This is a genomic window from Marinobacter sp. (assembly GCF_048259445.1).
Lineage (GTDB): Bacteria > Pseudomonadota > Gammaproteobacteria > Pseudomonadales > Oleiphilaceae > Marinobacter.
Map to the genome: position 1 here is coordinate 55,886 of NZ_JBLXHQ010000006.1, position 108,047 is coordinate 163,932.

At 53.9% G+C, this 108,047-nt stretch carries 85 protein-coding genes, 1 other RNA gene, 1 pseudogene and 1 riboswitch (1 of these 88 cut by a window edge); of the genes and pseudogenes, 22 read left to right on the forward strand and 65 right to left on the reverse strand.

The annotated features are described in order from the left end of the window. Positions 1-1,451, reverse strand: partial view of a DUF1631 family protein gene (locus ACN0RL_RS06385; RefSeq protein ID WP_417514865.1) — the 5' portion only. The gene continues 370 nt to the left of window position 1, outside the view; the window shows 1,451 of its 1,821 coding nt (coding positions 1-1,451); the start codon lies at positions 1,449-1,451; its stop codon lies off the left edge, out of view. 126 nt (positions 1,452-1,577) lie between these two features. Between ACN0RL_RS06385 and ACN0RL_RS06390 the strand changes: the two genes are divergently transcribed. Continuing rightward, positions 1,578-2,654 (forward strand): 3-deoxy-7-phosphoheptulonate synthase, encoded by a 1,077-nt coding sequence (locus tag ACN0RL_RS06390; protein ID WP_417514867.1) that lies wholly within the window; start codon positions 1,578-1,580, stop codon positions 2,652-2,654. 6 nt (positions 2,655-2,660) lie between these two features. Here ACN0RL_RS06390 and cobA read toward each other — a convergent pair whose 3' ends face one another. The 20 genes from cobA to leuC all read right to left on the reverse strand — a co-directional run bounded on the left by cobA (position 2,661) and on the right by leuC (position 27,576). After that, positions 2,661-3,518 carry a uroporphyrinogen-III C-methyltransferase gene (gene cobA / locus ACN0RL_RS06395; RefSeq protein ID WP_417514869.1) on the reverse strand — a complete coding sequence of 286 codons (858 nt, stop codon included), beginning with the start codon at positions 3,516-3,518 and terminating at the stop codon, positions 2,661-2,663. Continuing rightward, a complete protein-coding gene (gene serS, locus ACN0RL_RS06400; protein WP_417514871.1) occupies positions 3,515-4,789 on the reverse strand; it encodes a serine--tRNA ligase in 1,275 nt (424 codons plus the stop codon). Before serS ends, cobA begins: the two co-directional genes overlap by 4 nt. A 103-nt stretch (positions 4,790-4,892) precedes the next feature. Next, positions 4,893-6,230 (reverse strand): replication-associated recombination protein A, encoded by a 1,338-nt coding sequence (locus ACN0RL_RS06405; protein WP_417514873.1) that lies wholly within the window; start codon positions 6,228-6,230, stop codon positions 4,893-4,895. 1 nt (position 6,231) lies between these two features. Continuing rightward, a complete protein-coding gene (gene lolA, locus ACN0RL_RS06410; RefSeq protein ID WP_417515020.1) occupies positions 6,232-6,840 on the reverse strand; it encodes an outer membrane lipoprotein chaperone LolA in 609 nt (202 codons plus the stop codon). 63 nt (positions 6,841-6,903) lie between these two features. After that, on the reverse strand, positions 6,904-9,492 hold the full coding sequence (locus tag ACN0RL_RS06415) for a DNA translocase FtsK 4TM domain-containing protein (RefSeq protein ID WP_417514875.1): 2,589 nt from the start codon (positions 9,490-9,492) through the stop codon (positions 6,904-6,906). 13 nt (positions 9,493-9,505) lie between these two features. Next, positions 9,506-10,741 carry an O-succinylhomoserine sulfhydrylase gene (locus ACN0RL_RS06420; protein WP_417514877.1) on the reverse strand — a complete coding sequence of 412 codons (1,236 nt, stop codon included), beginning with the start codon at positions 10,739-10,741 and terminating at the stop codon, positions 9,506-9,508. A gap of 26 nt (positions 10,742-10,767) precedes the next feature. Continuing rightward, positions 10,768-12,294: an amidophosphoribosyltransferase gene (gene purF / locus ACN0RL_RS06425; protein WP_417514879.1), complete on the reverse strand. Its 1,527-nt coding sequence runs from the start codon at positions 12,292-12,294 to the stop codon at positions 10,768-10,770. Positions 12,295-12,328: 34 nt separating this feature from the next. After that, on the reverse strand, positions 12,329-12,865 hold the full coding sequence (locus ACN0RL_RS06430; protein WP_417514881.1) for a CvpA family protein: 537 nt from the start codon (positions 12,863-12,865) through the stop codon (positions 12,329-12,331). Positions 12,866-12,956: 91 nt separating this feature from the next. After that, positions 12,957-13,622, reverse strand: a complete 666-nt coding sequence (locus ACN0RL_RS06435) for an SPOR domain-containing protein (protein WP_417514883.1) — start codon at positions 13,620-13,622, stop codon at positions 12,957-12,959. A 112-nt stretch (positions 13,623-13,734) separates the two neighbouring features. Next, a complete protein-coding gene (gene folC, locus ACN0RL_RS06440) occupies positions 13,735-15,063 on the reverse strand; it encodes a bifunctional tetrahydrofolate synthase/dihydrofolate synthase (RefSeq protein ID WP_417514885.1) in 1,329 nt (442 codons plus the stop codon). After that, a complete protein-coding gene (accD, locus tag ACN0RL_RS06445) occupies positions 15,044-15,970 on the reverse strand; it encodes an acetyl-CoA carboxylase, carboxyltransferase subunit beta (RefSeq protein ID WP_417514887.1) in 927 nt (308 codons plus the stop codon). The genes folC and accD overlap by 20 nt, the downstream gene beginning before the upstream one ends. A 45-nt stretch (positions 15,971-16,015) precedes the next feature. Then, positions 16,016-16,828: a tryptophan synthase subunit alpha gene (trpA, locus tag ACN0RL_RS06450; RefSeq protein ID WP_417514889.1), complete on the reverse strand. Its 813-nt coding sequence runs from the start codon at positions 16,826-16,828 to the stop codon at positions 16,016-16,018. 19 nt (positions 16,829-16,847) lie between these two features. Further along, complete coding sequence (gene trpB / locus ACN0RL_RS06455) at positions 16,848-18,044, reverse strand: tryptophan synthase subunit beta (protein WP_417515022.1); 1,197 nt, start codon at positions 18,042-18,044, stop codon at positions 16,848-16,850. Positions 18,045-18,048: 4 nt separating this feature from the next. After that, positions 18,049-18,678, reverse strand: a complete 630-nt coding sequence (locus ACN0RL_RS06460) for a phosphoribosylanthranilate isomerase (RefSeq protein WP_417514891.1) — start codon at positions 18,676-18,678, stop codon at positions 18,049-18,051. After that, positions 18,675-19,586 (reverse strand): tRNA pseudouridine(38-40) synthase TruA, encoded by a 912-nt coding sequence (gene truA / locus ACN0RL_RS06465; RefSeq protein ID WP_417514893.1) that lies wholly within the window; start codon positions 19,584-19,586, stop codon positions 18,675-18,677. The genes ACN0RL_RS06460 and truA overlap by 4 nt, the downstream gene beginning before the upstream one ends. 106 nt (positions 19,587-19,692) lie before the next feature. Further along, positions 19,693-22,812, reverse strand: coding sequence for a FimV/HubP family polar landmark protein (locus tag ACN0RL_RS06470; protein WP_417514895.1), 3,120 nt, complete (start codon positions 22,810-22,812; stop codon positions 19,693-19,695). Positions 22,813-23,125: 313 nt separating this feature from the next. Beyond that, positions 23,126-24,241, reverse strand: a complete 1,116-nt coding sequence (asd, locus tag ACN0RL_RS06475) for an aspartate-semialdehyde dehydrogenase (protein ID WP_417514897.1) — start codon at positions 24,239-24,241, stop codon at positions 23,126-23,128. 112 nt (positions 24,242-24,353) lie between these two features. Continuing rightward, complete coding sequence (leuB, locus tag ACN0RL_RS06480) at positions 24,354-25,427, reverse strand: 3-isopropylmalate dehydrogenase (protein ID WP_417514899.1); 1,074 nt, start codon at positions 25,425-25,427, stop codon at positions 24,354-24,356. 61 nt (positions 25,428-25,488) lie between these two features. Continuing rightward, positions 25,489-26,136, reverse strand: a complete 648-nt coding sequence (leuD, locus tag ACN0RL_RS06485) for a 3-isopropylmalate dehydratase small subunit (RefSeq protein WP_417514901.1) — start codon at positions 26,134-26,136, stop codon at positions 25,489-25,491. Positions 26,137-26,157: 21 nt separating this feature from the next. Continuing rightward, positions 26,158-27,576, reverse strand: coding sequence for a 3-isopropylmalate dehydratase large subunit (gene leuC, locus ACN0RL_RS06490; RefSeq protein ID WP_417514903.1), 1,419 nt, complete (start codon positions 27,574-27,576; stop codon positions 26,158-26,160). 155 nt (positions 27,577-27,731) lie between these two features. Here leuC and ACN0RL_RS06495 point away from each other — a divergent pair, with 155 nt between their 5' ends. Continuing rightward, a complete protein-coding gene (locus ACN0RL_RS06495) occupies positions 27,732-28,634 on the forward strand; it encodes a LysR family transcriptional regulator (RefSeq protein WP_417514905.1) in 903 nt (300 codons plus the stop codon). Here ACN0RL_RS06495 and ACN0RL_RS06500 read toward each other — a convergent pair. From ACN0RL_RS06500 to ACN0RL_RS06545, 10 genes are all read right to left on the reverse strand, one after another. Continuing rightward, positions 28,607-29,776 (reverse strand): MFS transporter, encoded by a 1,170-nt coding sequence (locus ACN0RL_RS06500; protein ID WP_417514907.1) that lies wholly within the window; start codon positions 29,774-29,776, stop codon positions 28,607-28,609. The two genes, ACN0RL_RS06495 and ACN0RL_RS06500, sit on opposite strands and share 28 nt — an antisense overlap. Before the next feature lie 199 nt (positions 29,777-29,975). Continuing rightward, positions 29,976-31,070 (reverse strand): chorismate synthase, encoded by a 1,095-nt coding sequence (gene aroC, locus ACN0RL_RS06505; RefSeq protein ID WP_417514909.1) that lies wholly within the window; start codon positions 31,068-31,070, stop codon positions 29,976-29,978. Between the two features lie 37 nt (positions 31,071-31,107). Continuing rightward, positions 31,108-32,010 carry a 50S ribosomal protein L3 N(5)-glutamine methyltransferase gene (prmB, locus tag ACN0RL_RS06510; RefSeq protein WP_417514911.1) on the reverse strand — a complete coding sequence of 301 codons (903 nt, stop codon included), beginning with the start codon at positions 32,008-32,010 and terminating at the stop codon, positions 31,108-31,110. Between the two features lie 94 nt (positions 32,011-32,104). After that, positions 32,105-33,205: a patatin-like phospholipase family protein gene (locus ACN0RL_RS06515; RefSeq protein ID WP_417515024.1), complete on the reverse strand. Its 1,101-nt coding sequence runs from the start codon at positions 33,203-33,205 to the stop codon at positions 32,105-32,107. Between the two features lie 46 nt (positions 33,206-33,251). After that, on the reverse strand, positions 33,252-34,154 hold the full coding sequence (locus ACN0RL_RS06520) for a DUF4892 domain-containing protein (RefSeq protein ID WP_417514913.1): 903 nt from the start codon (positions 34,152-34,154) through the stop codon (positions 33,252-33,254). Between the two features lie 4 nt (positions 34,155-34,158). Next, positions 34,159-35,073: an alpha/beta fold hydrolase gene (locus ACN0RL_RS06525; protein ID WP_417514915.1), complete on the reverse strand. Its 915-nt coding sequence runs from the start codon at positions 35,071-35,073 to the stop codon at positions 34,159-34,161. Positions 35,074-35,087: 14 nt separating this feature from the next. After that, positions 35,088-35,438: a PilZ domain-containing protein gene (locus tag ACN0RL_RS06530; RefSeq protein WP_417514917.1), complete on the reverse strand. Its 351-nt coding sequence runs from the start codon at positions 35,436-35,438 to the stop codon at positions 35,088-35,090. Between the two features lie 118 nt (positions 35,439-35,556). Further along, entirely contained in the window at positions 35,557-36,591 is a 1,035-nt protein-coding gene (locus ACN0RL_RS06535) for a DNA polymerase III subunit delta' (protein ID WP_417514919.1), read from the reverse strand. Continuing rightward, positions 36,588-38,687 carry a transglutaminase TgpA family protein gene (locus ACN0RL_RS06540; protein ID WP_417514921.1) on the reverse strand — a complete coding sequence of 700 codons (2,100 nt, stop codon included), beginning with the start codon at positions 38,685-38,687 and terminating at the stop codon, positions 36,588-36,590. The genes ACN0RL_RS06535 and ACN0RL_RS06540 overlap by 4 nt, the downstream gene beginning before the upstream one ends. Beyond that, positions 38,684-39,721, reverse strand: a complete 1,038-nt coding sequence (locus ACN0RL_RS06545) for a DUF58 domain-containing protein (protein ID WP_417514923.1) — start codon at positions 39,719-39,721, stop codon at positions 38,684-38,686. Before ACN0RL_RS06545 ends, ACN0RL_RS06540 begins: the two co-directional genes overlap by 4 nt. A gap of 241 nt (positions 39,722-39,962) precedes the next feature. Between ACN0RL_RS06545 and ACN0RL_RS06550 the strand changes: the two genes are divergently transcribed. Further along, a complete protein-coding gene (locus tag ACN0RL_RS06550; protein ID WP_417514925.1) occupies positions 39,963-40,640 on the forward strand; it encodes a hypothetical protein in 678 nt (225 codons plus the stop codon). Positions 40,641-40,694: 54 nt separating this feature from the next. On the opposite strand, the gene ACN0RL_RS06555 is transcribed toward ACN0RL_RS06550, so the two are convergent. Further along, a complete protein-coding gene (locus ACN0RL_RS06555) occupies positions 40,695-41,600 on the reverse strand; it encodes a DUF6160 family protein (RefSeq protein ID WP_417514926.1) in 906 nt (301 codons plus the stop codon). 172 nt (positions 41,601-41,772) lie between these two features. Beyond that, a complete protein-coding gene (locus ACN0RL_RS06560; protein ID WP_417514928.1) occupies positions 41,773-42,366 on the reverse strand; it encodes a hypothetical protein in 594 nt (197 codons plus the stop codon). Positions 42,367-42,556: 190 nt separating this feature from the next. Between ACN0RL_RS06560 and pabB the strand changes: the two genes are divergently transcribed. Next, the gene (gene pabB, locus ACN0RL_RS06565; protein ID WP_417514930.1) at positions 42,557-43,948 is read left to right on the forward strand and encodes an aminodeoxychorismate synthase component I; all 1,392 of its coding nucleotides are present in this window, start codon (positions 42,557-42,559) and stop codon (positions 43,946-43,948) included. Positions 43,949-43,970: 22 nt separating this feature from the next. Here the strand turns inward: pabB and thrH are convergent, their stop codons facing one another. Beyond that, positions 43,971-44,585 carry a bifunctional phosphoserine phosphatase/homoserine phosphotransferase ThrH gene (gene thrH / locus ACN0RL_RS06570; RefSeq protein ID WP_417514932.1) on the reverse strand — a complete coding sequence of 205 codons (615 nt, stop codon included), beginning with the start codon at positions 44,583-44,585 and terminating at the stop codon, positions 43,971-43,973. A gap of 242 nt (positions 44,586-44,827) precedes the next feature. Between thrH and ACN0RL_RS06575 the strand changes: the two genes are divergently transcribed. Beyond that, a complete protein-coding gene (locus ACN0RL_RS06575; protein ID WP_417514934.1) occupies positions 44,828-45,550 on the forward strand; it encodes a phosphoadenylyl-sulfate reductase in 723 nt (240 codons plus the stop codon). A gap of 25 nt (positions 45,551-45,575) precedes the next feature. Here the strand turns inward: ACN0RL_RS06575 and cysB are convergent, their stop codons facing one another. Beyond that, the gene (gene cysB / locus ACN0RL_RS06580) at positions 45,576-46,553 is read right to left on the reverse strand and encodes an HTH-type transcriptional regulator CysB (protein WP_417514936.1); all 978 of its coding nucleotides are present in this window, start codon (positions 46,551-46,553) and stop codon (positions 45,576-45,578) included. 254 nt (positions 46,554-46,807) lie between these two features. Here cysB and ACN0RL_RS06585 point away from each other — a divergent pair, with 254 nt between their 5' ends. Continuing rightward, positions 46,808-49,510, forward strand: coding sequence for a LuxR C-terminal-related transcriptional regulator (locus tag ACN0RL_RS06585; RefSeq protein ID WP_417514938.1), 2,703 nt, complete (start codon positions 46,808-46,810; stop codon positions 49,508-49,510). 237 nt (positions 49,511-49,747) lie between these two features. On the opposite strand, the gene dinG is transcribed toward ACN0RL_RS06585, so the two are convergent. The 8 genes from dinG to ACN0RL_RS06625 all read right to left on the reverse strand — a co-directional run bounded on the left by dinG (position 49,748) and on the right by ACN0RL_RS06625 (position 63,511). Continuing rightward, complete coding sequence (dinG, locus tag ACN0RL_RS06590) at positions 49,748-51,964, reverse strand: ATP-dependent DNA helicase DinG (protein ID WP_417514940.1); 2,217 nt, start codon at positions 51,962-51,964, stop codon at positions 49,748-49,750. Continuing rightward, positions 51,964-52,635, reverse strand: coding sequence for a general secretion pathway protein GspB (locus ACN0RL_RS06595; protein WP_417514942.1), 672 nt, complete (start codon positions 52,633-52,635; stop codon positions 51,964-51,966). The genes dinG and ACN0RL_RS06595 overlap by 1 nt, the downstream gene beginning before the upstream one ends. Positions 52,636-52,638: 3 nt before the next feature. Beyond that, positions 52,639-54,369, reverse strand: a complete 1,731-nt coding sequence (locus ACN0RL_RS06600) for an ExeA family protein (RefSeq protein ID WP_417514944.1) — start codon at positions 54,367-54,369, stop codon at positions 52,639-52,641. Between the two features lie 100 nt (positions 54,370-54,469). Further along, complete coding sequence (locus ACN0RL_RS06605) at positions 54,470-55,960, reverse strand: DUF3336 domain-containing protein (RefSeq protein ID WP_417514946.1); 1,491 nt, start codon at positions 55,958-55,960, stop codon at positions 54,470-54,472. 29 nt (positions 55,961-55,989) lie between these two features. Beyond that, a complete protein-coding gene (locus tag ACN0RL_RS06610) occupies positions 55,990-56,697 on the reverse strand; it encodes a VacJ family lipoprotein (protein ID WP_417515026.1) in 708 nt (235 codons plus the stop codon). 145 nt (positions 56,698-56,842) lie between these two features. Continuing rightward, positions 56,843-57,964 carry a beta-ketoacyl-ACP synthase III gene (locus ACN0RL_RS06615; RefSeq protein WP_417514948.1) on the reverse strand — a complete coding sequence of 374 codons (1,122 nt, stop codon included), beginning with the start codon at positions 57,962-57,964 and terminating at the stop codon, positions 56,843-56,845. 124 nt (positions 57,965-58,088) lie between these two features. Further along, positions 58,089-61,829 (reverse strand): ATP-dependent RNA helicase HrpA, encoded by a 3,741-nt coding sequence (hrpA, locus tag ACN0RL_RS06620; RefSeq protein WP_417514950.1) that lies wholly within the window; start codon positions 61,827-61,829, stop codon positions 58,089-58,091. A gap of 5 nt (positions 61,830-61,834) precedes the next feature. Further along, on the reverse strand, positions 61,835-63,511 hold the full coding sequence (locus ACN0RL_RS06625) for an AMP-binding protein (RefSeq protein WP_417514952.1): 1,677 nt from the start codon (positions 63,509-63,511) through the stop codon (positions 61,835-61,837). A gap of 185 nt (positions 63,512-63,696) precedes the next feature. Between ACN0RL_RS06625 and ACN0RL_RS06630 the strand changes: the two genes are divergently transcribed. Then, entirely contained in the window at positions 63,697-64,188 is a 492-nt protein-coding gene (locus ACN0RL_RS06630; RefSeq protein WP_417514954.1) for a MaoC/PaaZ C-terminal domain-containing protein, read from the forward strand. A gap of 19 nt (positions 64,189-64,207) precedes the next feature. Here ACN0RL_RS06630 and ACN0RL_RS06635 read toward each other — a convergent pair whose 3' ends face one another. The 18 genes from ACN0RL_RS06635 to ACN0RL_RS06720 form a co-directional block, all read right to left on the reverse strand. Then, positions 64,208-65,269 (reverse strand): AgmX/PglI C-terminal domain-containing protein, encoded by a 1,062-nt coding sequence (locus ACN0RL_RS06635; protein ID WP_417514956.1) that lies wholly within the window; start codon positions 65,267-65,269, stop codon positions 64,208-64,210. After that, positions 65,266-65,613: a hypothetical protein gene (locus tag ACN0RL_RS06640; RefSeq protein ID WP_417515028.1), complete on the reverse strand. Its 348-nt coding sequence runs from the start codon at positions 65,611-65,613 to the stop codon at positions 65,266-65,268. The genes ACN0RL_RS06635 and ACN0RL_RS06640 overlap by 4 nt, the downstream gene beginning before the upstream one ends. After that, positions 65,613-66,011 (reverse strand): hypothetical protein, encoded by a 399-nt coding sequence (locus ACN0RL_RS06645; RefSeq protein ID WP_417514958.1) that lies wholly within the window; start codon positions 66,009-66,011, stop codon positions 65,613-65,615. The genes ACN0RL_RS06640 and ACN0RL_RS06645 overlap by 1 nt, the downstream gene beginning before the upstream one ends. Further along, positions 65,998-68,850: a tetratricopeptide repeat protein gene (locus ACN0RL_RS06650; protein WP_417514960.1), complete on the reverse strand. Its 2,853-nt coding sequence runs from the start codon at positions 68,848-68,850 to the stop codon at positions 65,998-66,000. The genes ACN0RL_RS06645 and ACN0RL_RS06650 overlap by 14 nt, the downstream gene beginning before the upstream one ends. Beyond that, the gene (locus ACN0RL_RS06655) at positions 68,847-70,247 is read right to left on the reverse strand and encodes a hypothetical protein (protein ID WP_417514962.1); all 1,401 of its coding nucleotides are present in this window, start codon (positions 70,245-70,247) and stop codon (positions 68,847-68,849) included. Before ACN0RL_RS06655 ends, ACN0RL_RS06650 begins: the two co-directional genes overlap by 4 nt. A 6-nt stretch (positions 70,248-70,253) precedes the next feature. Continuing rightward, on the reverse strand, positions 70,254-70,814 hold the full coding sequence (locus ACN0RL_RS06660; protein WP_417514964.1) for an AraC family transcriptional regulator: 561 nt from the start codon (positions 70,812-70,814) through the stop codon (positions 70,254-70,256). A 323-nt stretch (positions 70,815-71,137) separates the two neighbouring features. Continuing rightward, complete coding sequence (locus ACN0RL_RS06665) at positions 71,138-72,316, reverse strand: vWA domain-containing protein (RefSeq protein WP_417514966.1); 1,179 nt, start codon at positions 72,314-72,316, stop codon at positions 71,138-71,140. A gap of 22 nt (positions 72,317-72,338) precedes the next feature. Continuing rightward, a complete protein-coding gene (locus ACN0RL_RS06670; protein WP_417514968.1) occupies positions 72,339-73,181 on the reverse strand; it encodes an AAA family ATPase in 843 nt (280 codons plus the stop codon). 39 nt (positions 73,182-73,220) lie between these two features. Next, positions 73,221-75,245, reverse strand: coding sequence for a VWA domain-containing protein (locus tag ACN0RL_RS06675; RefSeq protein WP_417514970.1), 2,025 nt, complete (start codon positions 75,243-75,245; stop codon positions 73,221-73,223). Positions 75,246-75,274: 29 nt separating this feature from the next. Then, positions 75,275-75,619 carry a hypothetical protein gene (locus ACN0RL_RS06680; protein WP_417514972.1) on the reverse strand — a complete coding sequence of 115 codons (345 nt, stop codon included), beginning with the start codon at positions 75,617-75,619 and terminating at the stop codon, positions 75,275-75,277. Continuing rightward, the gene (locus ACN0RL_RS06685; RefSeq protein ID WP_417514974.1) at positions 75,619-76,065 is read right to left on the reverse strand and encodes a YcgN family cysteine cluster protein; all 447 of its coding nucleotides are present in this window, start codon (positions 76,063-76,065) and stop codon (positions 75,619-75,621) included. Before ACN0RL_RS06685 ends, ACN0RL_RS06680 begins: the two co-directional genes overlap by 1 nt. Then, on the reverse strand, positions 76,062-76,355 hold the full coding sequence (locus ACN0RL_RS06690; protein ID WP_417514976.1) for a YcgL domain-containing protein: 294 nt from the start codon (positions 76,353-76,355) through the stop codon (positions 76,062-76,064). Before ACN0RL_RS06690 ends, ACN0RL_RS06685 begins: the two co-directional genes overlap by 4 nt. Continuing rightward, positions 76,352-77,500: a ribonuclease D gene (locus ACN0RL_RS06695; protein ID WP_417514978.1), complete on the reverse strand. Its 1,149-nt coding sequence runs from the start codon at positions 77,498-77,500 to the stop codon at positions 76,352-76,354. Before ACN0RL_RS06695 ends, ACN0RL_RS06690 begins: the two co-directional genes overlap by 4 nt. A gap of 43 nt (positions 77,501-77,543) precedes the next feature. Continuing rightward, positions 77,544-78,146 (reverse strand): recombination mediator RecR, encoded by a 603-nt coding sequence (gene recR / locus ACN0RL_RS06700; protein WP_417514980.1) that lies wholly within the window; start codon positions 78,144-78,146, stop codon positions 77,544-77,546. Between the two features lie 34 nt (positions 78,147-78,180). Beyond that, complete coding sequence (locus tag ACN0RL_RS06705; RefSeq protein ID WP_417514982.1) at positions 78,181-78,504, reverse strand: YbaB/EbfC family nucleoid-associated protein; 324 nt, start codon at positions 78,502-78,504, stop codon at positions 78,181-78,183. 4 nt (positions 78,505-78,508) lie between these two features. Then, a complete protein-coding gene (dnaX, locus tag ACN0RL_RS06710) occupies positions 78,509-80,431 on the reverse strand; it encodes a DNA polymerase III subunit gamma/tau (RefSeq protein ID WP_417514984.1) in 1,923 nt (640 codons plus the stop codon). A 155-nt stretch (positions 80,432-80,586) separates the two neighbouring features. Then, positions 80,587-80,683: signal recognition particle sRNA small type (gene ffs, locus ACN0RL_RS06715), an RNA gene on the reverse strand. A gap of 105 nt (positions 80,684-80,788) precedes the next feature. Continuing rightward, on the reverse strand, positions 80,789-81,436 hold the full coding sequence (locus tag ACN0RL_RS06720) for a 2OG-Fe(II) oxygenase (protein ID WP_417514986.1): 648 nt from the start codon (positions 81,434-81,436) through the stop codon (positions 80,789-80,791). 118 nt (positions 81,437-81,554) lie between these two features. Between ACN0RL_RS06720 and ACN0RL_RS06725 the strand changes: the two genes are divergently transcribed. From ACN0RL_RS06725 to ACN0RL_RS06735, 3 genes are read left to right on the forward strand one after another with little or no spacing between them, the layout of a single operon-like run. Beyond that, positions 81,555-82,475 carry a D-hexose-6-phosphate mutarotase gene (locus ACN0RL_RS06725; protein WP_417514988.1) on the forward strand — a complete coding sequence of 307 codons (921 nt, stop codon included), beginning with the start codon at positions 81,555-81,557 and terminating at the stop codon, positions 82,473-82,475. Between the two features lie 23 nt (positions 82,476-82,498). Next, entirely contained in the window at positions 82,499-83,314 is an 816-nt protein-coding gene (locus ACN0RL_RS06730) for a lysophospholipid acyltransferase family protein (protein WP_417514990.1), read from the forward strand. Next, positions 83,314-84,273 (forward strand): SDR family oxidoreductase, encoded by a 960-nt coding sequence (locus tag ACN0RL_RS06735; RefSeq protein ID WP_417514992.1) that lies wholly within the window; start codon positions 83,314-83,316, stop codon positions 84,271-84,273. The genes ACN0RL_RS06730 and ACN0RL_RS06735 overlap by 1 nt, the downstream gene beginning before the upstream one ends. A 74-nt stretch (positions 84,274-84,347) precedes the next feature. Here ACN0RL_RS06735 and ACN0RL_RS06740 read toward each other — a convergent pair whose 3' ends face one another. Then, positions 84,348-85,040, reverse strand: a complete 693-nt coding sequence (locus tag ACN0RL_RS06740; RefSeq protein WP_417514994.1) for a PEP-CTERM sorting domain-containing protein — start codon at positions 85,038-85,040, stop codon at positions 84,348-84,350. Positions 85,041-85,313: 273 nt separating this feature from the next. Here ACN0RL_RS06740 and prsK point away from each other — a divergent pair, with 273 nt between their 5' ends. The 6 genes and pseudogenes from prsK to ACN0RL_RS06770 all read left to right on the forward strand — a co-directional run bounded on the left by prsK (position 85,314) and on the right by ACN0RL_RS06770 (position 95,118). Continuing rightward, positions 85,314-87,431: an XrtA/PEP-CTERM system histidine kinase PrsK gene (prsK, locus tag ACN0RL_RS06745; RefSeq protein ID WP_417514996.1), complete on the forward strand. Its 2,118-nt coding sequence runs from the start codon at positions 85,314-85,316 to the stop codon at positions 87,429-87,431. A gap of 102 nt (positions 87,432-87,533) precedes the next feature. After that, complete coding sequence (gene prsR / locus ACN0RL_RS06750; RefSeq protein ID WP_417514998.1) at positions 87,534-88,907, forward strand: PEP-CTERM-box response regulator transcription factor; 1,374 nt, start codon at positions 87,534-87,536, stop codon at positions 88,905-88,907. 12 nt (positions 88,908-88,919) lie between these two features. Further along, positions 88,920-91,556: a tetratricopeptide repeat protein gene (locus tag ACN0RL_RS06755; protein WP_417515000.1), complete on the forward strand. Its 2,637-nt coding sequence runs from the start codon at positions 88,920-88,922 to the stop codon at positions 91,554-91,556. A gap of 192 nt (positions 91,557-91,748) precedes the next feature. Continuing rightward, a riboswitch (cyclic di-GMP riboswitch) is annotated at positions 91,749-91,831 on the forward strand. Positions 91,832-91,872: 41 nt separating this feature from the next. Then, entirely contained in the window at positions 91,873-92,646 is a 774-nt protein-coding gene (locus tag ACN0RL_RS06760; protein WP_417515002.1) for a DUF4114 domain-containing protein, read from the forward strand. An 838-nt stretch (positions 92,647-93,484) separates the two neighbouring features. Further along, positions 93,485-93,574 (forward strand): annotated as a pseudogene (locus ACN0RL_RS06765) (PEP-CTERM sorting domain-containing protein); the annotation flags it as partial. Between the two features lie 119 nt (positions 93,575-93,693). Further along, positions 93,694-95,118 carry an exosortase/archaeosortase family protein gene (locus ACN0RL_RS06770; RefSeq protein WP_417515004.1) on the forward strand — a complete coding sequence of 475 codons (1,425 nt, stop codon included), beginning with the start codon at positions 93,694-93,696 and terminating at the stop codon, positions 95,116-95,118. 136 nt (positions 95,119-95,254) lie between these two features. Here the strand turns inward: ACN0RL_RS06770 and ACN0RL_RS06775 are convergent, their stop codons facing one another. After that, positions 95,255-97,210: an acyltransferase family protein gene (locus ACN0RL_RS06775; RefSeq protein WP_417515006.1), complete on the reverse strand. Its 1,956-nt coding sequence runs from the start codon at positions 97,208-97,210 to the stop codon at positions 95,255-95,257. 333 nt (positions 97,211-97,543) lie between these two features. Between ACN0RL_RS06775 and ACN0RL_RS06780 the strand changes: the two genes are divergently transcribed. The 6 genes from ACN0RL_RS06780 (at position 97,544) to ACN0RL_RS06805 (ending at position 105,621) form a co-directional block, all read left to right on the forward strand. After that, the gene (locus tag ACN0RL_RS06780; protein ID WP_417515008.1) at positions 97,544-98,992 is read left to right on the forward strand and encodes a lipopolysaccharide biosynthesis protein; all 1,449 of its coding nucleotides are present in this window, start codon (positions 97,544-97,546) and stop codon (positions 98,990-98,992) included. 68 nt (positions 98,993-99,060) lie between these two features. After that, entirely contained in the window at positions 99,061-101,649 is a 2,589-nt protein-coding gene (locus ACN0RL_RS06785; RefSeq protein WP_417515030.1) for a hypothetical protein, read from the forward strand. Position 101,650: 1 nt separating this feature from the next. Then, positions 101,651-102,274, forward strand: coding sequence for an acyltransferase (locus ACN0RL_RS06790; RefSeq protein ID WP_417515010.1), 624 nt, complete (start codon positions 101,651-101,653; stop codon positions 102,272-102,274). Continuing rightward, complete coding sequence (locus tag ACN0RL_RS06795) at positions 102,271-103,647, forward strand: hypothetical protein (RefSeq protein WP_417515012.1); 1,377 nt, start codon at positions 102,271-102,273, stop codon at positions 103,645-103,647. Before ACN0RL_RS06790 ends, ACN0RL_RS06795 begins: the two co-directional genes overlap by 4 nt. Before the next feature lie 6 nt (positions 103,648-103,653). Continuing rightward, a complete protein-coding gene (locus ACN0RL_RS06800; protein WP_417515014.1) occupies positions 103,654-104,649 on the forward strand; it encodes a CapA family protein in 996 nt (331 codons plus the stop codon). Beyond that, entirely contained in the window at positions 104,650-105,621 is a 972-nt protein-coding gene (locus tag ACN0RL_RS06805; protein ID WP_417515016.1) for a glycosyltransferase, read from the forward strand. It abuts the gene before it with no gap. A gap of 455 nt (positions 105,622-106,076) precedes the next feature. Here the strand turns inward: ACN0RL_RS06805 and ACN0RL_RS06810 are convergent, their stop codons facing one another. Continuing rightward, positions 106,077-107,075 carry a hypothetical protein gene (locus ACN0RL_RS06810; RefSeq protein ID WP_417515018.1) on the reverse strand — a complete coding sequence of 333 codons (999 nt, stop codon included), beginning with the start codon at positions 107,073-107,075 and terminating at the stop codon, positions 106,077-106,079. Between the two features lie 856 nt (positions 107,076-107,931). Continuing rightward, a partial coding sequence (locus ACN0RL_RS06815) for a transposase domain-containing protein (protein ID WP_417515032.1) occupies positions 107,932-108,047 on the reverse strand: 116 nt, incomplete at its 5' end.

The window sequence follows — 108,047 nt, forward strand, 5'->3', positions numbered from 1 at the left end:
GCTTGCCGTTCTGCCTCCTGCTCCTGGCGTTTCAACTCCAGCGCTTCTCTCTCCCGGCGCAGCTCATCAGCGCGGGCTCTCGCGGCCTCTGCAGCTTGCTCACGCTGTTTACGTTGTTTTTCAAACGCCCCGGCCAGAAGCTCGACCGTCCCTTCGAGAACCTCGCCAAAAGGTGTTTGCGCTGGCAGTGGGCGAATGCTGCCCGTCGTTTTGGCCTCGCAGAACGCTTGCCAGGGCTGCAGGCCGAGTTTTACCCCGGTGCCGTTTGTCCAGAGGATTTCTGCCGTGTCTTCAAGAAGTGAACAGAAGTAACGTCGCTGCTCCGCTGCTCCTTCGCCCTCAACGAACCACTTGCTCTCAAAGGGTTTAAAATCAGACTGCAGGGGAACTTCAAAACTGAGCCAGGCGGCGCTCCATGGGAAGCTCGCCTGATCAGGCAAGGCCTCAACCAACTCGGGTGTTTCGCCACGCAACCTCGACATCATGACGGTTCCGATACCGGCAAGCGCATTCGGTGTGAGAGGATGATCGAATACACGGCTCCACACATCCAGAAGCCGGTCGCCTATTTGCTCACCCACGTGATAGAGCCGGTTTCTGTCTTTGTCAGAGAGTGACGGGTCGCCCACCCACACCAGCCATTCAAGTAGTTTGCTGCCATGTTTGCAGGTCTCTCCGTTAACACCCGCGTCCCACACCGCCTGCTTCAGCAACTTTTGCCAGTGATCAAAAATAAAATGAAGCACGGGCTGAGGCAACTTCCGCCCTTGCAACGCCCGCCCGATAAGGGCTCTTGCGGTCTGATCTGCCCGTCGTTGGCGCGCTGCGCCCTGCTCGGTTTCGAGCAATCGCTGGCGTAGTTTGCCGATCTGGGCGTTACGCCTGAGCGAATCATCCTGCCACTGCTGGCAGAACGTATTAACAGTGCCGGCGGTGCCTGATTCAAACGCGGCAGATACAGCGACAACCAATGTATCGAGCTGATCCAGCAGAGCTTTGGATGAGCGACCGCCAGAATCGCTCCAGCCACGCCATTCCTGAAGGCTGTCGAGCCAGCTCAGCAGTGTGTCGCTGAAGGCCAGGTTGCCTTCCAGGTTCATACGCCATGCAAGATAGAATCTTAAACGCGCGATACGTTGGACAATCTGAGGGTGCAGCCCGCTGGTTTTCAGGAACACATCCATGATGCGGTCCGCTACATAAGCCGAATTGATCTGACGCACTGACCAGTCAAGCTGCACGGAGCGCAGCACATGGGTTACGCGCTCGTTTCGTTGTTCTGTCCAGCATGAAGATAGCAGGGGTTGCCAGTCACTGACTGTTTCAGGCGCAAGTTTCCCTGCAGGGTAAGGCAGGTCGGGAACCCGGATACCGGCAAGCACATCGTCAATTTGCTTGGCAACTACCTTCCGCGAGGCCACCTGGTGCGACTTCGGCCTGTTTTGTGACATCCATTCCCCGTGCTCAAGAAGCGTTGAAAAGGCCCAGTAAATAAAGCAGTATAACGAACTCGCCGGGGTTGGCCACAACCGGGTCCGGTGCTTTTGTAACGATAAGAATCGGGGAAACAGCAGAAAATGTCCGGCAATAAACTAGAAGATCTGAATGTGGCGAGCCAGGAAACACTGATTACCCCTGAAACGCTCAAACAGGATATGCCTCTCTCAGGCAACGCAGCTCAAACTGTTACTGATGGCCGCCAGGCGATTTATGACATTATCGATGGCAAAGACCATCGTCTGTTCCTGGTTGTTGGCCCCTGCTCCATTCACGACGTGGATGCCGCGCGTGACTATGCCGCCCGCCTCAAGAAACTTGCCGATGAAGTCAGCGACACTCTGCTGATCGTCATGCGCGTTTATTTTGAGAAGCCGAGAACAACGGTTGGCTGGAAAGGCCTGATCAACGATCCGCACCTGAACGATACCTTTGACATTGAACATGGCCTCAAGCTCGGCCGGCGTCTCCTGCTTGATATCAACGAGCTGGGTCTTCCGGTAGCTACAGAAGCCCTCGACCCGATCTCACCACAGTATCTGCAGGATACAATTGCCTGGTCAGCGATTGGAGCGCGAACCACAGAATCCCAGACTCACCGCGAGATGAGCAGTGGTCTTTCCATGGCGATCGGTTTTAAAAATGGTACTGACGGCAACCTCGACGTTGCCGTAAACGCCATGAAGTCGGTTTCTTACCCGCACAGTTTTCTGGGCATTGACCAGCAGGGTCAGGTGGCCATTATTCGCACCAAGGGTAACCAGTACGGGCACGTGGTTCTGCGCGGTGGCGGCGGCAAGCCCAATTACGATTCCGTCAGCGTGACACTGTGCGAGCAGGCTCTTGATAAAGCCGGGTTACGCAAGTCCATCATGGTGGATTGCAGCCACGCAAACTCCAGTAAAGATCCGGCCATTCAGCCGCTGGTTATGCAGGATGTCAGCCATCAGATCCTTGAAGGCAACACCTCGATCCAGAGCCTGATGATTGAAAGCAACATCAACTGGGGCAATCAGTCTATTCCGGAAAATCTCGCAGATCTGCAATACGGCGTATCCGTAACCGACGCCTGCATCGACTGGCCAACAACAGAAAAAGCCATCCGCGACATGCGCAACAAGCTCAAGGACGTTCTGCCGGGCCGTAAATCCGTCTGAACCCTGTCAGGCAGACTGGGTTGGCAAGCCGCCTACCCAGTCAAGCCGGTCCCTTAACGCGACTACGTTGCCAACAATAACAATTGTTGGAGCCTGAACTTTCTCTTCGTTTACTCGCTGCACAATCGTTTCCAGGTTGCCGGTAACCACCTGCTGATTCCGGGTAGTGCCTCTGGAAACAAGAGCTATCGGCATATCCGGCGCCATTCCGTGCGATATCAGTTGTTCACAGATGATTGGCAACGCGACCAGCCCCATATAGAACACCAGCGTCTGGCTGCCCTGTACGAAGTCCTTCCAGGGCAAATCGCAGGTGTTATTTTTCAGGTGGCCCGTAACAAAGCGCACCGACTGGGCGTGGTCACGATGGGTCAGCGGAATACCGGCGTAAGCAGCACAGCCAGAGGCCGCCGTAATCCCGGGGACGACCTGGAACCGGATGCCTGCACTGGCCAGGGTTTCGATTTCCTCACCACCACGGCCAAAAATGAACGGATCTCCGCCTTTGAGCCGAACCACCCGATAACCTTCTTTCGCCAGATCGACCAGCCGCTGGTTGATCTGATCCTGTGGCAAGGTGTGATTTGATCGTTGCTTGCCCACATGTATCCTTTCAGCCGTATCCGGAATCAGTGCAAGAATTTCCGGTGACACCAGTTGGTCGTAAAGCACAACCTCCGCTGTCGTAATAAGGCGGAAAGCTTTGAGCGTGAGAAGTTCCGGATCCCCGGGACCGGCGCCCACGAGAGCGACCTCGCCGGCAGAGCTGTTCGGGTTCAAGGTAACAGGGTTCGTTCGGTAGCGAACGGGAGCGGGTCTGGCGCCAACCCCCGCCCCTACGTCTTTCAGAGGCTTATCCATCATTGAATACGCTCAACGCCGCCCATGTAAGGCTTGAGTACGTCGGGAACAAGAATGCTGCCGTCTGCCTGCTGGTAGTTCTCCATAACAGCAACCAGAGTGCGTCCTACCGCAAGGCCTGAGCCGTTCAGTGTATGCACTGGCTCGGGCTTGCCGGTTTCCGGGTTGCGCCAACGTGCACCCATGCGACGTGCCTGAAAATCACGGGTATTGGAGCAGGATGAAATCTCACGATACTTGCTCTGCCCCGGCAACCAGACTTCGATGTCGTAGGTTTTTGCCGCAGAAAAACCCATATCGCCGCCGCACAGAGCAACCAGCCGATAAGGCAGCTCAAGCAATTGAAGAACTTTTTCGGCGTGGCCGGTCAGTGCTTCCAGCGCGGCGTCTGAATCTTCAGGGCGAACCACTTGCACCAGTTCAACCTTATCGAATTGATGCTGACGAATCATACCGCGGGTGTCGCGACCGTAGGAGCCGGCTTCGCTGCGGAAACTGGGTGTGTGGCACACCATTTTCAGGGGCAATTCAGCCGCATCAAGAATCGTATCTGAAACCAGGTTGGTAACCGGCACTTCCGCCGTCGGAATCAGGTAAAGCGAAGGCTCGCCCTGCAATTTGAACAGGTCTTCCTCAAACTTGGGCAACTGCCCTGTGCCGTATAGGGCATTGGCGTTAACCAGATACGGCACGTAGGTTTCAGAATAACCATGTTCGCCGGTGTGCAGGTTCAGCATGAACTGCGCAAGCGCACGATGAAGACGGGCTACTTGTCCGCGCATCACCGCAAACCTTGAGTGAGCGAGGCGCGTTGCAGTTTCAAAATCCAGTCCGCCTAATCCTTCACCCAGAGCAACGTGGTCTTTAGGCTCAAAATCAAACGCTTCAGGCGTACCCCAGGTACGAATTTCAACATTGTCTTCTTCACTGTCACCCATCGGAACGCTTTCATCCGGCAGGTTCGGAATGCCAGCCAGAAAATCATTGAGTTCCTGTTGCAATGAGCGCAACTCTTCCTCGGCATCAGACTTGCGGGATTTCAGGTTCTCAACTTCATCCAGCAGCGGCTGAATGTCCTCGCCAGCGGCTTTTGCCTTGCCAATCGACTTCGACTTTTTATTCTGCTCGCCCTGCAAGGTTTCCGTACGCACTTGAAGGCCCCGGCGGCGCTCTTCAAGTTGCTCAAAGGCAGCAACGTCAAACGTATAGTTTTTGATGGCCAGTCGACGGGCAATCTCTTCAGTCTGGTTACGGACAAGCTTGGGATCGAGCATGGGTATCCTGGATTTTCCGGTTTGCAGTGTGTGTGTGGAATAGCTCGCCATTATACCTGTGCCGGCGCTTGTGGCCAGCGCTGCCACTTAACCTTGCCCTGACTCAGGTATGGCGTTTTCTGGGGCTTTGTTCATTAAGAGCATCGAGCCGCTGACGCTTTTCGGATAACTTTATTTCAAGACCACGGTCTACCGGCTCATAATATCTGCGCTTGTGAATCGCATCCGGCAGGTAGGACTCTCCTGCGGCGAAGGCTTGAGCTTCGTCGTGGGCATAGCGATAGGAGTCACCGTGCCCCATACTTTTCAGGAGTTTCGTTGGCGCATTGCGCAAGTGCACGGGAACCTCGTAATCCGGATCCTGACGAATATCAGCCATGCACTGATTGAACGCTTTGTAGACCGCGTTGCTTTTGGGTGCGAGCGCGAGATAAGTCACCGCCTGAGCGAGGGCAAGCTCCCCTTCCGGGCTGCCCAGGCGTTCCTGGGCTTCCCACGCATCCATACTGAGCTGCAGGGCTCTGGGGTCGGCGTTACCAATGTCTTCGCTCGCGATGCGTACCAAACGGCGTGCAACGTATAGCGGGTCGCAGCCACCATCAAGCATCCGGCACAGCCAGTACAGCGAACCGTCGGGGTCTGACCCCCTGACCGACTTGTGCAATGCGGAGATCTGATCATAAAAAACGTCACCGCCTTTATCAAAACGGCGTAAGCTGGTCTGCATCACCTGCTCAAGATGCTCGGCGTTTAAACGGTTGTTTCCGTCACAGTCGGTTTCTGCCAGATCGGCGGAGATCTCCAGAATATTCAGCGCTCGCCTGGCATCACCGCCGGATGCTGAAGCCATCACGCCAAGCACATCATCAGAAATCGCAAGTTCGCCGCCAAAGCCTTCTTCAGACTTCAGGGCCCGGGTCAGCAGCTGGAGAATATCCGCTTCTTCAAGATTCTTGAGCACGTAGACACGGGTGCGGGAAAGCAGAGCACTGTTGAGCTCAAAAGAGGGGTTCTCGGTAGTGGCGCCCACGAAAATAAAGGTGCCATCTTCAATATGCGGAAGAAATGCATCCTGCTGGCTCTTGTTGAACCGGTGCACTTCATCGACAAAAAGGAGCGTGTCCTGGCCTTGGGAAAGCTTGCGGTTACGTGCCCGTTCAACAATGGCCCGGATATCCTTTACGCCGCTGAGAACTGCAGAAACCGTCTCAAAACTGAGATCCCCAACACTCGCCAGAAGCCGTGCAAAGGTTGTTTTACCAACTCCCGGAGGGCCCCAGAGAATCATGGAGTGCAGTTGTCCCTGCTCTACGGCCCTGCGGAGTGGTTTCCCCGGGCCCACAAGGTGCAACTGCCCCACGTAATCATCGAGGCTTTCAGGGCGCATGCGCGCCGCCAGAGGCCGAAAACCGACCTGTTCTGTGAACAGGTTGCTTTGCATGTCAGCCTTCGTCACCGATTACGTCGACACCCTCGGGGTACTCAAGCGTAAATGCGCGATCATCAACCGCTTCGTTAAGCCGGATGTTATCAAAGCTGAGCACACTGAGCTGCGACAGCGAATCCTGCATGCGCATTTCCTGCAGTTCGTTTTTGAAAAACGTCAGGCGCAGAGATACAAACAGGGAATCTTCACTTTTGGGCTCAAGCGTGAACTCCCGGGTATCGTCACTTGTCTGACGACCAGACACCCGATAGGTTTCTTCGAGGTTATCCACCTCGCCACTCAACAGCAGCGCCGGGGTCGTCTGAACACGGTCGTCCAGGTTGTGCACAGTGACCTGCTCGAGGTCGGGGTCATAGACTTCTACGCTTTCCCCGTTACTGACAATAAATTGCGACAGCGGCGCACGGGTTTCCCAGTAGAACAGGCCCGGCCTTTTGGCTTTCAATGACCCACGGGATTCCTGTACCTTGCTGCCGTTTTCGTTGACCACAATCTGGATGAAGTCGGCCTGATACGTTTCGTAGCTTTTCAGCAGAGCAGCTACCTCAGCCGCGGCACTGTCCTTATCTGCCGCCATCAGCGAACTGCTGAACACGAAAAGCATAATCAACGCCGTCAGCAAAGCCGACAGGGGCTTCAGAAAAAACTGTTGCATAATAGACAACTCCTAGTCTCTCGGTGGAGGCGGGGCCAGGACCTCACGGGCACCGTTATGGCCCGCTGAGCTGACCACTCCGGATGCTTCCATGGCCTCAACCAGATTGGCCGCCCTGTTATAACCTATCTTGAATTTTCTCTGCACAGACGAAATCGATACCCGGCGGCCTTCGGTAACAAACGCCACGGCTTCATCGAACAGCGCATCAGTTTCACTGTCGCCACCATCCGATAAGGTGGGAACTCCCGGCAGGCTTTCACCCTCTGCACCATTCAGCACATCGTCTACGTACACAGGTTCGCCTCTTGCCTTCCAGGCACTCACTACCCGGTGAACCTCATCATCGTCCACAAACGCGCCATGGACGCGGACCGGAAGGCCGGAGCCAGGAGGCAGATAAAGCATATCGCCGTGCCCCAGAAGCTGCTCAGCACCGCCCTGATCCAACACTGTACGAGAATCGATCTTGGAGGAAACCTGGAACGACATACGGGTGGGAATGTTGGCCTTGATCAACCCCGTTATGACATCCACAGAGGGCCGCTGGGTTGCAAGAATCAGGTGAATACCTGCCGCCCTGGCCTTCTGGGCGATCCGGGCAATCAACTCTTCTACCTTTTTACCAACAATCATCATCATGTCGGCGAATTCATCGATCACCACCACAATGAATGGCAGATGCTCGAGTTCAGGACGCTCCTGCTCGTCGTTGGCAAGATACTCGTCCGGCTTCCAAAAGGGATCGAGAAGAGGCTCACCGGCCTCAGCCGCATCCTTCACCTTGCGGTTATAGCCAGCGAGGTTCCGGACACCCAATGTCGCCAACAAACGATACCTGCGTTCCATTTCTGCCACACACCAGCGCAGTGCATTTGCAGCCTCTTTCATATCGGTAACGACAGGCGCCAACAAGTGAGGAATACCGTCGTAGATGCTGAGCTCCAGCATCTTGGGGTCAACCATAATGAAACGGACATCTTCAGGGCCGGCCTTCAGTAGCATGCTCAGCAGCATCGCGTTAACCCCGACCGACTTACCCGACCCGGTAGTACCGGCAACCAGCAGGTGAGGCATCTTGGCGAGGTTTGCCACCATGGGGTTGCCACCTATGTCATTACCCAGCGCCATTGTCAGCGCCGAACTGGACTCGGTGAACACCCTTGCACTCAAAACTTCACTGAGACGGACAATCTCCCGCTTTTCATTGGGAATCTCAATACCCACAACAGATTTGCCGGGGATGACTTCCACAACCCTAACGCTCAGAACAGCAAGTGAACGGGCCAGGTCTTTGGCAAGATTGGAAATCTTGCTGACTTTTACGCCCGCTGCTGGTTTGATCTCGAAACGAGTGATAACCGGCCCGGGGTTAACTTCAACCACCTCTACAGAAACACCAAAATCACTCAGCTTTTCCTCAAGCAATCGCGACATGTGCTCCAGAGCTTCTTCGGAATAACCGCTTTCCTTGTGCTCCTCGGGTGGATCAAGCAGGGAGACAGGCGGAATCGGGCTCTCTATATCTTCAAGCAACGAAGGTTGAGCATTTTTGACATCGCCAGCTTTTGGTTTTTGCTCGTCTTTTTTGAACGGCGAAATTTTTAGCGACCGACCGCTCGATGGCGGTGCTTTAGCCTTGTCCTCCGCAGACGGCTGAACTGTTGTTTTCACAGGTGCCTCATCCCGGGAGCTGAAGCTTTCCAGGCGCGCCGGTTCTGCCTCATAATCGGCAGCAAAACCTTCCAGACCGGGTTCCAGACGATCATTCGATAACTTTTCAGGCCTGGCTTTTTTGCGTGGCCCAAATCCGGGAATTGAATGCCACCAACGTTTCCGGGGAGTTTGATGAACGGCTTCGAACGCCTCGCTGCTCTTCGAGGCAACTGGTGGCGTCTTTGCCGAGCCAGGCACCCGGGGCGGTATAGGTGATTTGTCCGCGGGCGAGACAGACTTGTCCGGCGTTGCGAATTTCTTCAGTGCCTGGCCCAGACGAATCGCAAAGCCGCCCAGTTGATCCATCAGCCAGAACCATGAAAGCCCGAGAGTGACGGTCAGTGCAAAGAGAAATATAGCGATGAGCAGCAGTGTTGTTGCCGGCAGGTTGAAGAAACGAACCATGGCGTCCGCAACGGTGGTCCCAAGCACTCCACCTGACGTGGCTCCCAGTCCGAATACCGAATAAAGGGATAAAAGGCTGGTTGCTGACAGAAGAATCAGCAGAAAACCTCCAAACCTCATCATGAACAGTGGCCAATGCAGATCCATTGGCTCATTTCTGCAGCGGATCAGCATGATAGCGTAGCCTGCTACCATCACCGGGAACAGGTAGGCCACATGGCCAAAAAAGTCCCTCAGCAGGCTGGCGAGCCAGGCCCCGGACCGGCCAGCGGAATTAAGCACGCTGGTATCATGGCCGATGCTGGCCCAGCCCGGGTCTGCAGGGTTAAAAGTCACCAGAGCCATGGCCAGATAAATACAAAGCGCTATCAGCCCTATCACCGCACCTTCGCGGGCGCCCTGCGCTGCAAGGCGGCGAAAGCGGAGTTGCTTCTCTGTCAGTTGCTGTGGTGATTTCTTCGCTTTTGCAGATTCAGCCATGAATGCTCAAACGTTAAGTGTTGCTTGCGTTCTGAAGTGCCTGAAAACCTCTGTACAAGTCCGTTTTCAGGTCATCGACTGCTTCGATACCAACCGAGATTCGTAACAGGTTCTCGGTTATACCAGCGCTGGATTTGTCTTCCGGTGACAATCGCCCATGGGTTGTCGTCGCCGGATGGGTAATCGTGGTTTTAACATCACCGAGGTTTGCCGTGATTGAAATCATCCGGGTTGCATCAATGAACTTCCAGGCTTCCTCACGACCACCTTTAAGGCAAAACGCCAGCACACCGCCAAAACCCTTCTGCTGTTTTTTAGCAAGTGCATGCTGGGGGTGGCTTTCAAGCCCGGCGTAGTAAACCCGCTCCACCTCCGGCTGTTGTTCCAGCCATGTCGCCAACTCTAACGCATTGTCGCAGTGGGCTCGCATACGGATTGGTAAGGTTTCCAGGCCTTTATGGAAGACCCAGGCATTGAACGGACTCATAGTGGGGCCAGCCGATCTCAGGAAGCCGTAAACTTCGTCCATTAACTTCGCTGGACCAACCACAACACCGCCTACACAGCGTCCCTGACCATCAAGATACTTGGTTGCGGAATGAATAACGATGTCCGCGCCATGTTCCAGAGGGCGCTGCAGCACTGGCGTACAAAAACAGTTATCCACCACGAACAGGGCGTCATTATCGTGGGCGAGCTTTGCCAGTGCCTCCATATCGGCAACTTCACAAAGCGGGTTGGAGGGGGTCTCGATAAACAGCATGCGAGTGGCTGGTCTTAACGCCGAAGCCCACTCTTTCGTATCAGTAAGGCTTACAAATGTTGTTTCAACACCAAACCTGGCCATGTATTTCTGAAACAACACGTTGGTGGTTCCGAACACACCACGGGAACAGATTACATGGTCCCCGCTTTTCAGAAGCGCCATGCACGTGCTGAGAATGGCCGCCATACCCGATGACGTTGCTACAGCACGCTCTCCGCCTTCCATTGCCGCGATTCGACACTCGAAAGCCTGAACCGTAGGATTGGTAAACCGGGAGTATATATTCCCCGGCTCATCCCCCCCGAAACGCGCTGCGGCCTGAGCTGCACTGGTGTAGACAAAACTCGAGGTCGGGAAAATGGCATCACTATGCTCAAGCTGGCCAGTTCGGAGCTGCCCTGCCCTCACGGCCAGAGTATCCAAAGACATACCATCCAGATCCGATTCGGGAATCAGGACAGTTTCTTCGCGGTGAAAAGTCATGAGCGTCTCCTGGCAAGGCTCGGTATTCAGTCTTCGTCGTTGTAAAGATCAATGATGCCGTTATCAGTTGACCCTGAATCCACATTCCCGGAACGCGTGACGTCATTGCGGGCTTCGTCGAGGCGATTGAGATAGGTTGAATCGATATCACCCGTTACATACTCTCCGGTGAACACCGAGCATTCCCAACCATCAATACTGTCGTTGACATCGCTGACACAGGTCACCAGGTCTTCCAGATCCTGGTACAGCAGCCAATCAGCTCCGATCAGTTCCCGAATTTCCTCGACAGTCCGGTCATGGGCAATCAGCTCACTGGCCGAAGGCATATCGATTCCATAGACATTAGGGTAGCGAACCGGAGGCGCAGCCGAGGCAAAGTATACTTTTCTGGCGCCGGCGTCTCTGGCCATCTGAACAATCTCTTTGCAGGTGGTGCCGCGGACAATGGAGTCATCAACCAGCATGACGTTTTTGCCTTTAAACTCCAGATCAATGGGGTTCAGTTTCTGGCGCACAGACTTTTTACGCATTGTCTGGCCAGGCATGATAAAGGTCCGGCCGATATACCGATTTTTGATAAAACCTTCGCGGAACTTCACGCCCAGACGGTGCGCCATCTGCATAGCAGACGTCCGGCTGGTATCAGGAATGGGCATGACCACGTCAATATCGTGATCCGGGTATTCGCGAAGAATCTTGTCTGCCAACGTTTCCCCCATACGCAGCCTTGCCTTGTACACGGAGACGCGATCTATGATGGAGTCGGGGCGGGCAAAATAGACGTGCTCGAATATGCAAGGATACAAATGCGGGTCTTTTGCGCACTGCTGTGAGTATAGGGTTCCGTCGGTTTCGATATAAACGGCCTCACCCGGGGCTATATCCCTCACCAGGGTATAACCGGCCGCACTGAGAGCGACACTCTCCGATGCGATCATATACTCCTTGCGTCCGTCCTCGGAGATGCGCTCGCCATAACACACCGGGCGGATTCCGTTCGGATCGCGGAAGCCAACAATACCGTAACCGGTAATCATCGCTATCACCGCGTAGGCACCCCGGCAACGCTGATGTACCGCGCTCACTGCCGAGAAAACATCTTCCTTGGTCGGATCAAGTTTGCGTAGCTTTTGCAGCTCGTGCGCGAAAACGTTCAACAGCACTTCTGAATCGGAATTGGTATTGATATGGCGAAGATCTGTACGGAACAGGTCCCGGCTTAATTCGTCGGCGTTGGTCAGGTTACCGTTGTGAGCCAGAGTAATGCCGTACGGGCTGTTCACATAGAAGGGCTGCGACTCTGAAGAACTGGAGCTGCCTGCGGTTGGATACCGCACATGACCTATCCCGACATTGCCGACCAACCGTTGCATATGGCGAGTGTGGAATACGTCGCGAACCAGCCCGTTATCCTTGCGCAGGTAAAAGCGCTCGTCCTGGAAGGTAACAATGCCCGCTGCATCCTGGCCCCGGTGCTGAAGTACAGTCAGCGCATCATAGAGCGACTGATTAACGTGAGAAGTACTGACGATGCCGACAATGCCACACATGGATAAGGTAATCTCCGAGTGTTAATTCTGAATGTTAGCGGGATGCGGACGTGGGTTCCACGGCCTTTTGAGGTTCCGGCTCCAGGAAACGGGCGAATTCGTCACCAAATGTTCGCCTGGACCAGTCTTCGACTACTGCGAGGCGGTCAATCATGACTGACGTCCTCCACCAGGTATCCTGAGCCAAAGGGGTATAACGGATAAAAGCGATCGCAACGATCACTACAACAATTCCCCGTAGCAGGCCAAACCCCATACCCAGAACCCTGTCCGTCGCAGAGAGTCCGGTTGCACGAACAAGATGCCCGATCATGTTGTTTATAATGGCGCCAACAATGAGCGTGCCGAAAAAGAGAATGGCAAAGGCTGCAATAAGACGCACGAGCGGCGTTTCAACCGTGCCTTCAAGCAGGGCTTGCATCTGGGGGTGAAAAGTTCGCGCAAGAATGAATGCACCCACCCACGTCACGAGAGACAGCGCTTCTTTCACGAAGCCCCGCTTCAAACTGATGAGTGTAGACACTGAAATCAGGGCAATTATGACCCAGTCAATCCAGATCAGCGCTTCCATGGAAATCCCGGTGGAGAAAAGGAAGCGCGAATTCTATCAGGAAACAACCGTTCGCCAAACCGCAGGAACAATATAAAGCAGCTTGAAAAAATTATTTATCACCGGACGTGACCAGACTGTTCAGGCTGAAAGCCTCATCCAGCGCACGTTTTGCCGATTCGGCCTCGGTTTTCTCAGTAAAGGGTCCACTGAAGACCCTGGTCAGGGTGTTATCACCCCGAACAACCTCCTGCAAGTGCGAGTTGTAACCCTTCTCGCGCACTTTATCCCTGAGGCGACGCGCATTATCGGCGTTACCAAAGCTACCTAACTGAACAACCCAGGCGCCTTCCAGAGAACGGGTAAACTCCGCACTCGCCGGTTCTGCCTGGTCAGGAGATTCCGTTTGTACCGGTGCTACTGGCTTTTCCTGCGGACTTGCAGAGGGTGCTGGCTCGGCTTTTGCCGACTCGGTTGCCTGAGGCGCTGTGTTTGCTCGGCTATCAGGCACAGGCTGAGCCGCCGGCTCCTCATTTTCAAGAATTCGATAATCCTGCACGCCTGAGCCAGCAGTTGCAGGCTCGTCTTGCTGGTATGGGGGTGGTGGTGCTACCTCCGAAACGGGAGCTTCAACTTCCGGGAAAGGTGGTTCTTCAGGAATATTGATCGACGTAGATGTTCGCTCGGAGTGGGGTTCATCGAACACCATGGGCACAAAGATAACGGCCAGTGAAACCAGAACCAGCGCACCGATTATTCTTTGCTTCAATCCATCCACGTTACTTGACTCCCCGCCCGGTTGACCCAGCACATACTAACTGCCCGCCTTCCATAACTCAAAGCTCCGGGCCGTGCTATGGACAAAGTTTAAGACGCTCAGGCCAACAGGCTCAAATAAGCAGAGTGCGGGCTTCGGCAACGGTAAAAAACGAACCAAAAACGATAATGATGTCCTTTTCTCCTGCATCGGCCTTTACCGCAGCAATCGCGGCAACCACGGAATCACTGGTAGTGACCCGAGAGTTTTCGCCATCGACCGAACCGAACAGGGGCACGGATTCCAGCCTGGCACGCAAAGCGGCGGCGGTCAGACCTCGTGGAACACCAAGCCCTGCCAGATACCAGGCGTCAACAACCGGAGCCATAGCCCTGGCAACGCCTTCAACATCTTTATCGCCAAGGGCAGCATAAACCGCGTAAACCTTTTGCTCTTCGCCTTTCAATGCCTGAAGCCGTTTGCAAAGCCAGTTGGCGGCATGGGGATTGTGCCCAACATCCACGTACAGGTCCGGGTAGCGTTCCAGGCGCTCGAACCGCCCTGGGGCTTTGACACCAGCCATTGCCGTCTCAATAGCATCCTTTTCGAGCTGAGGTTCGAGTATGCGCAACGCGATAACCGCCGCGGCTACACTCGGAACCGGAAGAGGCCCTGTCGGCAATATGAGCGTATCCCCCTCAACATGAAGGGTTGTGGTGATCTCGCCGGAATCCTCTCTGGTCTCTTCGATGCTGTAATCCTTGCCTGCTCGAACCAGCGCTACCTTCTGAGCCACTGCCTGCTGGAGTACCGAGCGCGGAGGATCCACATCGGCAACCACAGCGGGTATGCCAGGGCGAAGAATTCCGGCTTTTTCAAAACCGATAACCTCACGGTTATCTCCAAGAAATGCCACGTGATCAATATCGATGGATGTTATGATCGCCAGATCGGCATCTATCACATTCACCGCATCAAGGCGGCCGCCAAGACCAACTTCAAGAATCCAGTCCTGTAAACCGGCTTCATCCAGCGCGACGAAGGCCGCCAGTGTGCCGAATTCGAAATAAGTCAGTGTTACTGAACCACGAGCGGCTTCCACTTTTTCAAACGCAGAGATCAGGGTTGCATCATCAATGTCCTGACCATTGATGCGGATGCGCTCGTTATATGCCTGAAGATGGGGAGAGGTGTAGGCACCGGTGCGCCTGCCCGCAGCCTGAAGCAGCGCTTCGAGTGACGCGACAGTACTGCCCTTTCCGTTGGTGCCGGCAACAGTAATAACCCGTGCTGCAGGTTTTTTACGGAACAGGCGGCGCAGGACCAGCAGGACCCGGTCAAGCCCCAGATCTATTTCGGTGGGATGTATCAGTTCGAGCCAGGACAGCCATTGATCGACTGTCGCACCGCCCCCCGGTGCCGCAGGGGGGCGGGATTTCTGTTTATTCTGCGGGGGGTTCAATGTCTGGCTTTTCCGTTATTTCAAATTCAATGGGATCTTCCGTATCGGGACGCTCTTGCCCGGTGAACTTCGCCAGAACATGCGCAATGCGCTCGCGCATCTGGTGGCGATGCAGAATCATATCGATTGCGCCGTGTTCCAACAGGAATTCACTGCGCTGAAAACCTTCAGGCAGCTTTTCACGAACCGTTTGCTCGATAACCCTGGGGCCGGCAAATCCTATCAACGCGTTGGGTTCTGCAATATTAAGATCACCCAGCATGGCCAAACTCGCAGACACCCCGCCAAAAACCGGATCCGTCATCACTGAAATGTACGGAATTCCCTCTTGCTTCATGCGTTCAAGCACAGCTGCCGTTTTGGACATCTGCATGAGTGAGAGAATGGCTTCCTGCATACGCGCGCCGCCACTGGCAGAAAAGCAAACCAGCGGAATGCGTTCAGCAAGGGAAACATTGGCGGCCTGAACGAACTTTTCACCCACGACCTGCCCCATGGAGCCACCCATGAAGCCGAATTCAAAGGAACATGCTACCAGCGGAACGTTCAGGGTTTTGCCTTTCATGGCAACAAGGGCGTCTTTTTCGCCCGTTGCTTTCTGAGCCTGCGCCAGACGATCCTTGTAGCGTTTGGAGTCTTTGAACTTCAACCGATCCCAGGGTTCGAGGTTGGCACCGATTTCCTCACGATCATCTTCGTCAAGAAAGATGTCGAGACGACGGCGGGCATCGACTCTCAGGTGATGGTTGCACTTAGGGCAAACATCCAGGTTTTTTTCCAGTTCCGGCTTGTATAGAAAGGCGCCGCACTTAGGGCACTTTTTCCACAGCCCTTCGGGAACGCCTGTTCTGCGATTGGATTCCGAGCGAATCTTGCCCGGCATTATCTTGTCCAGCCAGTTACTCATGGTTATATCCTGTCCTTTGATTCCGACTCACCCTCGCCTTCCAGGTCAGGAAGCCAGGCTGTCCAGTGCTTCACGCATCGGGTTAAGCAGATCCGTCAGTGCCCGTTTAAGCTCTTCGATATCTGCCTGATTTCTGGCTATTGTATCGACCAGCACACTGCCAACAATTACACCATCGGATACCCGTCCCACGGCAGCGGCTGTTTCTGCATCGCGAATACCAAAACCAACGCCAACCGGAAGTGCCGTTAATTCGTGGATGTGTGCCACTTTGGCGGCAACTTCGTCCACGTTTATTCTGGCAGCTCCGGTCACACCGTTAAATGAAACATAGTACACATATCCCGAAGAGTGATCGGCAATTGCGCGAATTCTTTCATCCGTAGTGGTTGGCGCCAGCAGGAAAATCGGATCCAGCCCCCTCTGGGAAAACAGAGGTGCAACGTCATCGGCCTCTTCCGGCGGAAGATCCACCGTGAGAATTCCGTCTACACCGGCCTCCACGGCCGCGTCGGCAAAGACTTCATACCCCATGGCCTCAATAGGGTTGAGGTACCCCATGAGCACGACAGGGGTCGTGTCATTGGTTTCTCTGAACTCTCGCACCATCGCGAGGACACGGCGCAAGGATGTGCCGTGTTTGAGCGCCCGCTCACAGGCCAGCTGGATCACCGGGCCATCAGCCATCGGATCAGAGAAAGGCACACCCAGCTCGATAATGTCCACACCAGCATCAACCATGGTGTGCATCAGACCCACAGTTTCATCCGGGTGCGGGTCGCCGGCAGTAATAAAGGGAATAAGTGCCTTGCGTCCTTGTCCCTTGAGGGTCCTCAGAACCCCTTCAATTCGGCTCATGCCTGCTCCTGTCGATTAATCAGAGTTCTATGCCATCCAGCTGGGCAACAGTATGAATGTCTTTGTCGCCCCGGCCAGATATGTTAATCACGACCGTCTGGTCTTTATCCATCGTGGCTGCAAGCTTGACTGCATACGCCACCGCATGGGCTGTTTCCAGCGCAGGCATGATACCTTCAACCAGGGTCAGCATGCGGAATGCTTTTAACGCCTCGTCATCGGTTACAGACACATAATTGGCGCGCCCGATATCTTTCAGCCAGCTGTGCTCTGGCCCTACACCGGGATAATCAAGGCCTGCACTGACCGAATGGGTACCGGCAATCTGACCGTCTTCATCTTCCATCAGGTAAGTGCGGTTCCCATGCAGCACACCCGGACGGCCCGCACAAAGCGGCGCAGCATGCTGGCCTGTCTCGATGCCAAGACCTCCCGCCTCAACACCATAAAGCTGCACCGACTCATCCGTCAGGAACGGATAAAACATACCGATAGCATTGGAGCCACCGCCCACACAGGCTACCAGCGCATCCGGAAGTTTTCCGGTTTTTTCAAGCGACTGGCTGCGGGTTTCACGCCCGATCACGGACTGGAAATCGCGAACCAACAGCGGATAAGGGTGCGGGCCTGCAACGGTGCCTATGATATAGAACGTCTCATCCACGTAGGTAACCCAGTCGCGCATGGCATCGTTCATTGCATCCTTGAGAGTGCGGCTTCCACTCTGTACAGCGTGCACCTGAGCGCCCAGAAGCTTCATGCGGTAGACGTTCAGTGACTGGCGCTGGACATCTTCAGCACCCATGAAAACGTGACACTCCAGCCCCAGACGCGCGCATACAGTGGCCGTGGCAACACCATGCTGGCCGGCGCCTGTTTCTGCGATTATTCGTTTTTTACCAAGAAAACTGGCCAGCAGAGCCTGACCAATCGTGTTGTTAATCTTGTGCGCACCGGTATGGTTAAGATCTTCCCGCTTGAGCCAGATCTGCGCCCCCCCGGTTTCGCGGGTAAGACGCTCGGCAAAGTACAGCGGGCTGGGGCGACCGACGTAATCAGCAAGATCCTTGTCGAACTTGGCCTGGAACTCAGGATCCTTCTTGAGCCGAAGGTATTCCTTTTCCAGAGTCATCAGGGAATCCATCAGCGTCTCGGACACGAACCGGCCGCCAAAGGCACCAAAATGCCCCCGTACATCCGGCAGTGCAGTAAGCATTTCTTCAGTAAGTTTTACAGACACGGTGAACCTCTTTAATAAAGTCAGAAATTTTTTCGATGTCTTTGATGCCTTTGCTTTTCTCAACGCCACCGCTGACATCAACAGCCCAGGGCTTCACCTGCTCTACCGCGCGGAATACGTTATCAGATGACAGTCCACCGGCCAATATAAGTGGCAGGGGCCGGTCTGAAGGGATCAGATCCCAATTGAACGAATGCCCGGTACCCCCATACTGATCGGGATCCCACGCATCCACCAACAGCCCGGCGGCTGAGTCATATTCAGCAAACGCTCGTTCAATCTGCTCTGAATTCTGAACGCGCACAGCCTTTATCCATCGACGACCAAACTGGCTGCAAAAGCCTGCCGTTTCGTCACCGTGGAACTGAAGCAGATCCAGAGGAATACGATCAAGTACTTCCCTGACCTGTTCCGCAGATGGATTCACAAACAGCCCTACAACCGTCACAAACGCCGGTACATGCCGGGCAAGCACCTCAACCTGATCTATCGTAACCGCGCGAGGGCTGGGCTCATAAAACACGAACCCCAGGGCGTCTGCACCGTTTGCAACAGCGGCTCTTACATCCTCAACACGGGTCAGACCACAAATTTTGACGCGGGTGTTCATGATGCCGGTTCCGGTTTTTGTTTCGGGTGGATGTGCGTTGGATAAACCGGGCTGTTCTCTGCCCGACTGAACCAGGGCCTGAGGAATCCCGGACCACATTCTGCAGCAGGTATCCCAAAGCCTTCTGGATATCCGACATCTACCAGATACAAGCCGTCTGGAGGCGCCGTTACGCCCGCAAGCGTGCGGTCTTTTGCGAGCAGTATGTCACGAATCCAGCTCTCCGGCTGCTTTCCAGTGCCTACAGCCATGAGCGCCCCGGCTATATTCCGAACCATATGGTGCAGAAAAGCATTGGCCTGCACATCAATTACGACGAAGTTTCCTTTCCGGGTTACCTTTATTTGCTCAAGAAATCGCACGGGCGTTCTGGATTGACAACCAGCAGCACGAAACGAGGAAAAATCATGCTCTCCAACAAGCGCCTGAGCAGCCAAGTGCATACGCTCCGCATCCAGCTCCCGAAACATCCAGCTCACCTGCCCCCGCTGGATCCCGGGCCTTACCGGGTTGTTGTAGATAACGTAACGATAGCGTCTGTACACAGCAGAAAAACGCGCATGAAAATCGACACTGCCATTTCCTGCCCAGTGCACAGCAATATCGAATGGTAGAGCGGTATTGATACCCATAACCCACGAGCGAAGGTTACGGATGGAAGGCGTTTCGAAATGCGCGACCTGATAGCTTGCATGAACGCGCGCATCCGTGCGACCGGCGCAAACAAGATCTACAGGGTGATCGGCAACTTTTGTTACAGCCCTGGCGAGTTCGGCCTCAACTGAACGCACCCCCGATTTCTGAAGCTGCCAGCCATGAAAATTGCGGCCGTCATACTCGAAAGCCAGAGCAACCCGCCCGCCGCCGATGGCATTATCCGTTGTGAGTTCCTGGGGGTAGAGAAACAAGTGTAAATCCGGAAAGTATGTTGCTGTAAAAACAAAGCGCCGGCTGAATGCCGGGTCAATTCCCGGCGGCCGGCGCTTGCTGCCTCAGTTATCCGATTATAGCGGATCAGGACAGATTTTTAAGCAGATCCTGAGCTTCAGCCTTTTGCTCGTCGTCTCCTTCAAGGGCTACCTCTTCGAGAATATCCCGCGCTCCGTCGCTGTCACCCATCTCAATATAGGCTCTTGCGAGATCCAGCTTGGTTGCGGCTTCGTCAGTGCCTGCGAGGAAGTCAAAATCATCGTCGTCACCGAGATCATTTTCATCAATCTCTGCAGCAGGTGATTTCGTACCAGAATCCCGGACTTCATCAGAAGCGACCGGCAGATCTTCAACGGAATCCTCTTCGGCCAGGTCTCCAAGTGAGTCGACTTCGTCAGTCAGATCGTCCTCGCTGAGAGCATCGTCCAGTCCCAACTCGTCATCCAGGGACAACTCATCGTCTTCAGGACTGGTGTTGGCGGAATCCGCGGAATCCGAGAACTCTTCCATCAAGGCAAGATCCTCATCGGACACATCCAGCTCAAGATCATCAAGCGTGGACTCTTCCAGCTCAAGCTCACCAAGCTCATCTTCCTCGTTGGCAACTTTGTCCAGTTCTGCATCCAGCTCGTCCAGGAAAGATTCATCAAGGGAATCAATATCCGCGCTTTCCGTTTCAGGCGCAGGTTCCGGTGCCTTGTCAGAAGTAAGATCAGTCAGCTGCTCTTGGGGTTCCTCAGGATCATCGAGATCTATTTCGAGAGAGGAGAAATCACTCTCCTCGTCAGTTTGATCCGAGGCTGGATTGTCTTTGGTATCCGAAAGGTTCAATCCGGACAGATCGTACTCGATCAGATCATCACTGCTCTTTTTCTCCGGCTCGTCGCCTTCGGTTTCAGCAGATCGCTCTGTTTCTTCGAGGGTATCGAGATCGAAATCAGCAAGGTCAGAATCGAAATCACCGAATTCATTCTCGACCTGATCTTCACGGCTTGCATCATACTGGTCAGCGAGCAATTCATCTGACAGTGAGGCATCGGCATTCTCGAAATCTTCGGCTGCATTGAAAGGCTCCTGCGCCGCGGTCTCTCCTCCATAGGATCCGGAGCGAAGCTGCGACTCGAGGTCATCAATGCTAGGCATCGACTCAGCCTCTTCAAGACGTGAGCGAAGTTCATTTGCCTCGGCTGTTGCTTCATCGTCGTCCAGAGTCAGAATCTCGCCAAACTGTTTCTCGAACGATTCGCGATCCTGATTGTCTGCGTAGACACCCAGCAACTTGAGCCTTAAGTCAGTGCGGCTTGGTTCACGGGAAATAGCGGTTTCCAGAGTCTGCGCCGCCTGATCATAACGACCATAGGCAAGATAAGTGTCGGCTTCCTCAAGAGCGTTACTGGTGCCGCCCTGGTCCAACTCTTCTTCATCCAGACTCAGGTCGAAGGTATCTTCAGGGCCGTCTGGTTCGTTATTGAGCTGTTCGTAAAATGCTTTCTCACGCTTGGCATTACGCCGGGCGAGAAGCAGAAGAAGAAGCAGAAGGATTATCAGGCCGCCACCCAGGGCGATCTGATAAAACATGTTGCCGGTAATGGCATCGATCACATTACCCGGGAAGCCTTTTTCAGCAGCGACCGGTTCCGGTTTGGGCTCAGGCTGAACTTTGGCTTCCGGCTTCTCCGTCGGCTCTGATTGTGCAGACTGCTCACCAGTTACAGGAATTACATCACTGCTGGTCGCATCATCTGTCTGATCTGTGCCCGCAACTTCGTCAGTTGGCTGCATGTCGGAGTCTGTCGCAACAACGGAATCGGTTCCTGCGGTATCGCTTTCACCGACCTCCATACCTGCAGCTTCATCAGATGGGCTGACAGCTTCCTGGCCAGCATCAGACTCAGCGGTGTCCATCTCCCCCGCAGCAGTCGCTGGCTCGCCAGAACCTTCCTGTCCGGACTCAACAGCGGGCTCGTCAGCACTGCCGGCAATCTCTTCGGGCTGCTCAGGCGATTCGACACCTTCGCCGGAAACCGGAGCCGTCCGGGCTGCAGCATCCGCAGCATCATTTGCAACGGTAGTCTGCTGAATTTCTGCGAGCTGGCTGTTTTTCAGCTCAAGCAAGCGTTGCAGCGTTTGTACCTGATCCTGAAGGTCATCAACCCGGGTATTGAGCTCGTCGTTTTCCCTGCGGGCACTTTCAAGCTCTTCCATGGCAACCGCTGAACCGGCATCTACGCCACCTGCAAGCTGACCGTCTCCGCCAGCGGAGCCACCATCAGCCTCGCTCCGAGCGCCTTCATCATCAGCAACGAGGAGTTTGAGTTCATCACCCGCAGCGGCTGTTTCTGTGCCAGCGGCGTCTTTGGGCTGCTGAGCAACTGTCGCATCGACTGTGCGCCTGGGCTGCTGGAATTCCTGATTTTGCTGAGCAACCGTGCGAGTTGCCTCTGCACGGGTGCGACTACGAATCTGATCTGCAGAAGGAACACGCAGCACTTCACCACGCTTCAATCTGTTGATGTTGTTGCCGATAAATGCGTCCGGATTCAGGTCTTGCAGCGCCAGCATAACCTGCTGCATAGACAGGCTGTTATCGGGCCGCACTGCCGCAGCAATCGTCCACAAGGTATCAGATGCGCCCGTGGGCCCGAACGTATCAGAGCCATAGCCGGCGTCTGACACCCGTGACTGTTCAACCCTTGCCTGACGACGAACCGACTCGGCACTGCGCACAGAAGGTGCAGTCCGGGATTGGGCTGCCGGAGCACTTGAGGGCGCGCGAACCTGCTCAGAAACGCCGGATTCTTCCGCATAAACCGGAGGGTCTACCAGAACGGCATATTCACGCATCAGCCGACCGTTGGGCCAGGTCAACTCGAGCAGAAAGTTGAGGTACGGCTCTCGCAAAGGCTCCCTGGATGTGACATTGACTACCAGGCTGCCATCAGAGCGAGTCGCTACATCGAAGCGGAGTTTGCCAATAAACTGATTCCGCTGCAGGCCAAGCCGCTGATAAGCCCTTTCCGGAGCTATGTTCACGAACACATCACCGGGATCTATTCCCTGGCTTTGTGGCAGAACAATTTCTGCATCCATTGGCTCATTCAGATAGGACTGAAGTTCAATTTCACCCAGCCCCAGGGCTTGAGCGACGCCGGATCCGAGTCCTCCAGCCAGAGCCAGTGCAACAGCAAGCTTGCGTACCTTCATGCTTTTTCCTTTCCAGTCTCCGTGATTCGTGACTGCTTTTTCAAACAGAATCGGACGAGGCAGGGCGACTTCCGTCTGGATAATTCTGATTTGATATGTCGCGTGTTTAATTTTCAGTCCGGCAAGTATTGTTGATAAAACCTCTTTTATCAATCAATCAGCAGCAATCCTTGCAGCATTTATTTACCAGTTGCACGGAACTCCCTAGTGTCCCTGAAAATAACAGGGGCGGAGCCTGAAATCAGCCTCCGCCCCCTAACCGGCTTCCCGAAACCGGACACAGTTGGCATTTATTGCCTCTGTGTAACAATTCTTAACGTTCCTGCAGGATTCGCAACATACGGCGCAACGGCTCTGCAGCACCCCAGAGAAGCTGGTCACCAACCGTAAACGCAGAGATATACTCCGGCCCCATGGCCAGTTTACGAATACGTCCGATGGGCACGCTCAGGGTTCCGGTTACCTTGGCAGGAGTCAGCTCCTCAATGGTCGCCTCGCGGTCATTGGGGATGACTTTAACCCAGTCGTTGGCCTTTGCCAGAATCGATTCGATTTCCGCTACCGGGAGATCCTTCTTCAGCTTGATGGTCAGCGCCTGACTGTGGGAGCGCATAGCGCCAATCCGCACGCAAAGTCCATCAATCGGAATCGGGTTTTCCGAGCGACCAAGAATCTTGTTGGTCTCGACACCCGCTTTCCATTCTTCCTTACTCATTCCATTATCGAGCTGCTTGTCGATAAACGGAATAAGGCTTCCGGCGAGAGGCACCTGAAAGTGCTCTGTGGGAAAGCCATCGGAACGCATGGTTTCGGTAATTTTCCGATCAATTTCCAGAATCGCCGAAGACGGGTTTGCCAGCTCTTCTCCAACGCTGCGATTAAGCTCACCCATCTGGTTGAGCAACTCACGCATGTTCTGCGCTCCGGAGCCCGAAGCCGCCTGATAGGTCATGGGTGCAACCCACTCAATCAGATCCTGCTCCAGCAAGCCACCGAGGGCGAGCATCATCAGGCTGACAGTGCAGTTGCCGCCAATATAATCTTTCACGCCGCTATCAAGCGCGGCATCGATCACGTTGCGATTCACCGGATCCAGAACAATGACAGAATGGTCAACCATCCGCAGTGTCGATGCCGCATCAATCCAGTAGCCTTTCCAACCGGAGTCGCGCAGCTTCTGGTAAACCGCATTGGTGTAGTCGCCGCCCTGGCAGGTCAGCACAACATCCAGGGTTTTGAGGGTTTCAATATCGAACGCATCCTGCAGCGGTGGCACGCCTTCCTTACCAACATCCGGAGCTGGCTGACCAGCCTGGGAGGTGGTAAAAAATACCGGATCGATATCGGAGAAATCGTTTTCTTCACGCATGCGCTGCATGAGCACTGAGCCCACCATGCCGCGCCAACCTACAAGTCCAACTCGCTTCATGTGCGACCTTTGAACCTCGCTTTATGCCCGCCCGCAACCTTTATCGCTGGCAGGGACAGGATGAATGATCCCGCAGCAACCGCATCGTGTTGCTGTCGGGCGGTATTGTAAATTACAGAGCAGCCAGAACCGCATCACCCATTTCACGGGTAGAAACCCGGGTGCCGCCTTCCGACATAATATCGGCAGTACGCAAACCCTGATCCAGCACTTTGTTGACGGCCGCTTCGATGGCCGCTGCAGCCTTTTCTTCATCAAGGCTGTAACGCAACATCATGGCCGCACTTATAATGGTGGCCAGCGGATTGGCAATGCCTTTACCCGCGATGTCCGGTGCTGATCCGTGGCAAGGCTCATACATGCCCTGCTTTTCAGAATTCAGGGACGCCGACGGCAACATACCAATTGAACCGGTCAACATGGCTGCTTCGTCTGAAAGAATATCACCAAACATGTTGCCAGTCACAATCACATCGAACTGCTTGGGCGCACGAACCAGCTGCATTGCCGCGTTATCCACATACATATGGGACAGCTCCACATCCGGGTATTCGCTCTTCAGTTCGTTCATGATTTCGCGCCACAGCACGGTTACTTCAAGCACATTGGCTTTATCTACCGAGCACAGTTTTTTGCCACGTTGCTGAGCCGCTTCAAACGCAACCCGGCCAATTCGACGAATCTCGGACTCCGTGTAGGCGTATGTGTTGTAGCCCTGGCGCTCACCACTTTCGAGCTGACGAACACCTCGTGGCTGCCCGAAATAAATACCACCAGTAAGCTCACGCACAATCATGATATCCAGGCCCGAGACCACTTCAGGCTTGAGTGACGATGCGGAGGCAAGCTGCGGGTAAAGAATGGCCGGGCGCAGGTTGGCAAACAGCTTCAAATTCGAGCGCAGGCCAAGCAAACCTTTCTCTGGCCGCTTTGCCATAGGCAGGCTGTCCCACTTTGGGCCACCGACAGCGCCCAAAAGAATTGCGTCCGCCTTGCGGGCCTTGTCCAGGGTTTCATCCGGTAAGGGATTGTCTGCGTCGTCCAGCGCAGCGCCACCCACAAGGCCGGTTTCGAAGGTGATTTTCAGATCGAATTTTTCATTAATGGCATGCAGGACTTTTTCAGCTTCAGCAACAATCTCGGGGCCGATGCCGTCACCCGGCAAAAGTAGTACAGTTCTGGACATGATGGGCTTCCAAATCTTGATGGGCCGGGTCGGGTTTGACCCGGCAAGTTAATAAAGCTGCCTATTGGCCTGCCCCAAACAACCATGGAGCGGTCTGGCGACGCTGATCTTCATAAGTCTTGATCAGCTCGGCGTCTTCCAGGGTTACGCCAATATCATCAAGGCCGTTAAGCAGACAGTGGCGACGGAAGTCGTCTACATCAAATCCGAACGACTCGCCAGACGGCGTGATGACTGTTCTGGCCTCCAGATCTACCTTCAGTTCATACCCTTCCGAAGCTTCAGCTTCCTGAAACAACCGATCAACAATTTTCTCTTCAAGAACAATTGGTAACAAGCCATTCTTAAAGCAGTTATTGTAAAAAATATCGGCAAAACTCGGGGCAATAAAAACCCGGAAACCGTAATCTTCAAGAGCCCAGGGGGCGTGTTCACGGCTGGAGCCGCAACCAAAATTACTGCGTGCCAGGAGCACGCTGGCATTTTTGTATCGGGGCTGATTGAGCACAAAATCCGGATTCACCGGGCGCTGTGAGCTGTCCTGATCAGGCTTGCCTTCATCCAGATAGCGCAGCTCATCAAACAGGTTCGGGCCAAAGCCCGTGCGCTTGATGGATTTAAGAAACTGCTTGGGGATAATCATGTCCGTATCCACATTGGAACGGTCCATGGGGGCCACAAGGCCCTGGTGTTGCGTAAATGCGCGCATGGTTCAGTTCTCTCCTGTGGCTCAGTTCAGCAGTTCGCGAACATCAACGAAATGACCGGCTATTGCGGCGGCGGCGGCCATAGCCGGGCTCACCAGATGAGTCCGCCCCCCAAAGCCCTGCCGGCCCTCAAAATTACGGTTCGACGTAGACGCACAGTGTTCGCCCTGCCCGAGCTTGTCCGCGTTCATGGCCAGACACATGGAACAACCAGGGTCACGCCACTCGAGTCCCGCTTCAATGAAGATTCTGTCCAGACCTTCCGCTTCCGCCTGTTCTTTTACCAGACCGGAACCCGGAACAACCATCGCCTGCTTGAGACTGTCTGCTACCTTGCGGCCTTTGACTATAACTGCCGCCTCACGAAGATCTTCAATACGGCTGTTTGTGCAGGAGCCGATAAATACCCTGTCGAGCTTGATATCAGTGATCGCCTGATTAGGCTGCAATCCCATGTACTTCAGTGCCCGCTCAATGCCTTCACGTTTGATCGGGTCTTCTTCTTTCGCCGGGTCCGGTACTTTACCGGTAACGTCCGTAACCATTTCCGGAGACGTGCCCCAACTAACCTGCGGAAGAATATCAGCGCCCTCGAGCTCAACGACCTTGTCAAACTCCGCATCCAGATCGCTGTGCAAGGTACGCCAGTATTTAACAGCAGCCTCCCAGGTTTCACCCTTGGGCGAGAATGGGCGGCCTTTTACGTAGTCGATGGTGGTACCGTCAACGGCTATCAAACCAACCCGGGCACCGGCTTCGATGGCCATGTTGCAGATGGTCATCCGGCCCTCCATGCTCAGGTTCTGAATGGCCTGTCCTCCGAATTCAATTGCATGACCGGTACCGCCGGCGGTACCGATTTTAGCGATAATCGCCAGTACAACGTCCTTGCCGGTCACACCCTTGCCCAGCTCTCCATTCACCTTGACCAGCATATTTTTCATTTTCTGCTGAACCAGGCACTGAGTCGCCAGTACATGCTCAACCTCGGACGTACCGATACCGTGGGCAAGGCAACCAAACGCACCGTGGGTAGACGTATGCGAATCGCCGCAAACAATGGTCATGCCTGGCAGCGTTGCGCCCTGCTCCGGGCCCATCACATGCACAATACCCTGACGCTTATCCATAATCTTGAATTCGAGAATCCCGAACTCATCGCAGTTCTTGCCAAGCGTCTCTACCTGGATACGGGACACCGGATCAACGATACCGTCGATGCCTTTCGCACGATCAGTGGTCGGAACGTTGTGATCCGGCGTGGCCAGGTTGGCATCAATGCGCCAGGGCTTACGATTTGCAAGGCGCAGCCCCTCAAAAGCCTGAGGCGATGTGACTTCGTGCAGGAGTTGCCGGTCAATGTATATCAGCGCAGAACCATCATCCCGCTGCTTGACCAGATGGTCGTCCCACAATTTGTCGTATAAGGTCTTACCCGCCATGATTCTCTCTCACTCTCTGGAGGCACAGTTTGTCATTCTCTATGCACATCATACCGCCCGCTCACAAATAACCGCAATTCATGTTTCTCATTCATCGCATTCCATATAGTTATACGATAATCTTTTCCTGTCGGAACTGATCAGGAACAGGAATCTTGGACTCAAACGCCCTTAAAGCCTTTATCACCATCGTCGATCAGGGCTCCTTCTCGGAAGCCGCCGAAATGCTGCATCTGACCCAACCCGCCATCAGCAAACGTCTCGCTGCTCTGGAAAACCAGCTTGGCACTACTCTGGTGGATCGCAGCCACCGGCAAATACGCTTAACCGATTCTGGCGCCAGGCTGCTGCCTCACGCCCGCAAAATTCTCGATGAAATCCACAATGCCCGGATTGCACTCTCCCCTGATTCGGGTTTGATCGAAGGTGAATTGCAGATTATTGCCAGCCATCACATAGGCCTTCACCACCTGCCAAACTGGCTGCGCCGATTCAAGCGGGAATACCCTCAGGTCGCCATCAATCTGCAATTTATGGAATCGGACGCGGCCTATGAGCAAATGCGCAAACGCAACGCTGAACTGGCCTTCGTCACACTGAGCGACAGCATGGTTCCCGGTTTTGACGTTTTTGCCCATTGGCCAGACCACATGGCATTTGTAGTAGGTGCGGATCATCCTTTGGCTCTTCTGGAAGGACCAAAACTGGCGGACCTGGCGAACCACCCCGCCCTGCTGCCCGACACCTCAACATCGACCTACCGAGTGATAAGCCGCCTGTTTCTCGAAAAAAACCTGCCCCTGCACCCGCAAATGCCGACCAATTACCTGGAAACCCTGAAAATGATGACCAGTGTTGGCCTGGGCTGGAGCGTACTTCCGTTGCGCATGGTCGACGGGAGCCTGAAAGTACTCGAAGGCGTGCTGGCAACTGAAACCGAGGCCGAACATCGGGTTTCCCGCGTGCTCGGCGCTATCGGGCTTACCGGCAGACAACCCGGTAACGCCGCGAAAGCGCTCTTGTCCATTGTTCAGGAAGAGGAAGAAGGCTCCGCGTGAGCATCAGGCGGGGCCTGCAGCCCCCGGGCTGTAATAACGATGGCAATGGCCATGGCAATCGCCCCACCCCAGAAAGCCGCAGACGTACTGAAGCCTTCTACCAGAAAGCCCGACATCCATGCTCCCAGCGCACCACCAGCGCCAAACGTCAGCCCACTGTACAACGCCTGCCCCTGACCATGATGGTGCTGACCAAAAAAACCCTGAACATACTGCACCGAAACCGCATGAAGCGCAGCGTAAGAAGCCGCGTGCAGCAGCTGGGCGAACAGCAGCACCGAAAGAAAATCCGTTAACTCCGCAATCAACACCCACCGGATCATCGTCAGCACCAAAGCACCTATCGCAATCTGGCGTACCGTGAAGAGCCGTGTCAGGCGATGCATCACCAGAAACAGCCCGATCTCCGAAATTACCCCGAGCGACCAAAGCAATCCGATCGCCAGATTGCCGTAGCCGTGCTGCTCCAGATGAATACTGAAAAACGTGTAGTATGCGCCGTGGGAAACCTGCAACAGAAAATTCATCAGGAAAAACGCGACCACCGCCGGATGCGTCATAATAGCCCGCAAACTCCCCTTCGGTGCAGGCGACTTGCGCTCCCCCTGATCAGCCGGCAAAAGAAAAGCCGACACACAAATCCCCACAAATACCGGTAAAAGCAACCAGGGCAACCAGCCGATAGATATCCACTCCAGTATCAGGCCAACCCCGGCCACAGAGCCAATAAAACCAACTGATCCCCACAGCCGCACCTTGCCATACTTCTCCCGATGCTCCCCGAGAGAGCGCAGCGTGATCACCTCATACAGCGGAAGAATGGCGTTCCAGAAAAAAGTAAACGCCAGCATGACCAACAGCAGCCCATAAAACCCCGGCTCAAGAAAAACCCCTGCAAACAGCAAAGAACCGGTTATCGCCCCGAACCGGACAAGCCTTACCCTCTGGCCGGTTTTATCCCCCAGATGTCCCCACAGGCTTGGTGCCACAATTTTCGTGAGCTGAATAGTCGCCATCAAAGTGGCTATTTGCAGATAGGAAAACCCCTGCCCCTGGAGGTACAAAGACCAATAAGGCAAAAGCCCGCCCAGAAGAGCGAAAAACCAGAAGTAGAGATTAGAAAGGCGCCAGTAAATACCCATTCTCCCCACAAATGCAGATAGTTGAGAAGTATACGCGGCGGATAGACGTAAAATGCCGGTTAGCTTGGGCTGGCCAGGTCATTCAAAAACGTGGAGCGCCAGGGATGGCGCGACCGAGCCCTACACGGACGTATTAACGGGCGCTTTTTGATTGACCTGGCCAGCACGAGCGGCTATTCCGATACAGAGGTCATGCCGATCAGAGCTGCCCAATAACAGGCGTTGAAACAGCAACATCCCCATTCTGACCACGATGGCGCAAATAATGATCCATCAACACAATCGCCATCATCGCCTCAGCAATCGGCGTAGCCCGGATACCTACACAAGGATCGTGCCGCCCCGTGGTAATAACCTCCACCGGATTGCCATTCACATCAATGCTACGCCCCGGCAAACGCAAACTCGACGTCGGCTTCAACGCAATGCTTGCAAGAATCGGCTGCCCCGAAGAAATCCCCCCCAGAACACCGCCTGCATGATTTGAAAGAAAACCTTCCGGAGTCATCTCATCACGGTGCGCCGTGCCTTTCTGGGCAACACACCCAAAGCCCGCACCAATCTCAACGCCCTTCACCGCATTGATACTCATCAGCGCATGGGCAAGGTCTGCATCCAACCGATCAAAAACCGGCTCACCCAGCCCCGGCGGCACACCTTCAGCCACCACATTGATCCGTGCCCCGATAGAGTCTCCTTCCTTACGAAGAGCATCCATGTAGGCCTCCATCTCCGGAACCTTATCGGCATCCGGGCAGAAAAACGGATTCTGATGCACCTGATCCCAGTCCAGCTTTTCCGCGCGGATCGGACCGAGCTCAGACAAATACCCGCGAATTTGAATGCCCAGTCGCTGCTCCAGAAACTTCCTTGCCACAGCGCCAGCTGCGACCCGCATAGCGGTCTCGCGTGCCGAAGAGCGGCCACCGCCACGATAATCGCGCACACCGTACTTGTGCATGTAGGTGTAATCGGCGTGAGCCGGACGGAACTGCTCCGAAATTTTCGAATAATCCTTAGAACGCTGATCGGTGTTCTCGATAATCAGACCGATCGGCGTGCCGGTGGTTTTGCCCTCAAACACACCGGAAAGAATGCGAACTTCATCCGCTTCCCGGCGCTGAGTCGTGTGCCGTGATGTGCCGGGCTTGCGGCGATCAAGATCAGCCTGCATATCCGCTTCCGAGAGTTCCAGACCCGGAGGGCAGCCGTCAATAATGCAACCCAGCGCAGCCCCATGGCTCTCGCCGAAAGTGGTGACGGTAAACAGCTTTCCAAAAGTATTTCCTGACATAATTCAATATCTTGTTAGAGTAATTGAAGAAATAGATTTAATGCTTGCTGCGCCAATGGCGAAGATCCTGTTCGGTAATCGCAAACACACCGTCGCCACCATTACTGAATTCCAGCCAGGTGAACGGGAGGTCCGGGTAAGCCTCATCCAGAGCCACCCAGCTATTCCCTACCTCAACCACCAGCAAACCACCCGGCGTAAGATGCTCCGCAGCTCCCGCGATAATCCGGTGCGCTATATCCAGCCCATCATTACCAGCAGCCAGACCAAGCGCCGGCTCATGGTGGAACTCATCAGGCATATCCGCCAGATCTTCCGCATCAACATAGGGCGGATTACTGACAATAATATCGTACCGCCCGCTTATGCTCGCGAACACATCGGATTCTACGGTGCGCACACGGTCGCGGAGCTCGTGGAATTCAATGTTTGACTCGGCAACAGCCAGTGCATCCGGTGAAATATCGGAAAGATCCACGCGGGCGTCCTCAAACACCGAGGCAACACCTATACCGATGCAACCACTCCCCGTGCACAAATCAAGAACCCGCTCAACCGGCTTATCTCCCAACCAGGGCTGAAAGCCGCTTTCAATCAGCTCTCCAATCGGTGAGCGCGGCACCAGCACACGCTCATCCACATGGAACGGCATACCCATAAACCAGGCTTCACCGAGAAGATAAGCCATGGGAACACGCTCATCGATACGGCGACGAATACGCTCAAGAACAAGCTCACGTTCTTCACGGGTAAGGCGCGCATCCAGAAACAGCGTATTGTTTTCCAGAGGAAGATGCAGGCTGCGCATCACCAGTTGAACCGCTTCATCCCAGACGTTGTCTGTGCCATGGCCAAAGAAAACCCTGGAAGCAGAGAACTGCGAAGAAGCGTAGCGAAGGTAATCGCGCACGGTACGGAGATCTTCAATCGGGCTGGTCACAAACACGGTTTCCTGTAGATTCGGTTCAGCGCAGAATTATACGCTGTTTCATGGCGTTGCTGCAGCCACGTAAAGTCTCTGCGACTGCATCGGCTCAGATCGCCAGTGGCCCCGAGCTGTTCCGGTTGTCCTCAAAGCGATCCAGCGCGGCGGACATGCGCTCCCTCCCAAGCTGAATCAATTCAGGGGCCTTGTGATAGTCATAGCTGCGCGATGCATTCTTCGGAACGTTTACCAGAAGATCCGGCGGGTAACCGGCAAGTTTGTACTGCACTAAAGCACTCTGCATGGTTTCGATGGTGAGATTCATCACGTCAAATTTACCAATTCCGAGTTTGTCCCAATCAATCGTTTCGTAATCTTCCAACAGCTTTTTATCAGTTGGCTTGTGGTGTTCTTTTTTCTGGATTTCTTTGGAGATTTTGTCTTCTGGCGTGTCATCGGAACCGGATTTTTTCGGCCCGAGAGCTCTTATAGTGTCCCAGTCAAACCATCTTGAAGCTTTATTACGGAGCGTTTCCATCCACTCATCCATATCGCCCCCCCCACTCTCATGGCCGGCAAAGGCAGCATCGGGTATTCTCTGGCGCCGATCATCTTCGCCACTGAGGTTAACCGCTACGATAATATCGGCGTGGGATGAAATGGTCGGAACAATAGGAAGCGGATTTAGAACGGCGCCGTCTACCAGAACCCGACCATCGAGCACCAGAGGCGTAACGACACCCGGGATAGCGACGGATGCACGGATTGCCCTGTCGAGAGGACCTTCCTGAAACCAGATTTCCTTATGGGCGAGCAAATCCGTGGCAACAGACGTGTAATGCAGTGGCAAATTCTCGATACGGGTATCGCCTAACATCTCCCGCACCACCGAGAAGATCTTCTCGCCCCGGATCGCGCCAACAGCGTTGAACGTCAGATCCAGCAGTTTGAGCACATCAAACTGGCCCAGCCCGGTTACCCAGTCCTTGTAATCCTGCATTTTTCCGGCAGCGTACATTCCGCCCACCAGCGCACCCATGGAGCACCCGGAAATCGCAACAATGTTGTAGCCGCGTTCCGCCAGTACTTCTATGGCACCAATGTGTGCATAGCCACGTGCCCCACCGCTGCCAAGGGTAAGAGCGACCGTTGGACGCCTGCGCTCTGGCCCCTTGTCTTCAGCTCTGGCATTACCCTGGGCGGGTGAAATGTCGGGGCCTTCCAGCACTTTGGACACATCATTTTCCGACACCTGACTACCTCGTTATAACCATCACTTCAACGCGGTCACCCTGCCGGGCCGGATCGGTAACAACTACAGAGGGCCCAACGATCAAGAGTTCCTGCTGCTGCCGGGAAACCCCGGTTTTTGCCAATACTTCAGACAGCGACTCGGCAGCCTGACGGGCGCGCTCCATTGAATCATTGAACGACTCATCCGCGGCAAGCCCGGAGTAACCCACCAGAACCACTCTGGCACCCTCGTCCCGAGCCAGTTCGTTTATCTTCCGGCGATCCGTCGACTGCCAGTCAAACCGGTATGTAACTCCACCTTTCCAGGGCACAACCACCGGTCCGAAAACCCTGTTATTCACAGAATCAAGACCCGGTACAGCCGCTCCGGCGTCAACCTTCAGGTGCTCAATCCAGACATACTCTCGCAGGTTGCCACGGGTAACCGTGTAAACAGACGTTAGCCAACGGCTGCCATCCTCTGCTACCTGGCCCGCCACCATATAATCCTGGGTAGCGTCGCGGCCGTATAGAACCGCCTGGCTGAAAATCTGGTTTGCCCACACGTTGCTGCGCCCGCAGCGAATGCCCGAGCACTCGAACAGAATTTTCGCACCGCGGTCCCTCAGCAGCCCAAAATAGTGTTCCCGGGCTTCCCGACGACTTGAATCACGGGAGATCTGATACAACCTCCCTTCTCCGGTAACCGGAAGTCGGGCCATGGATTCCGAGCGAATTTCGTTGTTGACTTCGCGCACGGGGCTGAAAAGAACGAGATGCCCGGAAGATTTGATCGGAGCCGTTGCCTCCAGCGTTGACTGGGCGAATGCCTCCGGCTGTGTTTCAGGTAATGCCGCACCGGCAAGCACCGGGCTCGCCGAAAGCAGCACGACAGCAAGAAAACGGAATAAAACTGATTTTGGCAAGGTATCACTCATTTACAAGAAAGTTTATGACAGCATCTGCAACAGGGCGCGTGTCTCCGTCCAGATGACAATGGTGTCCGCCGGGTACATCCACTGTTTGCAGACAGGGCATCGCATCTGCCCGTTTATCCATCCCTTTCCGATTAGCAAACAGCCCCTCCGTAGCACGTACGAACAGAGTCGGGGCCTGGATGGCTTTCAATGACGCAACAACCTGCTCCTCGGTCATCATAAGTTGAGATGGGTGCCGCAACCGAGAATCCGTGCACCAGCTATATCCGCCACCTTCGGGTTTAAGGTTGCGCGGCATCAAGCTCAGCGCCGCATCGTGACTCAGTGGGCTGAGCCCGCCTTCACGGACTTTTGCCGCCGTTACTATGTCAGGATAGACAGCAGAACGGCCAGAACCGGCGATTCGTTTTTTTATGGATTTACGAAGCTGTGGAACCGTTTCACTGACGGGGCGGCTAAGCGCACCCAGGCTGTCGATCATCACAAGCCTTCGAACTCTCTCAGGGAAAGCCGCCGCGTAGAGCGCTCCTACAATGCCACCCAGTGAGTGACCAACAATGTCGACCTTCCCGTCGTGAAAGTACTCTTCAATCAGTTCGGTTATATCCGCAACGTAATCCATCAGCAGATAGCCCTGGCCTGGAGGGCGGTGTCCGGAATGACCGTGTCCCGCCATATCCACTGCGTACAAAGACGACAGCTTTGTCAGTTCCGGCGCAATTCTGGAGAACGTCAGGCTGTTATCCAGCCAGCCGTGCAGCATGATAATCGGTGGGCTGGTTGCTTGAGAGGATGCGTCTGCAGGCCAACTCAGACCTGCCAGGGTGATATGTCGAAGTGGCCATTCCGCTTCGCGCACAGCAACCTCGTCTTCGTGAAGGCCTGGCAGTGTTGCAATGTCACTCATCTCTTGACCGCACCTCACATCGTATGGGTCGGTCGGTCAGAGCTTAACGAACCGGCGAGATAGGACTCGATTTTGGTTCTGGCACTTGGGTCATCACCATTGAACTGCACACCTATGCCTGCAGCGCGGTTACCCTGAGCTCCTTTGGGTGTGATCCAGATAACCTTGCCTGCGACCGGTATCTTCTCGGGCTCATCCATAAGATTCAAGAGCAGAAAAACCTCATCGCCAAGCCGGTACTGTTTCTGGGTCGGTATAAACAGGCCACCCTCGCGGATGTAGGGCATATAGGCTGCATATAAAACCGCTTTGTCTTTAATCGTCAGGGTAAGAATGCCGCTGCGCGCACCAAATCCGGGCCCCATATCTGACACCTTCTAAAAAATGATTAGTGGTAATAGAAATATATCGTTCTGAATAATTGAATACTTGAAAATCCCTGATAATCCCGAATCATAGCAGTTGTTCCGAGCAAAAGCGCACTCAGGACGCGCGGCGTTTCGCGGGCATCAAGCCACGCCAGGCGATCAACAACCGGCTGGCTTCAAGCTCAGGGTTCACGTTGTATACGCCGGCAGCCCTGGCTTCCCGAACCATATCCAGCAGCTCATGGGCACGCCACGCGGGATTGATGCCTGCCAGAAACCCGAGCATTTCCTCGGCTTCATGATCGTTTGCTTTGCCTCCGGCACACAGCCGGGCCAGGTCGGCTGCCCATCCTTCAAACAGCCAGAGCATATCCTCAAGCCCCAACGCCTTAAAGGCTTTCGCAGCTTCCGACACAGCAACCTGGCCTTTCATGAATTGCCGAAACTTCTCGAATGCCTCATCCCGTAACGCCGGGAACTCGCCTGTGGCGTATTCAAGCGCGAGACGAGGCGCATTACCCGCGAGCATCAACGACTTTGCCATTAACTCGGCAGAGGGCTGTTTTCCGTCCTCAAGCTCCGCAACCCTGGCGGCCAGCCATTGGCCGGCCTGGTCACCGGATGGCAAGGGAACCGACATTACCTGGCACCTTGACCGAATGGTCGGCAACACCGGTCGTCCACTTTCCTGCAGCAGCAACAGAACAAAATCCGCGACAGGTTCTTCAAGGGTTTTTAGCAGAGCATTGGCAGAGTTGATATTAAGCTGATCGGCCCGGTCGATAATAGCAATCTTGCGGGCCGCAACCTGGGGTGATGAAACCGCAAAAGCTGAAAGCGACCTTATCTGATCGATTTTGATCATCCGGGATTTCTCGGGCGAATACACCCGCACATCCGGATGGCTCGAAGCGGCAAGCAGCTGGCACTGACGACACTCCCCACAGGCAACGGACTCACCGGTGTTCTCATTGGCCAGGGGGCTGGCGCACAACAGAAGACCGACAACGGCATCAGCCCAGGCCCGTTTGCCAACACCACACTCGCCGGTCAGCAATAGCGCGTGAGGAAGCCTGCCATCAGCAAAACGCTTCTGGACGTCCTGCCAGGCATTTTGAAGCCAGGGCATTTCCAGGGATATATCAGTCACTGTGCTTTCCTGAGTGAAGCTTGAGCCGGAACATTCCGGGTGGTCTTCCTGTCTGTTCTGCGAAGCTGCCGCTTCATGGTAGCCAGCAGTCTGCGCAACCGCTGCAAATCATCGGTTTCGCCCCGGTCAGACCGTGGACTATAGTAATGGCTGTTGACCATTCGGGCAAAGAGCCTCGCAGAATCGGCTAACGCTGGTTCCGCAACAGCCAGCCGGGAAGCCAGCGCCGCAGGCGTTTCGCCGTTTCTGACAGGTACACCGGCTCGCGCACACAATTGGTGCCAGGCACCCAGCACGCGCTGGTAGCCATCCTGTCGACCGCCGCGACGCATTTGCAGAGCCGATATGAGACCGGCAATCAGGAGGCCGGCGCCGACAATACCGGCTGTGAGATACCCCAGTTCTCGCATGCCAAACCCGCCCGGCAAGCGGGACATCAGGTCCATCTGGCTCTGACCCTGGTAACCAACCACCCAGCGCTGCCATTGATAGTTAATCCGATCAAGCTGCAGGCTTGCCCACTGGATAACCGCTACGTCACCGTAACGCTGGGCAGATGCCCAGTTGTTCTCCAGGAACGAGCCCTCATCGGCCACCGCATCCCTGAGGCCCGACTCAATCCGGTCTGGCGCTATGGCCGCAGTAGGATCAATACGCACCCATCCCTGCCCTTCAACCCAGGCCTCAACCCAGGCGTGGGCATCATACTGGCGAACAATCAGGTATTCGTCGCCTGCGCCGCTCTCGCCGCCCTGATAACCGACAACTATCCGTGCCGGAATGCCGGCCGAGCGCAAAACAAAGGCCGTCGCGCCCGCATAGTGAGCGCAGAATCCGCGCTTTTCATCGAAAAGCAGGCTGTCGATACCGTCTTCCGGCATTCGGGGCGGTCGCAGCGTGTAGAAATAAGGCTGCTCCCGGAAACGACCCAGTAACGTGCGAATCACACCAATGTCATTGGTTGACTGCTTCAGCTCATCAGCCAGGGCCCGGGCCCTCGGGTTTCCCGTTGCCGGAAGCTGAAGAAACCGGCGCGCCTCACCCGGTGTCAGGGTTTCCTCTGAAGATCCCACCGCATTCTCACGGGCCAGCCTGTAGCGAACAGGGCTGTCTGCGGGCCTGCGGAAGCGGAAAAGATCGTCAGGTTCTTTCACTACGTTATCCGAAACAGCCACAGAACCTTCAAGCGCAAAGGCCCAGCGCTGATCCGTCGGTTCCATCAAAACATCGTATTCCCGTGGCTTCAGTTCACCAACACCACCATCCACGTTAACCCGCCCGGGTGCCCGGTAGGGCTCATACCCACTTTGCCGCCAGGTTCCGTCATCAAGCGTGTCCAGAATCAGCCCGCGCCAGTACCTGTCACGATATTCCGGCATTGGGCCGCCGAAGCTGACCCGGAAGGCTCGTTCGCTGCTTTGCGCCAGGCTGGATATGTCCCCTGGCCGCATGGAGTCGCTGATACCGGTTCGCGCCTGGCCCGACACCAGCGGTACGCTCCACAAGGGTGCCGTGCGAGGGAAAAATACGAACAACAACACAACAACGGGCAGAACTTTCAGCAGCATTACGCCCAGCCTGCGCCAACCCGCCTTCATGCCCCCGGGAAGCTCGGGGGCATTGAGCACCTGAAGCCCGATAAGCAAAAAGGCAATTGCACCTACATTTACCAGCGCCCAATGAATCTCCTGATGAAACAGAAAGTTCACCGTGGCCAGATACACCAGAATATAGAACAGCACATAAAAGTCGCGGGGCGTTCGGGTTTCGAGCCACTTCAGGCCCACTGTCAGCACAAAAAACGAGGCTGCGGTATCAACGGTAAAGCTGCCTTGAACGCGAACAAGATAGACCGCAACCAGTATCAGCATAATGCCCGTACGCAGCCAGCGCCCCGGAAGTCGAACACGACCCTGCTGAGCGAGCCAGCGCCAGCCTGCCAGAGCGATACACACTGTTATCAGCCATATGGGCAAACGATCAAGCTGGGGCAACAAAAGGAGTGCAAAACTCAGGATCAGCCAGAGTAGCGCCCGCGAGGGCACGCCATCACCTGGCTTTTCAGCCTCATCTTTCCGGCGATTCCAGAATCTCATGGCCGGCCTCCTGAGGTCACAGCCGCAGGCCTGGCTGAGTCCCCGTAACTGCGTGTTCCGTGGGGTTCGGAAAATGCATCCCTTGGCTTCTTCTCGCCCCAGGTCGCCAGAGCCCTCAGACAACGGGTTGTATGCGCGGGGCCACTATCCGGTTCTATCACCTGGCCCGGCAAGTTCAGGCCGAACCTGGCCCCGCTTTTACCCCGTTCAAGAACGAGCCATGATAGATAACTGAGGCGCAACTCATGATCAGCCCCGGGAAAAGCGTTGAAATCCAGCCAATGAGGGCTTCCTTTATCAGCTTCCCAATCCGCAACGACCATCTGCCCGCTGCGCACAAACCGCTTCCACATCACGCGCTGGCTCATATCGCCTTCACGCCAGGGCCTTATTTCTGCGTGGTCGTTGCCTTCCGGAGAGCGAGAACTGGCAGTTTCGTCGCCATCCTCCACCGCACTGATCACCTCGGGGGCCACAAGCGGGCGCGGAAAAACCACGGCAGCAGAAACCGGCCGCATCCACGACCATGCCTTCAGCAAGCCGAAGGGAAAGCGGGTTTCAATCTTTATCTGATCTGGCCGCAGATACCCTCTGAATGCAGAAGGCACTGGAAAAGCCACATCGACCGATTGGCCAGACGGCACATGTCCCACACGCACAGATACATCGTCGCCGGAGAGCGTAAGCGCGATGGCATCGTCTTTTCCGGCAGCCGCTCGCAACCGGAAGAGGATTTCATCACCGGCAAATCCCTCACCCGCCTGAACAAGCGTCAGCTCAAGACCGGAAAGGTTCCGGTGGGTCTGGTGCATGGCACCCACGAACACCGCACCCAGCAGAAAAGTAATGAGGTAAATCAGACTGTTCTGATAGTTGATGCCAGTAATCAGCATAATCAGCAACAGCATACCGAACACCACGCCAGCAGCTGTTGGCAAAATGAAAAGGTTTCTCTGGGTAAGTAACTGGACATCAGAACGTGGAATTCGACGATTGATCCAACGCTGCCAGCGGCTACGGATTATTCTGCTCATTGTGCCCCTGAGGCCGGTATATCTCTGAAAAGTTCAACACAGCTAAAAAGCACGGCTATCTTAACCGTCTTGGCGCAGGTTTTTATAACAGTACGACAAATCAAGGATACTGATCACAAACCAGCGGGCCTGAGCTTGAAATACTGTCTGACAACCCGAATACTCGCAGTGAGAAGCGTACTGACTGCTGTAACCTCAGACACGCCTCCTACCTGAGTTTACCGCAGCAAGAGGCCAGATTATGAAACTCAAGAATCTTCCGGCCGGCGCAGGTGTCCGCGCGCCGGTTTTCTCACGTGCAGTTACACAGATTGCTGCAGCCGTAACAGCCACACTCGCTGCCGCAGCGTCGCTGCCGGTTCTTGCGGGCGTCCAGGCGATGACATCGGACGAAATGGTTGAAACCTATGTAAAGGATTCCGCGGTCATCGTCGTACCAAGAGAAAACCGCAAGTCGGAAGCCGATCGCCAACGCATCATCCGGGCCCTGACGATATCTCCGGGTGAACCTGTGATTACAGAGGCAGAAGAAGAAGCCTATCGCGAAGCGCTTCAGCGACTTACCGACGAGGGGAAATCGGATGCCCTTGCGAATGCAGAGGAAGAGTTCCTTCGTCGCGCCCTGCTCCTGCCGCAGGAGGAACTGGCAAGAGCCCAGCCTCCGGCGGAGTTCACCCCGACTATTCCACCGCTGATCTTCGGACAGCAGATGCAGATTCCGGATGAACCTTTCACCCAGACGTTTCTCAACGATCAGCTGGGCATCGGTTTTGACGGGCAGAACCTGAACTTCTCGATTGGCACGCCGCCCGGAATTGGCCAGATACGGATTCCACAAGGGATCAACGAAGGCCCGATAAGGCTGACACCACGCGCGGGCGGCGGGTTTGATCTTTCGATTCAGGTGCCGGATCAATAACAAAAAACGCCCCGCAGTGCGGGGCGTTTAAGCATTACTGGTGTTCAGGTCAGATTAGTGACCGTATACAGCCAGCTTGGTGTCGGTTACAGCCAGGTTGTCGATGGCCAGTGAACCGATAGAGGTTCCACCGATTTCAACAGCACCAACTGTAACGTCCATGTAGACATTGTTTACGTCGATGCGCAGAACGTCAGTTGCAGTGGATGCGCCCAGACCGGAGCCCTTGTAGATGTCCAGGTTGACGTTAGCAAATCCAGACAAAACACCGTATTTCTGCGCCTGCGCGGGATCGGTTAGATCAAGGCCAAAATCAGCAGGGCCACCACCGGCAACTGTTTGACCATCACCGTCGTAGTCGAAGTTTGCGCCAGCACCGGTGATCGCCAGATCACGAATACCCACCCCCAGGAACTCAACATCGAAGTCCATATCGGTAACGTCAAATGCCGCTACAAGGTTCAGGTGATCAGTCGCCGTATCAACCTGGATATCCAGCTGAGCCAGGTTACCGTAACCACTCAGGTTGGAGATCAGAGTTGTGCTGTCGCTACCAGTGTTACCAGCCAGAAGTTCCATCGAACCAATAGTCATACCCCAGTCAATCGGGTTGCCGTCAAGAGTGCCAACATGAATTTTGGCGTCGCCGTCGTCAAGAACGTCGATGTCAATCTTCAACTGATCCAGGAGTCCGTTTGTAACATTACCGTTCGTATCCAGTAACTGGCCATCAGCAGTCACACCAGCACCACCAAGAACGATGTCGTTCACCGCGAAGGAGCCTTCATCCGTGTACTTGAACTGACCGATGCTGACTTTGGTTTCCAGCTCGATGGTGACACCGGCCTGACCGGTAACGTCGCCCATTGCGGTATCGTTCAAAGCTTGCAGTTCAGCGTTGGCTGCGAAGGGTGCAGCAGCTATAGCTGCTACCAGAGCAATTTTCTTCAGGCCTTTCATTATTATCTCCTTATAAACTCATTTTGTTGTTATCTGAGTTTTTAGTTTTGGGTATGGAGTTCACCACTCCACGAATCCATTTAAGATTGTTTAACAGTCCTAGTCCGTGACTGCTTTCACAATTCTTTACCCATTACTTACAGCCTGTAACAAATCGCGACTGAGTCTCAACTCAATTGGCACCACCCTTTATATCCGCTTTGCTGTCATAAAATATCTGGAAAGGTTTTTCACTGGTGACCGGTTCCGCATAGGCCACCTTGCCGTTTTCGATCTGGTAGGGAATAACCTTGTTTCCTGCAATACCCAGGCGGTGTTCGTACTCAATCACCAGGGCTTCATCATCGCTGTCTTCGCGCAGTTTTCCGGTGTACAGGATCGTCGCCGCGTGTATTTTTCCCCGACGAGCGACAGACTTTAAAGCTGCGCGATACATCAGAATACGTATTTGGGCAGGTGCATCCTCAGCCTGTCCATCCAGATCGATGCGTTTGATGGTTGAGCCATCTTCAAGGAGCATCCAGGCTGAAGGCATATTGGGGGCGGAGTCTGTCAGTGTTTCTGAATACTCATCCGTCGCCTGTTTCGTGAGGTTCAGTATTTGCCGCTGGCCGAGAACGGCATATCTGGACAACTCCTGCTTTATGGCCAGTTCCTGCTCTTGAGACATTTTGGCGCCAGGTGTTTCTTCCGCGCTCAAGGCGGGGGTAAAGGCAAAAGCAGTCACCAAAATGGCGTTCAGTAAGGATTTTCCAGGATGGGGCATCGTTCTTGTTCCTGTTTTGTATGCGTTAATTTTCCACGCCAAGGCAGGCCAACTCCGCTAGAATGGCGTTTTCTGATTCCGGGCTGGCGGCTGTCATATCTGAGCGTATTCATTAGACCAGCGCCCCTCCGGAGCCGACAATGCCCGTTTTGTGGCCTGCGTATCATTCTTCCAATTAACCGGAGTTAATTTGCCACTTCCTGTTTCCTCTCCCCTTACCCGCGAAAACTACGAGCGACTCCTTGCCCACGCCGCAAGTCAGCCGGACTTTGCCTATCTTGGAAGTGTCGGGGGTGGCGATGGCCGGGGTTCATTCAGTGGGTTTGCAGCAGGTGCGATTGCAACGAAGTTCATAAAGTCCGGTGACAAAGACGCCCTGGACACGGGCAAGCTTGCGTCAGAAATGGAGAGCCTGATTCAAAAATACGAAATTCCAGTGCGCGGTGAGCCAACCATTCTCATGGGCGGGTGGATCGGTTTGCTGAGCTATGAATTCGGATACATCAGAGAAAAACGCTTATCGGCACTCTGCCCTGTGCCCGCGACTCCCTTGCTTTTCGCAGGCTTTTACCTCTGGACCGCCAGCCATAACCGGGAAACTGATACCTATTACCTCTGGGTACACCCCGAGTGTCCGAAACCGACGCTCAACCTTATTAAGTCCTGGCTATCGTCCAGGCCGGCCCCCGGTTCAACAGAATGGAAAATGGTTTCACCCTTCAAAGCCCGCCAGCCGGCGCAAGAGTTTATGGAGGGTGTTGAAGCGGTCCAGCGCTACATCAACGCCGGTGACTGTTACCAGGCCAACCTTTCCCAGGAATTTGCAGGCAGCTACACCGGGAATCCCTGGCTCGCATTCAAGGCACTTGCCGGCGCCAACCCAACGCCCTATAGCGCATTTCTTAAAACCAATTCGGGTGCAGTGTTATCCATTTCCCCCGAACGCTTTCTGGAAATTCGTGGTCGCACCATAAAGACCAGCCCGATAAAAGGTACCCGGCCAAGGGGGAAGACTCCTTTGGAAGATGCAGGCTATGCCGCTGAACTGGAAGCTTCGGAGAAAGACCAGGCTGAGAACCTGATGATCGTGGACTTGCTGCGCAATGATCTCAGCGTTCACGCAACGCCGGGGTCGGTGACCGTAGACAAACTGTTTGCGCTGGAGTCTTACCGGAATGTTCACCATCTGGTCAGCCACGTTCGCGCGGAACTTGCGGATGGTGCCTTACCTATGCAAGTTCTGTTTGATGCCTTTCCAGGCGGTTCCATTACAGGCGCACCGAAAATCCGTGCCATGGAGATCATCCGGGAACTGGAACCACACTGGCGCGGGCCCTATTGCGGGTCAGTGTTTTATCGGGGGCTGGATGGCACCCTGGACAGCAACATCGCTATTCGCACCTTGCTGTGCGAGAACGAGAACGAGAGCGGCGAAGAGGTATCGAAAGAGCGAGGAACAATCCGCTGTTGCGGAGGCGGCGGAATAGTGGCGGACTCGAATCCGGAAAGTGAATACCAGGAAACGCTCACCAAAGTGAAACCGCTGATGGATTTCCTGGAAAATATGAACCAGGGCGACTGAACCTCGCCCCGGGTTTGCAGGCTCAGGCGTTGTGAACGGTACTCGCCTTCAGAAATTCTTTCTTCAGGTCTTCAAATTCATGCACAGCCGGGTACTGAGGGAATTCATCAATCACATTCTGGGGCGCGTGGAACAGAATGCCTGCTTCCGCCTGCCCCAGCATGGTGGTGTCGTTGTACGAATCCCCCGCCGCAATCACCCGGTAGTTAAGTAACTGGAACGCGCGGACTGACTGGCGTTTCGGGTCTCTCTGGCGCAGCAGGTAGTTGGTAATCTGGCCGTTGTCTGCCACTTCCAGCTTATGGCATAGCAGCGCCGGGTAACCCAGCTTCTTCATCAGCGGCATAGCGAATTCATAGAAGGTGTCTGAAAGAATCACCACCTGAAAACGCTCTCGAAGCCAGTCCAGAAACTCCCGGGCACCCGGTAGCGGATCCAGTGTACCGATGACTTCCTGAATGGCAGGCAGGCCGTATCCATGCTCATCCAGAATCCGGAGACGTTGCTTCATAAGAACATCGTAATCAGGAATATCGCGGGTAGTTGCCTTGAGCTCTTCAATACCGGTTTTTTCCGCAAACGCGATCCAGATTTCCGGGATCAATACGCCTTCAAGGTCAAGACATGCCAGTTCCACAGTGATCTCCTGATTCATGTTCCAATTAAGAATGCCGAATGAGAGCAATGCCCGCACCCCTGTTATCGAGGCGGTATCATAAGAAAAACCGGCGAAGAATGCATCGTGCATCGCAATAAAACCGCAAGGTTTTCACCATGTATTTATCGAGCGGGGTATAACCATATAGATTGTCATTCCTTCATGGAATTAGGCATTTAATGCTAACCTTCATCGAAATCCGCATCAGGTGCTGACAATTTATGAGCAATATCCGTGAGCTACAGGACGAGCTTGGCAACGAGAGCCCAAGAGAAATTCTGAAGGCTGCCTTCAAACGCTATGACAAGATCGCGATTTCTTTTAGTGGTGCTGAAGACGTGGTGCTCATCGAGATGGCCCACAAGCTGACGGATAACCTGAGGGTATTCACTCTCGACACAGGTCGCCTGCACCCGGAGACTTACGAGTTTATAGAGCGCGTGCGTAAACACTACGGCATCAGTATTGAGGTGCTGTTTCCAGACACAGGTGAAGTTCAGGAACTGGTGAACAGCAAGGGCATGTTCAGTTTTTATGAGGATGGCCACAGCGAGTGCTGCGGCGTTCGCAAGGTCAACCCGCTCAAGCGCAAGCTGGCAGGCGTGGATGCCTGGATAACAGGGCAACGCAAGGATCAGAGCCCGGGTACCCGGAATGAGGTGCCGGTTATTCAGGAAGACGTCACCTTCTCAGGCCCCGGCAAAACCCTGATCAAGTTCAATCCCCTGGCGAACTGGACATCAAACGAAGTCTGGGACTACATCCGGATTACAGAAGCGCCCTATAACGCGCTCCACGAAAAAGGCTTTGTGAGCATCGGCTGCCAGCCCTGCACTCGCCCGGTGCTGCCGGGGCAACATGAACGGGAAGGCCGCTGGTGGTGGGAAGAAGCAACACAGAAAGAGTGTGGCCTGCATGCAGGTAATCTTATAACCCGCCAGTAAGCAGCCTGGCGGGAACTGCCGCAGCCTAGTAAGTGGGTAACTCGACGTCCTTGAACAAGGCTTCTATCTCGCTGCGGCTGCTCTGGTGCGCAACGGCTTCATCAATGGCCTCCTTGGTCAGATGGGGCGCAAAGCGCTGGATGAAGTCATACATGTAGCCGCGCATGAAGGTACCCTTGCGGAAACCAATTCGCGTAACGCTCGGGCGGAACAGTTTTTTGGCATCCAGAGCAACCAGATCCGGATCTGTTTTGGGGTCAAACGCCATACTCGCAATAATGCCGACACCAAGTCCCAGACGCACGTAGGTTTTGATAACGTCGGCATCCGCTGCAGTGAACACAACTTTTGGTGTCAGACCTTTAGACTGGAACGCCTCATCAAGTTTCGACCGCCCGGTAAAGCCAAACACGTAAGTCACCAGCGGATATTCTGCCAGCTTCTCAAGCGTCAGTTCGGGCAGCTGGGCCAAGGGGTGATCCTTGGGCACAATCACCGTTCGATTCCAGCGGTAACAAGGCATCATGATGAGATCGTTGAACAGTTCCATGGCCTCCGTCGCTATGGCGAAATCAACGGCTCCGCTTGCCGCCATTTCGGAAATCTGCATCGGAGTGCCCTGATGCATGTGCAGCGACACATCCGGATAGGATTCGATAAACCCGCTGATAATGGGCGGCAACGCATACCGTGCCTGCGTGTGGGTTGTGGCAATACTCAGGTCGCCCTTGCGTTGGTTACTGAATTCCTGGGCGATCTTTTTAATGCCTTCTGCACGGCGCAGTATCTCACCGGCTTCACGCACAATGATTTCACCGCCCGGGGTGATGCGAGTCAGGTGCTTACCGCTGCGGGCAAATATTTCCAGGCCCAGCTCATCTTCAAGAAGGCGGATCTGCTTGGAAATGCCCGGTTGAGAGGTAAAAAGGCTCTGAGCGGTTGCCGACACGTTGAGATCATGGTGCGCAACTTCCCAGATATAGCGCAACTGTTGTAGTTTCATTGACTCTGTCGCTCCCTGAGCTTCCGGCCTGCGGCGGGCTGCATATAAATGTAAATTTTCAGACAACGTTCTAGAATACGCATAACGCGCCTACTTTTCATTCTATTTTAGTATAGAACAGCACTTTGCCTCAGTTTAGACCAAAATTGCATTCGCGCAGCTTAAGACGCTCATGTTTGTTTCGCCAGCCCTTGACTTGACAGAGACAAAGCACACAATTCGGTATCCACATTTATCCGGCATCCGGGAAGGCAATGCTGTTAACCACCAAGTTCCTTAGGCCTGCCTCTGATCCACGTGCTGTCTGGCGCGAGCGCCTCAGCTCACTGCTGACTCCGGGCGATCCAAAGCGCCTGAACCTTGTGATCGCGCCAGCAGGATTTGGTAAAACAACACTAGTGAGCCAGTGGTGCGCACGCTCTACAGGGCCGATTGCCTGGCTGTCTCTGGATGAACATGACAACGAGCCGCAGCGTTTCTGGCAATACGTCGCCGCTGCCTTTGAGCACGCAGGCCTGACCGGGCTTGAGAAGTGTCACAAAGACATGGCCGGCAACGCAGACGATAATCTGAGTGGCGCAATCACTGCACTAATCAACGCACTCGCATCCGATGGCGGCCCCTGGATTCTGGTTCTGGATGATTTCCACTTCATTGCCAGCGATCAGATTCAGCGACAAGTCGCGTATTTTGTCGACTACCTTCCGCCAGGCGTCACGGTTACTCTCGTGTCACGAATTGAACCTCCCCTGCCTCTGGGCCGCTGGCGCGTCCGCCGGTGGGCGCAAGAGATCCACCCCGCTTTACTCGCGTTTTCCAAAGATGAGTGTCGTGATTTCTTCCATCAGACGATGGGCCTCGCCATTTCCGAACAGGACGTAGAAACAGTCTGCAGCCGCACGGAGGGCTGGGTCGCGGCCATGCAACTCTCTGCGTTATCGGGAAATAACAGCACGCTGCTAAGCGATGCAAATGCGGGCCCGGACACTCCAAACCCTGCACTCAGCATCGACGAACGCCACATCAGCGACTACGTACTCAGCGAAGTACTCGATAAACAGCCTGACGAGATCGTTGCATTTTTACTGGATACCGCCTGCTGCCCAAGGCTTTGCGCATCTCTTTGCAACACCATCCGCAACACCAGCGACGGCCAGGAAAAGCTGGAGACTCTGCTTTCACAGAACCTCTTTCTGATCCCGCTGGACAACCACAACGAATGGTTCCGTTACCATGACCTGTTCCGCGATGCGTTACTGCAGCGTATCCGCCAAACGGACTTGGCCCGCTCCCGGTTGCTATGGCGACGCACGGTGGAATGGCTTCTGGAGCATGGGCAGGTTCAGGAAGCCATCGCGCAGATTGTGCAAAAAAAGGACTGGCTCTGGCTTGCAGAAGTTCTGGCGGCCCATGGCAACAACCTGATTCACGGAGGCTACCACCTGCCTGTGCTGGCCTGGCTCGATGCTCTTCCCGCAGACCAGATTGCTGAAAACGCCCAGCTGCAGATGCTGCGTATCTGGGGTCGGTTCTTTGCCAACAGGCTTGAGCAGCTGGAGCCGCTGCTTTCCAACATTGAAGACGTGCTGGACCGACGTGTCGCGAACTCTGCCCCGGATGCTGAAGGCGCGCTGGCTCTGCACAGTGAGATTTCCCTTATACGCTCCTACCTCGCCCGGTCGCGCCGTGATGAAAAAAGCGCCAGTGATCTCACGCGTCAGGTTCTTGCCGATATTGATCACACCAGAATCCCGCTGAAATCGGTTACCTATTACGGCCTGGGACTCGATGATTACGGTAAGGGCGATCTCAAGGGCGCTGAAGAAGCGCTGAAGTCTGCCGTCCACTACGGGCAGGTTGAACGCAAGCCCAGCACAGTGCTTTCCAGCGGGGGTTTGCTCGCCTGGATCCAATACAACCGCGGCGATATGGATCTTGCGCTGGATACCTGCACCGAAATCCAGACATGGGTGGGCCTGCACTATGCAGACCCGGCCCAGCCCAGACTGATTTCATGCTGGCTCAATGCCACCCTCACCGAGATCTACCGGGAGCGAAATCAACCAACGGATGCCGCCTTACACCTTGCGCCTTTACTGGAACATGTAACTCAGGGCACGGAGCCCGGGCAGCATGTCATCATTCAGCATGTTCGCGGGCATCTGGCCTTCAGTGAAGGCCGTTTTCAGGATGCAATCGAGTTTCTTGAAGACGCAGAACAGACGGGCCGGAAGCGCAGGGAGCAGATTGTCTTTGAGCCTCCGGCCAGCGCAGCCCTTCTGGCCCGGTGTTTACTGGCAGCGGGCCAGACAACTCAGGCTCGCCGAAGCATGGATTCACTGGAAAGCTACCCCGCAACCAACCCACTTAACCGGGAACAGAACAGGATCAGCCTTGCCAGACTGCTGATTGCGGAAGGTAGCCTGGAAAAAGCGCTGGATCTGCTTGAAACACTGATTCCGGAAGCCGAGCGAAATGAACATGTCCGCCACCTGGTGGAAGCGCGTCTCGTTTATGGCGAAGCACTGGCGCTGAAAAATCAGGAACAGAACAGCCGTGAACAGTTTGAGCGCGCAGTCACCCTGGCAGCTGAGGCCGGCTTCCTGCGCCTGTTTGCCGAAGAGAGCCCGCGTTTACGGAATCTGCTCCTTGAGGTACCTGGCCTGAACACCAGCGGAAGCTGGCAGCGTAGCGTGCAGTCTCTGCTCAAAAGCCAGAAGGCGTTAACGAAACCTGACAGCACGCAATCTTTCCTTGCGGAACCTCTGAGCCAGCGGGAACTTGAAGTACTGGAACTGATAAACGCAGGCCATGCAAACAAAGACATCGCGGCACGTATGGGCGTTGCACCGGCAACGGTAAAAGCTCACATACGCAACATCTACGGCAAACTCGAGGTTGGGCGCAGAACAGAAGCACTTGCCCGGGCGCGGCAACTGGGTCTTCTCGCCCAATAATCTCCCGTATTTTTTGTGAAAGACATCACATTCAACCAGAACTTTTCTCGCCCACTACGCCCTTTGGACGATTCGGTTACGCCCCCTGCTCCTTTATTATTATTTCCACGGTGGGGCAACCCCTCACTCTGAATTCTGAAACTTCAGGCCTTCAGTCTTCTTGTAACGCGTTGTTTCTACGCATGGGTTCTTTCAGGACCCCCTGGATATAAGCCAGCCCTCGGGCTGGCTCTTTTTTTACCTCTCGATGATGCGTCGAAACGGTGGCAGAGAATCCAGCAACAACTGCCCATAGCGCCTCGCGACTATACGGCGATCAAGAATTGTCACCCGACCAGTATCTTCCTCGGTTCTCAGCAGCCGACCAACAGCCTGTACCAGCTTGATCGAGGCATCTGGCACCGTAATTTCCATGAACGGGTTGCCACCGCGCTGGCTCACCCACTCCGCGAGGCTCGCCTCAATGGGATCATCCGGAACCGAGAACGGCAACCGTGTAATCACTACGTGATGCAGATATTTACCGGGCAGGTCGATACCTTCGGCAAAGCTCGCAACGCCGAACAATACACTCGCCCGGTCCTCATCAATCCGGGCCCTGTGTTGCCGTAACACCTCGCCCCGGGACATATCATCCTGGGTAATGATCAGATCCGGGTACTCCGGCGCCAACGCATCCCGTACCTGATGCATCTGCCGTCGGGAGGTGAACAGCACCAGTGTGGCGGTTTCGCCGGCCCATACGCCCGGAAGTCGTTTTATAAGCTCATCCGCAAAACCGTCATCGGTTGGCATGCAGGCCATGGCCGGCACTTCGACGGTCGCCATCTCTCCATAGCGAAAAGAGCTGGGAACGACCAGCATACGGCTGGCTTCCGGCAGCCCTGCTCTGGCCTGCAGCCGGTCAAATCGACCCAGCGCAGTCAACGTGGCGCTGGTAAGGACAGCGCCGTATGCCCGTGACCAGAGTCTTGAATAAAGCAGGTTGTCTGCCAGTACCGGCGAACTGAACAGCGTAATGTCTTCAGCATGATCCCAGCGCTGCCGCACACTCCAGCGCGCCGGAGGGGGGCTCCGGTTTATACGACCTCTGGTCTTTTGTTCGTCAGTTCCCGACTCGTCAGCAACACCCTGCTCACCTTCATCCGGCGTTTTGCGACCACCAATCTGCTCGGTCCATGCCGTCCAGAGGCGCAGCTGGTCTTCAGACCGGCTGTGGAAAGCGCCGATAACCGGGTACCAGGCTTCAGCGGTATCCCGATCAATCTCATGCTGTTTACGCTCATCAAAAGCGCCCTGCAGTTCATCGGCCAATACGCCCAGATGCCGAACCAGATTGGCGGTAGCTATCCGGCTTTCAGAAGCCAGCTCCGCTAGCTCTTCCGGTAACTCACCCTCGGGGTAACGCCACTGTGCAGAGCGTCGTTCTTCATTGAACTCCCAGCCGGTATTCTGCTCGGCCTCTTCATAAACCCGGGCAAGTATAAGATCCACGTCGCGAGAAGCTGTACTTATACGATCGATGCTCTTGGCTGCCTGAGTAGCGGGCGCAAGATAGGGCTGCATTTTGGCCAATGCCTGGGATAACTGTTTGAGCCATTGCCGGGTGGAATTCAGCGGTACAGACGCCGCAAAGTGATTCAGTGCTTTGTCTGGCAGGTGATGGGCCTCATCAAATATGAACAACGCGTTTTCCGGTTCCGGAAGAATCGCGCCGCCGCCGAGAGCCAGATCGGCAAGCACCAGATCGTGGTTGGCTACCACGATGTCCACTTCATCCAGGTCTTTGCGGGCGTCAAAAAACGCGCAGCTGTCAAAATAGCTGCAGTGACGGTTAGTACACTGACGGTGATCCGTTGTTACCTGGCGCCAGACATCATCGGGTATCTGCTCAGGCCAGTGATCCCTGTCACCATCCCACTTGCGGGAACCGTAGCTCGCCAGCATTTCCTCAAAGAAGGCCCGTGTACCCGGCTCTTCGGTACCGTGATTATCCAGAAGAAACAGCGGCATGGTATCGCTGTCGCCGTTGCCTTCATCGTGCAGACGGGATTCCAGGCGGGACATACACAGGTACCGGCCGCGGCCTTTGGCAAGCGTCCAGGTAAAGTCCATTTTGCTGTGTTTCTTCAGATCAGGCAGATCTTTCAGAACAATCTGATCCTGCAGCGCCACGGTTGCCGTCGAGATTACAAGGGTTTTACCCAGAGCCCGTGCGACAGGAATCGCTGCAATCAGGTAAGCCAGAGTTTTACCGGTACCGGTGCCGGCCTCAACCACGCAGGCGGCTGCTGGCGAGGTTCTCTGGCCGTCATTTTCCGTGATGTCACCCATGTAGCGGGCAATTTCAGCGATCATGAGTCGCTGGCCATAACGTGCGCGAACGCCTTTACCCGCCAATACTTCCCGGTAGCTCTGCTGAATCTGCTGCTTGATGTCGTCGGTCAATGCCATCAGCGCGGGCTCATCCAGTCACGAACAATGCCCACGCGGAATTTCCTGCCCTGTTTGCTGAGCACAACGCCGTCTTCAGTCACCTCTTCTACAGTAATTCCGGAGAAAGACTCTCCCTGGCGCAGGTAGTGGCCGTTAATCATCACCCTGCTGGCGTAGGGATCGGTGGCGTAGATGTGGCTGTTGAACATCAGGTCCGGGATACTTTTCTGAAATGAAAGCGGCAATTCAACCAGGTGCGGCACTCTTGCGCCGGGCTCATCCCCGCGCAACGCAGGTGCCGGGCGTTCCGAGGGTAAAGACGGCGTAATAATAGTTGGCCGTTCACGGACAGGTTCAATGATTGGCTCGCTCACTGGTTCGGATTCCGGTAATGGTTCTGGCTCAGGTTCCGGTAATGATTCTGGCTCGGATTCCAGCAATAGTTCTGGCTCGGGCTGAGGGACAACAACTGCCTCAGGCTCGGGAGCTTGCAGGGGCACGCGCTCGGGCCAGAATATAACCGCCAGCACACCTGCATTCACCAGTAACGCCAGCGCCACCCAGACCACCGGGGAGATACGCCGCTTTCTCGGGCGGTGAATCAGTTGCACCTGCTGCCCGAGATCCGGGACTTTGCCCTGGCGGCGCTCGGTTTCGGACTTTCTGAGGGCATCGAGAATGTAGGACATAACCTAAGCTTCTCCTCCGGGCTTCATACCCACAAGCCTCGGAACATCCGCCTTCAGGTCGTTGTTTATCTGGATAACCGTCATGGCACCGGCAATCCCATCCACGGTAAGGCCTCGCAAGGACTGATACCAGCGCACCTGATCTTTAGCTGAAAGCCGCTTGATTCTTGCGCTGTCGGCAGGCGACTGGCTATGGGCTTCAGCCAACTCCATCATGCGCACCCCGATCCACAGTTCCTCGCCCGCAGCGGCACCGGAGGCGCTGCGACCAGCAAGGTAATCCGGCAACTGCCACAGCACCCGATACTCACCAAACCAGAAAGCCTCAAGGCTGGAAAACGATACCTGTTCCAGCCCTGAAGGCAGGGCAATTTCTGCGATATCGCCATCAAGTTGGCGCAGCACAACATAACCGCGATTACCGGCATCATCCTGGAGCATCAGCATGGCTGGCCTGTCGAGAAACGCCAGGCTTCGGCGGCTACCCTGCCTTTCCAGACAACCAAGACCCGATGCGCGGGCGAAATCACAGGCAACGGGCGACTCCTGCGGGTTGTATTCAACGCCCCAGATTTCAAACAGTCCGCGGAAAGCTTCGGGCTGACCAAGCGCCTGTTCAGGAAACCGGAACGCCGGACTTTCCGGGCTGGGGATGGCAGTGGCTTTCTCGACTTGAGTCGATACCGTTAAAGGTGCCGTTTGCTCATCTGGTTGTGCTTCTTGAGGTTCGCTTTCGCGTTGTATGGGGCCCCTTTGCTCTCCGGCAGTCATTTCCGCCGCCGTTTGTGGTTCTGAAGCAGTCTTCGACCCAGTCCATTGCTGATAGAACCAAAAGGTGCTGATCACAGCCAGAAGCAGCGATGCCATAAGCACCAGATAACCTGGCAGATCCGGCTTACCATCGGCTCGTGCGGGCTTTGGCCCGAGGTTGGTCCCCTTTACTTCTTTCGCGGCCTGCCGGATGTGGGCCGGCGTGACTTCATGCTCACCTTCAGCATAGGCACCCAGCAACGCACGATCACTGATCAGATTGATCAGACGCGGTATGCCATTGCTCAAACGGTAAAGTTTACGAACGGCCGAGGGCGAGAATACGTCTCCCCGCATACCCGCCACACCAAGCCGATAGCTGAGGTAGGCAGGCAGCTCATTACCGCCAATAGCATCCAGATGGTAGCGTGCGGTTACCCGCTGATTGAGCTGACGAAGTTTGGGAAGCGCCAGAATCTGCTGCAATTCCGGCTGGCCCAAAAGTACAATCTGCAGCAGTTTTTTCTCAGCTGTTTCAAGATTGGTCAACAGGCGCAACTGCTCCAGCACATCGGCCGACAGATTCTGTGCCTCATCAATCATCAGGACCTTGTGCCGCCCGGCCGCATGGGCTTTCAACAAATCCTGATTAATCAGATCGACCAGCAGTTTGGTGCTGGCACCGGCCGGATGATCAATCTCCAACTCATCACAAATAGAAGAGAGCAGCTCCCGGGCGGAAAGCCGGGGGTTAAGAATAAGGGCAATATCGACATGGGCCGGGGCACTTTCAATAAAACACCGGCTCACAGTGGTTTTACCGGTTCCGACTTCTCCGGTAATCACAATAAAACCGCCCTGCCCCTGCACACCGTACATAAGATGCGCGAGCGCCTCTTTATGGCGTTCGCTCAGGTAAAGGTAGCGGGGATCAGGCGCAATAGAGAACGGCGGTTCTCTGAAGCCGAAGAAATCGTAATACATGGGCGTCCAGTCAAATGCTCAGGCGCCGGGCTGTTCGGGCATTTGCCGAGCCGGGCTATACAGCAGCGTATCATACCGCCCGCTTCGCAGGCCTGTCATCTCAGGATGGCCCGGAATCAGCACTGTTTACCAGCCTGAGATCAGCAGCGCTGCGGCGATTCTGTTGTTTCAGGCGGCGCACACAGCGCTCGAGGGTTTTGGAGATGCGCGCGTGAGAGCGAATCATGGATATTTTTGGCCAGGTCGCGCGCTCACCGGCCAGAATCATTTCGCGCACAAATTCAGGCTTGGGATCGGCAAGCATGCGCCGGTAATCCTTGAAGCTGTATGTGGGCGCGATGGTTACATCTCCGGAATACCGCTGAGCCATGATGGTGTACATCTGGCCAGAGATCTGGCGAAGCAACTCGGGCCTGGCCCGCTTGCGGAGATAGTCAAAAACGCCCTGCCCGTGAAACTGCATTTCGGATTTCATCAGGTGCCAGGGCAGACTTGCCAGAGAGAGCTTTTCATCCTGACCGCGGGCGTTCAAAAAAGGTACCACGTGCGGGTTGGTCTGGCTGACGATGGTGAAATTCACATCATAGAGGTGCATTAACCGGTCAATGGGCAGATCACTCACAACAGAGCCATCCACAAATTTGAGCCTGGGCATGTACGGCAGCGCTTGCCCGTGAATATCCTTTTTCATCAGAGTAACCGGCGGGAAAATACCCGGCACCGCTGCACTGGCAAGCGCTGCGCTCCACACCATCAGATAGGGCGAAGTATAACCTGAAAGTAGCCGCGCCTTCTGGTGCGCCTGAACTGGCGACACACTCATATTGATCGAGCGGCCGGTGCGTAAATAGGCCTCCTCGAACGTATACTCGCCGATATTGGTTCGCAGGCAGGTACGCAGCTGATCCTGATCCATCAAGCCTTCGCCCCGCATTGCGCTGAGGAGGCCGCGCCATTTCCATGCCTTGAGGTTATGGTTCTCAGGGACCAGCATTTCGGGAATTTCGGCGTCAGTATGCACACCAAGCATTCCGGCAATGATCGCACCAATGCTTGAGCCTGTTACAACCTGCGGAAGCAGGCCCTTTTCCCAAAGCGCCTTGATTACCCCGAAGTGGAACATGCCAAGGCTGGCACCGCCGCTCAGCAAAAGTGTCGGCCGTCCATAGCTGGTCAGGGTGTCACGAAAAAACTGAAGTTTGTCAGCAACCGGAAAGCCCGGCACCGGGTTGTCACACAGGAAATCCAGAGCTTCACAAACCTGGGCAATGTACTCTTCAATCAGATGCTTGGTACCAACCCTGGAATGGGTGTACAGAGCAGGATTACCCATATTACCAAGATCGTGATGCAGACCCTCGCGCAGCGCCCGCTTCAGGCGCTCAAAATCGTTTTGCTGACGATACTGTTTGATATTGCTGAGGCGGTCGTAGAGCAACTCATAGTTATAGAACTCTGAAGCAAAATCCTCTTTCCACTCGGCGTTGCCTTCAAGAAAATCCAGCTCAAGCGCTGCGGCCTTCCAAACCTCATAGTTCGGTGCTTCGTCCAGCATCTTGCGGAACTTTTGAATCCTTGGATCTTGCAGCACCGTGTATCTCCCTCAGCTGTCCGTCAGGATCAGAAATCGTCGAGCATCAAATCTTCATTATCATCGCTGGCGAACGGGTCCCGGGTCACCTTACCGTCGTTTATCAGGAACTCTCTGCGTTGCAGGAAAGCGTTTCGAACGAAGGTATACGTATCGCCGGAAATAAAGCTCTCTGCAGGAATCAGATCCGCCCGCCTGTCCACAATCTGGACGCCGCGTGCGTAATAGTTGTCCGGGCTCTCGACATTGTCCCAAAGCGACGGAAGCAAAAAGCCGTCAGCGCCCAGACCGCTCAGATGACGGGGGCTGGAGGGGCCGAGAAAAGGCAGCATCAGATAGGGGCCAGAACCAGCACCCCAATGCCCCAGAGTCTGTCCGAAATCCTCCGGCCTTTCGGGCAGATCAAATGCAGTCGCAACATCAATCAGCCCGCCAAGGCCAAACACAGTGTTATAGGTAAACCGACCGGCTGCAACGACCGCCGACTCACCCTTCAGCTGCAGCACACTGTTGGTAAAGTTGCGGACTTCTGTGAGGTTATTAAAAAAGTTCGTGATGGCACGGTCAGCAAAATCCGGCATAAACGTCCGGTAGGTACTGGCTACCGGCTTCAGAACCCAGCGATCAATGGTGTCGTTAAAAGTATAAACCTTGCGGTTCCAGCTCTCATACGGATCCTGAGCATTTACCTGCGTGGCCGGGCCCTCGCGGGCAGGCTCCTGCGAACTCTGAGCCATGACTGGCTGTGCTGAAATAACAATAGCCAGCACGGCCACCAACGGCATGGCGAACAACCAGCCTCGGGGTGAAAAATTTGTCATGGTCAACTCTTGGGTTGTTGATGTTGCTTTACAGCAGCCCTTAAGCGCCGCTGCAAAACAATCAGCGACGGCGCACTACAACGCTGCCGATGGAGTAACCGGCACCGAAGGAGCAGATCACACCGGTGTCGCCGGTTTTCAGGTCGTCTTTGTGCTTATGGAACGCAATGATCGAACCTGCGGAGCTGGTATTGGCATATTCGTCGAGAATCACCGGAGCCTCATCTTCGCTCGCGTCACGCCCAAGCACCCGGCGGGCTATAAGCTGATTCATGTTCAGATTCGCCTGATGCAACCACATTCTGCGCAGATTTTCCGGCGCCAGCGAAAGGCTTTCGAGGTGATTCTGGATAGTTTCAGCAACCAGCGGTGAAACTTCCTTGAATACTTTACGGCCCTGCTGGATAAACAGTTTATCCGGCTTGCCCACACCGGCTTCGTCCGCCCGGTTCAGGAAGCCAAAATTGTTCCGGATGTTGTTCGAAAAAGTCGTTTTCAGGCGGGTGCCAAGGATCTCGAACCCCTGCCCTGGCCGCGTATTTTCCTCACGTTCCACCAGAATAGCGGTGCAGGCATCGCCAAAAATGAAATGGCTGTCGCGATCGCGGAAATTCAGATGGCCGGAGCAGATTTCAGGGCTGACAACCAGAACCGCACGCGCTGAACCGTTCTCCACGGAATTGACGGCTGCTTGCAGCCCGAATGTCGCAGAACTGCAGGCTACGTTCATGTCATAGGCGAAGCCATCGATACCCAGGGCCGCCTGAACCTCAATAGAAACCGCAGGATAGGCTCGCTGTAAATTGGAGCAGGCTACGATCACCGCATCCACGTCGCTGGCTTTTTTTCCTGCCTGGGCCAGTGCTTCATTGCAGGCCACAACGGCCATATCGCACTGCACCGAAGGTTCATCGTTGCCGCGTTCAGGAATGTAGGGCGCCATCCGCTTCGGATCAACGATGCCCGACTTGTCGATAACGTGACGGCGCTTGATACCTGAAGCTTTTTCTATAAACGCCGAAGACGACGGCTGAAGCGCCTCGATCTCGCCACTTTCTATGGCTTGTGCATGTTCAGAGTTGTACATCTCGACAAACTGGTTAAATGCTTCAACCAGCTCATCGTTATCAATGGTTGCCGGCGGTGTATACAGGCCGGTTCCGCTAATGACGGCTTTAATCACGCTAACCCCACGTCATGAAGATGAAAACAGAAGGACAGGAATATCGTACTTTCGGAAATACTAACACAGTCCCGGGGATTTGCCCGCCCCGCACAAATCATTACGCAAGGCCAGGCTTGATCGATCAGACCCGGGTGAGTTCCCACTGTTTGTCCAGGCGTTTTACCGACACTGTCATAGCCGTTCCCAGCTGCTGAGCAAAAAACGAAACACGGTATTCCTCGAGCATCCAACGGTAGGTCACAAGTTCGGGATCACGAACACCCTGCTTTTGCTGTTCATCGCGCTTGCTCGCGTAACGGCTCCACAGCGGCTCGCTGGTATGCAAAAATTCCCGTTCACGCCCCATTTCCCTTGGCATCTTTTCCAGCCGGACCAGCGCCGCTTCAAAATAACGGCCAAGCTCTGCCAACCATTGCGGCGGGGTTGCTACCAGAAAACCCGGATAAACAAGGTTTTGCATCTGAAACTTCAAGTCCGCCATACTGTTTGCAAGAGCCAGATTGATCTTGCCTTTCAGTTGCTTTGCGACTTTCTGATAACCCGTCATAGCCTGGTGAAGGCGTTCATCTGCCTGCTCCAGGGCAGGAATGAAATCACCCCTGTGCTGATCAAACAGTGCATCAAACCCCTCACGGGTATGGGGAACACGATCTTCTAAAAAGTGCTCCATCGCAGTGGAAACAAGCAGATCATCCAGAAGAACCTTTGCCTGCCCGACGGTAGCAAACATCAAAGCGGACTGTTTAAAGCGGGGAAGCTTTCTCTCCAGATCATCCAGGGTATTGCCAAACCGGTTAAGAATAAGCCGTGCAATACCCTTGCGGGTTGTATCCTCCGCGGTAAGACGATCCAGACAGCGAATCTCACGTACCTTTTTGCCCAAATCTTCAAGCGCAGGATAAACAGTGATCTGCATCCCGCCCTTTTCGGTCTGCACCTGCGCCGGCAGCTCACCAAACTCCCAATCCGTATACTCGCCTGCGGGCTCCTGATTCCGGCTGTCGCTTGTTGCCGATGCAAGCGCCTCTTCAGCACGCCCTTCAAGCTGGCTCTGAAGTTCACCCGTTTCACGACTTTCTGCGATAACTTTACCGCCGTCCCCCAGCACTCTCAGGTTCATCCTAAGGTGGCGAGGCAATTCATCCCGAGGCCAGGCTTCGGGATCAATACGCACACCGGTCATCCTCCGCAGCTGTTCACCCAACTGCAAAGCCAGCGGTTCGTTGGAAGGCTGGAGATTGGCAATCGCAGCGTCCACAAAATCCGGCACCGGCACAAAGTTGCGCCGAAGGGATTTTGGCAACCCCTTAACCAGCGCCACACACTTCTCGCGAAGCAGCCCCGGCACAAGCCATTCCAGGCGCCGGGAAGGAATTTGCCGCAACGCCATCAGTGGCACCTGCAGCGTTACCCCATCGCGCTCACTGGTCGGCTCAAACTCGTAGCTCAGCGGGTAACGAACGCCCTCCCACTCCAGAAAATCCGGATACAGATCCCCCGCCAGGGCATCGACGGGCCGTTGCAGGACATCCTCTTCAGTCAATTCCAGATTGTGAAGCTGCTCAGCCGTAAGATTTTTCCACCAGCTTTCGAAATGACGACCGCTGACGATCCCGGCAGGCAGGCGTTCATCGTAAAAACCGACAAGTACCTCATCATCCACCAGAAGATCCCGGCGTCGGGTTTTCTTCTCCAGATCCTCTACGCTGGCCAGCATCTCGCGGTTGCGGCTTATAAAAGGCGCTTTCGAGCGATAATCACCTTCTACCAGAGCATGGCGGATGAAGAGGTTCCGGCACTCAACCGGATCTATTTTGCTGAACGCTATCCGGCGTTTAGGCACTACATCAAGGCCGTAAAGGGTAATCTTTTCGTACCCCATCACCTGAGCTCTCTTCTGCTCCCAGTGCGGTTCGAAATAATGATGTTTCACCACATGGCCGGCCAGGGGTTCAATCCACTCCGGCTGAATGGCGGCTACCATACGGGCAAACACCCGGCTGGTTTCTACAATTTCTGTGGCGACAATCCACTTGGGCCCGGTTTTGGATACTTTAGAGCCAGGAAAAATCATGACCTTGCGATTGCGGGTCGCCAGATATTCCTTTTTCTCGACCTTGGTCGCTACCTGCCCGAGCAAACCGGCCAGAATCGCTTTGTGTATCGTGTCGTAGGTGGCCGCATCCCGGTTGAACGACAGTTTCTGATCACGACAAATCAGCGTGAGTTGCCGATGAATGTCGCGCCACTCCCGCATACGCATCCAGCTGAGAAAACTCTTCTGGCACACCTTTTTGAGCTGGTTCTGGGACAGCTCCTGGCGCTGTTCTTCATAAAAGTTCCAGATATTCAGCAGAGTGATAAAGTCTGATTCTTTGTCGTTAAACGGGGCGTGGGCCTGGTCGGCAGCCTGCTGTTTATCCTGCGGCCGCTCTCTTGGATCCTGAACACTCAAACCGGCAATAATAATAAGCGTTTCCGCAAGACTGCCCTGGTCTGCAGAGGTCACCAGCATTCTCGCCAGGCGTGGATCCAGCGGCAGCTTAGCCATGGTCCGCCCGAGCTTTGTAACGCGCCGCTTATCATCAACCGCACTCAGCTCTTCGAGCAACTTGTAGCCGTCGTTGATCAGGCGTTTGTCTGGCGCCTCAAGAAACGGAAAATTGCGAATCTCACCGAGGCCGGACGTCGCCATCTGCAAAATAACGGAGGCCAGATTGGTGCGCAGTATTTCCGGATCGGTGTATTCGGGGCGGTTGATAAAATCCGTTTCATCGTACAAACGAAAACAGATGCCCGGCGCAACCCGACCGCAACGCCCTGCCCGCTGGTTTGCACTGGCTTGCGATACCGGCTCAATAGGCAGGCGCTGTATTTTCGACCGAACGCTGTAGCGGCTGATTCGCGCCACACCTGTGTCAATCACATAGCGAATGCCCGGCACCGTAAGGGAAGTTTCAGCGACGTTGGTGGAAAGCACGATCCGGCGGCCGCGATGGTTCTGAAACACCCGGTTCTGTTCCTGATTGCTTAACCGGGAATATAAAGGAAGGACTTCCGTGTGCAGGAGTTCTGCGTGACGCAGCACTTTACTGAGATTGCGAATCTCACGCTCACCCGGCAGAAATATCAACACATCTCCCGGTGGCAGTTTGTTACTACGCTCATGCTGTTCAATTTCATCAAGTGCTGCAAGAACGCCATCATTCCAGCCCTGATCGCGATCATCTTCGTCGCCGGTCAGAGGCCGGTACTGGATATCCACGGGAAACGTACGGCCACTGACTTCCAGCACCGGCGCCTTGTCAAAAAAGTCACTGAAGCGATCCACTTCAATGGTGGCAGAAGTGATAATGACTTTGAGATCAGGACGTTTGGGAAGAAGTTGCTTCAGATAGCCCAGCAGAAAGTCTATGTTCAGGCTGCGTTCGTGGGCTTCATCAATAATCAGTGTGTCGTAACGCTTCAGATACCGGTCGTGCTGGACTTCCGCCAGCAGAATCCCGTCGGTCATTACCTTGACCCGGGTCTGCTCGGAGGTGGTGTCGGCAAACCGGACCTGATAGCCGATCTGCTGCCCCGTCTGCTCGCCAAGCTCATCTGCGATACGGGCAGCAACACTGCGGGCTGCGATACGTCTTGGCTGGGTATGACCAATGAGGCCGCGAATTCCGCGGCCCATATTCATGCAGATCTTCGGTATCTGTGTGGTTTTACCCGATCCGGTTTCGCCAGCAACAATGACAACCTGATGGTTTTCAATTGCTTCGCGGATATCATCCACGCGGTCAGAAACCGGCAGCCCTGCAGGAAAACTGATTGGTTTGTGCAGGGCGGCCCGAATATCAGAGTGCGAAGTCACCGTAATTATTTGTTCCCCGGCTCGTCACGCAGCTCACGGCGCAGAATCTTACCGACGTTGGTTTTCGGCAGATCGTCGCGGAACTCGAAGAAGCGCGGCACTTTGTAAGCAGTCAGGCGCTCACGGCAGAACTCTTTCAGTTCGTTCTCGGTGACACCTTCCGCAGTCGCAACAAGGTACACCTTCACCGCTTCACCACTCTTGGCATCCGGCACACCTACAGCTGCGCATTCAACCACTTTCGGGTGGCTGCTTACCACATCTTCAATCTCGTTCGGATAAACGTTAAACCCGGACACAATGATCATGTCCTTCTTGCGATCAACAATACGGATATAACCGTCTTCCTGAATCACCGCCACATCACCTGTCTGAATGTAGCCATCTTCAGTGAAAGACTTCTGCGTATCTTCAGGGCGCTGCCAGTAGCCGCGCATAACCTGTGGACCTTTTACACAGAGTTCGCCGGGTGCTCCCAGCGCGGTCTCTTTGCCCTCATCATCAATAGTCTTGACCTGAGTAGACGGGACCGGCAGGCCAATGGTGCCTAACTGGATAGCGCTGCGAGGATTGAAGGTAACCACCGGAGACGTTTCGGTCATGCCGTAGCCTTCGGATATGGCACAGCCTGTCACCCGCTCCCACATCTTCGCCGTATCGGTTGTCAGTGCCATACCTCCCGAAGACGTAAGCTTCAGGTTGCTGAAATCGAGATCCTGGAATTCTTCGTTATTGCACAGTGCGACAAACAAGGTGTTCAGACCAAGGAATGCGGTGAACTTGTGGTTTTTGATTTCTTTCACAAATCCAGGAATATCCCGCGGATTAGGAATCAGCACGTTGTGGCCACCAGCTTCGAGCATGATGCCGCAGTTCAGAGTAAAAGAATAAATGTGGTACAGAGGCAGAGGGGCAATCACAATTTCCTGCCCTTCAACGATCGTGTCTTCCATCATCGGGCGAACCTGCAGCAGGTTTGCTACCAGGTTACCGTGGGTAAGCATCGCACCCTTGGCCACACCCGTTGTTCCACCCGTATACTGCAGCACCGCGATATCGTCCTGCTTACATTCAACCGGCGTAAACTTTTCACGGGCGCCCGCGCTGAGCACAGCCGGCAGTTTGTGAGCCTGTGGAATGTTGAATGGCGGCACCATCTTTTTCACATGCTTGACCACAGCGTTCATCAGCGTGCGCTTGATGGGCGAGTGCATGTCGGCAATCTCGGTAACGATTACGTGCTCGATGCTGGTGTGAGGCAGAACTTTTTCGGCGTTTTCAGCCATATTCGCGAGCACCACCAGTGCCTTGGCACCGGAGTCGTTAAACTGGTGTTCCATCTCGCGAGTGGTGTAAAGCGGGTTGGTATTGACCACAATCAGGCCGGCACGCATGGCGCCAAATACCACAACCGGATACTGAGTCAGGTTGGGCATTTGCACCGCGATACGGTCACCAGGTTTCAGATCTGTCTTGTTCTGCAGCCAGGCAGCAAAGTTCCGGGTCTGAGTATCCAGATCCCTGTAGGTAAGAGTTGCACCGACAGCACTGAAGGCGGGGCGGTCAGCGTATTTTTTAACCGCCTGATCAAACACATCCACCATACTGCTGTATTTTTTCAGATCGACTTCACGGGGAACACTGGCGGGGTATTTGTCTTGATAGAACTTCTCAAAATCCATCACCATCTCCTGTCTGGCGCTTTTCTTTATAATGATTTACCAATGCCGTGCGATCCAAAAATCAACTCGACATAAGTATCAGCCTCAAAAAGTGGGGAGAGAATAGCAGTTTTGTTACCGATGAGGTAGTTTCAGCGCATAACAGGGAAGACTATCCCCCGCCAACCTTAAGCACGGAGCACTTGATGAGCGACACCCTTGATACCCTTGAAAATATTACTTACGACGAGCTGAATGAGGGTGACACAGCCAAATTTACCCGGACACTTTCAGAAGATGATCTGGTGTTGTTTGCAGCTGTTTCAGGGGATGTTAATCCGATGCACCTCGACCCTGAATTTGCAGCCAACTCCATATTCAAGGAGCGGGTCGCCCATGGCATGTGGAGCGGTGCCCTGATTTCTGCTGCGCTTGCGACGGTAATGCCCGGCCCGGGCACGGTTTATCTGGAACAGAGCCTCACCTTCAGGCGCCCCGCAAAGCTCGACGACACCTTGACTGTAAACCTTACCGTTGTGCGCAAAGATCCGAAAAACCGGGTTGTTTTCAAGTGTGACGTGACAAACCAGAACAATCAAAAGGTTGTTACCGGAGAAGCCAGGGTTATTGCTCCAACCGAGAAGGTTCGCCTTTACAAACCGACGCTTCCGAACATCAAGATTGAGCGCCGCGACTGACAGCGAGGGATTGTTTTTTTCAACCTGGTAAAAAGTCGATCGGGAACCTTACTTTCCGGGCCTCAACCCTGTCGGCACCAAAGTTGAAGAGCCGCACACGCATGGCAATTTTCTGCTCCAGTGCCGGGCTCTCAAGCTCGGAACTGACCACCTTGCATGCAGACACTGAACCGTCTGGCTCTATGACGAGCTCCAGTAAAACCTTTCCTGCCAGAGTAGGGTCCTGCCTTAGTTCTCGCTGGTAAAGGGAGTAAAGCGCCGTTTTGCCCGAATCAAACACCTGCCGGATGTTGCTCATTGCCCGCTCACCCATTGAAGGTGCCTTGTCAGGCGCCGGCCCACTGGCCGCAACCGGTGTTTGTTGAGAGGCAGCTTCTACTTTTCTTACCTCGTGCCCGGCAACTTGCACGTCTGCGCGTTGCACCCGGGTATCTTTTACACCACCGCTGCCCTGCAAAGCATTACCGGACAGTTGAGCCCGGGAACTGACGGCCTTTACAGTACCCGGCTCATTATCCGCGTTGGCCTGAATGGCCGGCGCAATTTCAGGCGCGGGTTTACGCATGGATGCCAGCCGATCTTTCATGGCCAACAGACCGGAACGGGATGCGTTTTCACGTGCCTGTTCCACGCTCTGGGTTGTTGGTTTTGCTGACTGCTTCAACGGCACAGGCTGAACTTCCTGCTTCACTGGCCGGGGAATGGGCGTCGGCGAGTGTTCCGGTGTTGGTTTCACCGGGTCCACCACTTCAGGGGAAGGCTCGGCAGGCTTTGGCTCAGGCAAAACCGGAATTTTAACAGGCTCAGAGGCTGGTTTTTCAAGGGCCTCTTGTTTTACAAGAAGCCGTGCGAGCTGCGGTGGAAGGCTTTCGGCACTTGTTCGCTCAAGCTCCGGAACTTCAAGAGCAGGAATCACCAGAGCAAATGGAATGAAAAGCAGGAGGGCCACGGCTGTGATGACTAAAAGCCGCAGGCGTTCACCCTCTTCCCTGTTCCAGGATAACGAAGACAAAGGCGTTCGCCCTGAATATCCAAGCGCTCCAAAATCGCTAGCCGCAGGCATCGCATTCATACCTGTCATTGCCACTCACCGGTCCGGACTTCAGGATTTGCAACACCCAGCTTCTGGCGAAACTCACGATGGCGTTCGAGGACCAGAGGATCAAGAGGCTGAAGCAGTTCCGCAGCGGTGTTCTCCAGCTCCGCCTCTGGCCTGCGCGGCAGTGTGGGCGCTCGCCAGGGCAAAATATTCAGCACACGTGGCTCATCCTCACCCATACTGGCGGAAATACCCTCGATACTCAGGAGAGCCTGCTTATCGGCAGCTACACAAAAAGCCGGAGCCGTGAAAACTATCAGAATGAACAGCCCGGTCGAGACAGCCAATAAGGCCCGGCCACAAAGCCTGGAAGCCGATTTCAGCATCACTCCAGCCTCCTTTGCAGATCAGCAATCCATCCCGTCACCTTTTTGTCCTCTTCGGCCGAGAGTGACTGGTAAAGCTGGTAATGTGAGAGTGCGCGGTCAAGATCAAGCAGGTAAAGCTCGGAAATAACCGCAAGATTGTAGTGCAGTTCGGCAACTTGGGGAGAGCTTTGAAGACCGGTTTCCAGCAGAACTGCCGCCTCGTTATAGCGATGCTGCTGCAGGAGCAGAAGTGCCCGATTATTCAGAGTTGCTGCATCAACCGGCTCAGGAGAAGTGGCCTCAGGCGTTTTCACCGGCTGCGCGGTACAACCCGTAAGCAAAAAAGCGACAGCCAGTGAGGCACAAAAAACGCTTGTTCTGAATACAGGCAAACCGACAGACTTATGTTCGGGCATCGTCAGTATCCTCCGGTGGAATACTCATCCAGCGCAGAGCCCGGCTGTAGCGGCCGGGGTGAAGTTCCGCCAGAACGCTCAGGCTTTGTTCGATCCAGGTATTAAACCCGCCAACGGTGATGCGCTGATGGTTTTGCGAATGCAGCGCGATCGCGCGCTCTTCAAATGGATAAGCCTCTTCTTCAAGCAGCATCCGGTACTGCATCTGCTCCAGCTCATTCAATTCCTCCGGAGCGGCCGATGCCAACAGGTCTCTGGCCATAATGCGGTGAAGCTCGGCCCGGCGAAACAGAGATTCCGCCAATACCCCGGAACCACCAAGAGACTCTGCCTCACGAAAACTGGCCTGCGCCCTGGCCATAGCGGCCTGCTTACGATCCAGTGATTGCTCAAGAGGAATGCTCAGCTCAATACCAGCAAACTCTTCGGCGGCTTCTGCCCCGTTTATCAGCGCGCCATGAGCCGCCCACTGAAGAGTCGTCTCCGAATGCCAGTTGCTTTCCAGCTCTGCCGACACCAACTCAGCGCGCCATTGCGCGGCAGAACTTCCCGTTTCTATCAGCCTGTGGCGCATCGTCTGCAGCCGGATATGTTCATCCGCTTCCAGGGCAACCGGGCCGGTAGCAAGATAACCTTCATAGACTGCATTGCGCTGCTCATCTGCTCCGGCGGCGTGAAAAAGCTCTGCGGCCCTTAGCCGATAACCCCAGACACCATCTTGCATTGACTCCGTAGCACTGAGGTTGTCAGCCATAGCCATCAACTCATTGGCTGCCCGTGCTGGCTGACCCGATGAGCTATAGGCCAGAACCAGTTTTTCGCTGATTTCAGGGGCGAGCGCATGGCGCGGATAATCATTATGGAAGCGGTTGAGTTCATTAATCGCCGGCTGCCAACTTGAGGCTCTGAGCAGCGTGTTGGCCGCATCATAACGCCCCTTAATGGCCGTTTCCGAGCCCGGCAGTACCGTTTCGATCCGCTGAAAATGCGCTACTGCAATCGACGTTTTGCCGGCGTCGGCAGCCCGTTCGCCCTGACGATAAATGGCGGTGGCGAGCTGCTCTTGCAGATCGGAAGTTTCTCGCTTCATTGCGTCGGTTGCGGATTCTCCGGAGGCCAAGGTTATGGCCTCTCGCCAGGCCCTTTCTGCAAGCCCGTACTCATTCATGTGCTGGCGCACCTGAGCCGTTATCAACCAACCGGCAAAGCGGGTTTCGGGTGTTGCCTTGGGGTGAACAACAGCCTGAGTGGCAAAACGCAAAGCCTGCTCATATTGACCAGATTCGAACCAGCGAACAGCCAGTTCGGCCAACACTCCCGGTACCCTCGCGTCTGAACCATACTGTTCTGCAAACCGATCGGATTCAGCGGCGAGATCATCAAGGCCGGGCGCATAGCCGGCAGAAGCCATTTCGCCACTGGTGCCTGCCCGGATCAAAGCGACTGCAGCCCAGCCAGCATCCGCGCCGTATTCGTAATCAGACAAATCGTAGGCTGCTACGCGATAGTTTGTAAGCGCAGAGAGATACTCCTTTGCCTGCAACCGGGCATCGCCCGCGAGGCGGAAAAACTCTCCCGGCGCTTCGCTTCGATTAGCCAGCCCTTCGTAGTATCTCGCCGCAACCGAATAGTGTGCGGCAGCATCTCTCGCCGGGGGCATACCCGCAGCGTAGTGATAATCTGCGAGAAAACGGCTGAACTTGCGCCATTTCTCGCGGTAATCCGCGTCAAGGCCAGCGTAATCGTTTTGATCATCGAACAGCGCGATATAGTCAGCCATGGCTTCCCGGGCCATGTCAGGCTTACCGGCCCGGTTCCATACATCCACAACCTGCGCCATAAAACCGGCTCGCTGAGGATGCTCGGGGAAGTATTCTGCAAATGCCCGGCTGGTCGCCACACTGGCCGCGGCCTTACCTTGCACCGCATAGAAATCGGCAAGGCGATCAAATACCAGTGGCGCCCAAACGCTTGGCGCTTCTGGCTGAAGCCAACCCATCAAAGTTTCTGCGCCGCCCCGGCGGCTGGCCATCAGGGCCAGAATCCGTAAGGTGTCATCTATACTGTCTACGTTCGATTCAGACACCTGAAAAAGGCTTTCAGCGTTCGGCAGAGATTCATCCAATACTTTTACAAATGTACGCCCCGCCCGCTCCCACGCCTGCGGCCCCTGCTTGAAAAGCGCCCAACCGAGCATGTAGCGCGCCTTGTTTTCAAGCTCATCGGCATCACCATTCACATTAACAACCTTCCGATACCTGGCCTCGGCTTCCACGTAATCTCCGGCGGCGAATGCCGATTCAGCAATCCTGAACCAGGCTTCCGGAACCAGAGGCGAATCCGGATACAGCCCCACGAGTTGTTGCAGCCGGCTCACAGAGGCCGCGTTCTGCCCTGTTAAAGCATGGGCCTTCGCCATCTGGTACAAGAGCTCATCCAGGCGCCCGCCAAACACGCCACGTTCAAGAATGGACCTATAACTTTCGATCGCCTGCCGGTACACCTCTGGCTCTTCAGCGGGGCTGAACCCTATGTCTTCACCGGAACGATCGCGGATATTCGCAAGGCGGTTCAATGCATCCACGCGTACCGAGGGTTCATCGGTCGTATTGAACAATCGCTGGTAGCGCCTTGCTACCTCTGCGGGTGAAATGGCAGGGAGCGGCCTGGATTCGAACTTCAAAAACACCGGGCGCATGTCGGCAATGGTTTCACCGTCCTTTCCAAGCTCTACGCGAAAAGATTCCTGCCCGTAAGCCAGGCTGCTTAGCAAACAGAGTGGCAGCGCAAGACTACGCAGAGCTTTCAAACCTGACTGCCCCAAACCTGACTGCCTCATCTGCCCTGCTCCCCGGAATCCAGTTCCTTCAGGGCCAGATACTCATAGAGGTGGGCGATCTGTTGCTCGGTTTTATCCAGAGCAACCATCATTTTTTTGTCCTGAGCTTTCACAAAATCCAGTGCCAGCTGATCAAGCAGCACCTCGGCCGGCGCGCGCAGAGCCTTCACAGACTCCAGATGAGCGAGTGAGTCTTTACGCAATTGCCGGGCCTCGACAAGCAACGCTTTCAGATTCTGAGCGCGATTGGCAGACAGACCCTCGAACTTATCCAGCTGTCGCCCGGAATCCGAGAGCGTTGTCTGTATTACTCTCAGCTGCTGATATTGATCCGTATTCAACTCACGGCTGTCCGAACGCGCCAGCAAAGCATTCATGCGCAGCTCAAGGCGGGAGTGAGTATCTTCCAGAGCATCTTGTTGCGCCGTCTCTGTCGCAGAACCTGAGGACTCAAGCTGGCCGACAATAGAAGCAATAAAAACATCGAGGTCCTGAACGCTGCCTTGGAGCTGGGCCGCCATCTTTGCGAGATCCTCGACCCGGCTTACAGCCTGCTGCGAAACGGGCTGTTCCATAAAGCCAAGCAGGTAGGCCATACGGGGCTGAGTAAGTGTGCGGCTGTCTGCCAGAAACCATTCTACCTTCGGGCTGCCCAGGCCAGCCTCACCGGAAAAAGAGCCTCGCGCATCGAGAACCAGCGCTTTATAAGCACCCTGCTTTCGAATCTGACTCGCCAGTTTTCGAAGGGTAACGCGCTCACTTTCGTAGGCAGCATTTGCAGCCAGGTAAGCCTCGCCAGCCTGCCCTAGATAACCGGACAGATCGTAACCACGCCCCATACCTATCCAGGCCTCCGCAACTCCCGGATACGCAAGTGGGTATTTTTTAGCCCGATGCCAGCTTTGCATGGCTGCGCGGTGATGGCCCTGTTCCGCGAGGGCCAGACCGTGAAAGTAGAGAGCCTGGGGAGTTTTGTGGCTATCCAGCGGTATTTTTTCAAGAAAGCCAATGGCTTTCTCATACTCTGCATTGGTGTAGGAAAGGTAGCCGGCACGCAACAGAATACGGGCCTGCAGAGCGGTTTTTCGGTGGGTATCAGGGTCCTTATCTGCCATTGCCAGCGCGACCCGTAACGCAACCAAAGCACGGGAGGGATTCAGGTCATTGCGGGCGTGGTCAGTAGAAAGATTAAGGTAGCCAACCGCAGACCAGTAGCCTGCAGCCATATCGGCGAGAATCTTGCCGGCTTCTTCAGAATCTCCACGGAAACGGGCAATCTCCGCCTGATCGTAAAGCACCTGTTGCCTCGGTTTAAGAGGTTCGGATGCTTCGCCATAAGCCGGCGCCAGCATCAGGGCAAACAAGCCAGCCAGGCCGATGCGAATAGCCACTTTCATCACCGGTTACTTCCACTCAACAAAGGATACGCGCGGTTCAAAATCAGGCGCCCTGGCTTCCAGTGCCATCTGCAAACGAAGAGTGCCGGGGCGTTTTTGAAAACGATGTGAGGATTCCCGGCGCACAAAACGATCATTGGCTGCCCGTGCCGTAATCACTACTTTGAGCTCGTGCTCCCCATTGGCGAGATTACCGGTGAAAAGCTGCTGAGTACTCCCGTGTTGGAGAGAAGCGTTCTCTTTGCTGGTATACAGATGCGAAGCAGCGGGTTTGCCATTCACGAACAGTTCTACAGAATCCAGCGCAAGACCATCCCGGCTGGCGAGTGTCAGAAAAACTGCCAGTCGTGTATCAACGGGGTGGAGCACTTTTTGTTCAAACTGAAAAACCGCATCTGCATGAGCCGAGACTTCGGCTTTCAGCCCCGCGATCTCCTCATCGATTGAGGAAGCAATGGCCAGGCCGGAACTGACCATTACCAAAAGGAACGATACAACACTGAAACTGGTGCCGAAGCCTTTGCGCTGCCTGCCCTGGCACTCTTGTGTTTTTTGTAGGCCAAACATAAGCCTCGTGCTCCCTGCCGCCGCTACATCTTTCGCTTTTTGATCACAAACTGACAAGAAGAGTAACACTTGGTTACAACGAAGAACGGTAAGCAGATCACCAAATCGGAAACCCGAACTGTGTCGAGTTATTTGACATACAGAATGAGAGCAACGCAGAGGCAGGCATATGGAGCCCTTGGCAAACCTATCCAACACACTGTTTTTATGTATTTTTCTTTTTATGGCCTTTAAATTGCTAAAACCGGATGGGCGGGGATGCGTTTACGCACCCCCGCTTGATATGCCGAGCTTTGCCGATGTCTCAACCGCATCGGCTTTTTTTATTTGCTCAAATATTTCATGGCCGACTCCAGGCCTTCCACCGTGAGCGGATACATATGGTTGTTCACCAACTGGCGAGTCATACCCAGTGAGCCACCGGAGCCCCAATAACCCTCCGGTAGCGGGTTGATCCATACCACCTTACGGAAATGCTCGTTGATACGCTGAAACCAGGTCGCGCCGGCTTCCTCGTTCCAATGCTCAATAGAACCGCCCGCGTGGGATATTTCATAGGGCGCCATGGTGGCATCGCCTACGAAGATTACTTTATAGTCTGGCGAGTACTTGTGGAGAATGTCATAGGTGCTTGTCGTCTCGTTCATGCGCCGGACGTTGTTGGTCCACAGGCTCTCATAAACGAAATTGTGAAAGTAAAAGTACTCCATGTGCTTGAACTCGAGGCGCGCAGCGGAAAAGAGCTCTTCGCACACCCGCACGTGCGGGTCCATCGAGCCGCCCACGTCAAAAAAGATCAGCACCTTTACCGCGTTATGGCGCTCTGGAACCATTTTCAGATCAAGGTAACCCGCATTACGGGCCGTCGACCGAATCGTATCGTCGAGATCAAGTTTGTCTGCGGCTCCCTGCCGGGCGAACTTGCGCAAACGCCGGAGCGCTACCTTGATGTTGCGGATACCCAGGGTAACGCTGTCGTCCAGATCCTTGAACTCACGCTTTTCCCAAACCTTGACGGCGCGCCCGTGCCGGCCTTTTTTCTGACCGATACGGAAGCCTTCAGGGTTGTACCCGTCGGCGCCAAAAGGAGACGTTCCCCCGGTACCAATCCACTTGTTACCTCCGGCATGGCGCTCTTTCTGCTCTTCCATGCGCTTTTTGAAGGTTTCAATAAGCTCTTCAAGACCCCCGAGCGAATCGATTTTGGCTTTCTCTTCCTCGCTCAGGTTTTTCTCGAACTCGGCGCGCAGCCACTCATCGGGAATCAGAGCCTCAAGCATCTGATCCAGATGCTCAATGCCCTCGAAATAGGCCTTGAAGGCCAGATCAAACTTGTCGAAGTGGCGCTCGTCTTTCACCAGGCATAGCCGGGCGAGGTAATAGAACTCTTCCATATCCGCAAACGCGAGGCGCTGCTGCAACGCTTCCAGCAGATCGAGGAATTCGCGCAGGCTGGCAGGCACTTTGGCCCGCCGCACTTCGAGAAAGAAATCAATCAACATAAAACCGCACTCTTGCCGAATTTCAGCCGCGACGGCGGGCCATAAACGCCAGCTTTTGCAGAAGGTGTACGTCTTGCTCGTTTTTCACCAGAGCACCGTACAGTGGCGGCAACGCCGAGCTGCTGTCTTTATCCTGAAGCATCTTGGCCGTCAACTCATCTGCCATCAGCAGCTTCAACCAGTCAATCAGCTCAGAGGTGGAGGGCTTTTTCTTGAGGCCCGGCACCTTGCGCACATCAAAGAATACTTCCAGAGCATCCTTCACCACCTGCTGCTGAATACCCGGGAAGTGAACATCCACAATGCTTTGCATGGTGGCGTGATCCGGAAAGCTGATGTAGTGGAAGAAGCAACGGCGCAGAAAGGCGTCTGGCAGTTCTTTTTCATTGTTACTGGTGATCACTATGATCGGCCGTTTCTTGGCTTTTACGAACTGCTGGGTTTCGTAAACGTAGAACTCCATGCGATCCAGTTCCAGCAGCAGATCGTTCGGGAATTCTATGTCGGCCTTGTCGATTTCATCAATCAGCAGCACAACCTGCTCATCGGCTTCAAAAGCCTCCCAGAGCTTGCCCTTCACAATGTAGTTGCTGATGTCCTTGACCTTCTCATCACCCAATTGCGAATCCCGCAAACGGGATACCGCATCGTACTCATACAAGCCCTGTTGAGCTTTGGTGGTAGATTTGATGTGCCAGGGAATCAGGCGCATACCCAGCGCGCTCGCCATTTCCTCGGCCAGCAAGGTTTTGCCGGTGCCGGGCTCGCCTTTGATCAGCAATGGGCGTTGCAGCGTAATGGCCGCATTTACGGCCATTTGCAGGTCATCGGTGGCTACATAATTATCGGTACCGGTAAACTTCATCAGTGTGGTTCCTGTCAGTGACTTTCAATTTTCTTGAGGTTACTTTTTCTTTTCTTTGTCCGGCTCATCGTCCGGCCCATCGTAATCTGGCAAATCGTCAAATTCGGAAAGATCAAAATCGTCCAGCCCGAATTCTTCTTCATCGTCTTCTTCCACTGGTTTGTCCAGCTCCGGGATAACCTCTTCTGGCTCCACAACAGCGCTGGCAACCGGAATATCCTCTTCCGCCGGTTCTTCTTCGGGCTCGGGTTGCAGAACGGGTTCCGGCTCAATCACAGGCTCAGGTTCCGGCTCCGGCTCCGGCTCAGGTTCGGGCTCTGGCTCTGGCTCTGGTTCTGGTTCTGGTTCTGGTTCTGGTTCTGGCTCAGGTTCGGGCATCACAACCGGAGTTTCCGCCTCCAGATCCGCCATTTCCTGTTTCAGATCGTCAAAGTTCTCAGTTTCAGCACTCTCGGCGTCATCTCCGGCTGCTGCTGCGGAGCGGCGTTTGCGCATCAGCAGAATAATGATCAATGCGAGAACCACGAGCGCTCCCACCCCGGCTCCGATCATCCACAGTGGCACGGGCAGTGCTGATTCAGCCTCCTGCTCTTGTTCAGCAACTGGTTCTTCACCGGCTAATGGCTCTTCTTCGGCCAACGGCTCTTCTTCAACGACAGGCGCTGGCACTGCTGGCTCCGGTTCAGGCTCACTCGCCTGCTCAGGTTCCTCGCTCGTAGGCGGCGCTTGCTGGGCCTGCTCCGCGAGACTGGTATCGATGGGTAGTCCGATACTCGGTTCAACCATACCCACTGGCACCATAAACCGGGTTGTTGCCGTAAACTTGCGGGCAAAGGTTTTGCCATCCGCAACGATGTCTATTCTGTATAGGCCTTCCGCCGGCAGCTTGCTGATAGTGTCTGTGTAAACGCCGTCTTCCGGCGGCTGATCCGCTGAGAGCGCTTTACTGCCGCTGCGCCCGTCTTCGGAGGTCAGGCTGAGCTTCACACTCAGCACATTAAGAAATTCCGGGTTGGTTATGGTTTCAGTTTTCTCGAAAAACGCAACGCGGATATCAACAGGTGATTCCGGAGTGAATGTCGCAGGCACCGGGCCTACCACCATTCTCAGATCGCTTACGACGGTAACGCGACTGCCCTCACCCAGTTCACCGGTTACGCGCCATTCGCCGGCCTGTGGCTCGGTAATGGTCACCAGATCATAGGCTGCTTCCCGGGCCCAGCGAACGTTGTCTGGCTGGGCGTTATAGAGAAGCTTCTGCCCATCAGGCCGGACCAGCTCCAGGCTGGCAGGCTCACCCGCTTCATCGGCGTTGGGCTCACCGCGGAAAATCAATGCGGTAAATTCTTTTACGCCTCCATCGACAGTGAACGCGTTGCCTTCAATGGGAATCTGCTCCTGGGGTGCTGCGGTATTCAGGGCATCCAGAAAGGCCAGGTTAAGGGATTCCGCCGTATCGGCAATCCGGAAGCTGCCTTGCGATTTCTCAGCAAGCGTCTTCAGAAAACCGGCATCTGCCTGATCCGAAAGTGCAACAGGATGAAAGGTTGCGCCTTTAGCCACCAGGTCATTCAGCAGTCCGCTCAGAATTCGCTCTTCTTCAGCCCGGTTTACATCCGCGCTGTCCGAGATATCCACCTTGCCGTCGGTCAGCAGAATAAAGTGCGTATTCTCCAGAGAGCCACCGGTTACATAATCGTCGCTGGCAACTTCAATGGCCTTACCAAGATTGGTGCGCAAAGCGACAGAATTGATCTCACCGGAACGTTCAATAGCGGTTTCTCGCCAGGATTCAGACACTTCACCGTGGGGCACCAACATGTTCACGTACTGGCCGAAGGTCCAGACACCCGCCGTACTGCCTTCCGGTAGCACGCGGGCCAACAACCTTACAGCAGGCTGGCGCAGATTATTCGGGTCGGTTTCCTTCATGGAGCCTGAAATGTCCACAATAATCCGGACATCAGGGTTTTCCGGCAGTGTCAGCTTCGTGGCTTCTTGAGCCCACAGCGTTACAGGCAGCATTAGAGCAGTGAAAAAAACCAGCGCGAGAAGTCTTGGCATTGTTGATCTCGAAGAATGTGTGGGTTAGCTCACCGGCGTGATAAGCGATAACGAACCAGATCCAGAATCCAGACCAGGAGCATCACAAGCCCCGCGATACCCAGATTAAGCACTGCCCGGCCGGCGTTGTCTGCGTCACCGAGAATGAGTTCATAGCCGCCGAAAAGCCACGCAGGTATCCACCAGCCCGCCAGTTCGGGCGACTCCACCGGTGTCAGTAACAAGGCAACCAGCGCAGCAAGCAGCAGGGTACGAAAGCCATACAGCGGCAAAAACCGGAAAAGCTTCTTCATCATGAAAAAGAACACGACGAAAGCGATAGCGTAAGCGGCCCAGAATATGCCGTAAGCAATTTGTGTATCAGTATCGATCATTACAGAACCCAGTGAATGATGTGTTCTTCCCAGTCATCCTCGGCCACCTGATCCTCAAGGATCACCTTGTGGCGTATGGAAACACCTGCCTCGTGAACCGAATCCGGGTTCCCGCTGCGAAGCGGATGCCAGTCGGCCAGAGGTCTGCCCTCTGCAAGAGTCCGGTAAGCGCAAGTATAGGGAAGCCAATGATAGTCTTTTGCTGTATCCGGTGTCAGCACTGTGCAACCCGGCACTTTTTGCAGCCGTTCCGGATAAACCGTACACCGACAGGTGTCGGTATTCATATAACGGCACACCAGATCGGTGTGGTACACCTCTCCGGTGTCTTCATCCTCAAGTTTGTTCAGGCAACATTTGCCGCAACCGTCGCAGAGGGACTCCCATTCCTGAGGCGTCATCTCGTTCAGGCGTTTACGCTGCCAGAACGGGATTTGCGCAATCATGAATCCCTCATACCCGGCTTCGTGCGAAAATCGATTACGTAGCCATCCCGTTCTTCGGGCATCTGTAAAAAGAAGTCTTTTTCGGCGATTGCATTCAATACCTGCTCACCGGTTGTTCTGGCGAGTTTGCGCTGGGGAGTCATAACCAGATCCATAGAGTGTACCGGCTTGCCAAAAATCGCTCTCAGGCTTTCGGGTAACTCATCCCACTGTTGCCCGCGACGAACGTAAATATAAGTGTCGCTTTTCTTGCTGCTCCGGAAAACAGACACAAACTCCCGATCTTTCATGATTTCAGATAATCCTCAATATCGTTCATTACCGGCTCCAGAATCTGAGCCCGCCAGCCCTGAAAAAAAGGACTGTCCGCCATTGTCCCGTCCTGAACAACCTTCTCAAGTCGCTTCCTTGGTGCAAGCAATTCAATCGGTATATCAGCAGCTTCCGCAGCACTTCTGAAAAAACGCTTTAACTGCTTGAAAAACATCTGCTGATCCCGCGTCAGTGGTGGCGCAATACGCTCGATACCGGAATTATCGGCTTTACGCCCTTCTTCAACAAGCGCCAGCAAGGCCTCACCATAACGGCGAACCACGCCCGCAGGAATGCCCTGGATATTCGATATCTCGCTGATTGATGCAGGCAAACGGTCTGCAATGGCAATAAGAAGAGGGTCTGCCAGCACCCGGCCCCGGGGGCGATCGCGCTCCCTGCTTTCAAGCTCCCGCCAAACCACCAGTTTCTGCAGCACACTTTGCTGCTGCGGCGTCAGCGTCCAGCCACCACGCAGGCGAAGATAATGCTTTTCAAGGTCGTCCTGCCCTGCGAGCTCATCTGCGAAACGGGTTGATTCTTCTACCAGCGCTGCCTCCAGCCCACGTTCGCGGAGATGGGCCGTGATCCACTGGTGCATGGGCGCCAGAAAGCGTATGTCCTCTATCGCGTAGCGCTGCTGAGCATCACTCAACGGGCGGGAAATCCAGTCAGAACGGGTAACAGATTTATCCAGCGTATCACCAAAGAGCGTCTCAACAAACCGCGCATAACCCAGTGAAAAGCCGGCACCAGCCATGGCAGCACCAATCTGCAGGTCTACAACACCTTTCGGGTTTATTCCGAGCCAGTCGCGAAAAAGCTCCAGATCTTCACTCATTGCATAAAGCAACTTGGTGAAATCAGGATCAACGATCACTTCACGGAAACGGGCAGATTGCTCTGCCACATCAGGATCTACAAGGCAGAACTGATCGCCAAGCCCGAGCTGAACCAGCCCGGGAATGGGGTAGAAAGTATTTACCCGCTCGAACTCGGTATCCAGCACCAGAGGGTGCCCCGGAGCGCTGTCCAACCAGGTGTTCAGCTCCTCCGGAAGGGTTATCCAGTTGATGGTTTCAGGAGCCGGTGGCACAGCAATAGCCGGTAAAGAAAAGGTCATAGAAAAAGCCAGTTAAAAGCGCCATGAGTACATTGGCGCGGAATCAGTCCAGCAGAGGTTTTCTGCCGCGAAACGCATGGGTGAGCGTGAAGCCGTCAACGTAGCCAAGCTCGCCACCTACCGGTATGCCGTGAGCAAGGCGGGTGATGAGGATATCGGAACCATCAAGCCGGTCAGAGATGTAATGCGCAGTCGCCTCGCCCTCAACCGTGGGATTGGTGGCAAGAATTAGTTCGGTAACACCATCTGAACGCACCCGGCGCAGGAGCCGCTCAATGCCGATTTCTTCGGGGCCCACTCCATCAATAGGCGACAAGTGCCCCATCAGCACAAAATAGCTTCCCTTATAGTCTCCGGCCTGTTCGATTGCCAGAAGATCTGACGGGCTCTCCACCACGCAAAGTATGCCGGTACGGCGGGCAGAATTTTCGCAGATACCACACACTTCGGTATCCGAAAAATTCTGGCAACTTTCGCAGCGTCGGACACCCTCCATTGCTTTACTCAACGCATCAGAAAGGCGGGTGCCACCGGAGCGTGCCCGCTCAAGCAAGTGAAACGCCATGCGCTGGGCAGTTTTCTGACCAACACCCGGCAAACACCGGAGAGATTCGACAAGTTCATCAACCAGTGGGCTGAACGCCATGAAACATCCTCAGACTGCAGTTCAGGAAAAAGCCTTAAAACGGCATCTTGAAGCCAGGTGGCAAGCCCATACCGGACATCAGGCCCGACATTTTGTCCTTCTGGTTGGCTTCAACACGACGCACCGCATCGTTAACAGCCGCAGCCAGCAAGTCTTCGAGAATATCCTTCTCCTCAGACATCAGGGATGGGTCGATTTCCACTTTACGGACATCGTGACGACCGTTCATGGTGACCTTGACCAGACCCGCGCCGGCCTCACCGGTAATTTCAGCTTTTGCCGCCTCTTCCTGGGCCTTCTGCATTTCTTCCTGCATCTTCTGGGCCTTTTTCATCAGGCCGCCCATATCGTTCATCATACTTCTATCTCCTGATCGTCTCTGTTGGCCTATCTTTTGTTGGCCTGATACTGTCTTCGACTACCCGCGCCTCAAACCGTTCCACAATGGACTTCACCAGGGGGTCGTTGCGAATAGACTCTTCCGCAGCGCTCTGACGCGCCACCCGCAGCCGCTCTTCAAAAGCCGCTGGTGTAGAGGGCCCCGGATCACCCTGTTCTATCTTTAACTGAGTGGCGTCGCCGAAGTGATTTCTCAAGGCGGCAAGAATTTTTTCTTCATGCCGGGCATTCAGCAGCCGGGCGTGGCCTGCATCAATCAGCAGGGTAATGGTGTCGCCGGCACGGGACATAGCACCGTGGCTGGCCAGATTGCCAGGCATACCAACAATACCGAGATTGCGGAAATCCCGCTCCCAAACAAAGTCCCCGTCGGCAACCGGAACCGTAATAGCTTCCTGCTCGGGTTCGGGCTCGGGCTCAGGCCCGGGCTCAGATTCTGGCGCCTGCCGTAGCTCAGGTTCTGATTCTGGTTCTGTTACTGGTTCTGATTCTAGCTCTGGCTCCGGATAATCAGTGGCAGACTCGGCCTGGGCATCAAGGCTTGCAAGCCAAGCGTCATCGGCTGATGCGTCAGCGTACTCTTGCGGAGGCTGCTCCTGTATAGGCGCAGAGTCAGGTCCGGCAAGCTCAGGTTCAGACGTTGGCTCTGGTTGGGGCTCTGGCTCTGGCTCAGACTGCCGAGCCGCTTCTGGTTCGGGAGCCTGCGGCGGAGCGGGAACAGGTGCTGGCTCAGGTTCGTCCCGGGGCTCCCCTTCAACACCGGAGCCTGCATTACTCACTGCAGGTGGCGCCCTCCGGTCCGAGCCAGGGCGGAATGCAAGCATGCGGAGCAATGTCATCTCGAAGCCCATCCGGGCATCGGGCGTGATCGCCAAATCTTTTCGACCTAAAAGCGCAGCCTGATAAAACAGCTGGGCATCTTCCGCACTCAGTTTGCGCGCCAGTGATTGCACCTGGGCCGCATCGCCGAGCGTATTGTCTGCACTGCCGGGAACAACCTGTTCCATGGTCACGCGGTGGAACAGCGACAGCAGATCCGCGAGGATAATGCTGTAGTCTGGCGCAAAATCCGAAATCCGGCTGATCTCCGCCAGCAGGCTCGGGCCATCACGCTCTACCAGCGCATTGACAATACGCTCAATGTCCCCCTGATCTATGGTGCCCAGCATACTGCTGACATCGCTGGCCGACAGCTTCTGGTTCCCGAACGCAATGGCCTGATCTGTCAGGCTCAGAGCATCCCGCATACTGCCGTCGGCAGCGCGGGCCAGCAGCCATAGCGCTGGTTCTTCAAAAGGGATGTTCTCGGCAGTCAGAACATGGGTCAGATGCCCGGCAATGTGCTCAGGCGTCATGCGCTTGAGATTGAATTGCAAACAACGGGAAAGAACGGTTACCGGCAGCTTCTGGGGATCGGTCGTCGCCAGCAGAAACTTCACATGCTCCGGCGGTTCCTCAAGGGTTTTGAGAAAAGCATTGAACGACTGATTGGTGAGCATGTGCACCTCGTCAATGAGGTACACCTTGTAACGGCCACGGCTGGGCGCGTACTGAACGTTATCCGTCAGCTCCCGCATATCGTCCACACCGGTGCGCGATGCAGCATCAATCTCGATCAGATCGACAAACCGGCCTTCCTGAATTTCCACACAGCTGGCGCAAGTACCACACGGGCGCGGAGTAACACCGGTTTCACAATTGAGGCAGCGGGCCAACAGGCGCCCGATGGTGGTTTTACCCACACCCCGGGTGCCGGTAAACAGATAGGCGTGGTGCAAACGCTGGTTTTCCAGCGCGTGAATCAACGCCTGAAGAACGTGTTCCTGGCCCACCATGTCTTCGAAGGTGCGGGGGCGCCATTTACGGGCAAGTACCTGATAGCTCATGATCCGCCAAATGCTGAGAAAAACGCCTTTAACCTTAGCATGGTCGCCGTTTTATAAGAAGTTATAAGAGGGTATCAAGAAGCAGAAATCAGGGACTTGAGAAGGAGTTTCAAAACAAGCAGAAGGACTGTAAAACAGAGGAAATCTGGGGGTGGCCCCACCAGCAACACTCCGGCACACAATTCCACCGCTGCGGCTGCTCCCTTCCGGGCCTGACCGGGTTCACGGTTTCATGTTGCGGAGGCACCAGCGGAGCCACCATAACGGCGTTTCAGAACAATATTCCTGAAGGCGGCGCGAATGTTAACAAAAGGGTTTGCGGACTACAACGGCAAATCCTCCAGCGCGCTACAGAATCTATATCAGCGCAGATAAAGGTAAGGGAATTACATCCTGACGGAACCAGCAGGCCAGGCTGTAACGTGTGCGCTGGGCCTCCAGAACCTCGTGACGGATTTCCTCACTCATGAACAGCGCCACCCTGCCCGCCTCGGGTAATATCAGACCGTCCGCTTCGCTTTCGTTTTCCCGACTGTAGATCTGAAGCGCGCCACCATCAGCCGGCTGCCAGTCATCATTGAGATACAACACCAGGCTGACAATCCGGGAGGCGCGGCCCTGAAAACTGTCGACATGGGCCTTGTAGAAATCGCCCCTGTGATACGTTGCATAATGTGCTTCAAAACGCTTCAAACCCAGAAAAAGCCGTTGATTCAACCCCAGGCGTAGATCGTGCAGAAACTCGAATAATGCAGCCTGAGACGGCGTATCGCCCTGAAGCCAGGCAATCTTGTCCCGGCGCACCGAGCGATCCCGGACAGGCTCGCTGCCGCGCCCGATACCGGCAATTTTGAGGGCATCGCTCTGATCAAGCACAACGATTTCCTGCTGCAGTGACTGCAACAGCTCCGCGCCAAGCCATGGCGTAATATCAAAACTGATCCAACCGCGATCGCTCAGGCTTTCGGCAAGTTCATCCAACCACTGCGCTTTATCCAATGACACTCCTTGAAATCGTATTTACAGGGCTTTTGCGGCTATTTTACGACCAGCTGTCGCCCGCATCACCGTTTTGATTTAATCTCTCAGTAAGCAGATGCACTTAAGTCCGGAACCGAGCCTTATGTCCGAGAGCAGCAACAAACCGCCCTTATCCCTTTCTCCGGGGCAATGGTCCTTTACCCGCTGGACCACCATCGGACAACTGGAAGCTCTGGAGGTTCGTCACCCTCTGTTCGAGGCTACGCTTTTCCTGCAGGGCGCGCACCTCATCCGTTTTGTCCCGAAGAACGAACCCGACTGGCTCTGGCTAAGCCCGACTGCCCGCTTTGAGCCCGGCACGGCTATTCGGGGCGGCATCCCGATATGCTGGCCCTGGTTCGGCGACCCCGCCCGCAACGCGCCGGAAGTGCGCAAGCGGGTAAAAACGCCTGGCCCACACGGGTTTGCCCGTACCGCACTCTGGAAGCTGCAGGATGTGAGAGAAAACGCCCACGAGGTCGAAATAAGCCTGTCCCTGGATGCCAACGACGACTTCTCAGACGTCTGGAATGGGCATGCCCTGGCCCTCCTGACATTCAGCTTCTCGGTAAGAGGGTGCCAGCTAGCGCTGACCACAACAAACCTCGGCACGGACCCTCTGGCCCTGAGCCAGGCACTGCATACTTACCTGCCGACAAGCAATATCGAACGCACAAGAGTATTGGGCCTTGGCTTCAGCAACTACCTTGATACGCTCAAAAACTGGGAGTATTGCACCCAGGATGGCCCCGTGTATTTCGATGGCGAAACAGACCGGATATACGAAAGCGGCGAGCCGCTCACCATCGTAACGCCTGGCGCCAGCCGAAAACTGAGTGCTGTTGGAAGTGATTCTACCGTGGTATGGAACCCCGGCCCTGATAAATCCGTTGCGCTGAGCGACTTTCCGGATACTGCCTGGCAGACCATGCTCTGTGTCGAAACTGCCAATGCAGCAAGTGATTATCGCGTGCTTAATGAAGGCCAGAACCACACACTCGGTGTGTTGATAGGACGTGGCTGAAAAATGCTTATACAGGAGTATGCATGAGCCTGGCATCGTTTCTGAAATCCCGGTTGATTCCGGCGAAGCTGGATGAACAGATCAATCGCATCCGCAAACCCATCGGCTCACTGGGATACGATCCATGGGGCTACAACAACGAAACCTTCAAGTACGGCTTTTCTCTGACAAAACCGATTTATGAGAAGTACTTCCGCACGGAGGCCCACGGTGTTGAAAACGTTCCCGCTGAAGGGCCTGTGCTGATTGTTGGAAATCACAGCGGGCAACTTCCGATTGATGGCGTTCTGGTGGGCTACGCAATTGCCTCAAGAGAAAAAAACCCACGCATTTCCCGAGCAATGATTGAGCGCTTTTTCCCCACCGTACCCTGGCTCGGCAACCTGTTGAATGAGGTAGGTGCAGCACTTGGCGATCCGGTAAATTGCGCCCGAATGCTCGCCAACAACGAAGCCATCATTGTTTTCCCCGAAGGCGTGCGCGGCTCGGGTAAACTCTATAAAGATCGCTACAAGCTTCAGCGGTTCGGCAACGGGTTCATGCACCTGGCCATGAAATATAACGCAGCGATCGTACCCGTGGGCGTGGTGGGCTGTGAAGAAACCATACCCGCCATCGCCAACATCAAACCTCTGGCCAGGGCTCTGGGCGTTCCTTATGCGCCGGTCGCAATGCCAGTAATATTACCCGCCAAGGTCCACCTGAACTTCGGACCACCCATGTATTTTGATAACGCGGATATTCAGGAAGAACAGATAAACGAGCGCGTTGAGCAGGTTAAAACCGAAATAAACCGGCTTATCGACAAAGGACTGAAAGAACGGAAAAGGTTGTTCTGATGAATGCTCCGAAGACCAGACAACGTAAACCTCAGGTTCTGATAACAGGCGCCGCCGGCGCACTGGCAAAACAGGTAATAGAGCGGCTCCGAAAAACCTGCGATCTGGTGGCCGTAGACGCCAGAATACAGGTTCCCCTCGGGGATGATATTCCCAGCTACTGCCTTGATTTTAACCATCGCAACTTTGAGGACCTGTTTCGCCGCTACAAGTTTGACGGCGTTATACACCTGGGCCGCATCCGCTCAAGCCAGCTCACCCGGATGCGGCGATACAACGCCAATGTTCTGGGCACGCAGAAACTGCTGGATCTTAGCCACAAGTACGGCATCCGGCGAATTGTGGTGCTGTCCACCTTTCATGTATACGGAGCAATGGCTTACAACCCCGCTCTCATTGACGAATCGGCCCCCATGAAAAGCGCGGGCCTGAGCGCAGATCTGATCGACTCGGTGGAACTGGAAAACCTCGCAAATATCTATCTGTGGCGCTTTCCGGAGCTGAACATCGCCATCCTGCGCCCCTGCAACATCGTGGGCCCGAGTGTCAGCAACACCATGGGCACATTGCTTGCCAGCCAGCGCGCCCCGGTGCTTGCCGGCTTCTCTCCCATGATGCAGTTCATTCACATTGACGACATGGCAGATGCCATCGTGCTGGCTTACCAAAAACCGGTGAGAGGAATATTCAATGTGGCGTCGGATGACTGGGTAGCGTACCAACGGGCACTGGAACTGTGCGGCTGCACGCGAATCCCGGTGCCTTCTGTACCGCCCGCCTTACCACGGATGATTCTGCGCACTCTGCGCCTGCAAAGCTTCCCCGCCTATCTGATGGAGTTTTTCAAATACCCGGTCGTGATTGATGGCCAGGCGTTTGCGAAAGAGTTCGGATTCAAACCCAAGCGGCCTCTGAAGGAAATATTCCGGTTTTACCGGGATAATAAAACACCGCTGTAATAGCCCGGCCAGAATGAAGAAAGCCACCTTGGCGGTGGCTTTCTTCGATTCAGAGCTTAACCTGTAAACAGGTGTCAGGCTTTTTTACGGCGAGCTGCCAGCCCTGCCAGTCCTAGCCCCAGAAGAGCAAGAGTGCCAGGCTCAGGCACGGAAACCGGCGGTTTTGGGGTAAATACCAGCAGGTCCTGGGAGTTTTTTGCGTCCAGAACATACATATCAAACCCTTCGGCCTGGTTTGACAATCCAGCCAGCCAGGAATCCGCCAGGGCACGGGACCCGTTAAACGATGACGCGGTAAAGTCGCCGCTGGTCAAGCCGTAGGATCCACCCTCATAGACAACTTCCCATAGTGCTAATTGAAAGGCTGCCGATGTCTCACGGTTGTTAACGCTACCTTCATAGCCCGTATACAGCTGGCTGATCGAAGACACCAGGTTAGCGTTATTGAAGTAGCTGTCTGCCGTTTTCAGCTCGTACGTTGTATTCGCGTGATTCAGATTTACCTCAAGCTCAATACAGAAAGCATCCAATGCACCTGTCCAGGTGATTGGCGAAGCGCCAACGGCATTGCTGGTAGTGAAGCTGAACATACCAGCATTGATGTTGCTATATGAGGTGCTGGTTGCCGCATTCGACAGGCTTCCGGTTTCGAAACCGTGGGTTGGGCCCTGGTAATCCAGATCAATCATAGGCCCCGCCGCTGCATTCCCCGCAAAAAAAGCACCAGAGAGTGAGGCAATAGCCAAAAGTTTCATTTTTGAATTCATAGCAGGTTCCTTTTGTGTTCTGTCCGATATCTAACCAATTCGTCAGCAATACTCGATCCAAATACCAATAAGTCGCTATTTTTCAGATATATAACGTGAGTTAAAAAGCGCCGAGATCGACAGAACAGTGACGGATGTAAAAAATGCCGACAAAGTAGACATACCGATGACAACAGACATACAGTTAAGACAAAGATGCACAGCCCCATGCGGGAGTTGCACAGAACCGACGGCCACCTCAAACTACACCTATCCAAGGAACAGGCGGATCAAATGCTTCCAGATCTGAGCGTGATAAGTCACGGCGCGGCCGCCGTCGTATTCGCAATACTCTCGCTACTCGTGGGCACCCGCTATTTAAGGCGTGACATAGACCGAGCGCTGTTTCTGGCTGCCATTGTGACCACTCTGTGGGCCTCCACGCTCGTGACCCAGAGCATCTGGGGTCAACCCAGCTTCTTTATTCGTTATCTGGTGGAATTGCTTCGGGATACCGCCTGGATTCTTCTTTTGTTCGCCATGCTGCGGGATACCTTCAGGCAGGGGCGCCTGAGCGGGCAGATCAAGAAGTTCCTCGGCATCGCAACGGTTACTGTACTCGTCACCCTGCTGGCGCTTGGCAGCCTTGAATTCATTTTTGGCCTGGCACTGGTAGATGGCAAAACCAAGCTCATCGGGCAAATTGCACTCTCACTTCTTGGCTTGTCTCTGGTGGAACAGATATGGCGTAACGCACCCGCCTACGGCCGTTCCAGCATGAAATACCTCTGTATCGGCACCGCCACCATATTTATATTCGATTTTTTCATGTACGCCGATGCGCTGCTGTTCGGCGCGATCGCTGAATCCTTCTGGAACGCCCGTGGTTTTGTAAACGCAGCACTGGTGCCACTGTTTGCAATCAACGTAATCAATACCCGCAAACAACCCATCGATTTTCAGCTTTCCCGTTCAGCCGTTTTTCATGTCGGCACACTGGTGCTGGCAGGTGCCTACCTGCTGCTGCTTTCTGTCAGCGGCTACTACATCCGTATTCTCGGTGGCAACTGGGGCGAGGCTCTTCAGGTATTGCTATCCGCGGTAGCACTGGCTTTTCTGGCAACGCTGCTGCTTTCGAGGCGCATACGGGCAAAACTGATGGTGCTGATCAGCCAGAACTTTTTCGACTACAAATACGATTATCGTGAAGAATGGCTGAAGATGACCAAAGAACTGTCGGATCTCAGCGATGAACCTCCCCTTCCCCTGCGCGCCATCCGCATGCTGGCGGGCCTTGTAGAAAGTAACGCCGGCGCTATCTGGCTCAAAAGCGAACAGGGTTCATTCACCCTCAAAGAATCCGCCAATCTGGCCACCCCCAAATACACGATCATCGATGAAGACTCGGATCTGGTGCGCTTTTTCTCCGATAAAGAGTGGATAATCAATCTGGATGAGTACAGGGCAGATCCGGTGAGCTACAACCTCCTGGAAATTCCGGACGCCATTTCCCGAACTCCGGATGCCTGGCTGTTAATACCCTTGTATCTGGGCAATGAACTCTACGGTATCGCAATGATTGGCCAACCCTACGCCAGGGTGGATCTGAACTGGGAGAACTTTGACCTGATCAAAGTCGTCGCGCGCCAGACCTGTAACCTGCTGGCTCAGGCAGATGCCCAGCACCGGTTATCGCGGGCAATGCAATTTGAGGCCGTCAGCAAAGCCTCTGCATTCATGGTGCATGATCTGAAAACCGTGATTGCACAACTTTCACTATTGGTGAACAACGCCCAAAAACACCGGAACAATCCTGCGTTTATTGATGACATGATCAAAACCACAGACCACGCAGTCAACAAGATGACCAACCTGGTTGAGCACATACGCAAACCGTCCACAGGCGCCGATGACGATTCTAAAGCACTGGACCTCACCCGCCTCGTTACGAGCCTGCTGGAACACTATAATCGCCACCACCCCCTGCCCAGACTTGAGGGTAATCCGCCGGAAATCATGATCAAAGCCGATCCCGAACAACTGCGGAGCGTACTTGGCCATCTGATCCAGAACGCTCAGGATGCAACGCCACCCGACGGAGAGGTTTCCCTTTCTCTCAAAATTGCCAAAGGGAATGTGGTGCTCTTTATTCAGGATACCGGCTGCGGCATGACCGAAGACTTCATCAGCAACCGGCTATTCAAGCCCTTCGAAAGCACAAAAGGCCTTACTGGCATGGGCATTGGCGCCTATCAGGCCCGAGAATACATACAAAAACTGGGCGGCACCGTGGATGCTACAAGCGAACCCGGCGTAGGTTCCTGCTTCTCGATCCGGATTCCCCTGGTGGAAGATTCCGTTTCCAGGCGATCAATTTCCGACGTTCCAGGCCCGAAAGAAATCGCCAATTAAATGGCAGCCCGCTACCACCCGAAAATCGACCATTGCAAAGTGTCAATGTTCAGTTAAGAATCACGAGTGGTAGAACACTCAAACAAAGGAATTGTTGCTGTTGTGACTAGACGACTGCTAATCGTAGAGGATGATCCGGGGCTGCAGAGCCAGATGCGCTGGTGTTTCAGTGAAGATCTGGAGGTGTTTGTCGCATCAGACAGAGAATCTGCGCTGACCGCCCTCAGGCGCGAAGAGCCGGATGTCGTGACACTTGATCTGGGCCTTCCTCCAGACCCGGGCGGAGCAACAGAAGGCTTCGCGCTTCTGGAAGAAATTCTTCGCCTCGCACCTATGACAAAAGTGATTGTGGTCACCGGTCGCGAAGACAAAGAAAACGCCGTCAGAGCCATCGGCATGGGCGCATCCGACTTTTACCAGAAACCACTGGACGCCGACATCCTCAATTTCGTCGTAAACAGAGCATTCCGGCTTGCAGAGCTGGAAAAGGAAAACCAGGATCTGTCCCAGTACGGCAGCGGCACCAAAATCAAGGGCATAATTGCAGCCAGCCCGCAAATGATGACCGTATGCCGCACGCTGGAAAAAGTCGCTCCTACCGACGTTACCACCCTCATCATCGGTGAAACCGGCACAGGCAAAGAAGTCCTCGCCCGCGCGCTGCACGATCTCAGCCCACGAGCCAACAGTGTTTTTGCAGCCATAAACTGTGCAGCCATTCCCGAAAACCTTCTGGAGAGTGAGCTGTTCGGGTTTGAAAAAGGTGCTTTCACCGGTGCCACTCAGGCTAAAAAAGGCAAAATTGAAAGCGCCAACGGCGGCACACTTTTCCTTGATGAAATTGGCGACATGCCCATGCCACTGCAGGCAAAGCTGCTGCGGTTTCTGCAAGAGCGTGTCGTCGACAGAGTCGGCTCGGTAAAACCGATACCGGTGGACGTGCGCGTGGTGTGCGCAACCCACCAAAACGTGAACCAGCTGATCGAAAACGGCGAATTCCGCGAAGATCTTTACTACCGGATAAGTGAAATAACCCTCGACGTTCCGGCCGTGAGAGAGCGGGACGGCGACGCCCTGGTAATAGCACAGTCGCTACTCAAATCCCTCTCCAAGCAAATGGACCGGCAAAACCTCACCTTCTCCGAAGATGCTATCAACGCCATCAGCAGCTACGCCTGGCCCGGCAACGTGCGGGAAATGATCAACAAGGTGAAGCGGGCCACCATCATGGCGGATGGCAAACGCATTACCAGTGAAGATCTTGAATTACCGGGCAGCGAGGAGCCAGGCGCGAGCCATCTGAACCTTCGCCAGGTTCGCGAGCAGGCCGAGCGCAAAGCTATCATGCAGGCACTGCAAACAAGCAGCTTCAATATGACGCAAGCCTCCCGGCTACTGGGTGTAACCCGCCCGACCCTGTACAACCTTACTGATAAATACAAAATCGACACATCGGCAGAAGCGTCGGAAGTCTAGGAGCAGATGTACATGATGAAAAGGCAAACACTCAAAAAATCACTGCCGAGGCTGGTGCTTGCTGGCAGCCTGCTAATTACACTCCCGTTGCTAACAGGCTGCAACAACAGCCCGGATTCATCAGAGGCCCTGTCACACATTACCCGGGCCGAGACCTACTCCGATCAGGGCCAGTACCGCTCAGCCCTGCTTGAGGTTAAAAATGCCATCCAGAAGGACCCGAACAACGTTGAGCACATCGTGCGGCTGGCGGATTTATATCTCCAGCTAGGCGCCGCAAAAGAAGCCGCCGAACTTCTCAAACCCTGGGTGAACGAGCAACCTCAAGCCGTAGGCCTTACCCTCGCCCGTGCTTACGTGGAACAGAGTAAACACCTCTCAGCTACGGAAACTCTGGCGCTGCAAACGCCGGATTCGCCGGAAGATCAGCTCGAAGCTTCACTGATCCGCGCAGAAGCCTTGCGCAGATCCGGAGAGGCAGCCGAGGCGCTGGCCCTTTTCAACAGCCTGTCGGCGAGTAACGCCTCCAGCATCCGGGCCATAACCGGAGTTGTTCAGGCGCAGATCAATCTGGGTAAGAACGCACAGGCCGTAGCAGCAGCTGACGAATGGCTCGCAAAAAACGCACCGGCTCCGGAAGTTCTGTACTGGAAAGGCTTTGCCCAATACCAGATGAATCAACTCGACCCCGCAGCCGCAACACTCACAGATGCAGTTGGCGTGCTCCCCACCTCAGATATCTTTCTGCCCATACGCCGAAATGTGCTGACCACTCTTTCCCGGGTACTGACCGAGCAAGGAAAGATTACCGAAGCACAGATATACAACCGCATACTGGCGGAGAACATGAACTCCGCCGCGCGGGAGCAAGCCGAAGCCGCTGTTGCAGCGTTGAAAGAAGGCAATTTCGACGAAGCCAAGGCAATCCTGCGGGACACACTGAAGCTTGATCCTGAAAACGAACAGGTTGCCCTGATGCTCGGCGCTATATCCGCCGGCACCGGCGATCTGGACGAAGGCGCCCAGTTGCTCAAAGAAAACCTCGACCCGGAAACGACGCCCGTACAGTTCATTCGCGCCGCCACCATGGCGCAGATTGATACCGGCGACCGGGAAGCCGCCCTCGAAACCCTGACTCGCGCCATAAAAGCCCGCCCCAACGACAACGAACTCCTGGCCATGCATGGCATTCTTGCACTCAGCCTGCCGGGCAATGAGAACGAAGGCATTGCCAGCCTCAGCAAAGCCATAGGCAACGAACCCGGTCGCGTACGCCTTCGGCTTGCACTTGCACGGCACTACCTGCAGAACGACCAACCTGAGCAGGCACTGGGCCAATTGCGCATGGCTTTTACCTCCGATCCGTCAGACTGGGCCACAACCAGCACCTACCTGAACGTGCTGATCCAGCAAGGTGAAGAAAAGGAAGCGGGCGAAATCCGCGATTCCCTTATCAACGGTTACGGAGACCAGCCAAGGGCCGTCTTGTTGGCCAGCCTTGCAGACGCCCAACTAGGCAACCCAGATGCAGCAAAGAAGCGACTGGAAACGCTGGTAAAAGAAAGCCCGGAGCTTCAGGCGCCCAAAGTTGCACTGGCCAGCCTCTACGCACAATCCGGACAGCGGGACATAGCTGTTGATATGCTGGTGGATGCGGCAACCCTCACACCGGATGCCATACGCCCGCTGCAGCAAGCCGGCCAGATTTACATGCAGGACCATACCGTACCGGAAGCCAAAGACTGGCTGGCAAGTGTTGCCAAGGCCCACCCGGAACTGAAACGCAACACAGACACCCTCACCGCACTGATAGCGATAACCCAGGGCGAACTTGCCGAAGCCAGAGCAACGCTTTCCCAATGGAAAGACGCCGACTCTGCAACTGTGAAGCGCGCCCATGGCCAATTGCTGCTGGCTGAAGCAAAAGCAGCAGCAGACGAAAAAGACTGGTCGCAGGCCCGCGCTAAAGCCGCCGAAGCCATTGCCCTGGAGCCTGAAAACATTGGCTTTGCACTGCTGCCTGCAGGAATCGCCCAAATGGAAGGCAAAATAGACGACGCCTTCGCGGCTCTCGATGCCGTAGAGCAGACCCACGGCGAGGTTCCCGCCACAATCCTGTCCCGCACAAGGCTTCTGCAACAGGATAAAGGGCCGGAAGCAGCCCACGACTACCTTTCTGGCAGATGGCAAGCCACCAAAGACCTGCAACTGATGCCCTCGCTCGTGACGCTGGCTAAAGCCAGTGCCCCCGGCTCGCTTGATGGGCTTACAGAAAGCTGGGTTCAGGCAGCGCCGCAAAGCCTTGCGGCACACCTGGCACGAGCCGATTGGCTAATGACCAACAATCAGGAAGCCGCTGCAATCGGCCACTATGATCAAGTGCTTGCCGGGCAGCCCAATAACGTACCAGCGCTGAACAACCTTGCCTGGATACTGCGAGAGGAAAACCCGGACCGGGCTTTGAAACTCGCCGAGCAAGCCAGCGAACTGGCGCCTAACAGCCCTGCCGTGCTGGATACCTATGGCTGGGTTCTACACCTCGCCGGAAATCACGCAGAAGCGAGAGCAGCAATAGAAAAAGCGCTGGACCTTGCGCCCGGCAATGCGGAAATAGAAGCGCATCTTGAAGCTGTAAAAAAGGCAATGTAAAGAAGTTCGACAGCCCTGTCGGGCTTCGATACACAAAAGGCCTGAGGTAATTACGCCTCAGGCCTTTTTTTTGGGCGGATGTCGAATTTCTTTACATAGCCAACAACCAAAATCAGAATTTAACCATTTAAAACAGCACCTTGCAGTGTTGGCACACTAATCGCATTATTTTTAACATAGGATCGGGTAGTACCGGTCGTATGCCAAACCACTTGCGAGGGTGGGACGGAAAGCCAAGGATCTCTAAAACAATAAGAGACAGCCTGGTTGCAAAGCAGACTACAGGGAATTAGAGCTAGACAACCGGAGAATAAACATGAAACTCAAGCTTTTAGCAGCAGCCATAGCCTTATCCGCCTGTGCAGCCCAAGCCAATGCCGTTCCAGTAATGAATGACGGCGACGACGGCGTTGGAACTGGCTTGCAGGCACAGATTGATGCCATCACGGTAGCCCCTTCACCAACACCTGGAGCTTCAAGTGTCAACGTTAATTCAGACCAACTGGATGACGGCTTAGATAGCTATTGGGGCATTACAGGTTCTGCCGGCAGCGTTACAACCTTCATTGTTGAGATTGCTGGTCAGTCTGGTAGCAATACTTTTGGCATATTCGACCGTGCCGACAAAACCAACTATGTTGAACTGTTCAGTGGAAGTGATACCTTCAACAACGGATTTAACAGCACAATTACACTCAGCATGCTTGCTGACGGCTCAATTGGCCTCAACAGCGTAGACACTGGGATAGACTTCGCTGGCAACCAGTTCGGTTACTATCTTGGCACTGCCAACGGTCCAACGTTCTATTCCGACAGCAGCTTGAACGCAAACGGTTCGGATCAAATGGTCGCCCTCCAAGGCAAGGATATTGATACAATCCGGATCCCAGGGTTTGCGGCTGGTCTTTGGTCAGACAACGAGTTTGTTTTGGCTTGGGAAGATGTTCTCTACGCCAACTCTGACCAAGACTTCAACGACCTCGTAGTTATGGTCGAGTCTGTTTTGCCGGTACCTGAGCCAGGCACCCTCGCCCTCCTCGGCCTCGGCCTTGCAGGACTTGGTGCAGCTCGCCGTCGTCAGAAAGCCTGATTCCGGTAGGTTAGTGTGAAAAAACCAGCTTCGGCTGGTTTTTTCTTGTCTGGAATTCGAGCTTCATGTGGCGCACATAGCCTGTATCAAAGTAAACAGCGAATACAGCAATCTGATCAAGAAACATACGATAGACCAACACTGAATAAAAATGATAACTCATGCCCTCTCGAAAACCGTCGATATTTTTTACATACCGCATATACAGTTAATTTAAAATACTGATATTTAGGGTTATTTTCATTCTGGCATACTTATCGCTTACATCTTCATATCGGGAAAGCCCGTAAAACTATTCGAATCCCTTTCGGCGAAGGGGATGAAATATAAAAGGTCTGACAGAATCAAGAAGACCAGAGTTAAATGGAGAATTAGTCTCATGAAGAAGTGGACAATGTTACCTTGCGCTTTGATGCTCGCTGGTGGTGTTAGTGTGGCGCAAGCAGCCCCGATCAGCCTGCAGGATATTACGACCTTTGATTATAACGGCACCAATGCTGCCGAAGACTTGAATAGCTACGGTGGCCGCAGTGTTTCAAAACTTGAATACAAGGGCGATTTTGTGTCTTGGACCCACATCTTCAGTTTTGATCCCCTGGCGGACGAGATAACCTCCGCATCCTTAACGCTATTTCTGCGGGACGACAACGACCGCGCGTACGAGTACGTTGGAGCATATGGAGAAGACGGTTACAAGGGCCAGGCAGAAGTTGACACTGGCTTGTACGGCTTTGCTATCGATTTTCTCAGTGTTGCCGACGGAACCTATTCGGTGCTTCTCGAAAGTCGGCACGGTGATTTCTTCATCGATAAATCGATTCTGAATATTTCGTATCTGCCAGTACCAGTACCCGAGCCTGGCACCCTCGCCCTCCTTGGCCTCGGTCTCGCAGGCCTTGGTGCAGCTCGCCGTCGTCAGAAAGCCTGATTACGGTAAGCTAGTGAAAAAGCCAGCTTCGGCTGGCTTTTTTTTGCTTTGAATTTGAGTTTTATGTAATTGAAATACACAGTATCCTGTCGGTTGATAAGCAGTCTGGCGGACAAGCTATGTTACGGAAGACATTAGACAACTTACCCCTATCCAGGCCTTACCTGGTCGCTACTGCGATTGCGGTTCTGATCTTCTATCCCACCTGGATACGACTTGCAGAAGCTTGGCTTGAGTTCGAGCAGGTTCTGGCTCACGGTCTCGCGACTGCCGTTATCTTTCTTGGCCTCCTGTTGATCCACCCACCCAGCCAGGCCAGCCGCCAAACACAGCTCAAGCCCTACTATTTAGTCGGCGCGGCTCTGTTAGTCATCACAACTTTGCTTTGGGGCCTGCTGGAACTGGTTCGCATTGATACTCTTGCATTCCTTCTGCTTCCAGCCGGTCTCACCGCAACCGCCTGGGCACTATTGGGATTAAATCGAACACTGACCTTCATCCCCTACGTTCTACTTTTATCGCTCTCCCTACCTATCTGGGCCGACATGGTCCCTGCCCTTGTAGATCTCGCAAGCGTAGTGGTAGGTACCTGGGTAGGCTGGTTCGGAATGACTGCCTTAATTGAAGGCAACAGCATCACGCTGCCCTATGGCCGCCTACTTATTGCCGACGGCTGCTCCGGCATCCGCTATTTTGCAATTTCAATTTTGTTGGCCATGATGATGTCCATCCTCAACGACTATCGCTGGCGGGGCTGGCTGATAACCGTCCTGGTCGCCGCCACGCTCGCCCTGATCGCCAACTGGGTGCGCATAACCATCCTGGTTGTCGTAGCCTACGAAACCGACATGCAAAGCGACATGCTCACCGACCACGAAACCATGGGCTGGATCGTTTTCGGGGTGTTTGTTTTACCAGCGCTATACTTCTCTCCCGTTCGCAAGAGAAGCGAAAAGGCCCAAGATAGTGCTTACAAGTCAAGCTTCAATAAGGCCGGCATCTGGGCCGTTATCATCGCTATCGCACTCGGCCCTGTTGCACTAACCATTGTACAAACCTCTGGCGCACCGGCGACCGCCTGGACTCTGGATTTACCAAACGCGACACCGGCGAACAACAGCAACATGCCCATACCACTCGATCTGCCAGACACACTCAAAGATCAGGTATGGCGCACTGGCGGCGTCTGGATATCACTCGCGCAAAGCCAAAAAACCACCAACGATGAAAAGCTCGTGCCCTACCTGCGCCCCTCGTTTGACCACTCCCTCTGGCAGGTTCAGGAAACCTACGGCTCAGGGCTGAAGCGCGTTCGCAATATTCTCACAAGGAAGCAGGTTGTCGTTGGCCAATGGTTTCAGGTTGGTTCGTATCGGGCGTGGAGTTATAAAGAAGCGAAGTTGCTTCAGGTTCTGGCCACACTGAATGGGGAGAAAAGGTTTGGGCTAGTGACACTGCAGGCTGAGTGTAAAAGGCTTGATTGCAACGATTTAGTGAATCAGCTACGTCATCAAATGGCACTGGTCAGCGACTTTCTGCCTTAATCGCATAACAGGTGATTTTCGCTCTGAGTGATTAGAGATGGACGACGCTCGTCTCGAGATATACTTTCAGACAATCTCGCTGACATGGAATCATGGCTCTTACCTTTCTATTTCAACAGTATTTCCGCTCTTTCGGTTATTGGACCGCACCAACAAATTCCGCACTACGCAGTCCAGCAGGTTCCAACGCGATGGCTTTATCGATATCGTCGATAAGTATTTGGGCTCCAGCTTTCGCTAGATGATCACCATCAAAATAGCGTATTTCACCGTTCTCCCAGATTGGACAGTGGCCATCAGAGCATAAGGTACTGTTCAAACGCACCAGACTTAAATTGGGGCTTTTAATATCCTTAAGAGCCTTCAGGCTTTGAAAAGGTAAATCTATATCTGCAAAAGTATCGATTGACTGCTGCCCAATCAACGCCCTTCGTGCAAGGACATTTGCAACATCGAAGCCTGGTTCTGGCAAGCTGTCCACGATGACAACATTGAGCCCGCTTTCCAGAAGCTCGTTTATAGTAGTTGTTAACGTGTCGACAAAATTCTTACTTGCTTGATCTTCCGTCAATGTCAGGGTCGTTGCTTGGTACAAGGGCCACCGCGCAGCTATGAAAACGGTTTTAATAGTCGGGTCAGACTCTATAATTTGTTTTGCTGACTTCTGCGCTTCAAGACACGCATCTTTGTCGATATTTGCAGAAACCGGCACCCCATAAAAAATGGGAGGGCAGCCGCCCTTGGTGACATGACGGACAGCTGTCCGTCGCCGTTCGGCAATACTATTAATTGCCCAAATCAAAGTTTGAGCATGGGAGTCCCCCCAAACAAGCGTTGTCGCTGGTTTTCCTTCAGGCTCAACAACACAATTGTAATATTGATCCTCATTGTAATTCGTCACACAGCTACCAAAATCCGGCCATTTCTCAATAGCCATAAGGTGCTGAGCCCGCTCCGGCAGTCGTTTGTGGTATCCATCATTTAACATAACCATACCGGCAATTACCGCAACCGGCGCAGACATGACAACAGCACCGATATAACTACGCCACTTACCCGCTAACCAGCGATGCCCACGCAGTCTGGATTCAATCCATTGCCAAGAGCCGTAAGAAAGCACAACCGTAATCGTCCAACAAAGCAGTAATTGGACAAATGACAGTTCATCACCAAAGTAAAAGCGGGCATAAAGCAGAATGGGCCAGTGCCACAAGTAAAGCGAGTAGGACATCTTGCCGATCAACACAAGGGGACGCCAAGAAAGCCATGATGTAAGCAAACCTGTTTCGGCCTGGGTTATGTTATAAACCAGCAGAACAGTCGCCAACACGGGAACAATCGCGGCAACTCCTGGAAACAGCGTCGACTTGTCAAAGAAAACAAACGCCACCCCTAGAAGGAATATCCCTGCTAGCGTATAGGCCAGCCGTTCTCTGCCCCGCAAAGCCCCCTTCATGTACGCCAGACCCAATAGCCCACCAGCTATTAGCTCCCAGGCTCTCGCAGGAAACATGAAGAAGGTAAACTTCGCGTCGTGAGGGGTCATCACCAGATTCAAAGTTAGGCTCGCTGCGCCCAGAAGTAACAGCGCAGTGAGAACTTTGCCAGTAAACCGAAAGGCCACCCAAAGAACTGCGGGAAATATCAAATAGAATTGCCACTCAACCGCCAATGACCAAGTGTGCAGTAAAATTTGCTGCTCAGCCGCAGCGTCAAAATATCCTAGATTCTGATAGAAGAAGGCATTAGAAAGGAAAAATAGAGAAGCAAGCGCTGTTTCCGCAAGACGTTCAAACTCGGCAGGCAAAAGGATCAAAGGAGCTACCAACAAGCAGGCCATCACCGTTACAAGATACGCTGGAAATAGCCGCCTTACCCGCCCTGCGATGAAACCCACATACGAAAATCTTCCAGCTTCCAGGCTACCAACCACCATCTGTGTAATAAGAAAGCCCGAAAGAACAAAGAAAACATCCACGCCAACAAAGCCACCAGAGAGCCACTCGGTCCGAGAGTGGAAAGCAACGACAGCCAGAACAGCCACAGCACGCAAACCATCAAGCTGGGGAAGGTAGGTTAATTTTTTTTGCATTCTTAATCTCTGTGAAGTCCGTATCTCAAGTATTGAGAATCACCTTTAAAATAATCCTTTAGGCACTGTTCCTTTTTGCACCTACTTAAAATTATATCAGATCGACTACCATATCTTCACTCGGATTTAAGCCTTTGGAGACGGCCATTTTGGTACGCAGGTAGGACTATTTTTTAAAGCCACATTTGAGCTTGATGTGAACGAAATACCAAGTATCCTGTAGGTTGACAGGCAGTTTAGCGGACAAGCTATGTTACGGAAGACATTAGACAACATCCCTTTCCCCAGACCTTACATGGTCGCTACTGCGATTGCTGTTCTTGTCTTCTATTCATGACAACCAGCTTAAAAGTTCTCAAAAGCGCCACCCTTTTACTCAGCATGCAGATTGTTCAGCGCGGCTTGGGCATCATCAGCACACTGATTCTGGCGCGCCTGCTGCTTCCGGAACACTTCGGCGTTGTCGCGCTCGTCATCATTGCTCTGCAATTTTTCGAGCTATTGGTCGAGATCGGAAACCAGCAGTACATAATTCAGAAAACAGAGGTAACCGAAGCAGACCTCAACACCGCCTGGAGTATGGACATCGCCATAAAATCCGCGATGTTCATTCTGATTTTGTTCGTTGCCCCACTCCTGGCCGACTTCTTCGAAACTCCAGAGCTCACAACGGCACTAGCCGTCGCAGCAATCACGCTCCCACTCCGGGCACTAAAAAGCCCAGGCATGATGCTGCTAGCGCGAGAGATAAACTACCAGCCAATATTCAAGCTTACGCTTTGGCAAAAGGGGCTCTCTTTTATCGTTGTCGTCCTCTGGGCGCTCATCAGCCCAAGCCACTGGGCAATCATATCAGGCACCGTTGTCTCCGGGCTTATCTTTACCGTTGGGTCTTATGGTGTTCACAACTTCCGGCCGCGCTGGACACTCATTCATTTTCGCCAGCAGTGGCAATTTTCCCAATGGCTTCTACTACGCGGAATCGTTGGCTTTACGCGATCCCAAATAGACAACTTAATGGTTTCGCGCCTGTTTGGCACCGCCCAGCTTGGCGGGTATAACCTGGTACGTGAAGTCAGCCTGCTGCCAGCGCTATCCGCTATCATTCCGATGAGTGAACCTTTGCTGGCGGCCATTTCCGAAAGTAAGGCCGATCGTGGAGCCCTCGCCTACCGCATACGTTTGAGTCTAGCTCTGATGATAACCGTGCTTACACCCGTAACGGCCTTCATCATGCTTTATCCGGAGCTTATTATCCGTGTGCTACTAGGTCCGGACTGGGCTGAATTTGCCCCTTTGCTGGAACCGTTCGGTCTATTTTTCTTCACCTTCTGTCTTTTTGCATTGGTGAGTGATGCCATCATCGCCCAGGGAAGGGTAAAGTTACTTTTCTGGTTCGACGTTGTTTCAACCGTAACGATCATTGTTATTCTCTGGCTCACCGCCACAGGAGGCTTGGAGATTATGGCGTGGATTCGCGGCTGGCTCTCGGTTGCAACAACCATTGCACTGCTGCTTATTCTGGAACAGCAAACGAAGTTTTCGTTAATCAAACTTCTCTTTCTATGCATTCCAACTATTGCAGGAACGCTGCTGGCCGTTCTCGCAATCCAGTCTTTAGATCTTTCAGATAGTCACTTTTTGTTACAGTTTTTATTGCTTGGCACCCTGCACGTTGCAACGGCAGCTCTCTGCACTGGAACCATAGGTTTTCTCTTACTTAGGAAAACAGAAGAGTGGGGGCAGCTTCGCTATCTAGTGAAAGAAGTTCGAGGAAAGTGAAGCTTTAAGTTACCAAGCTGGCAGATTATTCTATGCACCACACAGGAAGTCAGGCAGTAGGCGAATTTATGGAAAACATAGCCATTCAGCTAGAGGAAAAAAACGGCGTACCTCGCATTAATGAGCCTGTTGGCCTTGGTATACCGCTACCAAAGGGCGTGATTCATGCCACCCATAATCTTTCACTGCTGGCTGACCAGGAGCCTCTATGCGTGCAGCTTGAGCCCCTTGCCCACTGGCCAGATGGCAGCATCCGCTGGGTTCACGCAAGTTTTTTAATTAGCTTGGACCCGAACAGCAAGAAAAACCTGGTACTGGCCCCACAACAAGCGCCCTCTCCCCACACTCCTGAGCTTGCAATTAAGCAGACAGCTGAAAGCCTTGTGATCCATACCGCAGCAGGCAACGTTGCTTTACAGCCCGGCAGCCTGGCTTGGCGAGTTTATAACCTCACCGATGCATGCACACCATCGGCAGTGACTCTGACCGATGAGACAAGCGCCTCCTGTACAGCGAAAGCGGAGGGTAACTGGGAAGTTACCCTTAAAGGCCCCGTTTTTGTCGCAGCTACGTTAAAAGGCGAATGGCTAAAGCAAAACAATGAGCCTCTTGCACGGTTTCAATGTGAGCTGCGTGTTTTTCTGGAAACCGGGCTTGTGCAAGTGGAACTGGTAACTCACAACCCCAAACGTGCCCGTCATCCTGGCGGTTTGTGGGATTTAGGAGACCCGGGTTCCGTTTATTTCCGAGAACTTGCGGTAGAAACAACACTGCCTGCCGCGAGCAAAGTCAAAGTCACTCCGCAAGCTACAGATGAGAACTCAAGTGCGTTTCGTCTCTCAGATTTCAACCTTTACCAAGACTCAAGCGGCGGCGAACATTGGCAAAGCCGGAATCACATAGACTCCAACTGCCAAATTAGTACCCAGTTCTGTGGTTACAGGCTCACTAACGCTGGCGAGCTACAACACGAAGGTAAGCGGGCAAATCCGCTGGTGAATATTGATCACGATCGCGGACAGCTGAGCGTGGCAGTACCCGGTTTCTGGCAGAACTTTCCAACCAGCCTTCGCAAGGAAGGAAGCAAACTGACAATTGGGCTGTTTCCAAAAGATACGAAGAATGCTTATGAGCTACAGGGTGGAGAACGGAAAACACTTCGCTGCTCGATGGCCCATCACTCCAATAACAGCCTCTCCGCAACAGCTTACACTCCGTTAATACCAGTGCTTACACCAGAGTGCTATGAGCAAGCTAATGCTTTTCCATGGTTCAAAGCGAATACTCAACCCGGCGCTCTCGACGAGCTTATTGCTGAAGGCCTAGATGGACAATCTAACTTCTTTGCAAAAAGAGAGGTGATTGACGAATTTGGCTGGCGTAACTTCGGGGATATTTTCGCGGACCATGAAACGCTCTACCAGAATGAAGGCGAGCCACCGTTCATCTCTCACTACAATAACCAATACGACCCAATATATGGCTTTGCAAGGCAGTACGCTCTAACCGGGGATAAGCGCTGGTTTCAACTTATGGACGACCTTGCCCGCCACGTTGCAGATATAGACATCTATCATACTGAAAAAGACAGGGCCGAATACAATAATGGGCTATTCTGGCATACTGACCATTACCTGGACGCGCATACAGCTTCACACCGGACGTTTACCCGCCACAACGATACCAGCTCAACTCCGGGACAGACTGGAGGCGGGCCTGCTGCCGAACACTGCTATACAACTGGACTGCTGTACCACTATTACATGACAGGTGCACCAGCGTCTCGGGATGCGGTTATCCAACTAGCAAACTGGATCCGGACCTCCCACGAGGGCCAAGGCGGTCTGCTCGAGCAACTACTGGCCCTTAAGAAACAGGATTTGCCAAAGCTGAAGTCGATGCTAAAAGGCGAGCGCCCTTCCCCCCACCAATACCCGTTTACTCGAGGCACGGGCAATTATCTCAATGCCCTGCTAGACGCATCGCTATTGGAACCCGAAGAGGACTGGCTGGAACATGCGGAAGGTGTCATTCGCAAAACCATCCATCCAGCAGATGACATCGAAAAACGAAATTTGCTCGAGGTAGAAACCGGCTGGTCGTACCTTATACTAATGACCAGTATTGCCCGCTACCTGTACCTCAAAAGAGAAACAGAAAGCACCGGTATTCACTACAGCCACGCCCGAGCTGCATTCATGCATTACGCCAATTGGATGCTGGAGAATGAGCGACCTTTCCTGTCAGATACGGCGCAACTCGAATTCCCAAACGACACTTGGATAGCCCAAGATAGTCGCAAAGCCATGCTGATGTTTCAGGCAGCCGAACTGGATCCGACGCGCGCTGAAGACTTCCGTAGCAAAGGAAGCCAGTGGTTGTCAGGCGTCAGCGAAGCTCTGGCCCAGGGTAACCCAAAGCACTATGCCCGCATCCTGATAATATTGATGCAGAACTATGGGCCGCATCACTTTACTACCCACGAGGGCCAGAACCAACTCAAGGACCGTCCGGAGCCTGCGCAGGATAGCCGTTCCCTCAGCCTTTCCTGGAGCGAGCTTGCGGCCAGGATGATTGGCCGCCTCGTCCGTGGAATACTTGCATTTCGGCCTTCCAGAGAACGAGCTTGGATCGATGCACGACTGGACCGTAGTTAACATGCGAACTTTTAAACGTTTCGTGAAATCGGTATTTCTGGCGCTCGCATTGCCCCTGTATTTGCTGTGCCTGATGTTCAGTCAGGTGGGCAATGCCGACGGGGTATTCGCGTCGTTCTCTCAGGGTCTAAGCCTGATACCCGGTAAATTCGGAGTCTACCTTCGGGCGGCCTTCTATCATCTGATATGCCCTGACACCTCTGACGAAATTTCAGTAGGCTTTTTGACCATCCTGTCACACCGTAACACCAGTATCTCGAAAGGAGTGTATATCGGGCCGCAATGTAATATCGGAATGTGTTCCATCGGAGAAAACACTCTGATCGGCAGCGGTGTGCATATTCTGAGCGGAAGTCGTCAGCATGAGTTTCAGGACATTCAAAAGCCCATTCAAGACCAAGGCGGTGTCTTTGAAAAAATCCGGATAGGTTCCGACTGCTGGCTGGGCAATACGTCGCTGGTTATGGCGGGCTTGGAAGACCATTGTATTCTTGCGGCAGGTAGCGTCCTGACAAAACCCTCAGCCAAAGGGGATATTCTGGTGGGCAACCCCGCAAGATGCATCAGCAATCGGCTCAAGTCCAATCCGACGCCCTCGTCTGAATCCGCAAAGGAGGTGGAATGATGGGATCAATCTCAGAAGCAATTTACTTCCGATCACCCGTCTTTCTGCAGAATGTGTTGGTGTCTGCCTATGGATACAAGCTCTACCGCAAGCGCTACGCAGGTTCCCTCTACCGCGAACTTCTGGAGCAGGTTCGCCACTGCAGGTCCTGGAGCCCCGCAGAAATCGAAGCGCACCAAAGCGAACGCTTGCACAAAATGGTAAAGCACTGCCGTTCGAATATTCCCTACTATCAGCAACAGTTTGCCGAGTACGGGCTGCATGAAAATGACGTTACCACTACTGAACACATTACCCGGTTGCCAATTCTGAAAAAGCAGATTGTCAAAGAACATGCCCACCTGTTTCAGGAACCTGGTACGAACCCATTCATGCTCCAGCACACTAGCGGCAGTACGGGCACACCATTGGCACTAAAGGTCAACGAAAAAACCTATAAACTTGCCATGGCTCTGCTTGTGGAGCATGAGGAACACCACGGCGTTCCATTCGGTGCGAAGCGGGCAACCTTTGCGGGACGGATGGTTCAACCAGCGACTAACATGACTCCACCGTTTGCCCGAATGAACCGGACCGAAAACCAGAAACTGTTTTCCAGCTACCACCTGAATAACCGGACGTTTCCCTGGTATCGGGCAGAGCTCGACCGGTTTCAGCCGGCGGAGCTGATTGGCTACCCTTCGGCTATCTGCGATCTTGCAGCACAGTACAGAGAAGCAGGCGTTACGCCAGCTTTCCGCCCCCAGGCGATTGTCACAAACTCGGAGACGCTTCTTGCATGGCAACGAGCAATTATCGAGGAAGTATTCGATTGTAAGGTCAGCGACTATTACGGAACCGCAGAATACGTACTTTTTGCCGGCCAAGGCCAGGATGGCACTTATCGTTTAAACCCCCTTCTTGGCATCACCGAAATCCAAGGGTACGATGATGACCAGACAGTTGGACGATTAATTGCAACTTCGCTGACGAACACAACAATGCCACTACTCAGGTATGATCTAGGCGATACGGCGAAAAAGCCGGTAGAAAGCAACTCCAGAGCATCAGTTCAGCTACTGGAGACTGTCAATGGACGGGTGGATGACTATATCCAGACCCCGGACGGTAGAAAAATTGGCCGGATTGATCACATTTTCAAAGGATTGAACGGGATATCAGAAGCCCAGGTTATTCAGGACGCTCCGGATCATTGCACCATCAAGGTCATCAGCCACTCCGCTTTGCCAGAAGCTGAGATATACACACTCCAACACAACTTTTCAGCCCGCACCGGCGGGACGCTTCGGCTAACGGTAGAGAAAGTAGCTTCAATACCGCGCGGGCCGAACGGGAAGTTTAAAAGCGTGCTCCAAATGATATTCCAAGGATAGCAATCAATGCGCATCATGTTCGTTGGTGATATAAATCTCGGAGAATACTACACGTCCTTTGGGCACGGCCCGGGGAGCTATCTGGAACACTCCGACGTATTTGAGAATGTACGGGACTTGTTCAGCCAAGCTGATTTTGTAGTCGGAAATTTGGAAGCACCGCTCACAACTCACAACTTCAACCCGACTGAGCCTGAAAGCGTGGTATTACGAGGCGATCCCAAGCATGCGGCGACGCTCAGAAACGCAGGTTTCAGAGTATTGCAGGTCGCCAACAATCACACTGTTCAGCATGGGAAAGAAGGCTTCAGCGAAACCTTGGAAGCGCTCGCCCGCGCCGGAATCACCGCTATCGGAGTAAACGGACAAAAAACACAAACGATAGAGCTTGAGGGCGAAACTTTAGGATTTCTTGCAGCGTCTGACGTCCCGGACAATACCGATAAAACACAAAACTGTTACCAGCGCCTTGACGATGCGCTAGTCCTACGTGCCAAAGAAGCTGTCTCCGAGGTGGACCACCTGTTCGTATTACTTCACTGGGGTTTGGAATCTTCCACCCAAACTATGGATTATCAGAAGTCCGTAATAGACAAACTTTGCAGCATCGGAGTAAGGGGGGTTATTGGCTCTCACCCCCATTTGTTCTACGAAATCTGGAAACAGCAAAAGGCCGTGGTCGCTCCCTCCCTCGGCAACTTTGTTTTCGATCTATTCTGGGACTCACGACTTCTAAAATCAGGTATTTTGGACATTGAACTTGAGAAACAAAGTATTTCTGCCTGTCGTGTTTGGCCTGTGACCATATCAGAAAATGGGGGTCGTCCTATCCTTACCGGTGCATCTCAAGATCTGGTCAATTCCCTCAAGTTATACGATCTTGGCCAGAACATGAGCGGCGAGCAGACAAGAAAATTGACAAAGTTTTTGAAAGATTTTTGGAAAGGAAATCGAAAGTTGAAGAGCCAGTTCATCCTAAAAAAAATCGTGGGAAAAATATAAGTGGCTAATGTTAGTAATGGATATCTACCTGCTGTATCAATCGTCATTCCGGCTTATAACGAGGAACGATATATTGAAAAAACACTGGTGGCCTTGCGTGAATCAGACTATCCCACTGACCTGCTTGAGATAATTGTTGTAGATAATGCATCTTCAGACAACACTGCTCAGATTGCTCATCAGTATGCTGATAAAGTTCTACTTCTTGAGAAAGGGAATGTCGGTGCCGTTCGTAACCTTGGAGCGCGACATGCTACCGCAGAAATTCTGATATTTATCGATGCCGACTGCATTGTTGATCAAGGCTGGATCGCCAGAGGCGTAAAACTCCTAAATACTGACGAGGACTGTGTTTTTGGTGGTGCTTATAAAACCGGACCGCAGGCGAACTGGATTGAAAGATTATGGCTTCTTGAAAATCCTGAAAAACCCCGACTCCAACCCGATCTTCTAGGCGGTTGTATATTTATATCATCGGTCAAGTTTATCAATATTGGAGGGTTTAATGAACAAATGACTTCAGGCGAGGACTCAGATCTCTCAAGCAGGTTACGGAAAATAGGCATATCTGTGCGAATTGAAAACAGTCTTTCCGTTATTCATTTGGGGAATCCATCAACACTAGGCGCCTTTTTTTCAAGGCAAGTATGGCATTCCGAAAACTATTTGGTTTTTATGCGCAGCTCAATAAAAGACTATACGTTTTGGATAGTACTTATATTCGCGATCGCTTTTTCGCTCTCTTTATTTTTCTTATTTTCAAAAAACTTCAGCGTTTCGATAGAAATGCTTTCTATAACAGTAGCTTTAGCCGCAACACTATCCCTCAAGCGAATAATAATAACTCACTATCATTTTAAAAGACCAGATGAACTACTTGGCATATTTATACTCGATTATATATACCTGATCGCTCGCTCTTTAGGCACAGTCAAGTCTCTAAAAAAGCTAAAAAATAATAACGACCGATAAGTATAGCTGCCAAGCAGGCTTTTAGCATTCAATCATATTAAACTGCTCTTGCAACACGTGGATATGCTTAGGATTCTGGGCAAGTGCCGACCAAAGGATGAGTGGAGAATATTCTGGCAGCTACGGTACCCGACCCCCTCGGCGATTTTCAACCCAGTTGTCCAAGTGACAGCGTTTAAGCGGCCAGTTTATTACGCTCAACTTTCTGCAACTTGCCAGGATTGAACGATACCCCTATGTGTCAGCGTAGTTGTCGCCTGAATATTTCGAAGGACAACCATGCTCCATTATTCACCAGAACGTAAATAAGCCATTCTCCAAAAGATGGCTCCACCGCACATCTTTGCGATTGCTGATTTAGTGGCGCTTACGTTATACCTGGCAAGGTGTGATGGCCAGGCGCTTACGCTATAGCAACAAGCTAGAGACGGTATATTATCGGGCAATCGCCAAAATTACTCTACGAATACTTCAGGCGGTGGATTTGGCGCAAAACCAGCTCTACCGGACAACAATTCAAGCGGTATGTCACTTCTGACGACTAAGTTATCAATTGAATACCAGTCTTGATAGCGATCCTCGTTGGGATAGTGCTGAAAGTAATCATTTCCGCCTATAGCCACGTAGTTCCATTTCGCCATCTTATTTCCTGTATTAAACCCAATCCAAGGAACGTCTTCTCTATTATGGCTCTGCACGCCGTTAATCCACTGTCGAATGACACCATCGTGGACACCGGGAGCTGAATTCATCTGAACGTAAAATGCCATTTTCGTCCAATTCCCACCCACACCAAAAACCTGATTGTGATCAGCGCGTCCTCCGAAGTCTTTTAGCCACCCGCCGTATACTCGATCTAAAATTAATGGGTCTGTACCGTTGATGCCCATTCCAATCGAATTAGTGGTGAAATTCAGAGATTCTCCTTGCGGGTATTTATTTGACATGTCATAGTTTTCTCCATGAGGCCCACCGCGGTATGTGAACTGATTGCGAACACCATACAAATCACGTTTCCAGTCCCAAATAAACACCGGTCCGACTGAGCCTAAGGCCCCATTGTATATATCGCCCACTTCATCCCAGCTACCTATGCGAAAAAACTTTGAAACCCAGTTGCCGAACTCACCTTCATTCCGCCCATACCAATCATCAGAAAATCTGATCCAGAACTCCACATATAACTGGTCATAGCCTTGATCCAATAATTTGACAAGCTGTGCGTCCGACGCCCAATTCCGCCAACCAAGGTTCAGAGACTCCCGCCAAAAAACAGCCGACTTCCCTGACCCACTTAGGGATTTTTCTGAGTTTGAATCTAAAATTTCCAGTGAAGCATGATTGTTTGGAAACCCCGTCTCCGGTGACCAAGTTGTACCTTGGTAAATGGCGTCCCAATTTTTTGGTAAAACATCCCCTTCGGATATTTTTTGTGACTTGCTGACCGTATGCATAGTACTGGTCCAGTCAGCTTGACTGTCGAAGTTTTCCTCGAACACTACCTCGCTGAATGCATATGTGGATATTAATGAAACGATTCCTATCGCACCGAAGAACGTAAGAGTTGCTATTCGCTTAGCTAAAAACATTATTTTGCGACCTCTATTAGAACGATACTAGCAGGTTTAACGCAAGTCACACCTATCGACCGTTTAGGATTCCTAATGTACCCGAGCCCTAAGCTTGTTACCCGAGAAATCACCTTCAACTGACCTGAGCCTATTACTTTAATCCGTTTTTCTAACCACCGCACCCAAATTCGCGCTTGAACACGGCACTCTCCGCCGTCCAACTACCCTTTCTCTATTGAGAGTTGATCGAAGGACACCCCATTTCATTTTTATTTACTGATTTCCTGAATTTTTCTGTTGCAACCATTTCGCCAAGATCTACTTATCCAATCCCCCTTGCATCAGAGATTTTCAGATTCTTTTAATACTGGCGGGAAGTGTGCTCGAACTTTGAGGGAAACGCCGAGAACGAGTTCATAAAAGCCCTACTTTGCTGTATGTTCTTGGTTATCGGACAGTAACGGACGGTAAACGCCTACCCTACTGCTTATGCATAAAATTCGCCATCGCTAACATCAAGAGTCAATGTGTTCTCGAAAACTTCCCGTTATATCTGAACTTCTAGACATTCACAGATGCCCATTATCGACTTACCAGAGACTCATAAAGCCTGAGCAAAATAGGCCATATCTGTATTATTACACTCTTCGGCCTTTCTCTACCTTCCTCAACCCAGCTATCCACGTTATTTAGTTGAATCAGACCGCTTATTTGGTCAATTTCCGTAAGCGTCCGCCCATCACACCTTGCTAATGCTCACCGGCTTCCAGTTGTGCGGTAGCAGTTCATCAATGGCGTTGTTTTTCTGCGTCGGCAGCTTCGTCAGAACATCTTTCAGATAGGCATACGGATCGT

Excerpts from the sequence above, each read along its gene's own strand:
- ACN0RL_RS06390 (WP_417514867.1), top strand. The coding sequence starts at position 1,578 with ATGTCCGGCAATAAACTAGAAGATCTGAATGTGGCGAGCCAGGAAACA.
- cobA (WP_417514869.1), bottom strand. The coding sequence starts at position 3,518 with ATGATGGATAAGCCTCTGAAAGACGTAGGGGCGGGGGTTGGCGCCAGA.
- serS (WP_417514871.1), bottom strand. The coding sequence starts at position 4,789 with ATGCTCGATCCCAAGCTTGTCCGTAACCAGACTGAAGAGATTGCCCGT.
- ACN0RL_RS06405 (WP_417514873.1), bottom strand. The coding sequence starts at position 6,230 with ATGCAAAGCAACCTGTTCACAGAACAGGTCGGTTTTCGGCCTCTGGCG.
- lolA (WP_417515020.1), bottom strand. The coding sequence starts at position 6,840 with ATGCTTTTCGTGTTCAGCAGTTCGCTGATGGCGGCAGATAAGGACAGT.
- ACN0RL_RS06415 (WP_417514875.1), bottom strand. The coding sequence starts at position 9,492 with ATGGCTGAATCTGCAAAAGCGAAGAAATCACCACAGCAACTGACAGAG.
- ACN0RL_RS06420 (WP_417514877.1), bottom strand. The coding sequence starts at position 10,741 with ATGACTTTTCACCGCGAAGAAACTGTCCTGATTCCCGAATCGGATCTG.
- purF (WP_417514879.1), bottom strand. The coding sequence starts at position 12,294 with ATGTGTGGCATTGTCGGCATCGTCAGTACTTCTCACGTTAATCAGTCG.
- ACN0RL_RS06430 (WP_417514881.1), bottom strand. The coding sequence starts at position 12,865 with ATGGAAGCGCTGATCTGGATTGACTGGGTCATAATTGCCCTGATTTCA.
- accD (WP_417514887.1), bottom strand. The coding sequence starts at position 15,970 with ATGAGTAACTGGCTGGACAAGATAATGCCGGGCAAGATTCGCTCGGAA.
- trpA (WP_417514889.1), bottom strand. The coding sequence starts at position 16,828 with ATGAGCCGAATTGAAGGGGTTCTGAGGACCCTCAAGGGACAAGGACGC.
- trpB (WP_417515022.1), bottom strand. The coding sequence starts at position 18,044 with ATGCTTACTGCACTGCCGGATGTACGGGGGCATTTTGGTGCCTTTGGC.
- ACN0RL_RS06460 (WP_417514891.1), bottom strand. The coding sequence starts at position 18,678 with ATGAACACCCGCGTCAAAATTTGTGGTCTGACCCGTGTTGAGGATGTA.
- ACN0RL_RS06470 (WP_417514895.1), bottom strand. The coding sequence starts at position 22,812 with ATGAAGGTACGCAAGCTTGCTGTTGCACTGGCTCTGGCTGGAGGACTC.
- asd (WP_417514897.1), bottom strand. The coding sequence starts at position 24,241 with ATGAAGCGAGTTGGACTTGTAGGTTGGCGCGGCATGGTGGGCTCAGTG.
- leuB (WP_417514899.1), bottom strand. The coding sequence starts at position 25,427 with ATGTCCAGAACTGTACTACTTTTGCCGGGTGACGGCATCGGCCCCGAG.
- leuD (WP_417514901.1), bottom strand. The coding sequence starts at position 26,136 with ATGCGCGCATTTACGCAACACCAGGGCCTTGTGGCCCCCATGGACCGT.
- leuC (WP_417514903.1), bottom strand. The coding sequence starts at position 27,576 with ATGGCGGGTAAGACCTTATACGACAAATTGTGGGACGACCATCTGGTC.
- ACN0RL_RS06500 (WP_417514907.1), bottom strand. The coding sequence starts at position 29,776 with ATGGGTATTTACTGGCGCCTTTCTAATCTCTACTTCTGGTTTTTCGCT.
- aroC (WP_417514909.1), bottom strand. The coding sequence starts at position 31,070 with ATGTCAGGAAATACTTTTGGAAAGCTGTTTACCGTCACCACTTTCGGC.
- ACN0RL_RS06525 (WP_417514915.1), bottom strand. The coding sequence starts at position 35,073 with ATGAGTGACATTGCAACACTGCCAGGCCTTCACGAAGACGAGGTTGCT.
- ACN0RL_RS06530 (WP_417514917.1), bottom strand. The coding sequence starts at position 35,438 with ATGGGGCCCGGATTTGGTGCGCGCAGCGGCATTCTTACCCTGACGATT.
- ACN0RL_RS06540 (WP_417514921.1), bottom strand. The coding sequence starts at position 38,687 with ATGAGATTCTGGAATCGCCGGAAAGATGAGGCTGAAAAGCCAGGTGAT.
- ACN0RL_RS06545 (WP_417514923.1), bottom strand. The coding sequence starts at position 39,721 with ATGAGCAGAATAATCCGTAGCCGCTGGCAGCGTTGGATCAATCGTCGA.
- ACN0RL_RS06550 (WP_417514925.1), top strand. The coding sequence starts at position 39,963 with ATGAAACTCAAGAATCTTCCGGCCGGCGCAGGTGTCCGCGCGCCGGTT.
- ACN0RL_RS06555 (WP_417514926.1), bottom strand. The coding sequence starts at position 41,600 with ATGAAAGGCCTGAAGAAAATTGCTCTGGTAGCAGCTATAGCTGCTGCA.
- ACN0RL_RS06560 (WP_417514928.1), bottom strand. The coding sequence starts at position 42,366 with ATGCCCCATCCTGGAAAATCCTTACTGAACGCCATTTTGGTGACTGCT.
- ACN0RL_RS06575 (WP_417514934.1), top strand. The coding sequence starts at position 44,828 with ATGAGCAATATCCGTGAGCTACAGGACGAGCTTGGCAACGAGAGCCCA.
- cysB (WP_417514936.1), bottom strand. The coding sequence starts at position 46,553 with ATGAAACTACAACAGTTGCGCTATATCTGGGAAGTTGCGCACCATGAT.
- ACN0RL_RS06585 (WP_417514938.1), top strand. The coding sequence starts at position 46,808 with ATGCTGTTAACCACCAAGTTCCTTAGGCCTGCCTCTGATCCACGTGCT.
- dinG (WP_417514940.1), bottom strand. The coding sequence starts at position 51,964 with ATGGCATTGACCGACGACATCAAGCAGCAGATTCAGCAGAGCTACCGG.
- ACN0RL_RS06595 (WP_417514942.1), bottom strand. The coding sequence starts at position 52,635 with ATGTCCTACATTCTCGATGCCCTCAGAAAGTCCGAAACCGAGCGCCGC.
- ACN0RL_RS06600 (WP_417514944.1), bottom strand. The coding sequence starts at position 54,369 with ATGTATTACGATTTCTTCGGCTTCAGAGAACCGCCGTTCTCTATTGCG.
- ACN0RL_RS06610 (WP_417515026.1), bottom strand. The coding sequence starts at position 56,697 with ATGGCTCAGAGTTCGCAGGAGCCTGCCCGCGAGGGCCCGGCCACGCAG.
- ACN0RL_RS06625 (WP_417514952.1), bottom strand. The coding sequence starts at position 63,511 with ATGGATTTTGAGAAGTTCTATCAAGACAAATACCCCGCCAGTGTTCCC.
- ACN0RL_RS06630 (WP_417514954.1), top strand. The coding sequence starts at position 63,697 with ATGAGCGACACCCTTGATACCCTTGAAAATATTACTTACGACGAGCTG.
- ACN0RL_RS06635 (WP_417514956.1), bottom strand. The coding sequence starts at position 65,269 with ATGACAGGTATGAATGCGATGCCTGCGGCTAGCGATTTTGGAGCGCTT.
- ACN0RL_RS06640 (WP_417515028.1), bottom strand. The coding sequence starts at position 65,613 with ATGCTGAAATCGGCTTCCAGGCTTTGTGGCCGGGCCTTATTGGCTGTC.
- ACN0RL_RS06645 (WP_417514958.1), bottom strand. The coding sequence starts at position 66,011 with ATGCCCGAACATAAGTCTGTCGGTTTGCCTGTATTCAGAACAAGCGTT.
- ACN0RL_RS06650 (WP_417514960.1), bottom strand. The coding sequence starts at position 68,850 with ATGAGGCAGTCAGGTTTGGGGCAGTCAGGTTTGAAAGCTCTGCGTAGT.
- ACN0RL_RS06655 (WP_417514962.1), bottom strand. The coding sequence starts at position 70,247 with ATGAAAGTGGCTATTCGCATCGGCCTGGCTGGCTTGTTTGCCCTGATG.
- ACN0RL_RS06660 (WP_417514964.1), bottom strand. The coding sequence starts at position 70,814 with ATGTTTGGCCTACAAAAAACACAAGAGTGCCAGGGCAGGCAGCGCAAA.
- ACN0RL_RS06665 (WP_417514966.1), bottom strand. The coding sequence starts at position 72,316 with ATGTTGATTGATTTCTTTCTCGAAGTGCGGCGGGCCAAAGTGCCTGCC.
- ACN0RL_RS06670 (WP_417514968.1), bottom strand. The coding sequence starts at position 73,181 with ATGAAGTTTACCGGTACCGATAATTATGTAGCCACCGATGACCTGCAA.
- ACN0RL_RS06675 (WP_417514970.1), bottom strand. The coding sequence starts at position 75,245 with ATGCCAAGACTTCTCGCGCTGGTTTTTTTCACTGCTCTAATGCTGCCT.
- ACN0RL_RS06680 (WP_417514972.1), bottom strand. The coding sequence starts at position 75,619 with ATGATCGATACTGATACACAAATTGCTTACGGCATATTCTGGGCCGCT.
- ACN0RL_RS06685 (WP_417514974.1), bottom strand. The coding sequence starts at position 76,065 with ATGATTGCGCAAATCCCGTTCTGGCAGCGTAAACGCCTGAACGAGATG.
- ACN0RL_RS06690 (WP_417514976.1), bottom strand. The coding sequence starts at position 76,355 with ATGAAAGATCGGGAGTTTGTGTCTGTTTTCCGGAGCAGCAAGAAAAGC.
- ACN0RL_RS06695 (WP_417514978.1), bottom strand. The coding sequence starts at position 77,500 with ATGACCTTTTCTTTACCGGCTATTGCTGTGCCACCGGCTCCTGAAACC.
- recR (WP_417514980.1), bottom strand. The coding sequence starts at position 78,146 with ATGGCGTTCAGCCCACTGGTTGATGAACTTGTCGAATCTCTCCGGTGT.
- ACN0RL_RS06705 (WP_417514982.1), bottom strand. The coding sequence starts at position 78,504 with ATGATGAACGATATGGGCGGCCTGATGAAAAAGGCCCAGAAGATGCAG.
- dnaX (WP_417514984.1), bottom strand. The coding sequence starts at position 80,431 with ATGAGCTATCAGGTACTTGCCCGTAAATGGCGCCCCCGCACCTTCGAA.
- ACN0RL_RS06725 (WP_417514988.1), top strand. The coding sequence starts at position 81,555 with ATGTCCGAGAGCAGCAACAAACCGCCCTTATCCCTTTCTCCGGGGCAA.
- ACN0RL_RS06730 (WP_417514990.1), top strand. The coding sequence starts at position 82,499 with ATGAGCCTGGCATCGTTTCTGAAATCCCGGTTGATTCCGGCGAAGCTG.
- ACN0RL_RS06735 (WP_417514992.1), top strand. The coding sequence starts at position 83,314 with ATGAATGCTCCGAAGACCAGACAACGTAAACCTCAGGTTCTGATAACA.
- ACN0RL_RS06740 (WP_417514994.1), bottom strand. The coding sequence starts at position 85,040 with ATGAATTCAAAAATGAAACTTTTGGCTATTGCCTCACTCTCTGGTGCT.
- prsK (WP_417514996.1), top strand. The coding sequence starts at position 85,314 with ATGCTTCCAGATCTGAGCGTGATAAGTCACGGCGCGGCCGCCGTCGTA.
- ACN0RL_RS06755 (WP_417515000.1), top strand. The coding sequence starts at position 88,920 with ATGATGAAAAGGCAAACACTCAAAAAATCACTGCCGAGGCTGGTGCTT.
- ACN0RL_RS06760 (WP_417515002.1), top strand. The coding sequence starts at position 91,873 with ATGAAACTCAAGCTTTTAGCAGCAGCCATAGCCTTATCCGCCTGTGCA.
- ACN0RL_RS06770 (WP_417515004.1), top strand. The coding sequence starts at position 93,694 with ATGTTACGGAAGACATTAGACAACTTACCCCTATCCAGGCCTTACCTG.
- ACN0RL_RS06775 (WP_417515006.1), bottom strand. The coding sequence starts at position 97,210 with ATGCAAAAAAAATTAACCTACCTTCCCCAGCTTGATGGTTTGCGTGCT.
- ACN0RL_RS06780 (WP_417515008.1), top strand. The coding sequence starts at position 97,544 with ATGACAACCAGCTTAAAAGTTCTCAAAAGCGCCACCCTTTTACTCAGC.
- ACN0RL_RS06785 (WP_417515030.1), top strand. The coding sequence starts at position 99,061 with ATGGAAAACATAGCCATTCAGCTAGAGGAAAAAAACGGCGTACCTCGC.
- ACN0RL_RS06790 (WP_417515010.1), top strand. The coding sequence starts at position 101,651 with ATGCGAACTTTTAAACGTTTCGTGAAATCGGTATTTCTGGCGCTCGCA.
- ACN0RL_RS06795 (WP_417515012.1), top strand. The coding sequence starts at position 102,271 with ATGATGGGATCAATCTCAGAAGCAATTTACTTCCGATCACCCGTCTTT.
- ACN0RL_RS06800 (WP_417515014.1), top strand. The coding sequence starts at position 103,654 with ATGCGCATCATGTTCGTTGGTGATATAAATCTCGGAGAATACTACACG.
- ACN0RL_RS06810 (WP_417515018.1), bottom strand. The coding sequence starts at position 107,075 with ATGCATACGGTCAGCAAGTCACAAAAAATATCCGAAGGGGATGTTTTA.